At 72.9% G+C, this 109057-nt stretch carries 108 protein-coding genes and 2 pseudogenes (2 of these 110 only partly in view); 60 read left to right on the top strand and 50 right to left on the bottom strand.

Going from position 1 to position 109057, the window contains the following annotated elements:
* Window positions 1-282: the beginning of a TIGR03557 family F420-dependent LLM class oxidoreductase gene (locus ACZ4VK_RS10100; protein ID WP_468350422.1), read on the bottom strand. The gene continues 684 nt to the left of window position 1, outside the view; 282 of the gene's 966 nt are visible here — the first part of the coding sequence; its start codon is at window positions 280-282; its stop codon lies off the left edge, out of view.
* 307 nt (window positions 283-589) lie between these two features.
* Window positions 590-1057, bottom strand: a pseudogene (locus ACZ4VK_RS10095) (SRPBCC family protein); the annotation flags it as partial.
* Between the two features lie 187 nt (window positions 1058-1244).
* Between ACZ4VK_RS10095 and ACZ4VK_RS10090 the strand changes: the two are divergent.
* The gene (locus ACZ4VK_RS10090; RefSeq protein ID WP_468350420.1) at window positions 1245-1781 is read left to right on the top strand and encodes a cysteine hydrolase family protein; all 537 of its coding nucleotides are present in this window, start codon (window positions 1245-1247) and stop codon (window positions 1779-1781) included.
* Between the two features lie 40 nt (window positions 1782-1821).
* Here the strand turns inward: ACZ4VK_RS10090 and ACZ4VK_RS10085 are convergent, their stop codons facing one another.
* The 4 genes from ACZ4VK_RS10085 to ACZ4VK_RS10070 form a co-directional block, all read right to left on the bottom strand.
* A complete protein-coding gene (locus ACZ4VK_RS10085) occupies window positions 1822-2295 on the bottom strand; it encodes a hemerythrin domain-containing protein (protein ID WP_468350418.1) in 474 nt (157 codons plus the stop codon).
* Window positions 2296-2386: 91 nt separating this feature from the next.
* Window positions 2387-2806, bottom strand: coding sequence for a CBS domain-containing protein (locus ACZ4VK_RS10080; protein WP_468350416.1), 420 nt, complete (start codon window positions 2804-2806; stop codon window positions 2387-2389).
* A gap of 156 nt (window positions 2807-2962) precedes the next feature.
* Window positions 2963-3154, bottom strand: coding sequence for a CsbD family protein (locus tag ACZ4VK_RS10075; protein ID WP_389683177.1), 192 nt, complete (start codon window positions 3152-3154; stop codon window positions 2963-2965).
* 17 nt (window positions 3155-3171) lie between these two features.
* On the bottom strand, window positions 3172-3735 hold the full coding sequence (locus tag ACZ4VK_RS10070) for a type 1 glutamine amidotransferase domain-containing protein (protein ID WP_468350414.1): 564 nt from the start codon (window positions 3733-3735) through the stop codon (window positions 3172-3174).
* Window positions 3736-3971: 236 nt separating this feature from the next.
* Between ACZ4VK_RS10070 and ACZ4VK_RS10065 the strand changes: the two genes are divergently transcribed.
* Together ACZ4VK_RS10065 and ACZ4VK_RS10060 are read left to right on the top strand one after the other, a co-directional pair.
* Window positions 3972-4127 (top strand): hydrophobic protein, encoded by a 156-nt coding sequence (locus ACZ4VK_RS10065; protein WP_384119388.1) that lies wholly within the window; start codon window positions 3972-3974, stop codon window positions 4125-4127.
* A 242-nt stretch (window positions 4128-4369) separates the two neighbouring features.
* Complete coding sequence (locus ACZ4VK_RS10060; RefSeq protein ID WP_468350412.1) at window positions 4370-5278, top strand: SigB/SigF/SigG family RNA polymerase sigma factor; 909 nt, start codon at window positions 4370-4372, stop codon at window positions 5276-5278.
* On the opposite strand, the gene ACZ4VK_RS10055 is transcribed toward ACZ4VK_RS10060, so the two are convergent.
* The 3 genes from ACZ4VK_RS10055 to ACZ4VK_RS10045 form a co-directional block, all read right to left on the bottom strand.
* Entirely contained in the window at window positions 5226-5699 is a 474-nt protein-coding gene (locus ACZ4VK_RS10055) for an ATP-binding protein (RefSeq protein ID WP_468350410.1), read from the bottom strand. The two genes, ACZ4VK_RS10060 and ACZ4VK_RS10055, sit on opposite strands and share 53 nt — an antisense overlap.
* Complete coding sequence (locus tag ACZ4VK_RS10050) at window positions 5683-6102, bottom strand: STAS domain-containing protein (RefSeq protein ID WP_468350408.1); 420 nt, start codon at window positions 6100-6102, stop codon at window positions 5683-5685. Before ACZ4VK_RS10050 ends, ACZ4VK_RS10055 begins: the two co-directional genes overlap by 17 nt.
* Before the next feature lie 174 nt (window positions 6103-6276).
* The gene (locus tag ACZ4VK_RS10045) at window positions 6277-6480 is read right to left on the bottom strand and encodes a cold-shock protein (RefSeq protein WP_389683182.1); all 204 of its coding nucleotides are present in this window, start codon (window positions 6478-6480) and stop codon (window positions 6277-6279) included.
* Between the two features lie 328 nt (window positions 6481-6808).
* Between ACZ4VK_RS10045 and ACZ4VK_RS10040 the strand changes: the two genes are divergently transcribed.
* From ACZ4VK_RS10040 to ACZ4VK_RS10030, 3 genes are read left to right on the top strand one after another with little or no spacing between them, the layout of a single operon-like run.
* Window positions 6809-7087 (top strand): polyprenyl synthetase, encoded by a 279-nt coding sequence (locus ACZ4VK_RS10040; RefSeq protein WP_468350406.1) that lies wholly within the window; start codon window positions 6809-6811, stop codon window positions 7085-7087.
* Window positions 7080-8132, top strand: coding sequence for a polyprenyl synthetase family protein (locus tag ACZ4VK_RS10035; protein WP_468350404.1), 1053 nt, complete (start codon window positions 7080-7082; stop codon window positions 8130-8132). The genes ACZ4VK_RS10040 and ACZ4VK_RS10035 overlap by 8 nt, the downstream gene beginning before the upstream one ends.
* Before the next feature lie 28 nt (window positions 8133-8160).
* Entirely contained in the window at window positions 8161-9324 is a 1164-nt protein-coding gene (locus tag ACZ4VK_RS10030) for an oxygenase MpaB family protein (RefSeq protein ID WP_468350402.1), read from the top strand.
* Between the two features lie 66 nt (window positions 9325-9390).
* Here the strand turns inward: ACZ4VK_RS10030 and ACZ4VK_RS10025 are convergent, their stop codons facing one another.
* Together ACZ4VK_RS10025 and ACZ4VK_RS10020 are read right to left on the bottom strand one after the other, a co-directional pair.
* Window positions 9391-9765, bottom strand: a complete 375-nt coding sequence (locus ACZ4VK_RS10025; RefSeq protein ID WP_468350399.1) for a fic family toxin-antitoxin system, toxin component — start codon at window positions 9763-9765, stop codon at window positions 9391-9393.
* A gap of 13 nt (window positions 9766-9778) precedes the next feature.
* Window positions 9779-10006 carry a hypothetical protein gene (locus tag ACZ4VK_RS10020; protein WP_468350397.1) on the bottom strand — a complete coding sequence of 76 codons (228 nt, stop codon included), beginning with the start codon at window positions 10004-10006 and terminating at the stop codon, window positions 9779-9781.
* Between the two features lie 125 nt (window positions 10007-10131).
* Here ACZ4VK_RS10020 and ACZ4VK_RS10015 point away from each other — a divergent pair, with 125 nt between their 5' ends.
* Window positions 10132-10680 carry a flavoprotein gene (locus ACZ4VK_RS10015; protein ID WP_468350395.1) on the top strand — a complete coding sequence of 183 codons (549 nt, stop codon included), beginning with the start codon at window positions 10132-10134 and terminating at the stop codon, window positions 10678-10680.
* Between the two features lie 59 nt (window positions 10681-10739).
* Here ACZ4VK_RS10015 and ACZ4VK_RS10010 read toward each other — a convergent pair whose 3' ends face one another.
* Window positions 10740-11252 carry a DinB family protein gene (locus tag ACZ4VK_RS10010; protein ID WP_468350821.1) on the bottom strand — a complete coding sequence of 171 codons (513 nt, stop codon included), beginning with the start codon at window positions 11250-11252 and terminating at the stop codon, window positions 10740-10742.
* A gap of 350 nt (window positions 11253-11602) precedes the next feature.
* Between ACZ4VK_RS10010 and ACZ4VK_RS10005 the strand changes: the two genes are divergently transcribed.
* Both ACZ4VK_RS10005 and ACZ4VK_RS10000 read left to right on the top strand, forming a co-directional pair.
* On the top strand, window positions 11603-12802 hold the full coding sequence (locus ACZ4VK_RS10005; RefSeq protein ID WP_468350393.1) for a S8 family peptidase: 1200 nt from the start codon (window positions 11603-11605) through the stop codon (window positions 12800-12802).
* A gap of 104 nt (window positions 12803-12906) precedes the next feature.
* On the top strand, window positions 12907-13695 hold the full coding sequence (locus tag ACZ4VK_RS10000) for a YqjF family protein (RefSeq protein ID WP_468350391.1): 789 nt from the start codon (window positions 12907-12909) through the stop codon (window positions 13693-13695).
* On the opposite strand, the gene ACZ4VK_RS09995 is transcribed toward ACZ4VK_RS10000, so the two are convergent.
* The 8 genes from ACZ4VK_RS09995 to ACZ4VK_RS09960 all read right to left on the bottom strand — a co-directional run bounded on the left by ACZ4VK_RS09995 (window position 13686) and on the right by ACZ4VK_RS09960 (window position 24654).
* Window positions 13686-14558, bottom strand: a complete 873-nt coding sequence (locus ACZ4VK_RS09995; RefSeq protein ID WP_468350389.1) for an amidohydrolase family protein — start codon at window positions 14556-14558, stop codon at window positions 13686-13688. The genes ACZ4VK_RS10000 and ACZ4VK_RS09995 overlap by 10 nt on opposite strands.
* Window positions 14559-14661: 103 nt before the next feature.
* The gene (locus tag ACZ4VK_RS09990; protein ID WP_468350387.1) at window positions 14662-15669 is read right to left on the bottom strand and encodes an aldo/keto reductase; all 1008 of its coding nucleotides are present in this window, start codon (window positions 15667-15669) and stop codon (window positions 14662-14664) included.
* Window positions 15666-16427: an SDR family NAD(P)-dependent oxidoreductase gene (locus ACZ4VK_RS09985; protein WP_468350385.1), complete on the bottom strand. Its 762-nt coding sequence runs from the start codon at window positions 16425-16427 to the stop codon at window positions 15666-15668. The genes ACZ4VK_RS09990 and ACZ4VK_RS09985 overlap by 4 nt, the downstream gene beginning before the upstream one ends.
* Window positions 16424-17740, bottom strand: a complete 1317-nt coding sequence (locus tag ACZ4VK_RS09980; protein WP_468350819.1) for an L-fuconate dehydratase — start codon at window positions 17738-17740, stop codon at window positions 16424-16426. The genes ACZ4VK_RS09985 and ACZ4VK_RS09980 overlap by 4 nt, the downstream gene beginning before the upstream one ends.
* A gap of 197 nt (window positions 17741-17937) precedes the next feature.
* Window positions 17938-20631, bottom strand: coding sequence for a helix-turn-helix transcriptional regulator (locus ACZ4VK_RS09975; protein WP_468350383.1), 2694 nt, complete (start codon window positions 20629-20631; stop codon window positions 17938-17940).
* A gap of 121 nt (window positions 20632-20752) precedes the next feature.
* Complete coding sequence (gene bdeA / locus ACZ4VK_RS09970) at window positions 20753-21628, bottom strand: bis(hydroxyethyl) terephthalate hydrolase (protein WP_468350381.1); 876 nt, start codon at window positions 21626-21628, stop codon at window positions 20753-20755.
* Between the two features lie 191 nt (window positions 21629-21819).
* Window positions 21820-22491 (bottom strand): FadR/GntR family transcriptional regulator, encoded by a 672-nt coding sequence (locus ACZ4VK_RS09965; RefSeq protein ID WP_468350379.1) that lies wholly within the window; start codon window positions 22489-22491, stop codon window positions 21820-21822.
* Between the two features lie 117 nt (window positions 22492-22608).
* A complete protein-coding gene (locus tag ACZ4VK_RS09960) occupies window positions 22609-24654 on the bottom strand; it encodes a calcium-binding protein (RefSeq protein ID WP_468350376.1) in 2046 nt (681 codons plus the stop codon).
* 428 nt (window positions 24655-25082) lie between these two features.
* Here ACZ4VK_RS09960 and thpR point away from each other — a divergent pair, with 428 nt between their 5' ends.
* The 5 genes from thpR to ACZ4VK_RS09935 all read left to right on the top strand — a co-directional run bounded on the left by thpR (window position 25083) and on the right by ACZ4VK_RS09935 (window position 28626).
* Window positions 25083-25712 (top strand): RNA 2',3'-cyclic phosphodiesterase, encoded by a 630-nt coding sequence (thpR, locus tag ACZ4VK_RS09955; protein ID WP_468350373.1) that lies wholly within the window; start codon window positions 25083-25085, stop codon window positions 25710-25712.
* Window positions 25713-25895: 183 nt separating this feature from the next.
* Window positions 25896-26813 (top strand): class A beta-lactamase, encoded by a 918-nt coding sequence (bla, locus tag ACZ4VK_RS09950; protein ID WP_468350371.1) that lies wholly within the window; start codon window positions 25896-25898, stop codon window positions 26811-26813.
* Window positions 26814-27204: 391 nt separating this feature from the next.
* The gene (locus ACZ4VK_RS09945; protein WP_468350369.1) at window positions 27205-27648 is read left to right on the top strand and encodes a DUF3995 domain-containing protein; all 444 of its coding nucleotides are present in this window, start codon (window positions 27205-27207) and stop codon (window positions 27646-27648) included.
* Window positions 27635-28147, top strand: a complete 513-nt coding sequence (locus ACZ4VK_RS09940) for an RNA polymerase sigma factor (RefSeq protein ID WP_468350366.1) — start codon at window positions 27635-27637, stop codon at window positions 28145-28147. Before ACZ4VK_RS09945 ends, ACZ4VK_RS09940 begins: the two co-directional genes overlap by 14 nt.
* The gene (locus ACZ4VK_RS09935) at window positions 28144-28626 is read left to right on the top strand and encodes a hypothetical protein (RefSeq protein ID WP_468350364.1); all 483 of its coding nucleotides are present in this window, start codon (window positions 28144-28146) and stop codon (window positions 28624-28626) included. Before ACZ4VK_RS09940 ends, ACZ4VK_RS09935 begins: the two co-directional genes overlap by 4 nt.
* A gap of 47 nt (window positions 28627-28673) precedes the next feature.
* On the opposite strand, the gene ACZ4VK_RS09930 is transcribed toward ACZ4VK_RS09935, so the two are convergent.
* From ACZ4VK_RS09930 to ACZ4VK_RS09920, 3 genes are read right to left on the bottom strand one after another with little or no spacing between them, the layout of a single operon-like run.
* Window positions 28674-29504: an ABC transporter permease gene (locus ACZ4VK_RS09930; RefSeq protein WP_468350362.1), complete on the bottom strand. Its 831-nt coding sequence runs from the start codon at window positions 29502-29504 to the stop codon at window positions 28674-28676.
* Entirely contained in the window at window positions 29501-30634 is a 1134-nt protein-coding gene (locus ACZ4VK_RS09925) for an ABC transporter ATP-binding protein (protein WP_468350360.1), read from the bottom strand. The genes ACZ4VK_RS09930 and ACZ4VK_RS09925 overlap by 4 nt, the downstream gene beginning before the upstream one ends.
* The gene (locus ACZ4VK_RS09920; RefSeq protein ID WP_468350358.1) at window positions 30634-31437 is read right to left on the bottom strand and encodes an ABC transporter permease; all 804 of its coding nucleotides are present in this window, start codon (window positions 31435-31437) and stop codon (window positions 30634-30636) included. Before ACZ4VK_RS09920 ends, ACZ4VK_RS09925 begins: the two co-directional genes overlap by 1 nt.
* 163 nt (window positions 31438-31600) lie before the next feature.
* On the opposite strand from ACZ4VK_RS09920, the gene ACZ4VK_RS09915 reads away from it, so the two are divergent.
* The 8 genes from ACZ4VK_RS09915 to ACZ4VK_RS09880 all read left to right on the top strand — a co-directional run bounded on the left by ACZ4VK_RS09915 (window position 31601) and on the right by ACZ4VK_RS09880 (window position 42420).
* On the top strand, window positions 31601-32482 hold the full coding sequence (locus ACZ4VK_RS09915; RefSeq protein ID WP_468350355.1) for a winged helix-turn-helix transcriptional regulator: 882 nt from the start codon (window positions 31601-31603) through the stop codon (window positions 32480-32482).
* A 106-nt stretch (window positions 32483-32588) separates the two neighbouring features.
* On the top strand, window positions 32589-33899 hold the full coding sequence (locus ACZ4VK_RS09910) for a hypothetical protein (RefSeq protein ID WP_468350353.1): 1311 nt from the start codon (window positions 32589-32591) through the stop codon (window positions 33897-33899).
* A 169-nt stretch (window positions 33900-34068) separates the two neighbouring features.
* A complete protein-coding gene (locus ACZ4VK_RS09905; protein ID WP_468350351.1) occupies window positions 34069-35379 on the top strand; it encodes a phytase in 1311 nt (436 codons plus the stop codon).
* Window positions 35380-35623: 244 nt separating this feature from the next.
* The gene (locus ACZ4VK_RS09900) at window positions 35624-37996 is read left to right on the top strand and encodes an ATP-binding SpoIIE family protein phosphatase (protein ID WP_468350349.1); all 2373 of its coding nucleotides are present in this window, start codon (window positions 35624-35626) and stop codon (window positions 37994-37996) included.
* A gap of 173 nt (window positions 37997-38169) precedes the next feature.
* Window positions 38170-39705: a PQQ-binding-like beta-propeller repeat protein gene (locus ACZ4VK_RS09895; protein ID WP_468350347.1), complete on the top strand. Its 1536-nt coding sequence runs from the start codon at window positions 38170-38172 to the stop codon at window positions 39703-39705.
* A gap of 106 nt (window positions 39706-39811) precedes the next feature.
* On the top strand, window positions 39812-40537 hold the full coding sequence (locus ACZ4VK_RS09890) for an NUDIX domain-containing protein (RefSeq protein ID WP_468350345.1): 726 nt from the start codon (window positions 39812-39814) through the stop codon (window positions 40535-40537).
* A gap of 231 nt (window positions 40538-40768) precedes the next feature.
* On the top strand, window positions 40769-41602 hold the full coding sequence (locus tag ACZ4VK_RS09885; protein ID WP_468350343.1) for an NAD(P)H-binding protein: 834 nt from the start codon (window positions 40769-40771) through the stop codon (window positions 41600-41602).
* Between the two features lie 263 nt (window positions 41603-41865).
* On the top strand, window positions 41866-42420 hold the full coding sequence (locus ACZ4VK_RS09880; protein ID WP_468350341.1) for a hypothetical protein: 555 nt from the start codon (window positions 41866-41868) through the stop codon (window positions 42418-42420).
* A gap of 31 nt (window positions 42421-42451) precedes the next feature.
* Here ACZ4VK_RS09880 and ACZ4VK_RS09875 read toward each other — a convergent pair.
* Window positions 42452-42899 (bottom strand): annotated as a pseudogene (locus ACZ4VK_RS09875) (transposase).
* A gap of 246 nt (window positions 42900-43145) precedes the next feature.
* On the opposite strand from ACZ4VK_RS09875, the gene ACZ4VK_RS09870 reads away from it, so the two are divergent.
* Both ACZ4VK_RS09870 and ACZ4VK_RS09865 read left to right on the top strand, forming a co-directional pair.
* A complete protein-coding gene (locus tag ACZ4VK_RS09870) occupies window positions 43146-44339 on the top strand; it encodes an MFS transporter (RefSeq protein WP_468350339.1) in 1194 nt (397 codons plus the stop codon).
* A gap of 40 nt (window positions 44340-44379) precedes the next feature.
* On the top strand, window positions 44380-44802 hold the full coding sequence (locus tag ACZ4VK_RS09865; RefSeq protein ID WP_468350336.1) for a GlcG/HbpS family heme-binding protein: 423 nt from the start codon (window positions 44380-44382) through the stop codon (window positions 44800-44802).
* A gap of 42 nt (window positions 44803-44844) precedes the next feature.
* On the opposite strand, the gene ACZ4VK_RS09860 is transcribed toward ACZ4VK_RS09865, so the two are convergent.
* From ACZ4VK_RS09860 to ACZ4VK_RS09845, 4 genes are all read right to left on the bottom strand, one after another.
* Window positions 44845-45951, bottom strand: coding sequence for a hypothetical protein (locus tag ACZ4VK_RS09860; RefSeq protein ID WP_468350334.1), 1107 nt, complete (start codon window positions 45949-45951; stop codon window positions 44845-44847).
* 131 nt (window positions 45952-46082) lie between these two features.
* Window positions 46083-48155, bottom strand: coding sequence for a pectinesterase family protein (locus tag ACZ4VK_RS09855; protein ID WP_468350332.1), 2073 nt, complete (start codon window positions 48153-48155; stop codon window positions 46083-46085).
* 101 nt (window positions 48156-48256) lie between these two features.
* On the bottom strand, window positions 48257-49024 hold the full coding sequence (locus ACZ4VK_RS09850) for an NPP1 family protein (protein ID WP_468350330.1): 768 nt from the start codon (window positions 49022-49024) through the stop codon (window positions 48257-48259).
* A 158-nt stretch (window positions 49025-49182) separates the two neighbouring features.
* Window positions 49183-49740, bottom strand: a complete 558-nt coding sequence (locus ACZ4VK_RS09845) for a TetR/AcrR family transcriptional regulator (RefSeq protein ID WP_468350328.1) — start codon at window positions 49738-49740, stop codon at window positions 49183-49185.
* Window positions 49741-49889: 149 nt separating this feature from the next.
* Between ACZ4VK_RS09845 and ACZ4VK_RS09840 the strand changes: the two genes are divergently transcribed.
* Together ACZ4VK_RS09840 and mgt are read left to right on the top strand one after the other, a co-directional pair.
* Complete coding sequence (locus ACZ4VK_RS09840; protein WP_468350325.1) at window positions 49890-51092, top strand: FAD-dependent monooxygenase; 1203 nt, start codon at window positions 49890-49892, stop codon at window positions 51090-51092.
* An 88-nt stretch (window positions 51093-51180) separates the two neighbouring features.
* Window positions 51181-52383: a macrolide-inactivating glycosyltransferase gene (mgt, locus tag ACZ4VK_RS09835; RefSeq protein ID WP_468350323.1), complete on the top strand. Its 1203-nt coding sequence runs from the start codon at window positions 51181-51183 to the stop codon at window positions 52381-52383.
* 121 nt (window positions 52384-52504) lie between these two features.
* On the opposite strand, the gene secD is transcribed toward mgt, so the two are convergent.
* Both secD and ACZ4VK_RS09825 read right to left on the bottom strand, forming a co-directional pair.
* The gene (gene secD / locus ACZ4VK_RS09830; RefSeq protein ID WP_468350321.1) at window positions 52505-54850 is read right to left on the bottom strand and encodes a protein translocase subunit SecD; all 2346 of its coding nucleotides are present in this window, start codon (window positions 54848-54850) and stop codon (window positions 52505-52507) included.
* 148 nt (window positions 54851-54998) lie between these two features.
* On the bottom strand, window positions 54999-55445 hold the full coding sequence (locus tag ACZ4VK_RS09825; RefSeq protein WP_468350319.1) for a hypothetical protein: 447 nt from the start codon (window positions 55443-55445) through the stop codon (window positions 54999-55001).
* Between the two features lie 194 nt (window positions 55446-55639).
* Between ACZ4VK_RS09825 and ACZ4VK_RS09820 the strand changes: the two genes are divergently transcribed.
* From ACZ4VK_RS09820 to ACZ4VK_RS09785, 8 genes are all read left to right on the top strand, one after another.
* Window positions 55640-56302 (top strand): lysophospholipid acyltransferase family protein, encoded by a 663-nt coding sequence (locus ACZ4VK_RS09820; RefSeq protein WP_468350317.1) that lies wholly within the window; start codon window positions 55640-55642, stop codon window positions 56300-56302.
* 207 nt (window positions 56303-56509) lie between these two features.
* Window positions 56510-57247, top strand: coding sequence for a cupin domain-containing protein (locus ACZ4VK_RS09815; RefSeq protein ID WP_468350315.1), 738 nt, complete (start codon window positions 56510-56512; stop codon window positions 57245-57247).
* Entirely contained in the window at window positions 57244-58368 is a 1125-nt protein-coding gene (locus tag ACZ4VK_RS09810; protein ID WP_468350313.1) for a hypothetical protein, read from the top strand. Before ACZ4VK_RS09815 ends, ACZ4VK_RS09810 begins: the two co-directional genes overlap by 4 nt.
* 107 nt (window positions 58369-58475) lie before the next feature.
* A complete protein-coding gene (locus ACZ4VK_RS09805) occupies window positions 58476-59471 on the top strand; it encodes a hypothetical protein (RefSeq protein WP_468350311.1) in 996 nt (331 codons plus the stop codon).
* Entirely contained in the window at window positions 59468-60364 is an 897-nt protein-coding gene (locus tag ACZ4VK_RS09800) for a hypothetical protein (protein ID WP_468350309.1), read from the top strand. Before ACZ4VK_RS09805 ends, ACZ4VK_RS09800 begins: the two co-directional genes overlap by 4 nt.
* A 43-nt stretch (window positions 60365-60407) precedes the next feature.
* Window positions 60408-60956 carry a hypothetical protein gene (locus tag ACZ4VK_RS09795; RefSeq protein WP_468350307.1) on the top strand — a complete coding sequence of 183 codons (549 nt, stop codon included), beginning with the start codon at window positions 60408-60410 and terminating at the stop codon, window positions 60954-60956.
* A gap of 47 nt (window positions 60957-61003) precedes the next feature.
* On the top strand, window positions 61004-62779 hold the full coding sequence (locus ACZ4VK_RS09790; protein ID WP_468350305.1) for an asparagine synthetase B family protein: 1776 nt from the start codon (window positions 61004-61006) through the stop codon (window positions 62777-62779).
* Window positions 62780-62838: 59 nt separating this feature from the next.
* Window positions 62839-64218, top strand: a complete 1380-nt coding sequence (locus tag ACZ4VK_RS09785; protein ID WP_468350303.1) for an aldehyde dehydrogenase family protein — start codon at window positions 62839-62841, stop codon at window positions 64216-64218.
* A gap of 197 nt (window positions 64219-64415) precedes the next feature.
* On the opposite strand, the gene ACZ4VK_RS09780 is transcribed toward ACZ4VK_RS09785, so the two are convergent.
* From ACZ4VK_RS09780 to ACZ4VK_RS09755, 6 genes are all read right to left on the bottom strand, one after another.
* Window positions 64416-65342: a glutaminase gene (locus ACZ4VK_RS09780; RefSeq protein WP_468350301.1), complete on the bottom strand. Its 927-nt coding sequence runs from the start codon at window positions 65340-65342 to the stop codon at window positions 64416-64418.
* Window positions 65339-66457 (bottom strand): enoyl-CoA hydratase/isomerase family protein, encoded by a 1119-nt coding sequence (locus tag ACZ4VK_RS09775; RefSeq protein ID WP_468350299.1) that lies wholly within the window; start codon window positions 66455-66457, stop codon window positions 65339-65341. The genes ACZ4VK_RS09780 and ACZ4VK_RS09775 overlap by 4 nt, the downstream gene beginning before the upstream one ends.
* A gap of 281 nt (window positions 66458-66738) precedes the next feature.
* Window positions 66739-67422 carry a GNAT family N-acetyltransferase gene (locus ACZ4VK_RS09770; RefSeq protein WP_389683229.1) on the bottom strand — a complete coding sequence of 228 codons (684 nt, stop codon included), beginning with the start codon at window positions 67420-67422 and terminating at the stop codon, window positions 66739-66741.
* Window positions 67423-67707: 285 nt separating this feature from the next.
* Window positions 67708-68424, bottom strand: coding sequence for a ribonuclease H family protein (locus ACZ4VK_RS09765; protein ID WP_468350297.1), 717 nt, complete (start codon window positions 68422-68424; stop codon window positions 67708-67710).
* 75 nt (window positions 68425-68499) lie between these two features.
* On the bottom strand, window positions 68500-69417 hold the full coding sequence (locus tag ACZ4VK_RS09760) for a phosphatase domain-containing protein (protein ID WP_468350295.1): 918 nt from the start codon (window positions 69415-69417) through the stop codon (window positions 68500-68502).
* Between the two features lie 2 nt (window positions 69418-69419).
* On the bottom strand, window positions 69420-70631 hold the full coding sequence (locus ACZ4VK_RS09755; RefSeq protein WP_468350293.1) for a T4 RnlA family RNA ligase: 1212 nt from the start codon (window positions 70629-70631) through the stop codon (window positions 69420-69422).
* A gap of 192 nt (window positions 70632-70823) precedes the next feature.
* Here ACZ4VK_RS09755 and ACZ4VK_RS09750 point away from each other — a divergent pair, with 192 nt between their 5' ends.
* The 4 genes from ACZ4VK_RS09750 to ACZ4VK_RS09735 all read left to right on the top strand — a co-directional run bounded on the left by ACZ4VK_RS09750 (window position 70824) and on the right by ACZ4VK_RS09735 (window position 74872).
* Window positions 70824-71147, top strand: coding sequence for a hypothetical protein (locus tag ACZ4VK_RS09750; RefSeq protein WP_468350291.1), 324 nt, complete (start codon window positions 70824-70826; stop codon window positions 71145-71147).
* Window positions 71148-71328: 181 nt separating this feature from the next.
* Entirely contained in the window at window positions 71329-71910 is a 582-nt protein-coding gene (locus ACZ4VK_RS09745; protein ID WP_468350289.1) for a dienelactone hydrolase family protein, read from the top strand.
* Window positions 71911-72132: 222 nt separating this feature from the next.
* Window positions 72133-73296: a YncE family protein gene (locus ACZ4VK_RS09740; protein WP_468350287.1), complete on the top strand. Its 1164-nt coding sequence runs from the start codon at window positions 72133-72135 to the stop codon at window positions 73294-73296.
* Between the two features lie 193 nt (window positions 73297-73489).
* Window positions 73490-74872, top strand: a complete 1383-nt coding sequence (locus tag ACZ4VK_RS09735) for an NAD(P)/FAD-dependent oxidoreductase (RefSeq protein WP_468350285.1) — start codon at window positions 73490-73492, stop codon at window positions 74870-74872.
* A 25-nt stretch (window positions 74873-74897) separates the two neighbouring features.
* Here ACZ4VK_RS09735 and ACZ4VK_RS09730 read toward each other — a convergent pair whose 3' ends face one another.
* Window positions 74898-75707, bottom strand: coding sequence for a hypothetical protein (locus ACZ4VK_RS09730; protein WP_468350283.1), 810 nt, complete (start codon window positions 75705-75707; stop codon window positions 74898-74900).
* Between the two features lie 266 nt (window positions 75708-75973).
* Between ACZ4VK_RS09730 and ACZ4VK_RS09725 the strand changes: the two genes are divergently transcribed.
* The gene (locus tag ACZ4VK_RS09725; protein WP_468350281.1) at window positions 75974-77053 is read left to right on the top strand and encodes an NAD(P)H-dependent amine dehydrogenase family protein; all 1080 of its coding nucleotides are present in this window, start codon (window positions 75974-75976) and stop codon (window positions 77051-77053) included.
* Window positions 77050-77538, top strand: a complete 489-nt coding sequence (locus tag ACZ4VK_RS09720; protein WP_468350279.1) for a carboxymuconolactone decarboxylase family protein — start codon at window positions 77050-77052, stop codon at window positions 77536-77538. The genes ACZ4VK_RS09725 and ACZ4VK_RS09720 overlap by 4 nt, the downstream gene beginning before the upstream one ends.
* 52 nt (window positions 77539-77590) lie before the next feature.
* Here the strand turns inward: ACZ4VK_RS09720 and ACZ4VK_RS09715 are convergent, their stop codons facing one another.
* The 3 genes from ACZ4VK_RS09715 to ACZ4VK_RS09705 all read right to left on the bottom strand — a co-directional run bounded on the left by ACZ4VK_RS09715 (window position 77591) and on the right by ACZ4VK_RS09705 (window position 82181).
* A complete protein-coding gene (locus ACZ4VK_RS09715) occupies window positions 77591-79243 on the bottom strand; it encodes a GMC oxidoreductase (protein WP_468350277.1) in 1653 nt (550 codons plus the stop codon).
* Window positions 79244-79328: 85 nt separating this feature from the next.
* A complete protein-coding gene (locus ACZ4VK_RS09710; RefSeq protein ID WP_468350276.1) occupies window positions 79329-80756 on the bottom strand; it encodes an aspartate ammonia-lyase in 1428 nt (475 codons plus the stop codon).
* 309 nt (window positions 80757-81065) lie between these two features.
* The gene (locus ACZ4VK_RS09705; protein ID WP_468350274.1) at window positions 81066-82181 is read right to left on the bottom strand and encodes an asparaginase; all 1116 of its coding nucleotides are present in this window, start codon (window positions 82179-82181) and stop codon (window positions 81066-81068) included.
* A 118-nt stretch (window positions 82182-82299) separates the two neighbouring features.
* Between ACZ4VK_RS09705 and ACZ4VK_RS09700 the strand changes: the two genes are divergently transcribed.
* The 10 genes from ACZ4VK_RS09700 to ehuA all read left to right on the top strand — a co-directional run bounded on the left by ACZ4VK_RS09700 (window position 82300) and on the right by ehuA (window position 90476).
* Window positions 82300-82764 (top strand): Lrp/AsnC family transcriptional regulator, encoded by a 465-nt coding sequence (locus ACZ4VK_RS09700; RefSeq protein WP_468350272.1) that lies wholly within the window; start codon window positions 82300-82302, stop codon window positions 82762-82764.
* A 208-nt stretch (window positions 82765-82972) separates the two neighbouring features.
* On the top strand, window positions 82973-83776 hold the full coding sequence (locus ACZ4VK_RS09695; protein ID WP_468350270.1) for an endonuclease I family protein: 804 nt from the start codon (window positions 82973-82975) through the stop codon (window positions 83774-83776).
* A 354-nt stretch (window positions 83777-84130) separates the two neighbouring features.
* Window positions 84131-84667 carry a diaminobutyrate acetyltransferase gene (gene ectA, locus ACZ4VK_RS09690; protein ID WP_468350268.1) on the top strand — a complete coding sequence of 179 codons (537 nt, stop codon included), beginning with the start codon at window positions 84131-84133 and terminating at the stop codon, window positions 84665-84667.
* A 52-nt stretch (window positions 84668-84719) separates the two neighbouring features.
* Window positions 84720-85991, top strand: a complete 1272-nt coding sequence (gene ectB / locus ACZ4VK_RS09685) for a diaminobutyrate--2-oxoglutarate transaminase (RefSeq protein ID WP_468350266.1) — start codon at window positions 84720-84722, stop codon at window positions 85989-85991.
* A 33-nt stretch (window positions 85992-86024) separates the two neighbouring features.
* Window positions 86025-86444 carry an ectoine synthase gene (locus ACZ4VK_RS09680; RefSeq protein ID WP_389683247.1) on the top strand — a complete coding sequence of 140 codons (420 nt, stop codon included), beginning with the start codon at window positions 86025-86027 and terminating at the stop codon, window positions 86442-86444.
* Between the two features lie 52 nt (window positions 86445-86496).
* The gene (gene thpD, locus ACZ4VK_RS09675) at window positions 86497-87393 is read left to right on the top strand and encodes an ectoine hydroxylase (protein ID WP_468350264.1); all 897 of its coding nucleotides are present in this window, start codon (window positions 86497-86499) and stop codon (window positions 87391-87393) included.
* A 50-nt stretch (window positions 87394-87443) separates the two neighbouring features.
* On the top strand, window positions 87444-88307 hold the full coding sequence (ehuB, locus tag ACZ4VK_RS09670; RefSeq protein ID WP_468350817.1) for an ectoine/hydroxyectoine ABC transporter substrate-binding protein EhuB: 864 nt from the start codon (window positions 87444-87446) through the stop codon (window positions 88305-88307).
* 24 nt (window positions 88308-88331) lie between these two features.
* Window positions 88332-89045: an ectoine/hydroxyectoine ABC transporter permease subunit EhuC gene (gene ehuC, locus ACZ4VK_RS09665; RefSeq protein WP_468350816.1), complete on the top strand. Its 714-nt coding sequence runs from the start codon at window positions 88332-88334 to the stop codon at window positions 89043-89045.
* Complete coding sequence (gene ehuD, locus ACZ4VK_RS09660) at window positions 89045-89680, top strand: ectoine/hydroxyectoine ABC transporter permease subunit EhuD (RefSeq protein WP_468350262.1); 636 nt, start codon at window positions 89045-89047, stop codon at window positions 89678-89680. Before ehuC ends, ehuD begins: the two co-directional genes overlap by 1 nt.
* Window positions 89670-90476: an ectoine/hydroxyectoine ABC transporter ATP-binding protein EhuA gene (ehuA, locus tag ACZ4VK_RS09655; RefSeq protein WP_468350260.1), complete on the top strand. Its 807-nt coding sequence runs from the start codon at window positions 89670-89672 to the stop codon at window positions 90474-90476. Before ehuD ends, ehuA begins: the two co-directional genes overlap by 11 nt.
* A gap of 72 nt (window positions 90477-90548) precedes the next feature.
* Here the strand turns inward: ehuA and ACZ4VK_RS09650 are convergent, their stop codons facing one another.
* Entirely contained in the window at window positions 90549-91421 is an 873-nt protein-coding gene (locus tag ACZ4VK_RS09650; protein WP_468350258.1) for an RNA polymerase sigma factor SigF, read from the bottom strand.
* 182 nt (window positions 91422-91603) lie between these two features.
* Here ACZ4VK_RS09650 and ACZ4VK_RS09645 point away from each other — a divergent pair, with 182 nt between their 5' ends.
* On the top strand, window positions 91604-92029 hold the full coding sequence (locus ACZ4VK_RS09645; RefSeq protein ID WP_468350256.1) for an ATP-binding protein: 426 nt from the start codon (window positions 91604-91606) through the stop codon (window positions 92027-92029).
* Between the two features lie 120 nt (window positions 92030-92149).
* Here the strand turns inward: ACZ4VK_RS09645 and ACZ4VK_RS09640 are convergent, their stop codons facing one another.
* Window positions 92150-92374 (bottom strand): DUF6458 family protein, encoded by a 225-nt coding sequence (locus ACZ4VK_RS09640; RefSeq protein WP_389683255.1) that lies wholly within the window; start codon window positions 92372-92374, stop codon window positions 92150-92152.
* Window positions 92375-92554: 180 nt separating this feature from the next.
* Here ACZ4VK_RS09640 and ACZ4VK_RS09635 point away from each other — a divergent pair, with 180 nt between their 5' ends.
* The 3 genes from ACZ4VK_RS09635 to ACZ4VK_RS09625 all read left to right on the top strand — a co-directional run bounded on the left by ACZ4VK_RS09635 (window position 92555) and on the right by ACZ4VK_RS09625 (window position 95984).
* Entirely contained in the window at window positions 92555-93829 is a 1275-nt protein-coding gene (locus ACZ4VK_RS09635) for a VWA domain-containing protein (RefSeq protein WP_468350255.1), read from the top strand.
* Window positions 93829-94668 carry a hypothetical protein gene (locus ACZ4VK_RS09630; protein ID WP_468350253.1) on the top strand — a complete coding sequence of 280 codons (840 nt, stop codon included), beginning with the start codon at window positions 93829-93831 and terminating at the stop codon, window positions 94666-94668. The genes ACZ4VK_RS09635 and ACZ4VK_RS09630 overlap by 1 nt, the downstream gene beginning before the upstream one ends.
* A gap of 209 nt (window positions 94669-94877) precedes the next feature.
* Window positions 94878-95984 (top strand): NAD(P)/FAD-dependent oxidoreductase, encoded by a 1107-nt coding sequence (locus ACZ4VK_RS09625; RefSeq protein WP_468350251.1) that lies wholly within the window; start codon window positions 94878-94880, stop codon window positions 95982-95984.
* Window positions 95985-95996: 12 nt separating this feature from the next.
* Here ACZ4VK_RS09625 and ACZ4VK_RS09620 read toward each other — a convergent pair whose 3' ends face one another.
* The 4 genes from ACZ4VK_RS09620 to ACZ4VK_RS09605 all read right to left on the bottom strand — a co-directional run bounded on the left by ACZ4VK_RS09620 (window position 95997) and on the right by ACZ4VK_RS09605 (window position 99825).
* Window positions 95997-96452 (bottom strand): MarR family winged helix-turn-helix transcriptional regulator, encoded by a 456-nt coding sequence (locus ACZ4VK_RS09620; RefSeq protein WP_468350249.1) that lies wholly within the window; start codon window positions 96450-96452, stop codon window positions 95997-95999.
* Window positions 96453-96485: 33 nt separating this feature from the next.
* Window positions 96486-96965 (bottom strand): (2Fe-2S)-binding protein, encoded by a 480-nt coding sequence (locus ACZ4VK_RS09615; RefSeq protein ID WP_468350247.1) that lies wholly within the window; start codon window positions 96963-96965, stop codon window positions 96486-96488.
* A 15-nt stretch (window positions 96966-96980) separates the two neighbouring features.
* Entirely contained in the window at window positions 96981-99365 is a 2385-nt protein-coding gene (locus ACZ4VK_RS09610) for a molybdopterin cofactor-binding domain-containing protein (RefSeq protein ID WP_468350245.1), read from the bottom strand.
* 178 nt (window positions 99366-99543) lie between these two features.
* Complete coding sequence (locus tag ACZ4VK_RS09605; RefSeq protein WP_468350243.1) at window positions 99544-99825, bottom strand: hypothetical protein; 282 nt, start codon at window positions 99823-99825, stop codon at window positions 99544-99546.
* Between the two features lie 203 nt (window positions 99826-100028).
* Between ACZ4VK_RS09605 and ACZ4VK_RS09600 the strand changes: the two genes are divergently transcribed.
* Window positions 100029-100466 carry an OsmC family protein gene (locus ACZ4VK_RS09600; RefSeq protein WP_468350242.1) on the top strand — a complete coding sequence of 146 codons (438 nt, stop codon included), beginning with the start codon at window positions 100029-100031 and terminating at the stop codon, window positions 100464-100466.
* A gap of 7 nt (window positions 100467-100473) precedes the next feature.
* Here ACZ4VK_RS09600 and ACZ4VK_RS09595 read toward each other — a convergent pair whose 3' ends face one another.
* Window positions 100474-101166, bottom strand: a complete 693-nt coding sequence (locus ACZ4VK_RS09595) for an RraA family protein (protein ID WP_468350240.1) — start codon at window positions 101164-101166, stop codon at window positions 100474-100476.
* A gap of 161 nt (window positions 101167-101327) precedes the next feature.
* Between ACZ4VK_RS09595 and ACZ4VK_RS09590 the strand changes: the two genes are divergently transcribed.
* Window positions 101328-102824, top strand: a complete 1497-nt coding sequence (locus ACZ4VK_RS09590; RefSeq protein ID WP_468350239.1) for an APC family permease — start codon at window positions 101328-101330, stop codon at window positions 102822-102824.
* Between the two features lie 74 nt (window positions 102825-102898).
* On the opposite strand, the gene ACZ4VK_RS09585 is transcribed toward ACZ4VK_RS09590, so the two are convergent.
* Window positions 102899-104344: a carboxylesterase/lipase family protein gene (locus ACZ4VK_RS09585; RefSeq protein ID WP_468350237.1), complete on the bottom strand. Its 1446-nt coding sequence runs from the start codon at window positions 104342-104344 to the stop codon at window positions 102899-102901.
* Window positions 104345-104517: 173 nt separating this feature from the next.
* Between ACZ4VK_RS09585 and ACZ4VK_RS09580 the strand changes: the two genes are divergently transcribed.
* On the top strand, window positions 104518-104871 hold the full coding sequence (locus tag ACZ4VK_RS09580; RefSeq protein ID WP_468350235.1) for a hypothetical protein: 354 nt from the start codon (window positions 104518-104520) through the stop codon (window positions 104869-104871).
* Window positions 104872-105037: 166 nt separating this feature from the next.
* Here the strand turns inward: ACZ4VK_RS09580 and ACZ4VK_RS09575 are convergent, their stop codons facing one another.
* Window positions 105038-105409, bottom strand: coding sequence for a cupin domain-containing protein (locus tag ACZ4VK_RS09575; RefSeq protein ID WP_468350233.1), 372 nt, complete (start codon window positions 105407-105409; stop codon window positions 105038-105040).
* A 294-nt stretch (window positions 105410-105703) separates the two neighbouring features.
* Here ACZ4VK_RS09575 and ACZ4VK_RS09570 point away from each other — a divergent pair, with 294 nt between their 5' ends.
* From ACZ4VK_RS09570 to ACZ4VK_RS09560, 3 genes are all read left to right on the top strand, one after another.
* Window positions 105704-106141, top strand: a complete 438-nt coding sequence (locus tag ACZ4VK_RS09570; RefSeq protein ID WP_389683272.1) for an SPW repeat protein — start codon at window positions 105704-105706, stop codon at window positions 106139-106141.
* 190 nt (window positions 106142-106331) lie between these two features.
* Window positions 106332-106685: a DUF805 domain-containing protein gene (locus ACZ4VK_RS09565; protein ID WP_468350231.1), complete on the top strand. Its 354-nt coding sequence runs from the start codon at window positions 106332-106334 to the stop codon at window positions 106683-106685.
* 234 nt (window positions 106686-106919) lie between these two features.
* Complete coding sequence (locus ACZ4VK_RS09560) at window positions 106920-108209, top strand: ATP-binding protein (RefSeq protein WP_468350229.1); 1290 nt, start codon at window positions 106920-106922, stop codon at window positions 108207-108209.
* Here ACZ4VK_RS09560 and ACZ4VK_RS09555 read toward each other — a convergent pair.
* Window positions 108187-109057, bottom strand: the 3' portion of a protein-coding gene (locus ACZ4VK_RS09555; protein WP_468350227.1) for a carbohydrate kinase family protein. Its footprint extends 65 nt past the window's final position; 871 of the gene's 936 nt are visible here — the last part of the coding sequence; the start codon falls outside the window, past its right edge; the stop codon is at window positions 108187-108189. The two genes, ACZ4VK_RS09560 and ACZ4VK_RS09555, sit on opposite strands and share 23 nt — an antisense overlap.

Raw genomic sequence — 109057 nt, 5'->3', positions numbered from 1 at the left:
CAGCAGTTGCAGGGTCGCCGCCTTCTGCGCGACCACGACGGGGTGGTAGCGGAAGGTCGGACAGGTCACGAAGGTCATCAGGGGGATGCGGGAGGTCGCCTGCGCGGCCGCTCCGAGGACGCTCCACGCGTACGGTGCGTGCCCCTGCGACTCCAGCCAGGGGAAGGAGTGGTCGGAGACCACGGAGAAGTCGAATCCGACCCGTTCCGCCTCGACCACGTGCCCGACGAGCTCACGGGGGCCTGCCTGCTCGGTCATCATCGTGTATCCGATACGCATCATGCCCCGCGACTTGCCACGGCGGGCACGCCTGAAACGGGCCTGCGCCGAGACTCTTCGGGCCGCTCGGCCGGCCCGTTCACATGCCCTCCCGCGGCTTGGGGTCATGGGGGCCCGGCGGGACGGGCCAGGACCGCTCGGCCTCGGACGCGCCGACCGGTCCCGTCCCGGTCGCGGGCGCGGCGTCGCTGTCCGGCGCGGGCAGGTTCTTCGGCCCGGCCACCTCCACGACCGGCGGTCCGGCTCCCTCGTCCGCCGGGACGCCCGTGGAGCTCTGCCCGGCGGCAGTGCCCGTACCGGTTCCGGTCCCGGCGTCCGCGTCGGCCGGGCGCACCCGCCCGCGCCAGCCGCCCGTCTCACGCCCCTGCTCCTCGATGAAGCCCTTGAACCGCCTCAGGTCGCCCTTCACCCGCCGGTCGAGGACGCCCATCAGGTCGCCGGCCTTCTCGACCATGCCCTCCGGCTCCACGTCCATCGCGAGGCGCACCCGCGTGTGCTCCGCGTCCAGCGGCTGGAAACTCACCACGCCCTTCTGGCTGGTCTCCCCGGCCACCGTGCGCCACGAGATCCGCTCGTCGGGAAGCTGGTCCACGATCTCCGTGTCGAACTCCCGCCGCACCCCGGCCACCTTGGTCCGCCAGTGACAATGCCGGTCGTCGACCTGACGCACGTCCTCCACACCCTCCATGAACCGCGGGAACTCCTCGAACTGCGTCCACTGGTCGTACGCCGTCCGCAACGGCACATCCACATCGATGGTCTGCTCGACCCTGCTCATCGCCCGCCTCCAAGAAACTCGTCACGGCACTGCGCGGTCGATCCGCGCGTACCCGACGACACGCACCTCACGCACCGCCGCACGGCGCGTCGCGGGCAGGCCGGTAGCGTGGACACTCTGGGGACGAACCGGCCCATACCGACACATCCGGCGGGGCGGAGAACCCTCACGGAACCGGGAGACGACCTTGGCGAAGCAGGCGCTCGTCGTCATCGACATGCTCAACACCTACCGGCACGACGACGCGGAGCGGCTCGTCCCGTCGGTGACACGCGCCCTTCCCGGCATCGTCGATCTCCTGGAGCGTGCGCGGGCGACGGAGGTCCCGGTCATCTACGCGAACGACAACTTCGGCCGCTGGCGGTCCCATCACGGGCAGATCCTCGACATGGCCCTGGCCGGCCGTCACCCCGAGCTCGTCGAGCCGGTCCGGCCCGACGACGAGTCTCTGTTCGTGGTGAAGGCGCGCCACTCCATCTTCTACGAGACGCCTCTCGCCTATCTGCTGCGCACGTTGGACGTCGACGCGCTCGTCCTCACCGGCCAGGTCACCGAGCAGTGCGTGCTCTACTCCGCCCTGGACGCCCACATCCGGCACCTCGGCGTCACGGTCCCCCGGGACGCGGTGGCCCACATCCACGGCGACCTCGCGGACGCCGCCCTGCGCATGGTGGAACGGAACATGGGCGGACGGATCGTCGACGCCGCCGACATCCCCTGGTGAGGGCTTCTGGGCGAGCCCGGCATGATCCGAAAGACAGGCCCTAGGCGTCGGCGCTGGGCACGGCGAGGGGGCTTCCCGGGGCGTCCTGCCTGGCCGCCTCCATGCGCTCGCCCAGTTCGAGGAGCCGCTTGCGTCCCATGGCCTTGCGGACGTCGGGGAACCAGTCCTGCTCCTCCTCCTCGACGTGGTGGCGCACGTTCTCCATGAGGACGGTCATCTTGGCGTCGAACCGCTCGTCCGTCGGGTCGAGGCCGTCGAGCTCCGAGAGCATCCAGAGCACGGCGTGGTGTTCCTCGACGCTTTCGAGCACGTGGTCCTTGGTGTCGGGGGCGGCCTCGCGGGCCGCGGGGTAGAAGACCTGCTCCTCTATCCAGGTGTGGGTGGTGAGTTCCCGGATCACCCGGTCCGCGATCTCCCGCTTCCGGTCGTGCGCGTCGTCGCCCGCCCGCTCGAACTCCTTGAACAGCTTCTCCACGGTCTTGTGGTCGTCCCGGAGCATGACGATCCCGTCCATCACAGTCCCCTTCCACGTCGGTCACGGCCCGGCAGCCGAGCTGGGGCGGGCGGTCCGGCGACGGGCGTACCGCCGCCGGACCGCCCTCCCGTCACGAGTCCGTGGAGACCGTCTCGACGAGGTCGCCGACCTGCCGCTCGGGCAGGGCCCGGGCGACGTCGGCCTGGGCGATGATGCCGACGAGGACGTGCTGGTCGATGACGGGGACGCGGCGGATCTTGTGTTCGCTCATGACGCTCAGGACCTGTTCGACGCTGTCGTCCGCCTGAACGTAGATGATCTCGCCCTCCGCGCAGTCGCCCGCCGTGCACTGCCCGGGGTCCTTGCCCTGGGCGACGGCCTTCACGACGATGTCGCGGTCGGTGAGCATGCCCTTCAGCTTCTCGTCGGGGCCGCAGATGGGCAGCGCCCCCACGTCGAGCTCGACCATCTTGCGAGCGGCGTCGACGAGGGTCTCGGAGGAGCGCACACAGGTCGCGTCGGGGGTCATGATGTCGCGTGCGGTGGTCATGGCTATCGCCTGCACTCAGGTCGTGGGTGTGGGGTCTGAGGGGCGCCTGCCCGGTCGCGGTGCCCTCAATCCTGCTCGTCCTCACCGGGCGGCGGGCCGCGCCCCCGGCGGCCTGGGCCGTCGGGGGCGCGGGTACGTCCGGAGCGTCCACGGGTCCTAGGTGGTGCCCCGCTTCTTCAGGTCGTCGACGGCCTTCGTTCCGCCGCGGCGCCCCTTCTCGGTGGCCTCTCGGGCCTTGCCCTTCAGCTGTTCGGCCCTGCCTTCGGCTTCCATCCCCTTCTTGCCCGTCATCTTGCCGACGGTCTCCTTGACCTTGCCCTTGCCCTTCTCCATACCGCTCTTGGCCATGAGTGGTTCCTTTCTCGTCATCCTCGGTTCCCGCCGCCGAGGGCGTCGACGATCGCCGCCGAGAAGGCGTCGAGGTCGTCGGGCTTGCGGGAAGTGATCAGGGGGTGGCCTCCGGAGGTGTCGACGACGACCTCCTTGTCCCGCCACGCGCCTCCGGCGTTCTCCAGGTCGGGGCGGAGCGACGGGTACGAGGTGAGTTCACGGTCCCGGGCCAGTCCGCTGTCGACGAGGAGCCAGGGGCCGTGGCATACGGCGGCCACGGGCTTGCCGGCCTCCGCGAAGGCGGAGACGAGACGCCGGGCCTCGCCGTCGGTGCGGAGCCGGTCGGCGTTGAGGGTGCCGCCCGGAACGACGACCGCGTCGTACGCGTCCGCCGTGACGGCCCCGAGCGTCGTATCGGGCTTGAGGACGGCGCCGGGCCGACGGTCCGAGACGAGCGTCTGGACGGGCTCGTCCTTCTGCGCGGCCAGGGTGACGCCGGCGCCGGCCTCACGGAGGGCGGCCATCGGCTTCTCCAGCTCGTCCTGCTCCGTCCCGTAGTTCGTGGTGAGGACGAGGACGTTCTTTCCGTCGAGCGACACGACGTTTCCTCTCTGGGTCGGCCCCCCGTTCTGCGTTCTTCCCCCCGCCCTCACTGCGGCTCACCGCATGGGCGCGGCTCAAACCTCCTGGACGGGAGAGAGCGGAATGGAAGGGCCGTATCCCCATGACTCGGGGTGAAAGGCGCACATGACTCCGGAAGAAAAGGGAAAGCGCACGGCAACCGAGGGCTTCGCGCCGAGGACCGGCCGGCCCCCGAGGCATTGGAGGTGCCACCATGGTTCCCCTTCTTCTCGTCCTCCTCGTGATCCTGATCCTCTTCGGTGCCGGGTTCGCGGTCGAGGTGCTCTGGTACATCGCGATCGCCGTGCTCGTGTTGTGGCTGCTCGGCTTCCTGATGCGGAGCGGCAGTGGGCGCTGGTACCGGTGGTGAGGCAGGGGACCCTCGCCCGGAGATCCCGCGCCTCGACGATGCCGTGCCCCGGACGACGTCCGGGGCACGGGCGCGTGTTCGGCTCGTCACGGCGCGCCAGACCTGCGCAAATTAACCGATAATCGTGTCAAACCGGACGATAACGGGCAGGCTTTCTTCAGGACGCTCGACCGATGGACCGCCGCCGCTCGCTCCTCCGGGGCCGCGCGGCGCAGGTTCGTCGCCCCGTCGAAGGAGCCTTCATGTCCACCGTCAGAGACCGCTCGGCCACCTCCCAGGACGCCGCAGGGGCTCCGGGAGCCGTGACGCGTCAGGCTGCGCTCGACGGCCTCCCGGAGCCCATCCGGCCCACCGCCGTCTCCACGGACGACGCCCGGACCCTCTCCGTCGCCCTCTTCGAACGGCTTCGCGTACTGGAGGAGGGGACCCCGGAGTACGCGTACGTACGCAACACCCTCGTGGAGCTCAACCTCAGTCTGGTCAAGTTCGCCTCCCGCCGGTTCAGGAACCGCGCCGAGCCGGTGGAGGACATCATCCAGGTCGGCACGATCGGCCTGATCAAGGCGATCGACCGGTTCGACCCCGACCGCGCGGTCGACTTCTCCGCCTTCGCCCTGCCGACGATCGTCGGCGAGATGAAGCGCTTCTTCCGTGACACCAGCTGGGCGGTACGGGTACCCCGCCGCCTCCAGGAGATGCGGATCGACCTCGCCAAGGCGGCGGACACCCTGGAGCAGGGTCTGGGCCGCCGTCCGAGCCGCGCGGAGCTCGCCGCGCAGCTCCACCTCACGGAGGAGGACGTCACCGAGGGGCAGCTCGCGGCGCACGGCTATGCGGCGCGTTCCCTGGACGTCCCCGCGGGCGACGAGGACACGGCCCCCGGCGCGAGCCCGCGCCACCTGGCCACCTGCGAGCCCTCGTACGAGCTGATCGAGTCCCTGACCTCGCTGCGGCCCCTGCTCGAACGGCTTCCCGAACGCGACCGGACCATTCTCGAACTGCGCTTCGGCGAGGAACTCACCCAGGCGGAGATAGGCCGGCGCATCGGGCTCTCCCAGATGCACGTCTCGCGCCTGCTCACCCGGATCCTCGGCGAGCTCAGGACGGGTCTGCTCCAGGAGGACCCCACGGAGGACCAGCAGGACGGCTGACCTCCAGCCACACCACCTTGCCCGCCGCACCCGAGCCCTTGTCCTCGCTGCCCCAGTCACCGGCCAGCCTGTCCAGCACCATGAGGCCGTGACCGCCGGGCAGCGCGGGCGAGCGGGCACCCTGCGCGCGGGGATGCTCGGGGCTCGCGTCGGCCACCTCCACCCGCAGCGACCCGCGGCCGTGCCGCAGGACAAGTTCCTCCGGGCCGCCGGCGTGCAGACACGCGTTGGTCACGACCTCCGACACGAGGAGCAGCACGTCCTCGACCCGCTGCTCCGCCTCCTCGGTCTCCGGGGGGGTCCACCCCCAGTCCGAGAGGGCCTGGGCCGTGAAGTCGCGGCACCGCGCGACCACGCCGCGGGTCCCGTACAGCCTGAGTCTGCGCACCTGCTCCGGGGAGCCGTCAGCGGTCTCGGACATGTCGCCCGCCGCCTTCGTGGCCGCGCCCGGCGAGCGCCTCGTCCGTGCTCTCGTACACCTGGAAGACCTCCCGGGCGCCGGTGATGTCGAACATCCGGTCCACCGGCGGGCGCAGTCCGGAGAGCTCCAGGCTCCCGCCCGCCCGCAGCATCCGGAGACGGGACCTGAGGAGGACGTTGAGGCCCGAGGAGTCGCAGAACCCGAGACCGGAGCAGTCGACGATGATCCGTTCGCTGCCGTCGCCCTGCTCCAGGGCCTCCCGCAGCGGGTCGACGGCGTCGCGGTCGAGTTCCCCCGTCAGCACCAGGACGACGGTGTCCGTGTCCGGGACGGGACGGACCTCGACGCCGAACCGGTCGGGCAGGTCCCCCTCCCCTTGCTCCGCGCGCTCTTCGTCCGCCATGCGCTCACCCGCCTTCTCGTTACTTTTTGCCCTTTCTACACCTTTTACACATGTCCGCCGTGGCGGCCGGGCGCCCCGGGTGTCGACGGGGAACCGCGGCGCGCTCCGGGGCACGCAGACGGCGCCCGCACAAGGTGCGGACGCCGTCACAGCGGGATGCACGGGGCTCCCGGGTCAGCCGCGGACGATGTTCTCCGCCTGCGGGCCCTTCTGGCCCTGCGTGATGTCGAAGGTCACGGCCTCGCCCTCGTTGAGCTCGCGATATCCGTTGCCCGAGATGTTGGAGTAGTGAGCGAAGACGTCCGGTCCGCCTCCGTCCTGGGCGATGAAGCCGAAGCCCTTCTCGGAGTTGAACCACTTCACGGTGCCGCTGGCCATGCTCGTCCTTCTGGTCAATCCGGCAGCCGCCCCGAGGTCGGGCCGCTGCGGCGCCCTCTTGCGGGCGTCCACCCCAGTTCTCCCCCGCCACGCCCGTCCCTACACCCACCATTCCGATCTTCTTACAGGGGCTTTCCGCCGCGTCCTCCCGAGCGTGGGCAAGACCTGCTGCGACGGGCCTCACGGGGTGCGTCGATCCGTACGCCCACACGAGATGATCACTCGTTCGTGAGTTGCGCCCCCGCCCCGCCCGGCGCACCGCGAGCCTTGCGGGGGTGGCGCACGACCGGCGCCGCCCTGTCGCAGCGGCTGTGGGTGGAGGGATGTCATGACGCGGGAGGCGGGACGCCGTGGTGGCCCGGGCGAGCAGGCGGTGCTCCTGGCGGCCGGGCTCGCGGACGTCGCGGTGAGCACGCTGGGTTCGGCGCTCGGCGCCGTACGGGGACTCGCCCGGCGCTCGGACGCGGCGGAGCTGGTGGCGGAGGCCGAGCGGGACCTTTCGGCGCGGGGGCGCCTGATGCTCGACCGGTACGCGACCGTGCCCCCGGCCCATCTGGAGGTCCTCGCCCAGCACGTCCTGGCCCGGCGGGCGGCCGACGGTGACTGAGCGCTGGGAGCCGTCCGCGTTCAAGGCCCGTGTCGACGAGGTGCTGCACCGTTTCGTCGCCGGGGAAGCCGACCTGCTCGCGGCGGTCGACCCGGCTCTCGGGCCGGTGGCCGAGCAGCTTGAGGCGGCGGTCGCGGTCGGCAAGCGGCTGCGGTCGGCGTTCTGCTACTGGGGCTGGCGCGCCGCCCGGCAACCGGACAGCGAGGCGCTGCTGCGGGCGGCGGCGTCCATGGAGCTGGTGCACGCGGCCGCGGTCGTGCACGACGACCTGATCGACGACAGTCCGCTGCGGCACGGCCGGCCCACCGTCCACATGGCCCTCGGTGGTGCCGTGGGGCACCATCCACGGGCGGCGGACGCCGGTCGGTCCCTCGCGATGCTGGTGGGGGACCTGCTCATGTCGCTGGCCGGGCAGCTGTTCGCGACCAGCGGTCTGCCCGCCGCGTACCTCGGCCGGGCCCGGCCCCTGTGGGCGGCCCTCGCGCGGGACCTGATCGCGGGTGAGTGTCTGGAGATCCTCCACACCGGTACCGCTCCGGACACGGCGGCGTCACTGAAGGTGATCCGGTACAAGACCGCCAAGTACACCGTCGAGCAGCCCCTGTTGATCGGCGGCGCCCTCGCCGGTGCGGGTGGGGGGCTGCGGGAGGGGTACAGCGCGTACGGGCTGCCGCTGGGCGAGGCCTTCCAGCTGAGGGACGATCTGCTCGGCCTGTTCGGGGACCCGCGGCACACCGGGAAGGCCACCTGCGACGACGTACGCGGCCATCGGCCCACCGCTCTCCTCGCGGAGACGTGGCGCATCGCGGGTCCCGACGAGCGCGAGCGGCTGAGCGGGCTGCTCGGCCGGCCCGATCTGGACGAGGACGGTCTGGAGGCCGTACGCGGGGTGATGCGCCGGCTCGGGGCGCCCGACCGCGTCGAGAACATGATCACCGTCCGGGTCGGGGAGGCGCTCGGCGCCCTCGACGAGCTCGACGTGCCCGCGCCCGCCACCGCCGCCCTGACCGCCCTGGCGCACTCGGCCGCGGTCCGGCTTTCCTGACCTCGCGTCACAGAGTAGGAGCCTTCCCATGTCACCCACCGACGCATCGACGGACGCCCTCCGGCAGACCGGCGACGAGCTCGCCGACGCCACCGTCGCCGCTCTCTTCGCACGCGGCGAGATGGGCACGTTCAACACCCTGATGCGCTTCTTCTCCACCGCGGGCGCCCCGGTGCCCGACGGGCTGCCCGATGTCGCGAAGGAGTACCTGCGGGCCACGAGCGCCCCGCCGGCCTGGGTGGACTGGGAGGAGATGGAGCAGGCGCGGCTGTTCTTCATCGACAACGACGTGCACATCGCGACCGCCCTGTCCTTCGCCTCCATGCCCGCGTGCTACCTCGTCCCCCACGTGGCGAAGCTGCTCTCCACGACACACGCTCTGAACTACCCGTCCACGCGGATGGCGGCGACGGGCCAGTTCACCGTCTATCTGATGCGGCCCGACGCGTTCGAGGCCGGCAGCCGCTTCCTTCCCGCCGCGCAGAAGGTCCGTCTGCTGCACGCCTCCATCCGCCACCACCTCACGCGCGAGAACCGCTGGGACGCGGAGGCGTCGGGGGTGCCGATCTGTCAGGAGGACATGATCGGCGGGCAGATGTTCTTCTCGCTGCTCGTCCTGGACAGTCTCCACCGCCTCGGGATCCACATGTCCCAGGAGGGGGCGGAGGCCTACTACTACGCCTGGCGGGTGGTCGGCGCCATGCTCGGGGTCGACCAGGACGCGGCCCCCGCGACCCTCGACGACGCCCGCGTGTTCCTCGACCGGTACATGGTCCGGCACATGGGGCCGTCCCCGGAGGGCGCCCACCTGACCCGGCAGCTCATCGAGCTGTACGAGGACATCGTGCCCGGGACCTTCCTCGACCCGGTCGTCCCCGCTCTCGTCCGCCATCTCGTCGGAGACACGTGCGGCGACTGGCTGGAGGTGCCCAGAACGCCCTGGGACACGGTCGTTCGGACGGTGCCGCATCTCCTGGGCGTCCTCGAGACCATCGAGGACCGCTCCCCGCTCGGCGCGTGGGCCCTTGACCGGCTCGGCCACCTCACCGCCCTCTTCGAGCTGTCCTCGCTCACCCGCGGGCGGGTCATGCACTACGCCGTCCCCGAGGACCTCAAGAAGGACTTCGGTCTCCCCGACAGCCCGTCCCGCACCCGCCGCTGGACACCGCCCGCCGCGACGCTCACCCCGTGAACCAGGGAGTCCCGACGGCGGGGGCGCACAGCGATCCGGAAGGCAGTCGCCGGGTGGCGCCCGCCCTCATCGCCGGGTCCACTCCTTCAGGACCGCCGCGACCTGCCGGACGTCGATCAGGCCCTCCGCCACCTGCTCGACGAGGTGGATCGCCTCTTCCGCGGACACCTCGACCGGGAAGCCGGAGGCGTGGAGGTAGGCCGCCGCGACGACCACGCCGTACAGCTCGTTGGAGTGTTCGAGGGCCGGGACGCGTACGAACTGCTCGAGGAGCGCGGCGGCCCGGTGATGCGGCTGGTCGTAGACCGGCGTGTCCATCACCCGGAAGGCGTGGCGCGCACGGGCGGCCTCGAACGCTCCCCAGTCGGAGATCTCCGGGTCGCCGGGGATCTCCTGCTGGGCGACGTCGAGCAGCCAGGACAGATTTATCTGCAGCAGCATTCGGGCGCGCGGCTCAGGCGGCGCCGGTGCCGGTCTTCGTGGGGCGGCCGAACCGCTCCGCGAAGGCCTGCCCGTGCCGGCCGACGAAGAAGCGGGCGCCCTCGACGAACCGGGTGCGCATCAGGTCGGCGTCCAGAACCCGGCCCGCGTAGTCCTCCGCGGGCACGTGCTTCTCCGCCGCGACCCGCTCAAGCGCCGCGTACGCCTCGTCGCTCATCTCGATCCTGAGTTCCCGTGCCATGCGCCCACGGTAGCGGTCCGCCGCCGGTCACGGCAGGGGGCGGTCGAGCCGGGCGTACGGCGCCCCCGGCCCGCACCCCGGGGCTCCCCTCGGGACGCGGACGCCGCCTGTGATCGGATAGGGCCATGGATTCTCGGACCCTGTACCTGTTCAGCGGCGCTGCCTCGCCCGTCTTCGACGTCGCCCGGGTCATCGAGGAGGCGCAGGCCGACGGCTGGGACGTCTGCCTCGGTCTCACGCCGACGGCCGCCCGCTGGCTCGCGCACTCCCTCGACGGGCTCGCCGTGCTCACGGGCCATCCCGTGCGCTGGGACCACAGGCTGCCCGGCGAGCCCGACGTGTGGCCGCCGGCGGACGCGATCGTCGTGGCGCCCGCCACCTTCAACACGGTGAACCAGTGGGCGCTCGGGATCACCGACAAGTGGCTCGTCGGGGTGGTGGCGGAGGGGATCGGCAAGGGGATCCCGATGGCGGTGATGCCCTGTGTGAACTCCGCCCTCGCCGCGCACCCGCAGTTCGAGCGGTCGATCGAGACGCTGCGGGGCGCCGGCGTCAGGGTCCTGTACGGCGAGGGTGGATTCACGCCCCACGAGCCGGACCAGGGGGACACCGAGGTGTTTCCCTGGCGTGAGGCCCTGGACGCCGTGCTGGACGTCCCGCACGCCTCCGCCTGACGGGCGCCCACCCTCGACGTCACCCCTCGGGCTCCGCCACTGCCCTCGCCCCACGTCCGCTACTGCCCCACCCGGCCGTCGACGCACTCGCGCAGCAGGTCGGCGTGTCCGCAGTGGCGGGCGTACTCCTCGATCCGGTGGACCCACAGTTCCCGGACCGAGGTGTCGTCCTGGATCACCCGCGCGCCCAGGTCCGTGCAGGCGGCCAAAGCCTCGTCGGTGGCCGCCTGTTCGCGGGCGAGGTCGGCGAACGCGCCGTCGACGACCGACTGTTCCGCGACGGCGCCGTTGAAGTCGCCGTCGGCGTCCCCGTACAGCGTCGGTTCCGGATCCCCCGGCAGGATCCAGTTGCGCCAGTCCCGCTCCACCTCGGCCAGATGGCGTACGAGGCCGAGCAGGGACATGGTCGACGGCGGCACCGAACGGCGCGCCAGCTCCTCGGGGCCAAGGCCCTCGCACTTCATCCGCAGGGTCAGCCGGTAGCCGCCGAGGAAGTCCCGCAGCGTCGCCAACTCGCCGTCCGGGCTCGCCGCGTCACTGTGGCGCGGGTCCTTGTCGGGGTCCACCCACATGTCGGGGTGGACGCTCGCCTGGCTCCACCGTTCGGGCACATCGCTCGCTGTGTTCACGTGCCGAGCGTCCTGAGCGGCTGTCCGGGGCGCAAGCGAATTTCCCGCGGTGCCGTCGAGCGCCCGCAAGAACTGAGCCCGCCTTCGCGCGGCACGGCGAGAACGTGCCCATTCCCCGGAGGAGTTCGGCAGAGAGCGTGTGCGCCGTGGAGACGATGCGGAGAGATCATTCAGAAACCTTGTTGAAGAAGCCCGTACCCCGGGTTCGCTCTTGATTTGCTCCTGCCAATCCGCACAGGGTTCTCTCGAACGTTTGACGCCCCACACGTCAACACGAGGAGAGATCCCCTTTCATGGCAACTCACAAGCGATCCCACGGTCTTCGCAACGCGGCCATAGCCACTGGTGTGGCGGGCGCCGCAGCCGCGGCGCTGTTCGCGACCAACATCGCCGGAGCGGCCGCCCCGGCCGAAGGGACCGTGCACGGTCTCGGCGCCCCGGGCGCCGTCGCCGGCAGCTTCGTCGTCATCCTCGACGCATCCGCGAACAAGGCGGATCTCGCGAAGAAGTACGGCGGCACGCTGGTGCGCTCCTACGGCTCCGAGGTCAACGGCTTCTCCGCGTCCGGCCTCAGCGTCGAGGAGGCCAAGCGGCTCGCCGCCGACCCCGCCGTCGGGACGGTCGTCCAGAACAAGCGGTTCAGCATCAACGAGACGCAGGAGAAGCCCCCGTCCTGGGGCCTGGACCGGATCGACCAGGCCGACGCGGCGGGCGACCAGAAGTACACCTATCCGGACAACGGCGGCGAGGGCGTGACCGCGTACGTCATCGACACCGGCGTCCGGATCTCGCACCAGGACTTCGGCGGCCGGGCGACCCACGGCTTCGACGCCGTGGACAACGACAACACCGCCGACGACGGCAACGGCCACGGCACCCACGTCGCCGGCACCATCGCCGGCACCTCGCACGGCGTCGCCAAGAAGTCCAAGGTCGTCGCCGTCCGTGTCCTGGACGACAACGGCTCCGGCACCACCGAGCAGGTCGTGGCGGGCATCGACTGGGTCACCCAGAACCACTCCGGGCCCTCGGTCGCGAACATGAGCCTCGGCGGCGGCGCCGACGAGGCGCTCGACGCGGCGGTCAAGCGGGCCATCGACTCCGGCGTGACCTTCGCGGTGGCCGCCGGCAACGAGTCCGCCGACGCCGGGCAGGGCTCGCCGTCCCGGGTGCCTGAAGCGCTCACCGTGGCGTCCAGCACCAAGGACGACGAGCAGTCGGACTTCTCGAACTTCGGCGCCGTCATCGACCTGTACGCCCCCGGCTCGGACATCACGTCGGCCTGGAACGACAGCGACACCGGCACCAAGACGATCTCCGGCACGTCGATGGCCGCTCCTCACGTGGCGGGCGCCGCCGTCCTGTACCTGGCGGCCAACCCCTCCGCGACGCCCGCCGACACCGCGGCGGCGCTGACCGGGGCGGCCACCGCCGACGCCATCAAGAACCCCTCCTCCGGCACCGCGAACAAGCTGCTGAAGGTGGCGCCGTAACAGCACCGCACCCCAGGTCGGCCGACCACTGAGCCACGACGAGGTGGCCCTCCACACACCGGTGGAGGGCCGCTTTCGTGCGCCGGATGCCGGATACTGCTGCGATGCCGCAGACGCCCCCCGCCGTGGAGCCGGAACCCATATCGGCCGACCCGCCGCACCGCGCGGACCTCACCCTGCTCACGCAGTCCTGGCTCGACCTCGCGTTCCTGCACTGGGCCGTGGACCCCGCCGACGTGGCCCCGCTGCTGCCCGCCGGCACCGTGCCCGACACCCTCGACGGCGTCACCTATGTCGGCCTCGTCGCCTTCCGGATGCACCGGGTCGGCTGGTTCCGCCTTCCCGGGCTCCCGTATCTCGGCACCTTCCCCGAGACCAACGTGCGGCTGTACTCGGTGGACGGCCACGGGCGTCGCGGTGTCGTCTTCCGCTCGCTCGACGCGTCCCGGCTGATCCCGGTGACCGTCGGCCGGTGGGCGTTCCGGCTTCCCTACGTCTGGTCGAGGATGAGCGTCCGCAATGACGGCTCCACCGTGACGTACTCCAGCAGCAGGCGGTGGCCCGGGCCGCGCGGCGCCCGCAGCGCGATCAGCGTCGCCATCGGGGAGCGGGTCGAGGAGCCCACCGCGCTCGAACACTTCCTGACCGCGCGCTGGGGCATGCACAGTTCCTTCCTCGGGCGGCAGCTGTACCTTCCGAACACCCACCCCCGCTGGCCGCTGCACCGCGCCCGGCTCCTCGACTGCGACGAGACGCTGCTCGCCGCGGCCGGTCTCGGCCGGCCGCTCGGGGCGCCCGTGAGCGTGCTCTACTCGCCGGGCGTTCCGGTGCGCTTCAGCGGTCCACCGCGCCGGCCGCTCCTCGCCTCCGTCCCGCGCCCCCGTCAAGGCTGAACATCCCCTCTGCTCAGCCGGTACGTCCTCACCGCCGTGCCGCCGAGGACCGCCGCCCGTTCCGCGTGGCTCAGCGCGGCCGTGAGGTCCCGGGCCGTCGCGAGCGTGTCGCCGTACGAGGCCGCCAGGGTGCAGACCGGCCAGTCGGAGCCGAACATCAGACGGTCCGGGCCGAAGGCGCCGAGCAGGGTGTCGGCGTACGGGCGCAGATCCCCCACGGTCCAGGTGCCGCGCTCGGCCTCGGTGAGGAGGCCCGAGAGCTTGCCCGTGGTGTTCGGCAGCGCGGCGAAGGCGCGCAGGCGGGTCGCCCACGGTTCGAGCCGTCCGCTCGCGATCGGCGGTTTCGCGGCGTGGTCGAGCACGAACGTCAGCTCGGGGAGTTCCGCCGCCGCCGCGGTCGCGGCGGGCAGCTGGTGCGGGAGGATCACCAGGTCGTACGCGAGCCCGGCGCCGGCCACCGCCCCGAGGCCGCGCAGGACGTCGGGGCGCAGCAGCCACGCGGGGTCCGGTTCCGACTGGACCTGGTGGCGGACGCCCACCAGGTGCTCGCCGCCCGGCAGGTCGAGCAGGGCGGCCAGGGTGTCCGCCACGTCGGGTGCCGTGAGGTCCGTCCAGCCCACGACACCGGCGATGAGGTCGCTGTCGCGGGCGGTGGCCAGCATCTCGGGGGTCTCTTCGGCCACGGTCACCGTCTGGACGAGCACGGTGGCCGTCACCCCCGACGCCTCGGTCTCGGCCCTCAGGTCGCGCTCCGTGAAGGTCCGGCGCAGCGGGGCGAGCGCGGGTCCCGTGATCCAGTCCTGGTCGCGGACGGAGAGGTCCCAGAGGTGGTGGTGGGCGTCGACGACGAGAGTGCCGCTCACCCCTGCCACACCACGGGCGGTACGGCGTCCGCGCCGTCGCCGGAGCAGTCGTGCGCGTACGCGCCGACGCGGTCGGCGCGGGCCCGGGTGTGCCGGGCGATTCTCATCGGCCTGTCCTCCCGCTCGGGACGGGTGCGTCTTCGGGGAGGTGGCGTTCGCCTCGCAGATCGTCCCAGAGGGCGGCCGGGATGTCGCGGGCCAGCATGTCGGCGGCGTCCGCGGCCTCGTCCTCGCTGCGCAGGCCCAGGAGGACGCCCGCGACGGCGGGGTGGCCGAGCGGGAACCGGGCGGCCGCGGCCCGCAGGGGCACCCCGTGGCGCTCGCAGATCTCCCGCAGCCGGTGGGCCCGCCGGAGCGTCTCCGGTGGCGCCGGGGCGTAGTCGTACGTGGTGCCCGGCCGGGGATCGGCGAGCAGGCCCGAGTTGAAGACGCCTCCGGCGACGACGGAGACGCCTCTGCGCCGCGCGGCCGGCAGCAGGTCGGCCAGGCCGCTCTGGTCGAGCAGGGTGTAGCGGCCCGCGAGGAGGACGGCGTCGATGTCGGTCTCGGTGACGAAGCGGGTAGGGAGGGCGGTCTGGTTCATGCCGACGCCGACGGCCCGGACGACGCCCTCGGCGCGCAGCCGTTCCAGGGCCGGGTACGCCTCGCGCAGGGCCTGCTCGGCGTGGTCGTCGGGGTCGTGCAGGTACACGATGTCGACGCGGTCGAGCCCGAGCCGTTCCAGGCTCTCTTCGAGGGCGCGCCGGACGCCGTCCCCGCTGAAGTCCCACCGCCGGCGGTGAGTGGCGGGAACCGCGAAGCCGTGCGCGAGGTCGTCGCCGGTGGCGCCGGGGTCGGGGACGAGGAGCCGCCCGACCTTGGTGGAGACGGTGTACGTGTCGCGGGGCCGGTCGCGCAGAAATGCGCCGAGCCGCCGCTCGGACAGCCCGAGGCCGTAGTGCGGCGCGGTGTCGAAGGACCGGATGCCGCGGTCCCACGCGGTCGCGAGGGCCCGGGCGGCCTCCTCGTCGGTGACGGCCCGGTAGAGGTTGCCGATGGCGGCCGCGCCGAAGGCGAGACGGGTCGTCCAGGCGTCCGACGTGCCTAGGGGGACGCGGTCGAGGACGGTCATGTGGTCGCCGGTCGTGGTCGGAGTCCGGACATGCCGCCGTCGACGGCGAGCGCGGTGCCCGTCACGGAGCCGGCGGCCGGGGAGGCGAGGTAGACGACGGCCGCCGCGACCTCGTCCGCGCTGACGAGCCGCCCGGTGGGCTGGCGCGCGCTGAGCGCCGCGCGTTCGGCCTCCGGGTCGTCGGCGTCGTCGAGCAGCCGGGCGACCCAGGGGGTGTCCACGGTGCCGGGGTTGACGCAGTTGACGCGGATGCCCTCCCGTACGTGGTCGGCGGCCATGGCGAGCGTCAGGGAGAGCACGGCTCCCTTGCTCGCCGAGTAGAGGGCCCGCTGGGGCAGGCCGGCGGTGGCGGCGATGGAGCAGACGTTGACGACGGCGGCGTTCTCGGAGCGGCGCAGATGGGGCAGGGCGGCCCGGGTCGTACGGACGACGCCGAGGACGTTGACGTCGAGGACGTCGTGCCACTGGCCGTCGGGGTTGTCCTCGACGGTCCCGGCCGCGCCGATGCCCGCGTTGTTGACCAGGATGTCGATGCCGCCGAGGGCGGTGGCGGCGGCCGCGACCGCCGCGCGTACGGAGGCGTCGTCGCCGACGTCCGCGCGGAGGGCGGTGAGCGTCCCGGGGGCCGCATCCGGGTTCAGGTCGAGGACGGCGACGGCGACGCCCTGGGCGTCCAGCATCCGGGCGACGGCGCGTCCGATGCCGGAGGCCCCGCCGGTGACGACGGCGCGCAGGCCGGCGAGGGGAGGTGTGGTCATGCCGTCACCCCCGCCGGGGCGGTCGCCGCCAGGTCGGCCGCCCAGAACGTCCCGTCGGGGTAGGTGAAGGCGGCGAGGGAGGCCGGGTGCATGGCGGCGGAGAAGCCCGGGGCGGTGGGGGCGGTGTAGGAGCCCTCGTGGACGACGGCCGGGTGGGTGAAGTGCTCGTGGAGGTGGTCGACGAATTCGATGACGCGGTCCTCGGTGGTGCCGCTGAGTGCCACGTAGTCGAACATCGCCAGGTGCTGGACGAGTTCGCAGAGGCCCACGCCGCCGGCGTGCGGGCATACGGGCACGCCGTACTTGGCCGCGAGGAGCAGGATGGCGAGGTTCTCGTTGACCCCGCCGACCCGGGCCGCGTCCAGCTGGACGATGTCCACGGCGTTCGCCTGGAGCAGCTGCTTGAACACGACGCGGTTCTGTACGTGCTCCCCCGTGGCCACCTTGACCGGGGCGACGGCGGCACGGATCCGGGCGTGACCCAGGATGTCGTCGGGACTGGTGGGTTCCTCGATCCAGTACGGGTCGAACTCGGCGAGCGCCCGGGTCCACTCGATCGCCTCGGTCACGTTCCACCGCTGGTTGGCGTCGACGGCCAGGCGGACGTCCGGGCCGACGGCGGCGCGGGCTGTGCGGCAGCGGCGTATGTCGTCCGCGAGGTCGGCGCCCACCTTCAGCTTGATCTGGGTGAATCCCGCGGCCACCGCCTCCTCGGCCAGCCGGGTGAGCTTCTCGTCGGAGTAGCCCAGCCAGCCCGGCGAGGTCGTGTAGGCGGGGTAGCCCCGGGCGCGCAGGGTTCTCTCGCGTTCGGCCCGCCCGCCCTGGCCCCGCCGCAGCAGGTCAAGTGCCTCTTCGGGGGTGAGGGCGTCGGCGATGTAACGGAAGTCGACCTGGGAGACGAGCCATTCGGGGTCGGCGTCGGCAAGCAGCTTCCACAGGGGCTTGTTCCGTCGTTTGGCGGCGAGGTCCCAGACGGCGTTGACCACGGCCCCGACGGCCATGTGCATGACGCCCTTCTCCGGGCCGAGCCAGCGGAGCTGGCTGTCACCGGTCAGCGCGCGGCTGATCAGGCCGGGATCGGCGCACAGTTCGTCGACGGGCCGGCCGATGACATGGGGGCGCAGGGCCTCGATGGCGGCGACCTGGACATCGTTGCCACGCCCGATGGTGAAGGCGAAACCGTGTCCGGTGAGGCCGTCGGGCTCGTCGGTGCGCAGGACGAGGTAGGCCGCGGAGTAGTCGGGGTCCGGGTTCATCGCGTCGGAGCCGTCGAGTCGGCGGGAGGTGGGGAAGCGGATGTCGTGGGTGTCCATCGCGATGACCCGCGTGATGTCAGGGGACAACGGGGTTCCTTTCACGCCTGGGCTGCCTGCTCGGTGTTCGGCGGCAGTGCCGGACCCACCCGGAGCGGCCCCAACGACCAGCACAGATCGGGTGATTGGCCTGTCGAGCGTGAACGATACGGCGCTCGCGAGAGCCGGGGCAAGGAGACATCGGATGTTTCTCGGCCTCATGCTTCCGGGTGGGCGTCCCATCGCCCGACGACACCGGGGAGCTCGACACGGGAGCGGATGCCCAGCCTGGCGAAGACGCTCCGGAGGTGGTGGTCCACGGTCCGGGGACTGAGCGTGAGGCGGTCGGCGACCTCCCGGTTGGTGGCGCCCCCGGCCACGAGACGGGCGATCCGCTGCTGCTGGGGCGTCAGCCGGCCCAGCGCCGCCGGGTCCGTGACCCCGCCGGTGGAGCCGCCCGTGGCACGCAGTTCGGAGCGGGCGTGCTCGGCCCAGCCGCCCGCGGCGGCCCTTTCGAAGGTGACCAGGGCGTCGCTCAGCGGACCGCGCGCGTCGGCGGGCCGCCGGCGGCGCCGCAGCCAGGTGCCGTAGGCCAGGAGGGTCCGGGCGCGCTCGAAGTCGTTGCCGCAGCTGTCGTGGCGGCGGACGGCCTCACGGAACCAGTACGACGGCTCCTCGCCCTGCGCGAGCAGCGCCCGGCAGCGGGCCAGTTGGGGCGGCGCGGTGCGGTCGATGCCCTGCACGGCCCAGACAGCGTACTCCTCCGCCGCTTCCCGCGCCTCCGCGCGCCGCCCGGACACGACGGCCGCCTCCACGAAACAGGGCACCACCAGCATCCGCAGCGCGAAGTGCCCGCTCCGGGGCCCCGGCTGGACGAGCGGGAGCAGCCGCGCGGTCGCCTGGGCGGCGAGACCGCGCCCGAACTCGTCCCGCGCCAGCGCCCATTCGGCGAGGGTCGCGGCCTGGACCAGGCCGTGGGGGCGCGCCGTGTCGAGGGCCCGCCCCGCGTGTTCCGTCACAGTGTGCCCGTCTCCGGACACGGAGGCCACGAGCGCCAGGACGGCGTGCTGGTGGGCGGCGACGTTGCGCTGGCCGGTCTGCTCGGCCGCCCGCAGTCCCTCGCGCGCGGTGCGCTCGGCCCTGCTGTACCGGCCGGACCTGAGCTCGGCGTAGGCGAGGTGCTCCAGGGCCCTGGGCACCAGAGCCGTACGGTGCTCCGCCCGGGCGCGGGCGAGCGCCCGGGCGTGGATCCGGGACGCCGCCGCGGTGTCGCCGAGCACGAGCGCGGCCGAACCCGCCCGCAGGAGCAGCTGCGGGTCGTCCTCCGCGCCGTCCCGCGCGACCACCCGCGCGAGGGCGGAACGGGCCTGGTCAAGGCGGAGGTCGAGAGCGGCCCGCAGCCCCTCGACGAAGTCGCGTTCGGTGCCCCGGGCGGCCTTGCCGGGGTCGAGGGCGGCCAGGCACGCGGAGACGTCACCCCCCGCCCACGCCGCCTCCATGGCGAGGAACCGGGCGTCCGACGCCTCCGCCGGCGCCCGGTCCGCGAGCAGCTCCGCCGCCTGAAGCAGCGCCTCGTGCGCGTCCATGACCGGGCCGTCGGCGAGCGCCGCGAGACCGCGGACGAGCTGGGAGCGGCCACGGACCACGGGGGCGAGGGCGCGCACGGCGGCGGACGGGCCGAGCCGGTCGGCGCGGTGCCCCTCGCCGCGGACGAGCGTGGGGTCCACCGGTACGGCGGGGCGGGTCCCGACGGGGGCGGGTGCCGGGTGTCCCCCGTGCCAGGAGGCGGGCGCGGCGGCGAGCGCCGCGCCGCCGAGGAACGGGTCCTCGAAGCGGAGCAGGTCGCCACGGCGACAGAGCAGTCCGTCCGCGATCAGGCCGTCCAGCGGCTCGACGGAGGTCCGGGTCAGCCGCGCGGTGGCGAACACGGCACCGAGCTGGACCTCGTACGCCTGGGAGGGTGCGGGCGGGGACGCCTGGAAGGGTCCGGGCGCGTCCGTCTCGGCGGAGCCGAACGCGGCGAGCGGTCCAGGTGCGTTCGCCTCGGCGGCCGGGTCGTACGCGGCGAGCTGTCCGGAAGGCTCGCCCCTCCGGGCCGGGTCGTCGGCTTCGGTGCGGCCGGTCAGGGCCACGACCGCGAGCAGGCGGCGGGAGTCCGCCGGGAGGCCGTCCACGAGACCGCCGTACACCTCGGCGAGGACGGCGCCGTCGACCAGGGGTGAGGGCGCGGCCCCGGTGTCGGTGACGGACACCAGGCGCCGTACCGCGGAGGCCAGGACGCCGGGGTGTCCGGCCGCCTCGTCGAGCAGCCGTTCCGTCACCCCGGCGGGGAGCGGGGCGGCGCACAGGTCGTCCAGGAGGGCCCGCGCGCCCGCCCGGGTGAGCCTCCCGAGCCGTACCGTCTCCGCGTCCGGCACGTCGGGGAGCCGGTGGTGACGGGCTGTCGACACGAGCCACACCGTGCCGCCCGGCCGGCCGACGGTCTCCCGCCAGGCCGTGGTGAGCGCGGCGCGCGAGTGGGCGTCCCAGAGGTGCAGGTCGTCCAGGCAGATGAGGACCTGACGGCCGCCGGTCAGGCCGTCGACGACCGCGGCGAGGCCCTCCTCACCCCGCGCGAGCCGCAGCGCGCGGCGCCCGCCGGACGGGTGGGGGGCGAGGGCGGCGCACAGGGCCCGTACTCCGCTCCACGGGCCCCGGTGCGAGGGCGCGGCGACCCGGTGGGCGGTGCCGGGGAAGTCGTGGGCCGCCCGCGCGAGGAGCGCCGTACGGCCCTCGCCGGGGTCACCGGTGACGAACAGGACGCCGCCCGTTCCGCTGCCGGCCCGGGCCGAGAGCCGTGTCACCGCGGCGAGTTCGGCCGTACGGTCGTAGAGCCGCGGGCCGGGGGCGGCGGCGTGGGTCGCTCCGCTCACGACAGGCACGTTACCGACCCGTAGGGAACGGTGGAAGGCTCCCGGGCGTGGGCGTGGGCAGCGGCCCAGACCCGGGAGCCGTGTCATGTGACGGCGCACAGAGCCCGCGCGCCGTCCCTCGTCAGGAACCGTGCGGGCAGGTGCCCCGGTACTCCTCGATCGTCAGACTGGGCCGCGGCAGCGGGCAGAGGAACTGCTCGTAGCGGGTGTCGTCGTCGATGAAGCGCTTGAGCCAGGAGATGCTGTACTTCGCGATCGTCGTGTTCGAGGTGTTCGGGGTGAAGTGCGTGGCGCCGTTCAGCTCCAGGTACGCCTTGTCGAGGGAGCTGGGCATGCTCTCGTAGAAGGGTTCCGAGTGGCTGGCGACGGGGGCGACCGTGTCGCCGTCCGCGCCGATGACCAGGGTGGGCGTGCTGATCTCGGGCCAGGTCTTGTCCGTGTTCCACCCGGTCAGGGGGATCGCGGCCTTCAGCGAGGGCCGGCTCTTGGCGGCTTCGAGGGATCCCCCGCCGCCCATGGAGTGGCCCATCACGCCGAGGCGGGACGCGTCGACCCTGCCCCGTACGGAGCTGCGCTGGGTCAGGTGGTCGAGCGCGGCGAGGAGCTGGCGTCCGCGGCTGTCCGGCTGGTCGACCGTGGTGAGGGTGTCGATGGTGAACACCACGAAGCCCTGCGAGGCCAGGCGCGGCCCCAGCCAGGCGATCGAGGACTGGTAGGCGGTGAAGCCCGGCGAGATCACGACGGCGCCGAACGTCCCGTCGCTCGTGGTCGTCGGGTAGTAGATGGTGCCGCCGCCGAAGCCGCTGGCGGCGAGGGAGGAGACGCTGGTCTCGGAGACGGCGTAGGGGCCGCGCAGCGCCTCGATGCTCGACTGGGTGGGGGCGGGGCCCCGCTCGTAGGGGTTGGCGGCGGCGCCGGCGGCGCTGACGCCGGGGGTGGCGAGCAGGGTGAGGCAGGCGGCGGTGGCGGTGGCGGCCGCGGCGAGGTGTCGTTTCACGACGGAGTCGTCCTCTCGTGTCGTGTGACGGCCGCCCTCCGGCGAAACCGGCGGGCGGCGCGTCCTGGACTGGCCCGGTCACTGTCGGCGCGGCGCGGCGCGCGGGCATCGGCAGAACCACCGGTCTCCGTATCCGGACCGGCCGCGGGGCGAGGGGACGAACTCCCGGACCTGTCGCGGTCCTCGGGGTCTCAGAGCACGCCGTCGAGCCAGTGGACCACGTGGGAGATGTGGATCGTGGCCCAGGCCTCCGCGGTGCGGGCGTCGCGCGCGGCGAGCGCGTCCAGGATCGCCCGGTGCTCGGACAAGGTCCTGGCCACGGCCGACTCCTCGGTGATGCCCCGCCACAGCCGGGCCCGTACGGTGGCCCCGGAGATGCTGTCGAGGAGCGAGCAGAGCAGCGGGATCCCGGACGCCGCCGCGATCCTGCGGTGGAACTCCAGGTCGCTCGCGACGAGTTCGTCGAGACTCGGCTCGTCACCGAGCCGGTCCAGGAGTGCGCCGAGCTCCCGGAGCTCGTCCTCGTCGATCCGCTGCGCCGCGAGGGCCGTCGCGGCGGGCTCCAGGATGCCCCGGACCTTCAGGGCCTGGAGCGCCTGGTCGTCCTGGTGGAAGTCCAGGACGAACGACACGGCTTCGAGCAGCAGGGGCGGTTCGAGACTGGAGACGTACGTCCCGTCCCCCTGCCGTACGTCCAGGATGTTCAGCAGGGACAGCGCCTTGACCGCCTCCCGCAGGGAGTTGCGCGACAGGCCGAGGCCGGCGGCGAGGTCGGCCTCCTTGGGCAGCCGGTCACCCGGGCGCAGCGCACCGGAGACGATCATCTCCTTGATCTTCCCGATCGCCTCGTCGGTCACTGCCACGACGTCCTCCTGCGCACGGCGAAAATTCATCCGATGTCTGAGCGCCGCCACCCTACCCGCAGGGTGGCGGCGCTCAGCGGGCCAGGTGGTCGCCAGGCGGTGCGGGGTGCGTTGGGGTCAGGGGCAGCTGACGCGGATGTCGCCGGGGTCCGTGGTGCAGGTGTCCGTGCCGGGGCCGCCGTTGGCGGTGTCGTTGCCGGCGGTGCCGTCGGTGGTGGTGAGGCGGTCGTTGCCGTAGTACCCGGTCAGGGTGTCGCCGCCCGGGCCACCGTTCAGCGTGTCGTCGCCGAAGCCGCCGTCGATGTTGTCGTTGCCGAAGCCGCCGTGGACCGTGTCGTGGCCGTAGCTCGCGCGGATGGTGTCGTTGCCGCCGAGGCCGCAGATCACGTCGTTGCCGTAACCACCGTTCAGGGTGTCCGCGTCGGCGGTGCCGATGATCGTGCAGCCGCGGGCGTTGTTCACCGAGGTGGTGGCGACGGCCGTGTTGTCCGAGGTCACCGGGTCCTGGAGGGTGCCGCTGACACCGGCCGTGTTCCTCAGGGTGCCGGTGGCCCGGGGTTCCGCCGTCACCGTGACCGTCGCGCTCGCGCCCGGGGCCAGGGAACCGAGAGCGCAGGTGGCGCCCGTCGCCGTGGCCGTACAGCTGCCCTGGGAGGGGACGGCCGAGACGAGGGTCGCGCCTGCCCCGGAGAGCGAGTCCGACAGGGTGACGCCGGTGGCGGTGGCGGTGGACGTGGCGGCGTTGGCGACCGTCACCGTGTAGGTGGCGCGGTCGCCAATGCTCACGGTGGTCGTGCCGGTCTTCGTCACCCTGAGGTCCGCGCTCGCCGGGGGCGGGGGCGGGGTCGTGCCGTCACCGCCCTCGTACCGGGCGAGGGCGAAGGCGAAGCCCGCCCCGTACCCGGCCGCGACGATCTTGCCGTCGGGCTGGACGAGCACCCCGCGGGCCTCGTCGAAGTCGTTGAAGCCGGTCACCACGAAGCCGTCGCCGCCGAAGCCGGTGTCCACCGAGCCGTCGGGGTGGAGGCGGGTCAGGCCGAAGTCGTTGGCCTCGGAGCTGTTCGGGTCGTCCGCCCGGCCGGCGAGCACGATCTTGCCGTTCGGCTGGAGCGCCATGGCGTACGCGATGCCGCCGTCGCCCGGGGCGTTGACCGAGGTGCGCCCCGCCGTGCCGAAGCCGGCGTCGGGGCTGCCGTCCGCGTGGTAGCGGAGGGCGGCGAAGCCGGCGCCGCCGGAACCCGCGGCGACGATCTTGCCGTCGGGCTGCACGGCCACGGCGTTGCCGAACTCGGTGCCGCCGAAGTCGGCGGTGACCTGGCCGTCCCCGCTGAAGGTGGTGTCGAGGCTGCCGTCGGTGTTGTAGCGGGCCACGCCGATGTCGAAGGCGGTGTTGCCCACGTAGCCGACGGAGACGATCCTGCCGTCCGGCTGGAGAGCCATCCCGCGGGCGATGCCGCCGCCGTCCTGGGGCGAGGTGGGGGTGAATCCCGCGACCACCGCCCCGTCACCACCGAGGCTCGGGTCGAGGCTTCCGTCGGTGCCGAGTCGGACCAGCGCGAAACCGCTGCCGCCGCCCTTGCCCACCGCGACGATCCTGCCGTCGGGCTGCACCGCCACGTCCGCGCCGTCGGCGGATCCGCCGAACTCCTCGATACGCACCAGGCCGCCGTCGCCGAAGCCGGTGTCGAGGCTGCCGTCGGTGTTGTAGCGGGCCACGGAGAAGAAGCAACAGCCGCCGCCCTCCTCCCCGAAGACCTCGGTGGTGCCCGCCACGACGATCTTCCCGTCCGACGGCTGGATCGCGACCGCGTTGGCCGTGGCGGCGCCGCCGCCGAAGTCGCTGGTCACCGTGCCGTCCCCGCCGAAGCCGGGGTCGAGGCCGCCGTCGGTGTCGTAGCGGGCGAGCGCGAAGCCCGCCTCGCTGACCCCCACCACGACCAGCCTGCCGTCGGCCTGCCGCGCGATGTCGTGGCCTTCCGCGTAGTTGGTGATCGGGGTCGTCACCCGGCCGTCGAATGCGAAGGTCGGATCCAGATCACCCGGGGCGGCGAGCGCGGTGCCGGGAAGAGCGAGGACGAGCGCCATGCCGAGCGCGGCCGGCACGCCGGCCCTCCCGCCGGGCCTGCGGCGCCGTTCCGCCGGTCTCAGGTGTGCGTGGGTCATGGATGGACGAACCTCCGTCATCGTGGGTGTACGGGGAGCAGCGCACAGCTTCGTGCCGGTGCCGGGTCCCGCTCGCCCGGGCCGTGCCGGACTAGGCCCACCCGGACGCCGGGAACCACCCCCGCGGGGGAGCGCGCGTGCCGGTTCCTCCCTGTGGAGGGTGCGGTGGTTCGAGGACGCCGCCGCCGGCGCCCGTACCGCGCGGCGGAGTGCCGGGCGGAGTTCCGGTGGCCGAGCGGTCCCCGGCTCCGGAGACGGCTCGGGCACGGCGTACCCTCACCTCGGAACGGCCACCGGCGCCGGCCACCGGCGACGATCGGCCCGCAGAGGGTCGGGGCGGGGCCGGGAGGCGGCGTCGGGTCCGGGGGGACGCGGGTCGTGGAAGCGGATCGATGGACGCCGGACGTACGGCGAGCGGGGAACGGCAGATGAGTCAGACACGCGGCCAGGGAGCGAAGCCCGAAGGGGACGACGGGGACCGGGCCTCGACCGTGCGGCTCTTCATCGCCCTCGCCCCGCCCGACGAGGCGAAGGACGAGCTCGCGCGGGCACTGGCCACCGCGTACGACACGTACCCGCGGATGCGGTGGAACCGCATCGAGGACTGGCACATCACGCTGGCGTTCCTCGGCGAGCTGCCCGTGGGGACCGTTCCGCTGCTGCGTCCGCCGCTCGCGGACCTCGCGGCGGCACACCGGCCGGTCGAACTGGCGCTGCGCGGTGGCGGGCACTTCGACGAGCGGGTGCTGTGGAGCGGGATCGACGGGGACCTGGAGGGGCTTCACGCGCTCGCGGCCGACGTCCGAGCGGTGGTCGGGGAGTGCGGTGTCGCCCTGGAGGACCGGCCGCTGCGCCCCCATCTGACGCTGGCCCGCGCCCGCCGTGACGATCCGGCCGGCGTCCTCGACATCGCCGCCGGCCTCGCCGGCTTCACCGGACGTCGGTGGCCGGCCGAACGCCTCCACCTCGTCGGCAGCGATTTCGGCCGGGGCCCGGGCCCCATCCGGTACCAGGACATCGAGGCCTGGACGTTCGACGGACGCCGGACGGGCGGGTGAGCGGTGGGCGGATGGGAGGCGGGTGAGCAGGGAGCGGTGGGCGGATGGGAGGCGCGTGAGCGTGAGCGGGGTGCGGCGGGTGAGCGGTTTGGCCGGGTGAGAAGCGGGTGAGTGGTGTCGCAACCGCCCGTACTCCGGGGGCGTGTTTCCCTGAGCAGTGATCGCTCCGGAAAGGGAAACACGTTGTCCGTCTCTGGTCCCACCCCGTCCCGTCGCACCGCTCTCGCCCTCGGCGCGGGCGCCGCACTCGCGTCCGCGTTACCGCTCGGAGGGTCCGCGTACGCCTCCTCGTCCGGCGGCGAGAGCCTCGTCGCGCGGCTGAGGGAGCTTGAGCGGCGGCACTCCGCCCGGCTCGGCGTCTTCGCCCACGACGTGCGGTCCGGGGCCTCGGTGGCGTACCGCGCCGACGAGCGCTTCCCGATGTGCTCGCTCTTCAAGACCCTCGCCGTCGCGGCCGTCCTGCGCGACCTCGATCACGACGGCACCTTCCTGGCCCGTCGCCTCCACTACACCCAGGCGTACGTCGACCGGTCGGGCTTCTCCCCCAAGACCGGACTGCCCGAGAACGTCGCCCACGGGATGACCGTCTCCGAGCTCTGTGACGCCACCCTGCGCTACAGCGACAACACCGCCGCCAACCTGCTGCTCCACGAGCTGGGCGGCCCGACGGCGGTCACCCGGTTCGCCCGGTCGATCGGCGACGGCAGGACGCGGCTCGACCGCTGGGAGCCCGAACTGAACTCCGGGGAACCCTGGCGCAAGACCGACACCAGCACCCCCCGCGCCATCGGGCGGACCTACGGGCGGCTCGTCCTCGGTGACGCGCTGCCGCGCCAGGACCGGGAACGGCTCACCGCGTGGATGCTGGCCAACACCACCAGCGACGAGCGGTTCCGCAAGGGCCTGCCGGCCGACTGGATCCTCGCCGACAAGACGGGCGGCGGCCGGTACGGCGGCAACAACGACGCCGGCATCGCGTGGCCGCCGGGCGGCGGCCCGATCCTGCTGGCCGTGATGACGACGCGGTTCGAGGAGGGCGCGGCACCCGTGAACGCGCTGGTGGCCGAGGCGGCCGCCCTGGTGGCGGCGGAACTCGGCTGACGCCCCAGGAGAAACAGCCCGAATAAATGGGTTGAGCGCCGTCCACGGCTTTCCTAGGCTGTGGGCACACGCTGAAAGGAGGTGATCCGAGAAATGGTTTCTTTTCGGATTCGTGAGGTGACTGCGGGCTAACGGCCTGCCGTCGCACTCTGTGCACCTCGGCAGGCCACCTGCCGAAAACCACGCAGTCACCCGACCCGTGGGCCGCCGGTTATCCGGCCGGCTCCCGTCCGAACTCGAGCGGACGGGACCAAGGCCCACGGGTCGTCCGCGTTCCCGGCCACCCCGGGTCCACCGATGTGGGCCGGATCACAGGGAACGTTCGGGCGGGGCTGCTCCTCCTCGGAGTGTCGGCGCGTTGCCGCGCCGGCCTCGCAACGGAGGGAATCCCATGACGGTCATCGACATCGAGCGGCCTCGGACGATCGCGGGCGGGCGTGCCGTCGCCGCGCTGCTCGCCGTCCTCGCGCTGGTCCACCTCTCCTGGGCCACCGGCCTGACCTGGCCGGCCGCCGACGAGCGGGCCCTGTCGCTCGCCGTCCTCGGCAGCGTCGTCTCCTTCGGGCCGGCCGTGGTCCTGCCGCTGGCTGCCCTGGAGGGGTTCGCCGCCTTCGCCGTCGCCCTCCACGCGCGCGGTGGCGGTCGACGGCGCGGCATCCCGCGCCTCGTCACAGCCGCCGTCGCCGCCGGGATGCTGCTCCGCGGGGCCGTCGGCCTGGTGTGGATCGCCGTCGGCAAGGACGGTTCCGGTGCGGCGTTCCCCTGGCTGAACGCCCTGGTGTACACGCCCCTGAGCCTGGTCTTCGGATGGGCGGCGCTGCGTGCGGCCCGCTGACCCCGTCGACCGGGGCATCACGCTCGCCCGGGCCGCCCGGCGCGGCGACACCCTGGCCCTGCACGACCTGCTCGACCACCTCACCCCGTACATCGCCCGGATCTGCCGCCCCATCGCGCTGGACGACGGACCGGACGCCACGCAGGAGGCACTGGTCGCGGTGTTCACCTCGCTGCGTTCGCTACGGGAGCCGGAGGCGCTCTACGGGTGGGTGCGGGCGATCTCCGTACGGGAGGCGGTGCGGGTGGCGAAGCGGGCGGGCCGGGCGCGGCCGGCCGAGCTCGCCGACGTACCGGAGCGAGGTGATCCGCAGCTGGCCGCCGACATCGACGACGTCCTGGCGAGGCTGTCGCCCGCGCACCGGGCCGTCCTCGCGCTGCGGGACATCGAGGGGATGGACGAGGAGTCGGCGGCGGCGCTCCTGGGAGTACCGACCGGCACGGTCAAGTCCCGGCTGCACCGGGCCCGGCAGAGTTTCCGAAAGGCGTGGAGCGCGTGAAGCAGAGCGAAGACGGCAGCCAGGCCAACGAGGACACGAGCGACCTGCTGCTCGACGACGTGCGGCGGATGCGCGTCATGGTCGCCGGTGTCCGGGGCGCTCACCTCGTCGAGCGGGTGCTCCCCGTGCCCCTCCCCCGGGTCTGGCGGGTGATGGGTGATCTGGAGGGCGGCTTCGGGGACTTCCAGCCCGACATGCGGTCGGTTCGGGTCCTGCGGCGGGAAGGCGACCGGGTCGAGGCACTCGCCCGCAGCCGCTACGGGCTGCGGGCGCACTTCCACGGCGTGCTGCGGCCGGGCTGGTGCTGGCTGCAGAGCCGGTTCCTGGTGATCGGGATGGCGGCGGTGGACGAGGGCGGGCGGACCCGGGTCGCGCTGACCGGTGGCGTACGTGTCCCCGGGCGCGCGGCGCTGGTGCCGCTCGGCGCGCGGCGTGAACTGGAGGAGGCCATGACACGCCTGGCCGAGCGGGTCACGTGACCGTCCGCCGCCCGGTCGCTCCAGGCCACCCGGGCGTGGTGGTTCCATCACGCCAGGCTCAGCGCGCCCGTCTGCCGGGCCCGTGCCTCGCCCACCCGCAGGATCAGCGCGGCCGCCCCGAGGAGCAGGGCGCTCAGCGCTCCCAGGCCGAGGAGGGTCGGGGCGAGTTCGCTCGCCGTACGGTGCTCGATGAGCGCGCCGCGGACCGCGAGCAGACTGCCGGTGAGCGGGAAGACCGCGCCGACGACCTGGACGGCGGCCGGCAGGGCGAAGTGCGGGAGGCGGACGCCCGAGACGAACCAGAGCGGCTCGTCGAGGATCGTGTACAGGAACGCCGAGTCCCGCGAGAACACCAGCAGGCTGTTCAGGAACGCGCCCCACGCCACCGCCGGGACCAGCAGGGCCAGGAGCACGACGCCGTACATCCACCAGGCCGAGACGGACAGCGTGCCGAAGCCGGTCAGGGCGGCGACGGTGAAGCAGGTGAGCAGCCAGGCGTTCTGGAGGAGCGCGCCGGCGCCGTTGGCGATCATCAGGGTGAGGCGGCCCGCCGGGGAGAGGAAGAGCAGTTCCAGGGTGCCGGTGGCCCGCTCGAAGGAGAAGTGCCAGGCGCTCTGGACGAGGGAGAAGAAGAAGGCGTACGCGAGGGTGCCGGTGGCCAGGAAGGCGAGGAGGCGTTCCGGGTCGGCGGCGAGCGGCCAGTTCTCGGCGGCACGGGAGGCCGTGGCGACGGGCCGCAGGGTGTAGTAGGTCGTGGCCAGTTGGAGGACGGGCCAGACGAGCATCGAGAAGACGACGAGCGGCTGGCCGAACAGCCGCCGGTGCTGCTTGAGCGTCTCCGCGGCGAAGACCCGCAGGGCGTGGCGGAGGTGGTTCACCGGGCGCCGCCCTTGGAGCCGGTCGGCGTCGCGCGGGGCGGCTCCTCGGTCGCCGCGGCGCGGGGCCGCTTCGTGGGGGTCGCGCGGGAAGCCTCCGCGCCGTGCGCGTGGGAGCCCTCCGCCGTTTCCGTGCGAGCCGCCCCCTCCGTCTCCGTCAGGGCCGCCTCGCCCCTCTCCGCGAGGGTGAGGATCGCGTCCTCCAGGCTTGCCTCGGCGATCTCCAGGCCGCCGATGGATCCGCCCGCCCCGACCACCGCCGCCGCCAGTGGACCGGCCATGTCGCCGGGGTGGCGCAGCGTGATCAGTTCCGCGCCGTCGGGGAGGGGCTCGCGGGTGGCTCCGAAGGCGTCCGCTACGGCCCGGGTTCCGTCGGTGGGGTCGGTGACGGTGAGGCGGACCGTACGGTGGCTGCCGGTGGCGGCCTTCAGCCCGGCCGGGCTGCCCTGGGCGAGGTGGCGGCCGGCGGAGATCACGTACACGTGTCCGCAGAGTTCCTCGACCTCGGCGAGGTAGTGCGAGGTCAGCAGGACGCCGGTGCCGTCGTGGGCGGCCAGTTCCGCGACGACGCGGCGCAGGTCGCGGGCGATCGGGGCGTCGAGTCCGAGGGTCGGCTCGTCGAGGAGGAGGTAGTCGGGGCGGTTGACGAGGCCGCGGGCGATGGCGAGCCGCTGGGTCATGCCGCGCGAGTACCGCTCGACCATGGTGTCGGCGGCGTCGGTCAGACCGACGAGGTCGAGGAGCTCGCCGGTCCTGCGCCGCAGTTCGGCCTTGGGGACGTCGTAGAGCTGGCCGAAGTACCAGAGGTTCTCGCGGCCGGTCATACGGGTGTAGACCATCCGCTCGCCGCCGGCGATGAGGTTGATGCGGCGGCGTACGGCGCGGGCGTCGGCGACCGCGTCCAGGCCGTCGACACGGACGGTGCCGGCGCTGGGGCGCAGGAGGGTGGCGAGGATCTTGATCGTGGTGGTCTTGCCGGCTCCGTTGAGGCCGAGGAGGCCGGTGACGCGGCCGCGCGGGATGTCGAGGTCGAGGCCGTCGACGGCGCGCTTGCGGGTGCGGGGGCCGAAGAGGCCCTTGTCCCGGACGGCGAAGTCCTTGCGGAGGCCGCGGACTTCGATCGCCGTGGTCATCAGTAGGTCCTTTCGACGGCGCGGGCCTCGGCCCGCGGCAGGCAGGCGAGGCCCAGGAGGAGATAGGCGCAGGTGAGGGCGGCGCTGACGGCCAGCCTCGGGAGGAGTTCGGGGAGGGTGTGGCCTCCGGTGGAGCTGCCGTGCAGGACGTCCATCGCCGAGGTGGTGGGGAGGAGTTCGGCGAACCATCGCACCGGCTCGGGCAGGTAGTCGCGCGGGAAGGTGAAGCCGCCGACCAGGCCGAGCACGATGAAGACGGTGTTCTGCGAGATGTGGGCCTCCCCCGCCGCGATCATCAGTCCGCCGAGCCCGACCGAGAGGGCGAAGACGGCGCCGATCAGGGCGAGGGCGCCGAGCAGCATGCCCGGGACCGAGGAGACCGGGACGGTGATGCCGAGGGCTGCGACGACCAGGCCGAGGGTGAGGAACTCGAGGAGGCTGCTGACCACCGCGAAGGCGGTGAAGCCCATCAGGTACGGGAGGCGGCCGGCGGGGGCGATGAGCAGGGCGCCGAGGGTGCCCTGCCGCTGTTCGGTGATGAGGGCCTTGGCGGACCAGAGGATCAGCCGGACGGCGAAGTGGAAGGCGGTCGTGCCGACCACGATGTAGGCGAGGTAGGCGGTGGTGCCGCTGCCCGCGGCGAAGTCGGCGCCGACGGCGCCGCCGCCGATGGCGTGGAAGCCGAGGTGGGCGAGTGCGATGGTGAGCGCGGCGGGCAGGACGGTGCCGACGGCGTACGTCCATGGATAGGCGCGGCGGGTCATCTGCCAGGTGCGCCAGGCGGTCGCCCAGGCTATGGGCATGAAACGGGTCCCTCCCCCGAGGTACAGGAACGTGCGTACAGGAACCTCGTGGAGGAACCTGTACGAAGCGAGTGCGTTCCCTATGGGAACTCATAGAGAGTTTCTATCGGGAACTCACTCGATGGCGCAAGATGGACCGCGCACCCGAACGAGGAGGAACGTCATGGCACGAGCCGTGCCCGACCGCGACGCCGCCTGTGCCATCGCCCAGGCCGCGGCCGTCGTCGGCGACTGGTGGAGCCTGCTCCTCGTCCGTGAGACGGCGCGGGGGCGGCACCGCTTCGACGAGCTCCAGCGCGAGCTGGACATCTCCCGCAAGGTCCTCACGGAGCGGCTGAACCACCTCGTCGAGAGCGGAGTCCTCGACAAGGTGCCCTACCAGGAGGGGCCGGTGCGCCACGAGTACCGGCTCAGCGACGCCGGCCGCGCGCTGCTCCCCGTCCTGGTCTCGATGCAGGACTGGGCCGATCGCTGGCTGCTCGGCGACGGGTCCCTCACCGCCTCCGCCGACGAGCGGAGCGCCGAGGCGCACCGGGTCCACGACCTGCCCGGCACCCGGCTGCCCCGTCTCACGCTGCCCGCGCACACCGGCGCCACGCTCGACCCGGTCGACGCGGGGGCCGGGGCCACCGTCCTCTTCTGCTACCCGGCGACCGCCAGGCCCGGCCCCCTGCCGGACGACTGGTCGGAGATCCCCGGCACGGCGGGATGCACCCTGGAGAACCGCCTCTTCCGTGAGGCGTACGACCGGTTCACGGCGGCCGGCGTCTCGGTGCGCGGCGTCAGCACGCAACGCCCCGACGAGCAGCGGGCGTTCGCGGCGGCGGAGGAGATCCCCTTCCCGCTGCTCTCCGACATGGACAGCGGACTCTCGGCGGCGCTGCGGCTGCCGACGTTCCGCGCGGGCCAGGCCCTCCGCCTGAAGCGGGCGGTCCTCGTCCTGGACCGCGAACGGACCGTACGGCACGTGCAGTTGCCGGTCACCGACATCCCGGCGGCCGTGGAGACCGCGTGGCGCGAGGGGTCGGCGGTCGCCTCGGAGTGACGGCGCCTGCCGCGCCTCCCCTTCGTCTTGCGTTCACCTCCCCGGCGTGGTCGGATGACCTGTCTTTCTCATGATCATTACGTTGGGGGCAGAGTTGACCAGAGGTATGGACCGCCGTTCCGTCATCAGAGGCCTGGCCACCGCCGGAGCCGGTGCGACGGCGGGGGCCGTGGTGATGGGGAGCGGGCCGGCGTACGCGGCGGGTTCCGGGGACGACCCGTACAGCGTCGACGTCATCAGCAAGGGCGCCGACCCGACCGGCGCCACGGCCAGCGACGCCGCGTTCAGGGCGGCGGCCGCCGAGGTCCTCGCCTCGTTCCAGCCCGGCCCGATCTCCGGCGCGATCCCCAAGAAGGTCCTGGTCATCCCGCCCGGCACCTATCTCCTCACCCAGCCGGACTCGCTGCTGCCGAACGTCGACGGCGAGGGCAACGGCGGCATCGTCGACGGCGTGTCGATCACCGGCTACGGCAAGCGGCTGTCCCGGATCGTGTACGCGCCGACGGCGGACGACACGACGCTCTGGACCAACTACCAGCGCTACAAGAACATCCGTATCTCCGGGCTCACCTTCACCAGTGTCAACGCCACGTCGAGCTTCACCTACGCGTACTCCTCCGCCGAGTACGGCGTCCAGGACACCTGGTACACCGACGTCGAGTGGCGCGGCAGCTGGAAGCGGGGCATCGGCCTCGACGGCCCGGCCACCACCTCCAACCTGAACAGCGAGATGGGCTGGGACCACTGCCAGGTCGGCGGCTCCTACTCCGACGCGTTCCTCGTCATGGGGATGACCCCGGCGGCGACGCAGCAGGACCAGTTCCTCAACTACTGGTTCCGCGACTGCAAGGTGGAGTACCAGTCCGGGGTGTTCGTGAAGAACAACCGGGGCGGCTCGATGAACTTCGTCGGCGGCTCCTACATCCTCACCGACGCCGCGTCGACCGGCACGTTCTTCCAGCTCACCGCCGACGCGACCACCCGGGCCGACTCCGTCACGCGCCTGTACGCGCAGGGCATCCGCTTCGAACTGCGCGGCGTCGGCCACAAGGTGATCGACTCCCGCTGGTACAAGGGGAGCATCACCTTCGTGTCGTGCGACGACACCGCCCTGAGCTTCAAGTCCTGGGCTCCGAACGCGGTCACGCACGTGTACGACTTCCAGGCGAACGGCTCCCGGGGCCCGATGGTGCGGTACGAGGACTGCGGCCTGATGGGCTCGCACCAGGTGACGACCGGGGCCACCGCGACCACGGCCGGCAAGGTGCTGTACGACGGCTGCCGGTTCATCGACATGCCGGCCGCGACCGGACCGACCGGGTTCCTGCGCTGGACCGGGACCGTCGCCCCCCGCTACGAGATGCGCGACTGCCTCGGCGGCGCCACCTACCTGGCGGACGTGAAGAACCCCGCCTGACCGCCGACGGGCACACCGGGCGGTCCGCGACGCGCGTCGCGGACCGCGCGGTGGTTCATCACACGTACATCTGGACCCGGGGTCACCGGTCGTCCGGCGGCTGCCCTGCGGACACCCGGGGGAACAACGCTCACGCAGGATCAACCGCCCCCCTGCAGAGGAGAGTTGTGTGACTCGCTCCACCACCGCCCGGCCGCTCGTCCTTGCCGTGGCCACGGCGCTCGCGGCGGCGGCCCTCGCCGTTCCCGCCCAGGCCGACCACCGTGCCTCCTCCACCACGCTGCCGGCCGTGACGCCCCGCGCGGAGACGCCGGTGCTGCACGACGACGACGCGGGCGGCAACGCCGACGCGGACGACCCCGCCATCTGGCGCAACGCCGCCGCCCCCGGCCGCAGCCTCGTCATCGCGACCGCCAAGGAGGGCGGTCTGCGCGTCTACGACCTGGAGGCGCGTCCGGTGCAGTCGATAGCCGCGCCCCCCGCCGCGGGCGAGGACGACGCCCCGGGCCGCTTCAACAACGTGGACCTGGTCCACGGTCTGCGGCTCTCCTCCGGCCGGGCCGATCTGGCCGTCACCAGCGACCGCGGCCACGACCGGCTGCGGTTCTACCGCATCGACCGCGACCGCGCGGGCGGACCGCTCACCGACGTCACCGACGAGGCCGCGCCGCCCGTGTTCTCCCGGGACCAGGCCGAGATCAACGACCAGCGGACCGCCTACGGCCTCGCGACCTGGACGGACCGGGCCACGGGCAAGAGCTTCGCCCTGGTCAGCCGCCGTGAGCGGACCAGCATCGCGCTGCTCGAACTGCTCCCGGCCGCCGGCGGCAAGGTCACCTACCGCACCGTCCGCACCCTGGACCTGCCCTCCACGTTCCGCCTGCCCGACGGCACCTCGTGGTCGCCCTGCGGCGAGCCCGGCGAGCTGCCGCAGGTCGAGGGCATGGTCGTCGACCCCGCCGACGGCACCCTCTACGCCGGCCAGGAGGACATCGGCATCTGGCGTCTGCGCGCCGACCTCACCGGCACCCCGAAGCTGATCGACACGGTCCGTGAGTACGGCGTCCCCGGGGTCTACGACGAGGAGACCGAGGAGTGCACGCCGGGCGCCGACCCAGGCTACGGCGGTACGAAGCTCTCCGCCGACGTCGAGGGCCTGACGCTGGTCACCGAGGCCGACGGCGACGGGTACCTCCTCGCCTCCAGCCAGGGAGACAACACCTTCGCCGCCTACGACCGGGAGGTGTCCGACGACAACGAGTACGAGGGCGGCTTCCGGGTCGCGCCCGCGACCGGCGCCCTCGACGGCTCCGAGGAGTGCGACGGCGCCGCCGCGCTGAACGCCCCGCTGGGCTCCGCCTACCCGAACGGCCTCCTCGTCGTACAGGACGGCCACGACGCCCCGGGCGACGGCGACCGGCCCGCGACCAACTTCAAGTTCGTCGACCTCGGAACCGTCCTGGACGCCCTGGACGACTGATCCCCGTCCCGACCGCTGCCCGCGCCGGCCGCCGACGCCTCCCGGCGCGGCGGCCGGCGCCTTGCCACGTTCCGTCTCGACCGAGTGTTCTCCGGGCCTGCGTGACGGCGAGGCCGGCCCCCGGCCGAGCGGTGGGGGAACGGGTGGACCGAGCCCGCCGGCGGGCCCCTCCGGCGTGCCTCGTCGCGCGGACCGGCGCATGCTGGCAGAAGAGCGGGAATCCACCTGGCGACAAGGGGGCCGCGTGGGACCGAGCGACGACAGGGAGCGCCCCGACGCCCCTCCTCGGGGCCTGTCCGCCCTGGAGAGCGTCGCGACCGCGATGCTCGACGAGCACGGCCGCGTCACCTGGTGGTCGCGGACCGCGCAGCAGCTGCTCGGATGGACCGGCGAGGAGATGGCGGGACAACCGGCCTCGCGGCTTCTGGCCGAGCCCGGGGAGTCGGGGTACCGCAGGAGCAGGGCGGTCCCGCGCCGGGCGCGGCTGCTGCACCGTTCGGGGCGGCCGGTCGAGGCGGACCTGCTGGTCGCGGAGGCGGACGGCGCGGCGGAACGGCTGGTCCTGGTGCTGCCGCCCGGCGGTTCTGACAGGGGGCACCAGGACCGGGACGTCGCCCGGACGCTCCTGGCCCAGGACGGCATCGGCGTCGCCCAGTTCGACCTGGATCTGCGGCTCGTACGGACGAACCCGGCTCTGGAGGCGCTCCGCCCGGAAGGCGCCGGGGACGACTGGCTGTGCCGCCTCAGAGCCCGCGACGGCGGCGGTGACGCCCGGGTGGCCTTCGAGCGGGTCGCGGCCACCGGAACGTCCGTCGCCTCGCGCGTGTACGAGCTCGACCGGCCGGGCGGCGCGGCGGCGCTGGCCCTGTCGTGCTTCCGTATCGACGACGCCCTCGGTATGCCGATGGGCGTCGTGGTGGAGGCGGCCAAGGTCACGGAGGCGCGATCACCGCGGCACGCCGACGCGTACCGCCAGGCCTTCGAGGTCGGGGAGTCGCTCGACGTGGTCCAGGTGGCCGAGGACCTCACGTCGATCCTGGTGCCGGCCCTCGGCGACCACGCGACGGTCGACTATCCCGACGACCTCCTGCAGGGCCGTGATCCGTCGCTCGGACACCCCGGCCGGGAGGCCTCCGCCTCGCGCCGCGTGGCGGTGAGGTCCCTGGACGGCGACTGGCCTTCGCCGCTGATCCAGGTGGGCGAGTCCGTCCCGCTCGTCGCGGAGACTCCGGAGATCGCCGCCCGGCACGTCGGCGGGATGCTCGTCGCCGACGAGGAACTCTCCCGGCGGATCCTCGGCCACGACCCCGCGCTGATACGCGCGTTCCTGCCCGAGGGCACGCACGCCTCGCTCGGCTGCCCGCTCTACCGCGGCGGCCGGTTCTTCGGGTACGCCGCGGTCTACCGCACCCGTACCACCGCGCCCTTCGACGAGGCCGACATCAAGCTGATGCACGATCTGTGCGCCCGCACCGCGACGGCCATCGACAACGCCTTCCGCTTCGCCCGCGAGCACCAGACGGCCGTGGTCCTGCAGCGGAGCCTGCTTCCCCCCGCGGCGACGAGCAGCACGGCGGCGGAGACCGCGGGCGTGTACCTTCCCGCGGGCGGGACGATCAGTGTCGGGGGCGACTGGTTCGACGCGTTCGACCTGTCCTCGCTGCGGGTCGGGCTTGTCGTCGGTGATGTCGTGGGGCACGGTCTGGAGGCGGCCGCCACCATGGCGCGCCTGCGTACGGCCGTGCAGACGCTCGCCGATCTGGACCTGCCGCCCGACGAGCTGCTGACCCGGCTCGACGATCTGGTGCGGCGGATGCAGCGGGAGGCGAACGAGCCCGACAGCGTGGGCGGCTCCTGCCTGTTCGCCGTCTACGACCCCGTCAGCCGTACGTGCCACATGGCCTCCGCCGGCCACCCGCCGCCGGCTCTGGTGACGCCCGAGGGTGACGTCGGCTTTCTACCCGTCACTCCCGGCCCGCTCCTCGGGGTCGGCGACAACCCCTTCGAGGTCACGAGTGTGACGCTGCCGCCGGGGAGCACCCTCGTGCTCTACACGGACGGTCTGCTCGGGCGGGACGTCCTCCACGGGTCGGAGCAGCTGAAGGCGGTTCTGGCCGGTCTCTCACCGTCGGAAGGCACCCTGGAGTCCGTGGGCGCCGCGCTGCTGGCGAGGACGCCGCACGCGGAGCACCCGACCGACGACATCACGGTGCTGCTCGCCCGTACCCACGTCGTGACCGAGGAGTCCACGGCGAGGTGGGAGTACCCGGCGGATCCCGCCGCGGTCCATGACGCGCGCGCCCACGTCAACGCCCAGCTGGAGGCGTGGGGCCTCGACGAGCTGCTGTTCAGCACCGAGCTCATCGTGAGCGAGCTCATCACCAACTCCATCCGGTACGCCGGCGGCCCGGTCGTGCTGCGGCTGATCCGCGACCGGGTGCTGGTGTGCGAGGTGTCGGACCCGAGCAGCACGCAGCCCCGGCTGCGCCGCGCCCTCACCACGGACGAGGGCGGCAGGGGTCTCTTCCTCGTCGCGCAGCTGACCACCCGCTGGGGCAGCCGCTACACGGAGCGCGGGAAGACGATCTGGACGGAGCAGCAGCTCACGGGCCTCTGATCACTTTCCCTGGCGATTGACCGGCCGCCGGTACATCCCGCCCGGCTTCGCCTCGGACGTCTCCTGCGCCGTCGCGCGACCTTCGAAGGAAGTTCGCACGTCAGGTTCTTCTGTTCAGCTTCTGATGCGTCCGTCGCTTCACGCAGCTTCTCGCCGCTGAGAAGATCACTGTCATGACCGTCTCGTTCCGCATCGACCGAATCCTCGGAGACCGTCCCTTCGCCGAGGTCGGTGCTCCAGCTCTGGCCGTCGATGACGAGAGCCGCGGCCTGTTGGCAGTGGCAGGCACGCGCATGGCGGTCGCCGGCGTACCCGACTTCGGCGATATTGCGCCTGTCGGTGTCTACGGCACCGATGATCTGGCCTGCCGGGCCCTGCTCCGTGCGCGGTATGCCGTACATGCGATGGCGTTCCATCCCCGGCTCCCCCTGCTCGCCGTCGGTACAGGCGACTACGACGGCGGTTACTTCTTCGAAGGGGAACTACTCCTTCTGGACCTGGAGACGGGCAGGAGCACATCGCTCATCGAGCACGAGCTCGGCCGCCAGGTCTTGGGCCTGGAGTGGCTCAGCGAGCAGGAACTACGTGTGCTGATGGCACCGTATGACGACTGGCAGGACGAAGACGCGTGGAGCGAAGGGCACGTCGCGGTAGTGCGTCGGCCCGACTGGAGGGTCGTATCGCCACGGTCGATCACCGGATACGACCTGGCCGGACCACGAGTAGCGGCCCCACGAACCGACTGTCGAGAGGACGCACGTCAGAGGGTCTCCAGCCTGACCAGGGAGTGGGACCCGCGATGCAACGTCCGCGCAGTCGAGGAACTGTCCGACGGCAGGATCGTGGCGACCCTCGACGGAGTCCAGTTGGAGGCCTGGCTACCGTCGGGGGAGCGGCAGTGGGCTGTCCGGGACGACGGTGGCGGCCGCGACCTCGTCGTAGCCGCAGATGAGCGATCGGCGTGGGTCGGTCTGATGCGGCCCCCGTGGGAGGAGCGTGCTCAGGCCGTGGTCCGACTCTCGCTCCGGGACGGGGCGCAGCTGGACCACCTCACTCCCACCGGCATGGTGTCCGTGGTGCGATGTGCTGACGGCCTGCCCGCCCTTGCGCCCGCCGGCAAGCACGGCGCGCGGAGCAGGTTGCGGATCCGGCGTGGCAGCCGGATCTACTTTCTGGAAATGGTTGCCACGAAGGGCGGGCAGAAGCCCGGATCAGGCAAAGCCTGGCTGTCGGCAGCGGAACCGAGGGGCATACCGGTCGCCGAACGTCCGCGTGAGCCGAGGAAGGCGGAGGTCCGTCACGTGGCTCCCCACTCCTGGACGCCTGGCGAGACACACTTCGCCGGCCCCGGCGTGGAGACCGCCGACGGCGACCTGGTCTATGCCGGCACCGTCTACCACGGCCACGGGTTGCAGCCAGGCGGATCGTTCGTCGTACGGCGCGCGGTGGCCGGCGAAGAGCCGATGTGGGTCTTCCGGACAGACCGGAAGGCCACGGACCTCGACCACGACACGGAGTCCGTCTACGTCACATACGACGACGGCGAGCTCGTCATACTCGGTCTCCATGACGGCAAGGTTCGCCGGCGCCGGCACCTGGCTGTCGCCGGCGTGCCCGTCGTGGCGACGGCGCTGACCGTCGCCGAACCCGGCCGCCTGCTCATCGGTACCACTGACGGGCGTCTCCTGGACTGCTCGACTTTCCAGTAAGTGCAGGAAGCGACCCAACGTCTCCGGACCAGAGAATTCGGTGTGGGGGCGAGTACGCGCCACCTTCGATCGAGCCGAGCGCCCAGACGGGCGGGAAGGACCTCCCATGCGGCCCGGGCCTGTCGAGTTCCTCGACGCACAACGGATCACCTTCGTCGAGCATCCTCCACCGGCCCTGTCACCGCGGGAGCGGGTAGAAGTGGACCGCCTCTGGGCGGAGACGAAGGCCCTCAACCCCGCCACCTTCGACGGCCCCCTCGTCGCGAGCCTGGGCATCGACCGGCCAGGGACCGGCCCGGCGGTGTTGCGATGGGCCAGGATGACGTACCGGCACCGGGCCCTGCGGAGACTGCGGCCGGCCGAAGAGGTCCCCGGGTCTGTCTTCGTCACCGTTCTGCTGCCGACGGAGGCCGGACTCGCGGTCGGACGTGGATCCCCCACCACCGCGGCACCGGGCCGTTGGAGCCTCCCCGGCGGCTCGGCGGAACCACCTTCGGCCGGCTGCCTCCTGGACATGGAGTCACTCCGTCGGCATGCGGTCCGCGAACTGACCGAGGAGCTCGGTGTTCACTCCGCGGAGGAGGAGCTGCGACTGTGGGGCCTCACCCGTGGGACACGGTTCGGCAGCCTCGGGTTCCACTTCCTCGCCCCGCCCGTGCCCAGCGCGCTCGTGCGACGCCGGCATGCGGAGCTCACTGTGTCGGAGACAGAGCGGGGAGAGGCACCCGAGCTCGATGAGATCACCTTCGTACCCTCGGCCGAGCAGGCTGCCTGCCTCGGCTCGGGCGCGGACTACCTGAACCAGGTCCTGGGCCGGTACTTCTCCACCTGAACCGCAACTTGGGCTCCTTTCTCCGTCGCCGCATCCTTCCCCCTCGCTTCGGCACGACGAGCCGCTTCCAGGACTCCTCGTCACGCAATCAACCGTCTGAGGTCACTGGATCAGCGACAGGTCCGACAGAGATGGCCAACCCAGGCATGACCAGGCGCCTTCTTGACCTGAAGCATGATTGAGGTTCTAGCGTGTCTCCCACTTGATCATCTGACGACGGGAAACACGCCCATGATCCTCGTGACCGGAGCCACTGGAAACATAGGCAGCGCCCTGCTGAAGGAGCTGCACGCACGCGGGGTCGGGCCCCTGAGGGGGCTCACCCGCGATGCCTCGCGAGCCGTCTTCCCCGATGGGGTCGAGGCCGTGGAAGGCGACTTCACAGAACCCGTGTCGTTGGAGCGCGCACTGGAGGGGGCCCGCTCACTGTTTCTCGTGTCGCGTCTGGGCTCGGACGCCGACATCCTCGAAGCCGCCCGGCAGGCGGGCGTGGAGCACGTCGTACTGGTGTCGTCCATCACCGTCCAGACCCACCCGCACCTCGGCCCCGCCGGCGAGAACCTGGCGGTGGAGGAGCTCCTCAAGGCAAGCGGCATGGCCTGGACCATCCTGCGGCCGACGCAGTTCGCATCGAACGCCCTGATGTGGGCCGCTTCCATCCGTGACCACGAGACCGTCCACGCGCCGTACGCCGAGACCGCGCTGCCAACTATCCACCCTGCCGACATAGCATCGGTGGCACGCGTGGCACTGACCGAACCCGGCCACCACGGACGCACGTACCCCTTGACCGGCCCAGAGCCTGTGACCGCCCGACAGCAGGTCGAGGCCATCGCCGCAGCACTGGGTCGGGACGTTCCCTTCGTTGAGATCAGCCGCCGGCAGGCCCGCGCCCAGATGGCCGCGGTCTTCGGGCCCGAGGCCGCGGACGCGGTGCTCGACGTCACCGGCGGAGACGTGAACGACGAGCTGCTGAGGGTGCGCGACACGGTTTCACAGGTCACCGGAACGCCCGCCCGCCCGTTTCGGCAATGGGCTTCTGAGAACGCCAACGCCTTCCGTTGAATCGCCTCGACCTGAGGTACGCGGTTCCAGGGGGTACGCCGACGGATCCGGAACTCCCACATCCAGCTCCCGCCGGCGACCAGGACGCCCGGCACCCAACAGAAGCGGCCCCCCCCCCCTGAGGCCCGCGACACCACCACCCGACGCGCCTCCGGCCCAGGGCCTGTCCGGCGGATCTTGCCGGGGCGAACCGGTGAACGGAGGAAACGAGAAAGCTCCTGACCCTTTGTCCTGGTCTTCGAAGCAGGACGTAACCTGGCGGCATGTTGCTGATCCACGACGGGAAGACCACCGCCGACGCGCCCGTCCCGCGCACCGGCGGCGTCCCGCTCGTTCCGGAGGGCTTCGTATGGCCCTCATGCCGCGAGTGCGATGGGGCCATGCAGTTCCTCGCGCACCTGCCGCTGCCGTTCGGCGTGGCGGCGGTGTTCTTCTGCCAGAACGACCCGGGTATGTGTGACGACTGGAGCGCCACTGCCGGAGCCAATGCCGCCTTCCTTTTCGACGGCGAGCGGCTCTCCCCGGCCGCCGTTCCGGCCGAGGGTGAAACGGATCTCGGTGCGGTCACCGCTCTTCGCCTCCACCCCGAGCACACACCGGCCCTCGAACGAGTTCTGGGGCGACTGGGCGGCGAACCGGACTGGCTCCAGGGCGACGAGACCCCCGTCTGCCCTTCCTGCAGCGTCCGAATGACATTCGCCGCGGAACTGGAGGAGGGACACGACTTCGCCACCTCGGCGAACTTCGGAGGCGGCGGCCGTGGCTACGTCTTCACCTGCCGCCCCTGCTCCAAGGCCGCGTTTCTCTGGCAGCGCTGATAATCCCGTCACCAAGGCACCGTCCGGCTCGTCACGGGCGCAGCCATAACCGGACCGCTGCTGCGGTGACGGTGCCGTGGAAGACGTAGGCCCTCTTGTCGTAACGAGTCGCGACCGCACGAGAGTTCTTGAGCCGGTTGATGGTCCGCTCAACTTCGTTGCGTCGCCGGTAGCGGTCGCGGTCGAAACCGATGGGCCTGCCGCCCGAGCTGCCTCTGCGTCGGCGGCGTCGGCCTGGACCGCGTGCAGGATCCGGTCCGAGGTACCGTCCGTCGACCAGCGGCGATGCCGCTCATAGACGGTTTTCCACGAGCCGTAGCGTTCTGGCAGGTCACGCCACGGGACACCGGTGCGGATTCGGAACAGGATCCCGTTGACCACGGTCCGGTGGTCGGTACACCACCACCCCGACCACCCATTGGTGGCAGGTGCGGCTCCAGCAGCGACCACTCGCGATTCGTCAGATCCCCCCGGCCCACGACCCACTCAACGAGCCACCGGTCAGACGGTCACATGATCCGCCGGACAGTGCCCGGGCCGGGTCATCGGCGTGTCCCACTCCCTTTGCAGCGCCGCCACGAGGTCTCGCAGTGCGGGCACATCTCGGAGATCATCCACACCCATCCAGCCGAAGCGCGCAAACCGCGTTTGCGTTTATAGCGCGTCTGCAATTATTGTTTCAGCACGTAAGGAGCTCACTCAAGCAATCACGGAAGGGTGGAGCCATGCCGCTCGCACTCCTCGCCCTCGCAGTCGGGGCCTTCGGGGTAGGGACGACCGAATTCGTCGTCATGGGGCTACTCCCCGACATCGCCGCCGACTACGGCGTCTCCATCCCCACCGCCGGCCTGCTGGTCACCGGCTACGCGCTCGGCGTCGTCGTCGGTGCGCCGCTGTTGACCGTCCTCGGCAACAGGGTGAGCCGCAAGCACATGCTCATGCTGCTCATGGGCCTGTTCGTGGCCGGCAACGTGTTCTCCGCGCTCGCCCCGAGCTTCGGGATGATGCTGACCGGCCGTGTGATCGCCTCACTCGCCCACGGCTCGTTCTTCGGCATCGGCTCCGTCGTCGCCGCCGGCCTCGTCGCGCCGGACAAGAAGGCCGGCGCCATCGCCACCATGTTCACCGGGCTGACCGTCGCCAACATCGTGGGTGTGCCGCTCGGCACCTTCATCGGGCAGGCGGTCGGCTGGCGCACCACCTTCGCGGTCGTCGCCGCACTCGGTGTGGTCGGGCTTCTCGGCATCGCCAGGCTGGTGCCCGCCATGCCCCGTCCCGAGGGGACGCACCTGCGCCGGGAGCTGAAGGCGTTCCGCAATCCGCAGGTCCTGCTCGCCATGGCGATGACCGTGCTCGGCTTCGGCGGTGTCTTCGCCGCGATCACCTACATCGCACCGATGATGACCGAGGTCGCCGGCTACTCCGAGGGCGCCGTCACCTGGCTGCTCGTCCTCTTCGGCGTCGGCATGTTCCTCGGCAACCTGCTCGGCGGCCGGTACGCCGACCGTGCCCTGATGCCCCTCCTGTACGCGACCCTCGGCGGGCTCGCGATCGTCCTCGCGCTGTTCACCGTGGTCGCCCACCACAAGATCCTCGCCGCGATCGCCATCCTCCTCGTCGGGGCGCTCGGCTTCGCCACGGTGCCGCCGCTGCAGAAGCGCGTCCTCGACCAGGCCCACGGCGCGCCGACCCTGGCCTCCGCCGTCAACATCGGCGCCTTCAACCTCGGCAACGCGCTCGCCGCCTGGCTCGGCGGCATCGTCATCGCCGCCGGCTTCGGCTACACCGCCCCGAACTGGGTCGGCGCCGTCCTCGCCGCCGCCGCTCTCGGCCTCGCCTTCTGGTCCGCGGCGCTTGAGCGGCGTGCCCCCGCGGCCGCTGCCGCCGACGCCGAGGCCCGTACCCCCGTCCACGCCTGAGCCCCGTCCCCCACCGCACAGCACCCCGAGGAGAAGCACCATGAGCACCACCGCCGTCACCCCGCTGACGACCGCCGACGCCGAGGTCCTGATCGCCGCCGCACGCCGCGCCGCCGAACAGGACGGGGCGACCGTCAGCGTCACCGTGCTCGACGCCGGCGGGCACCTGCTCGCCTTCCGCCGCGACGACCGGGCGGTGCTGATCTCCGGCGAGACCAGCACCCGCAAGGCGTACACCGCCCTCCAGCTGAACGCCCCCACGGCCGACCTGGTCGAGCTCGTCAAGCCCGACGGCCCGTTCCACTCGCTGCCCACCGCCCTCGACCGGCCGCTGCTCTTCATCGCCGGCGGTCTGCCGGTCCACCGCTCCGGCCGGCTCATCGGCGCCATCGGCGTCGGCGGCGGAGCCCCGGAGCAGGACCACTCCTTCGCGGCCGGCGCGGTCGAGGAGCTGGCCCGGTGACCCGGGCCGTGAGCCCGTAGGCGTACGGGCGACCGGCAGCCTTCAGGAGCGTGTCGCGGTCCTGCACCCGCCGTCGGCGGTCCCCGTTCCCTCGGTGATCGCCGTACTGCGGTCGTACGGGTCGACGGTGGCGCCGTCGGTCGTGTCGTCGCCGGCCCGGTCGGTGCCGAACTCGGGGGCGAAGTAGCCGGTGTGGTTGTCGCAGCCGCCGTTGGTCATGTCGACCTTGTACGAGACGAGGGAGAAGGTGCCGGGCTCGGTGATGATCTTCGAGGGGTCGTCCCAGTTCAGGACCACCTCGCGCCGCACGATCGTGCGCACGATCTCGTCGCCGCCGCCCGCCGCCGCCCGTGCGACCGGGTACACGTAGGTGACGTCGGTGGCGACCTGGAGGGCGCCGCGCTCGCCTTCCCGGTAGGTGATCCGGCCGCGGGCCTTGACCACGTCGCCGACCAGGCGCGTGCGGGACGTGTCGAAGCGGCTGAAGAGCAGAAGCGGGTCGTTCTCCGCGCTCGGTGCGGAGAACGCGGCGGCCAGGTACTCCTTGACGTCCCGCTGGTGCGGGTTGATCAGGGCCATCGCCTCCGTGGGGCGCGCGCCGCCCAGCACGGCCGGGTCCAGGCTGGACGCGGCGAGGAAGTCCCGGGTCTGCCGGAGGGCCTTCTCCACCTGTGCGGTGTTCATCCAGCCGGTCGCCCGGGCGGCCGGGACGGTGATCCCGGCCGTTCCGTCCGCCCAGCGGGCGGCGGGCGAGCCCTTGAACGGCTCGTCGAGCGTGGGCTGCCGGGCCGGCTCCACGGGCGGCGCCTGGGTCGGGCGCTCCGCCTCCTGGGCGAGCGGCGGCCCTTGCCGCCCCTCACCGTCGGAGGAGCCGATCAGCTGCCACGGGTCGAGCGCCACGACGAGCAGGCCCACCGCGGCGAGGAGCCCGACGACGTACCAGCCCTTCCTGCGCCGGGGCCTGGCCGGCGTGTACGTACGCCATCCCTCGGCCCCGGCGGGGGCGTCGCGCAGCCGGTCCGCCACGACGCGGGCGCGCGCCGACGGCTCCTTGGGCGCGTCCGCCACGCCCTCGACGGAGTCGCGCAGGAACTGCTCCCACACGTCGTCCGGCACGGACGAACCGTCCCGTTCCCCACCCGCGTTCACTCCGCACTCCTCGCCTCACGCGTCGTTTCGGCCCCTCCCCCGGGGCCCCCGCATGATCGCACAGCGGTTCGTGAGCGGTCCCGCCCAGGTCAGGTCCTGTGCGCCACGGTGGGGCCCTGGGCCGGCGGCCGTCAGCCCGTGGTCGGGGTCCAGCCGTCGAGCCAGTGCGCGGTGTCCTGCGTGGTGGCCTGAGCGTCCGTCAGGTGCGGGCGGTCCGGACCGGACGGGCCGGATCCGGGGCCCGTGTTGCGGTACTCGGCGAAGCGGTCGTCCTTCCAGGAGAAGCCGCTCATGTCGGTCCAGGGTGTGGTCCTGACGGCGGCGCTGAGGACGCTGTCACGGACGGTGGTCTGCGGGTCGAGGGTCGCGTCGCCGCCGGCGTGCCAGGGCCTGCCGAGGTAGAAGGTTCCCGCGGCGACGTCGCCGTTCACGGTGGAGCGCGTGATGAGGAAGCCCTTGCGGCCGGCCGGGGTGCTCGGCGCCGTCACATAGCCGGCGGAGGTGCCGTTCCAGCGCTTCTTGAGGGTGAGGACGGACCTGTCGATCACGGCGGTGGCGCGGCCGAAGACGAAGTCGACGTTGCCGATCACATAGGAGCCGGTGACGTACACCCGGCCGATCCTGTCCTTGGCGGCGGTGTCGAGGAGGAGGGTGTCCTGGTCTCCGGTGACGATGACGCCGTCGAGGACGATCCGGTCGGCGGCGGTGCGGAGGGCGACGGCCTGGTGGCCGTTCAGGTTCTGGTTCGCGGCCTCGTCGAAGTCGTTGGAGATGGTGAGGTTGCGTGCCCGGAACTCGTCGGCCTCGACGGCGACGGTGGCGCTGCCGCCCGTTCCGTACGTCCCCGAGCCGTCCGGCTTGGTCATGCCGGAGGCGTGTCCTTCGACGATGACCGTGTCCTTGCGGCTGCCGCCGGTGCCCTCGATCGTGACGTGGGGCTTGTTCGAGGGGATCTTGACGGTCTCTCGGTAGACGCCCGGGGCGACCCGGATCACGACGCGGGAGGTGTTGCCCGCGGGGACGGCGTCGACGGCCTTCTGCACGCTGGTGAACCGGCCGCTGCCGTCCTTCGCCACGGTCAGGGTGGTGGCGGCCGCGGAAGGGGCCGCGGCAGGAGTGGTGCCGAGGGAGGAGCGGGGGCCCGCACCGGACTTGAGCAGCGCGGGCACGGCGGCCGTGGGGTCGAGGGTGTAGGGGTAGTAGGCCTTGGGGTCGAAGGCCGTTCCGCCGCTCTCGTTGCGGCCGGTGGTGCCGGAGAAGACGTTGCCTCGCTGGACGAGGGTGGCGGTGGAGTCCTTGATCACCGGGTTGTTCACGCCCTGGAAGACGCTGTTCTCCAGGACCATCCGTGTCCCGCCGCGCGCGTAGTTGCCGTAGGACGAGGTGATGGCCGTGCCCGCGTCGTCCTGGAGCAGGTTGTTGTAGAGGTGGGCGTGGGCGACGTTGTCGGTGGACGGGTTGCGCTGTGCGGTCTCGCGGAACCAGTTGTGGTGGATGGTGAGGTCGGCGGTGACGTTGTCGGTCCAGCCGATGCCGAAGGTCTTGTTGTTGTTGCCCAGCCTGTTCCAGGACACGGTGACGTACGTCGTGTCCTTGCGGCTGTCGATGAGGCCGTCGGCCATGTGCCGCAGGTCGTTGTGGTCGATCCACACGTGGTGCGCGCCGTCCATCTGCACGGCGTCGAAGTCGTGTTCCTTGTCGTTCCAGACGCCCTGGTACGCGTCACGGATCGTCAGGTTCCGGATGATCACGTTGTGGACGCCCTGGCCGAGGAAGAAGCCGCCGCCGACGATGTGGCCCGAGGTGCCGGATCCGATGATGGTCTTGTCGGACGCGACCTTGATCTCCTTGCCCGTGGGGTTCACGGTGATCGTCCCGGCCACCACGATGACGTACGGCTCGGGTGCGGTCGCGTACTTCTCCAGTTCGGCGAGGGTCCTGACGGTGACCGTCCTGCCGTCGCGCCCGCCGTACGTCCCCTTCTGTCCGAGCGCGTCGACCGAGGCGAAGCCGTCGGCGGCGGCACGGGCCCACGCGGGCGCGGGGGTGTCCGCGGCCTTCGCCTCGGGCCGGGCGTCGCTGCCGAACACGCCGAACGCCGTGCCGTACGCCAGGACCCCCGCCGCGGCGAGCGCGGCGGGGACACCGATCACCAGGGCCTTTCCACGCCTGCGGTGTCGCGCCCTGCCTCGGGTCTCGGTCATGTCGTGGGTCCTTCCGTCCGTGGGGGTGCCCGCCCCGGAAAGGGGCGGGCGGACGGTAGTCGCCGCGGCGGGCGCGAAAGGTTGCCGCCGTCCGTGAGGTGTCAGGCGTACGGGTCGAAGGCGATGCCCGCCGGTTTCGCCTTGGCCAGGTGGGCGGCGAAGTTGCCGTCCTTCAGGCCGAAGACGGCGCTGCCGAAGTCCGCCTGGCTGAGCCTGTCACGCAGGCCCGCCGGGTAGCCGTTCCAGCCGACCAGGCTCGGGAACTGCCAGGTGTGCTGGTGGTTCTCCGGCGGTTCGTCGTTGGTGTTCGCCGGGCGGAAGCAGTGCGTGCCGATGCCGTCCTTGTGGTAGACGATCTTGGGGTGGGTGCCGTCCCAGCGGATCCGGTCCCGGCTGTTGACGGCGAAGGAGCCGTGGGCGGACGTGGAGACGTACTGCGCCTGGTCGTTCCGCACCCACACGACGACGTGCTCCCAGTCGTGGCGGTGTCCCCCGAGGCCGCTGCCGGCGACCGCCTGGTCCTTCTCGAAGTACAGGGCGTAGAGGATCGCGCACCAGCCGTTGTTGCACTTCGAGCGGGAGTAGCCGTTGGTCTGGGTGAGGTCCCAGGAGTCACGGCACTGGCCGTTGAGGGCCCCGGAGGGGTTGAGGCCGCCGTTGATCGCCCCGTCGGGCCCGATCGCGGGCGTGGGGTAGCAGCCGTCGGTGTCGTAGTCGTAGGCCGGCTGGAACGTCTGCTCCAGGCCGTCGGCGTTGGCCGGCAGCGCGGGCGGAGGCGCGGCGAAGGCGCTGCCGGGCAGGGCGATGATCAACGTGAGGGCGCCGGCGAGGGCGAGCGCGCCCCGGCCGGCGTACGCCTGTGTCTTCACTGTGTCCCCTGGGTCGGGCGGCATGATGCGACAGCGCGATTTTGGCATGCACGGTTCATGAATGGAGGAACCGTGCGTGAACTCGGCGCATCGCCGCCGCCACCGGCCGACGTGCGTGCATCAGCACATCGCCGCCGCCAGCCGCCGACGTGCATGCATCAGCGCATCGCCGCCGCCACCAGCCGCCGGACCTCCTCGACCGAGACGGCTCCGCCGTTCACCAGGCGGTCGAAGACCAGTCCGTCCACGCAGGTCAGCAGGGTGACGGTGCGTTCGCCCGCGTCGGCGAGGCCGCACGACGCCAGGAACTCCCGCACGACTCCGATGGCCGCGTTCTCGCGCGGCACGAGGATCTCCCGCAACTCCGGGTGGTGCACGCTCTCCAGGGCGCACGCGTAGCGCGCGAGGGAGCGGCGGCGCCCGTCCCCGGTGAGCCGCCGCGCGGTGAAGGCGGCGAGCCCGGCGGCCAGTTCATCGGCGCTCGCGGGCACCGGCGTCCGCTCGCCCGCCTCCCGGAGCTCCCGCTGGTCGCGTTCCACCAGGCGCTGGACGAGCGCGGTGAGGAGCGCCTGGCGCGTGCGGTAGTACGCGGACGTCGTGCCGGGCGGCAGAGCGGCCGCCCGGTCGACGGCGCGGTGGGTGAGCCCGCGCATGCCGTGGTCGGCGAGGACGTCGATGGCGGTATCGGCGAGGAGGGTGCGTCGGGTGGCGGACATCCCCCCTTTCTACACCTGTAGACGGCGGGTGTAGATTCTCCTCCGGTTCTTCTACAGGTGTAGAAGCGCGCCGAATTCTCCAGATGCGGGAGAGGCGCCGGATGGGGCTGCGGCTGCGGCTGCGGGACGATCAACGGAGGGGAACGGGCATGGGTGGGAACGCCGTGGTGGTCGGGGGCGGGATCGGGGGACTGGCCGCCGCCATCGGACTGCGCGCGGTCGGATGGGAGGTGACGGTCCTCGAACGCGCCGCCGTCCTCGACGACGTCGGCGCCGGGATCTCCCTCCACGCCAACGGCATGCGCGCCCTTGACGCCCTCGGCGTCGGCGAGGCGGTACGCGGGGAGGCCCGGCCCCAGTACACCGGGGGCACACGCGTCCCGAGCGGCGGCCGGCTGGCCCGGATGGACGGCGCCGCCCTCGAACGGGCCCTCGGCACACCGATCGTCGGCATCCCCCGCTCCGCGCTGCACCGCGTCCTGCGGGCGGCCCTGCCCGCCGGGAGCCTCGCCGTGGGGGCCGAGGTCAGGTCCGTGGACGCGTCCGATCCGCACCGGGTACGGGTGTCCACCACGAGCGGCGGCGAGGAGCGCGTACGGGTAGCGGATCTGGTCGTGGCCGCCGACGGGGTGAACAGTCGCCTCCGTTCCCAGCTGTTCCCCGGTCACCCGGGTCCCGTCTACAGCGGCTCCACCGTGGTGCGCGCGATCACGGAGGTCCCGGTCCCCCTGGAGTCCGACTTCGAGCTGACCTGGGGCGGGGGTGCCGAGTTCGGCCACATCGTGTTCCCCGACGGACGCGCCGAGTGGCACGCCGTGTTCAACTCGCCCGTGGGCGTGCGCCATGCCGACACGCTCGCCGTGATGCGCCGCCGCTTCGGGGACTGGCACGACCCGATCCCCGCGCTGCTCGACGCGACGGATCCCCACGCCGTACTGCACCACGACATCCATGAACTGGCCACTCCCCTGCCGTCGTTCACGGTGGGCCGGGTCGCCCTGCTCGGCGACGCGGCCCATGCCATGACGCCGAACCTCGGCCAGGGCGCCTGTCAGGCGCTGGAGGACGCGGTGACGCTGGCCGCTGCACTTGCCGTCGATCCCGCTCCTTCCACCGCCGGGGCCCGTGCGGCGGACGGGATCGACGCGGCGCTCGCGCGGTACGACGTCGAGCGGCGGCCCCGCAGTCAGGCCGTCGCCCTTGCCGCCCGCCGGGCCGGCCGGATGGGCCAGCAGCTCTCCCATCCCCTCGCCGTCTCCGTACGCGACACCCTGCTCCGGGTGACCCCCTCCGGGGTCGCGCTACGCGCGATCCTTCGGCACGCCGACTGGACTCCCCCGCGCCTGGGCTGACCCGTACGGGCGGGCAGGACCCGGCGGGAGCGGTCCCGACCGGCGAAATCGATAGACGATACGTTTCGTCTCGCCTAGAGTGGCCGTCATGACCGTCACCGCGTCTCCCGCGCACATCGCCATGTTCTCCATCGCCGCCCACGGCCACGTGAACCCCAGCCTGGAGGTCATCCGCGAACTCGTCGCCCGTGGCCACCGCGTCAGCTACGCCGTCCCCGCGTCCTTCGCCGAGAAGGTCGCGGAGACCGGGGCCACGCCCGTCGTCTACACCTCGACCCTCCCGACCGACGACGATCCCGACGCCTGGGGCACGGAACTGATCGACAACATCGAACCGTTCCTCGACGACGCCGTGGAGGCCCTGCCCCAGCTCGCCGCGGCCTTCGCCAAGGACCGGCCGGACCTCGTGCTCCACGACATCACCGCGTACCCGGCCCCCGTCCTCGCCCACACCTGGGGCGTCCCCGCCCTCTCCCTGTGGCCGAACCTCGTGCCGTGGGAGGGGTACGAGGAGGAGGTCGCCGAGCCGATGTTCGCCGAGCTCAAGGCGTCACCGCGCGGCAAGGCGTACTACGCCAGGTTCGCGTCCTGGCTCGCCGAGCACGGCGTCGACACCCACCCCGACCGGCTCATCGCGCGCCCGCGCCGCGCGCTCGTGCTCATCCCGAAGGCACTCCAGCCGCATGCCGACCGGGTCGACGAGTCCGTCTACACCTTCGTCGGCGCCTGCCAGGGCGAGCGCGCCGAGCAGGGCACGTGGCAGCGGCCGGCGGACGCGGAGAAGGTGGTCCTGGTCTCCCTCGGCTCCGCCTTCACCAAACTGCCCGGCTTCTACCGGGACTGTGTCGAGGCCTTCGCCGGGCTGCCCGGCTGGCACGTCGTCCTGCAGATCGGGAAGTTCGTCGACGCGGCCGAGCTCGGCGTGCTGCCCGCGAACGTCGAAGTGCACTCCTGGGTCCCCCAGTTGGCGATCCTGCGACAGGCCGACGCGTTCGTGACGCACGCGGGCGCCGGCGGCAGCCAGGAGGGCCTGGCCACCGCCACCCCGATGGTGGCCGTCCCGCAGGCCGTGGACCAGTTCGGGAACGCCGACATGCTCCAGTCCCTGGGGGTGGCGCGGCACCTGCCGATGGAGGAGGTGACCCCCGAGCGGCTGCGGGAGGACATGCTGGCCCTGGTCGGCGACCCCGAGGTGGCCCGCCGCGCACGGGAGATCCAGGAGTCGATGGCCCACGAGGGCGGAACGCTCCGGGCCGCCGACCTGATCGAGGCCGAACTCGCGGGATCCTGACCGGGAGGGCGCGTAACCGGTCGGGTACGAGGCCGCCGTGGCGCGCGTAACCGGTCGGGTACGAGGCCGCCGTGGCCCGTCACCCGTCGTGCGCGAGGGGGCGACGGACCGCGGCGGCGGGTCAGACCACCGCGCCCGAACGGTCCCGGTCCACTCCCGCCCGCCGCCCCGGCCCGGAGCCTCCCCCGGCGGCCGGCGCGCGGGCCGGCCGCCGGGTCTCCAGGGTGACGGCCAGGGGCATCGCGGTGAACACGGTGGACGCCATGCCCAGGACCACGCCCGCGAGCAGCGCCACGGAGAAGTCGGTCAGCGAGTCACCGCCGAGGACCGCGAGCGCCACCAGGACGAAGAGCGCCCCCATCCCGGTGTTGACCGTACGGGGCAGGGTCTGGGCGACGGCCCGGTCCGCGAGGTCGGGAAGCGGGACGCCACCGCCTCGGCGCCGCAGTTCCCGCAGCCGGTCGAGGACGACGACGGAGTCGTTGACCGAGTAGCCGACGACGGTCAGGAGCGCGGCGAGGAAGACGCTGTCCACCGGCCTGCCGAGCCAGGCGAACAGACCGACCACGAGCAGTACGTCCTGGGCCATCGCCGCCACCGTCGCCGTCGCGTACGTCCAGCGGAAGCGGACCGTCAGATAGAGGAGCTGGGCCCCCACCGCGAGGCCGAGCGCGAGCAGCGCGTGGGTGCGCAGCTCGCCGCCCAGGCTGGGGCCGATCAGGTCGTCGCGCTCCACCTCCACCGGGCCCGCGACGCGGGTGAGCGCCTCCCGGATCTCGCTCTGCTCGGCGTCGCCGGTCTCCCGGACGCGTACCGACACGTCCCCGCCGTGGGACGCGCCGTCGGACGCGCCGTCGCCGGTCGTCCGTACGACGGCGTCGGGGAAGCCCGCGCCGGCGATCGCCGCACGCGCCTCGTCGGCGTCGACCGGTCGTTCCGCCGTGTACTGGACGACCCGGCCGCCGGTGAACTCGACGCCGAACTCCAGGCCCCGGACGCCGATGCCGGCGAGCGCGACAAGGAGGAGTCCGGCGCAGGACATCAGCCAGCGGCGCCGGTGGGCCATCAGCCGCGGGGCGCGCCGGGTCAGCCGGGTCCGCAGCCGGCCGAGGCCGGCGATGCCGGTGACGGCAGGCCTCCTGCGCACCGCGGGCAGCCGCAGGGTCAGATCGGCGAGCAGCCGGGTGATCACCATGGCGGTGAGGAGCGAGGTCACGACGCCGATGGCGAGGGTCACGCCGAAGCCCTTGACGGGGCCCGTGGCGAAGACGAACAGCAGGCCGGCGGCGAGCAGGGTGGTGATGTGGGAGTCCGCGACGGCGCTCCACACCTTGCCGAAGGCGGTCGCGAGCGGGCGTCGCGGATCACGCACGGCGGTCCGGCCGAGCGCCGCGTACTCCTCCCTGGCCCGTTCGAAGACGAGGACGTTGGCGTCGACGGCGATGCCGACGGCCAGGACGAATCCGGCCAGGCCGGGCAGGGTGAGCGTGGCCCCCAGGGCGACGACGGCTGCGTACGAGATCAGCCCGTAGAGGAGGAGGGCGGCCGTGGCGAGGACTCCGAGGAGGCGGTAGATCACCATGACGAGGACTCCGGTGCAGGCGAGTCCGATCATCGCGGCGAGGGCGCTCGCCCGGATCGCCTCGGCGCCGAGCGTCGGTCCCACGGTGCTCTGCTCGACCGTCGTCACCGGGACGGGCAGCGCGCCGCCCTCCACGAGCGCCGCGAGGTCGCGGGCCTCCTGCGCGGAGAACCCTCCGGTGATCTGCGCGGAGCCGCCGCCGATGCCGGCACCGCAGGGGACGCCGGACTGCATGCCGGGCGCGGAGACGACGCGGTCGTCGAGCACGATGGCGACCCTGCGCGCCGGGTCGCCCGGTGCCGCGCAGGCCGCGTCTCCGGTCAGCTTGGCCCAGGTGCCGGCGGCGCGGTCGCGGAAGGAGAGGTCGACCGTCCAGCCCCGGCCGTTGGTGGTGTCGAGGACGGCGTCGGCGCTCTTGACGCCGTCGCCGGTGAGCGCGGGCGCGGCGAGGGCGAGGAAGCGTCCCGGTGCGTCGGGGTCGGCGAGGACGCGCGTCCCGTTCGGGGTGGCCGCTCCCGCGGGTCCCCGCGCCTCGCCGGTGACGGCGTGGAAGGTGAGCTGCGCCGTACGGCCGATGACCTCGGCCGCCTGACGGGGGTCGCGGAGTCCGGGGAGTTCGACGACGATGCGCCGTTCGCCCGAGCGGGCGAGCGAGGGTTCGGCGACGCCGAGGCCGTCGACGCGCTTGCGGAGCACCTCGAGGGCGCGGTCGGTCGCGGCGGCGTCGGCGCGTGCGGTGGGTCCGTCCTCGGTCTCGAGGACGATGCGGGTTCCGCCGCGGAGGTCGAGTCCGAGACGGGGCGGGGTGGTCAGGGCGATCCAGAGGGAGAGCGCGACGACGGCGAGCGCGAGCAGCGCGCGCCAGAGCGCGGAACGAGAGGACACGGGTACTCCACAGGCAGCGCACGGCGACGGCGGGCGTCCACCCGGAGGGCGGGAACGCTCGCCGGCCGTGCCGGGCGTACGGTCGGATACGCGTCGTGGACCGGTCCGTGGGCATGCCGATGGCCCGGACGGCGACGCGGGGAGAACGTCAGCTGTGCCGGGTGGAGGGTGGGCCGCGGGGGGCTCGCGGGGCACGGGGCCCGGCGGGCGGTGCGCGCTCCCTGCGGGGATCGCCGGCGAGGACGCCGCGCGCGGGGAGGGAGAGGTCGGGGGGAACGGTGCCGGTGGTGACGGGCGTTCCCGGGATCCGTACGGGGTTCTCCACGGCCGCCGGGAGGCGCACGACGGCGGTGGGCGCGAAGTGCGGCTCGGGCGACGCGGCGCGCGGAGGGCTGTGAGGAGAACTGTGCGGAGAGCCGTGAGCGGGGCTGTACAGGGGAGCGTGGTGCGCGGCGCCGGGGGCGGGAGCGGTGACCGTGTGGGGCGTCGGGCCCGGGCCCTGCGCCGCCGCCGGGGCCGGGAGCACGAGGAGGGACCAGATCGCGCAGAGCACCGCGGGCAGGAGGGTCGCGAGTCGCCGCGCCGAACGTCCCACTGTCGCTCCCCCTCCCCTGGTCCGCCGATCCGCTCGTGGGCCCACCCTAGACCGGCGGGGCGGCGACTCGGCCACCGAGCCCCGTTTCCAGGCCGGTTGGGTACGGCAGCTGAGTACGCGTGCTCATGTGGGGTGCCGTGCGGTCTCGCACGATGTGGGGGTCAGCTTCGTCCTCGGACCCAGGGGGCCCGTCCGTGCTCAGCCGTCTCGCCGCCCATGTCGTCCCGTTCTTCGGGCGACTGACCGTCACCGCCGACCCGGAGGCCCGGATCGAACCCGGCAGCATCCTGGTCGTGAACCACACCTCGACGGCCGACCCGGCGCTCGTCCTCGCCGCGCTGCGCAAGCGGCTGGCCGTCGAGCCGGTCCTGCTCGCCACGTCCGGGCTCTGGCGGGTCCCGGTGCTCGGCCGGCTCCTGACCCGCGAGGGCCATGTGCCCGTCCACCGCAACTCTGCGCGTGCCGCCGCCGCCCTCGACCACGCCGCTGTCGCGCTCGCCTCGGGGCGGCACGTCATGCTGTACGCGGAGGGCCGCATCCCCCCGCGCCCCGACTCCGCGGAGAATCCGCCGGAGGCGTTCCGCACGGGGCTCGCCCGGCTCGCCGGGGCCACCGGGGCGCCGGTCGTGCCGATCGGTCAGGCCGGGGCGCGCCGGATCACCTCCGGCGGGCGGGTGAAGCAGATCGCGGGGGTGCTCACGGCGCCCGTCCGGAGACCGGGTCTGCACGTCCACATCGGGACGCCGCTGCGGCTGCCCGCCGACGTGGCCGCGGCGACGGCGCTCGCCCACGGGGCCGTCACCGAGGCATGGCGTACGGCGGCCGGGGCGCTCGGCGAGCCGGCGGCCCGCGACTGACGGACGACGGGCCCGGTCGCCGGATCACCGCGCCGCCACCGACTCCCCCGCCCCGCCCCTCCCACGCCCGCGTCGCCCCCGCCGCGACGGCCGTTCCCCTCCGGGCCGCACGGGAGTCGTGCCGGGTACTCCCGCTGTTCCCGAACGGCGTTCTACGATGCGGGGGTTCGGCGTGAGCACGTGGAACCGGCGTCAGGGGGAGGCGCGATGGCGGAACGACTCGTACGAGCGCAGGACCGCGTACCGGAGGACCTGCCGGGCGGGGTGCCCCGTGACCTGCCCGGCGGAGTGGAGCTGTACCACCTGAGGCCCGACGGCGGCATCCTGCTCGCCGACCGGGAGGGACGCCGGGAGCTCGGTCCCGAGCGGGAGTTCCTGCGGTTCATCGACGACGGGCAGTTCGCCCACTACCTGGTGGGGGACGCGGCCACCTCGCCCGAGCGGCCGTCCAACGCCACCGTCAAACTCGGGGTGGTGGGCCCGCGCAGCGCCTTCACCCCACACGCGCACGGCGGTGAGCACTTCGTCCTCAGCCTCGGTCATGCCGCCTGCGGGCTCTACGACGAGGACCGGGCGCGTGTCGTCGACGTCCCGCTCGTCCCGGGCATGCTGATCCGGATCCCGGAGATGATGCCGCACTCGTTCGCCAACCGCGCCGACGTACCGCTGACCATCCTCGCCGCGAACACCGGCTACGGCATCGACCACGAGGACTACGCGATCACCGCGGCCGAGGCCGAGCGGCGGGCGGAGACGTCCTCCGGCGGACCGGGCGGCCGCACCGCCCTGGCCGCCGGAGCGCTCACCGACCACAAGGCCCTGGCCGCCGCGCTCCGGGACATCGAGCGCGCCCAGCGGGTCCACGGCATCGCCGCCACGACGGTACGGGAACGCCTTGCGGCCCGGCTGCGCCGGATCGCGGCCGCGCTGGAGGTGGCCCGGTGATCTGCCCGCACTGCGAACGCGACCTGCTGCGCAGGGAACGCACCGGCAACCGCTGCAGCCACTGCGGGCGCCCGTACGCCCTGGATCCCAAGACCAACCCGCTCGGGCTCAACGACCTCCGGGTGCGCCGGATCACCGCCGTGCTCACCGACGAGGGGCGCATCCACATCGTCCCGGACCAGCTGTGGTACGCCCTCTCCCGCAAACGCCTCAGCGACACCGTGTACGCGCAGGGCTGCATGGCCGCGGCGGGCGTGGTGGGCGTCATCGCGACCGTCGCGGCCCTCGTCAGCGGGGTCCCCCAGGTGCTGCTCGTCACCGCCGCCATGTTCCTCGCCGGCCTGGGCATCGCCGTGGCGCGGGCCTCGGGCGCGGGCAGGGGCATCCCGCCCGTCCCCCGCGAGGCCTTTCCCGCACAGGTGCTGTCCGAGTGGCGGAAGGTGTACGGGGCTCTGCCGCCCGGCGTGCTCGACACCCAGGGGTCCGCAGGCGGTACGACGGCGGGGACGAACGGCGACACCGGCGGTACGGCGGCAGCGGCGAGGAATGGCGGCGCCGTGAACAGGGGCGTCGTGAACGGGGGCGCCGTGAACGGGGTCCTCGTCTGTCCCGATCCCGCCGTCGTCGCCTTCCTCGTCGCCGACGGCCTGCCCTCCCGGTACGGCCTCATCCTGGCCAGGGACCCGGAGGAGGCCCGCGCGATGCCGACCGGCGGTCCCGTGCTCGTGCTCCACGACGTCGACGCGTACGGCGAACTCCTCGTCCGCCGGCTCCGGGACGCCCTGCCGGGACGCGTCGTCGTCGACGCCGGACCGCCGCTGCGTACGGTCCTCGCCCTGCCGCAGGCCGTACCCCACCGGGCCCCGGGGCGGAAGCCAGGCCCTGAGCACATGCGGCTCCTCGCCGGACTCGGCACGTACACCCCCGAGGAACTGGCATGGCTCGGGAAGGGCTGGAGTTTCCCCCTCGTCGGGCTGCCTCCTGCCCGGTTGCTCGGTGTCGTCGAGCGGGTGGCGGGTCAGCTCACGCGCGGGCTCGACGCCGACCTGCGGCGGGCGGCGGACCTGGGTTTCCTGAGCTGGCCGGAGGCCGCGGGACCGGACCCGGTGGGTGGCCGGTGATCTGCCCGCACTGCGCCGCGGGCCTCACCGGCAAGGAGCGGACGGGGCAGGTCTGTTCGCGCTGCGGCCGTCCCTTCGCGTTGGACCCGAAGATCCACGGCCGGGGCATGAACGACCTCCGGATCCGGCGGATCGCCGCGCTCGCCGGCGACGACGGCCGTCTGAAGGTGACCGTCACCCAGCTCTGGTACCTCAGCCGCACGTACAGCGGAACCTGGAAGCCGTCGCCCGCGCGCGGGACCAGGCCCGCCGTCCGGTGGCTTGTGGCCCTGCCTCTCGCTCTCCCTCTCTTCTTCCTCTCGGCCCGCACCGACGGGATGACGGCGACGGTCAGCGGTGCCGCCGCCCTCGCCCTCCTCGGGGCGGCCGCGTTCTTGAAGCACACGCGCGCGCGGCCCGGCGGGTCGGTGATCACTCCCACCGAGACCCGCTTCCGTCAGCTGATGGACGGCTCCTGGCGGACCGCGTACAAGCGGCTGCCGCCGGGGGTGGTGGACGACGGACCGCGCGCCCCGGCGCCACGCGAGTCCCCCGTCGCGCATCATCCGGCGGCCGTCCTCCTGTGCACCGACCACGCGGTCGCCGTGTTCCTCCGGGCCAACGGCATTCCCGGCCGTCTGAAGGCGCGCCTCGTGGAGGCCGAACCGGCGGCCGCGCACGACGCCCTGGTGGACGTTCCCGGCCGGCTTCCGGTGGTGGTGCTGCACGACGCGAGCGCCCTGGGGGCGTTGCTCGCCCCGCTGCTCCGCCTCGCCCACCCGGACCGGGTCGTCGTGGACGCCGGCCTCCCGGCCGCCGCGGTGCGGAGCCGCCCGGGTGCCGTGCACCGGGTCTCGGCCCCGCCCGCCGTCGACGCCGAGGAACTCCGCTCGGTGGCGGGCCTGTCCGACGAGGACGCCGCCTGGCTGGCGCGGGGGTACTGGAGCCCGCTCGCGGCCGTCCCGCCGCCCCTGCTCGAGTCCGTCGTCGTCGCGGCCGTGGAGCGGGCGCTGACCGCACGGGCCGCCGGGCTCCGCGACTCCGACGGCTTCCTGACCTGGCCGGCCGAGGTGCCGACGCCGGCCGGTGAGACGTCCCGAGCGAAAGGCGCCCCGGCCGGATGAGCCAGCGACACCTCCCGCCCACCGGCCCCGCGGTCCGCCGTCAGGGCCCCGGACTCGCCGTCCGGCTGACCGAGCAGGCGATCACCATGGCCGCGGTGCGCGCCGCCGCACCCCGCGGACTGCGTTTCACGGAGCGCCAGCTGTACTACGAGACCTGCCGCGTCCTGAGCCCCGGCTCGGCCCTCCTCCGCCGGATCCCCGGCACCCCCGCGCCGGTCCTGCGCCTCTCCTCGTACACCCGCGCCCTGGACGCGCGCGGCCGGGAGACCGTACCGGGACTGCTTCCGGACGCGCCGCCCGCCCCGCGCCTCCCGGACACGGGCGGGCCGTCGGAACCGGACCTCCACGACTACGGGCTGCCCCGCCTGCTGCTCTGCCAGGACCGCGCGATCGCCGGAATGCTGCTCGCCAACCATGTCCATCTGGAGGCGGCGTGCCCGGTGTTCGCCGCCGACGACGTGCTGCCGCTCGACCCGAGGCTGCTCGCCGCCCTGGAGCGGGCCGGTGGCGCGACCGTGCACGTCCTGCACGACGCGAGCCCGTCCGGGGTGGCGCTCCCGGCGCGTGTCCGGGCCGGGCTCGGGCCGGTGCCCGGTGTCCGGGTGGTCTCCCTCGGCCTGGTGCCGCGGCACGCGGCCGCCCTGCGGCTGCCCTCGGGCCGCGGCCCGGCGCCAGGACCCGACGGCCTCGCGGCATGGCCCGCCGCCCTGCGGCCGCGGGAGGCCGACTGGCTGGCGGGCGGACGCTTCGCCCAGCTGGCGGCCGTGCCGCCGGCCCGGCTCGTGCGGACGGTCCTGCGCCTGACCCGGGGACCACGACCGGCCCGCGACTCCCTCCGGAGCGGCCTGCGCGGACTGCGCGGGACCGGCTTCATGACCTGGCCCGCCGCGTGACCCGTCCCGGCGCTCCCTCCCACAGACCCGAGGTACGCACACCATGATCCGTCCCGAAGAGATCGGCTACACGGACGAACTGCTCGCCGACGGCACCGTCCACCGCACCTACGAGGACGGCCTGGAGGAGTGGCGGCGCCGCTCCCCCGACCGGCCGCACCTCGTGTCATGGCACGACAACCGCGGTGCGTCGGGCACCGACGAGCTGCTCGGCGACCGCATCGTCAAGCGGACCCTCTCCGACGGCACGGCCACCTACGCCCGGGACATCGGCTACGGCCGCACCCTGTGGGCGCGGGGCGAGAAGGTCCTGGTCAACCGGACGTCCTTCGGCGGCCGGATGGGCGTCGTGCTCGCCGGTCTCGGGGTGGCGACGCTCGCGATCACCGCCGCCCAGCTGCCGCCGCTGAGCCTCTCCCCCGAGCAGGAGGAGGCGCTGCGGCAGCAGCAGGCACAGGCCGGCCAGTCCTCCGGCGGCGGAGGAGACAGCGGCGGGGGCGATGACGACGGCTCCGGCGAAGGTGACGGCAGCGACTGGGACGCGAGCTGGGACGGCGGCGAGGACGCCTGGAGCGACGACGACTTCGGCTGAGCCGCGCGTCCGTCCCGACCGAACGACATGAGGAGAAGGAGCCGTACGTGGCACGTCTGTGCGCCTGCCTGGCCGACACCACCGGGCAGGCCCGCGCCGAGCTCGACGCGATGGGCGCCCTCGGGCCCGGTCACGTCCCGGCCGGGGTGCCCGGCGGCGAGCTGTCGCTGCTTCCCGCCGAGACCGGCCGGGCCGAGGGCCCGTTCACCGCGTACGGCCGTACGGCGGTCGGGGAGGTCACCCTGCACAACCGGCCGGTGCTGCTCGCCGCCCTCGCGGAGCGGGCCGCTCCCCCGCCGCCCGGCTGTTCCGACGGTGAACTGCTGCTGCGCAGCTGGGCCCTGTTCGGCGAGGCGGGGGTGGCGCGGGCCGAGGGGATGTTCGTACTCGCCGTGCTCGACGGCCGGGACCTCGTCCTGATCCGCGACCACGTCGGGGCCCGCACCCTGTTCTACGCGCGGGCCGGCGGCGTCTGGGCCGCCTCCACCTCCTTGCGCGCGCTGCGCCGCTGGCCGGCGCTCGGCACCACGATGGACCTGTCCGCGGTCCGCTCCTTCCTCACGTTCGCCTATCTGCCCGGGGAGGAGACTCTGCTGACCGGCGTACGGGAGCTGCTGCCGGGGCGGGTGCTCCGGCTGCGCCGGGACGGGACGTCCACCGAGACCGTCCACTGGGAGCCCCGCGAGCGGATCGAGCAGCCTCCGCCGGAGGACCCGAGCGGTCATGTCCTGGCGCTTCGGGCCCTGTTGGAGCAGGCGACGGCGAGCCGGCTGCCCGTCGCCGAGCCGGCCGCCGTACTGCTCTCCGGCGGGATCGACAGTTCCCTGGTCACGGCCCTCGCGGCGAAGCTCCACGGCCATCCGGTGCACACGTACTCCATCAGCTTCGGGAACGACCTGCCGAACGAGCTGGGGTACTCGGGCCTGGTGGCCGCGCACTGCCACACCCGCCACCGGGTCCTGGACGTCTCGGGCGAGTCCGTGGCCGCTCGCCTCGCCGAGGCGGCCGCACTCCTCGACAGTCCCGTCGGCGACCCGCTGACCGTGCCGAACCTGATGCTCGCCGAGGCCGTGGCCGCCGACGGCGCCTCCGTCGTCCTCAACGGGGAGGGCGGGGACCCGGTCTTCGGCGGGCCGAAGAACCTCCCCATGCTGGTGCAGGAGATGCACAGGACCCCGGGCGCGCCCTGGGACGAGGACCGGGCGACCGCGTACCTGCGCTCGTACCGCAAGTGCTGGACCGACCTTCCTGACCTCCTCACGGCACCGGCCCTCGACGCGCTGCGGGACGCGCCGCCGCTTGAGCGGCACGTGGCGCCGTATCTGACGGCGGACGGCGGCGGCCCGTACCGGATGGGGCACCTCCTCAACCAGCTGCTCCACTGCAACCTGCGGACCAAGGGTGCCCACCACATCCTCACGAAGGTGGAGCGGCTGACGTCCTCGCAGGGGGTGGAGGGGCGCTCCCCGCTCTTCGACCGGTCGGTCGTCGACCACGCCTTCGCGACCCCGCCCTCCTTCAAGCTCCGGGGCACGGCGGAGAAGTGGATCCTCAAGGAGGCCGTCCGTGACCTGCTCCCGGACACGGTGGTCGACCGGCCCAAGAGCGGGATGCGGGTGCCGGTGCAGCAGTGGCTGACGGGCCCGCTCCGTGACCTCGGCCAGGACCTCCTCCTCGGCCCCACGTCCCGGCGGCGCGGGCTGTTCCGGCCGGAGACGATCCGCGCCTGGCTGCGCGGCGAGGGCGCGCTGCTGCCCCGGCAGGGCGGCAAGTTGTGGCTGGTGCTCACCCTGGAGCTCTGGCTGAGGTCGTACGACGTGTGAACCACACCCGGCAGACGGGTCCACCCCGGTGCACGCCCCCGAATCCGCGAAAGGCCGTCATGAGCAGCAGTTCCCCGACTCCTCCCATCGAGCTGACCGACCCCCGCACCGGGGCACCGCGCGGCACGGCCGTCCGGTCCCGGCTGCCCGAGGTCCGGGCCGCCGTCGCCGCGGCCCGCGCCGCGCTGCCCGACTGGAGCGCGCTCACCCCCAAGGAGCGTGGGCGCCGCCTCGACCGTCTCGCGGGTCTGGTCGAGGAGCACGCGGCGGAGTACGCGGACCGTGAGCGGGCCGGGACGGGGAAGCCGGAGTCGGAGACGGCGGGCGAGATCGAGCAGGTCGCGGACCTGTTCCGGTTCTTCGCGACGGCGGCGAGGACCCGTACCGCACCGGCCGCGGGGAGGTTCGTGGACGGCCACGAGAGCTGGGTGCGCTGGGAGCCGGTCGGCGTGGTGGGTGCGGTGGTGCCGTGGAACTATCCGCTGCTCATGGCGGCCTGGCGGTGCGCGCCGGCGCTCGCCGCGGGGAACACGGTGGTGGTGAAGCCCGCCGAGACGACTCCCGACAGTCTCCTGCTCCTGGCGGAGCACGCCGGGTCGGCGCTGGGGGCCGGTGTGCTGCGGTGCCTCACGGGCGACCGGGAGACCGGCCGGCTGCTCGTCGGGGCCGCGGTGGACATGGTGGCGTTCACCGGCAGCGGGCGGGCGGGCGCGGACGTGGCGGTACGCGCGGGAACCCGGCGGGTCAGCCTGGAGCTGGGCGGCAACGCTCCGGCGATCGTCCTGCCCGACGCGCCGGACGACACCTGGGCGTCCCTGGCGGACGCCGTCACGTACAACGCGGGGCAGAGCTGTGCCGCTCCGGCGCGGGTCATCACCCTGCCGGAGAACTACGAGGCCGCCGTCGAGGGGCTCGCGGCGGCCCTGGGCGCCCGGGTGGCGGGCCGTGACTTCGGGCCGCTGAACAACCCGGACCAGGCGAAGCGCTACGACCGTCTGGTCGCCTCCTCGGGAGCCAAGCGGAATCTCGTCGCGGGCATCGCCCCGGGGCCGGGCGAGGAGGCGGGGCACTGGAGGCCGGCCCGGTTGCTCGCGGACGTCCCGGACGACGATCCGGCCGTCACCGAGGAGGTGTTCGGCCCGCTCCTGACCGTGCAGCGGGCCGAAGACGTGGCAGCGGCCCTCGTCCTGGCGAACGGCGTCCCGCAGGCCCTCGCGGCGAGCGTGTGGACCACCGACCTGACGACCGGCCTGGAGCTGGCCGCCGCCCTGGACGCGGGCGAGACCTGGCTCAACTGCCATCTCGTCCAGACGGCGGAACTCCCGCACGGCGGCCGGGGCGCCTCCGGCCACGGCACCGATCTGAGCGCGCTGGCCCTCCAGGAGTACCAGCGGCCGAAGACGGTCACGGTCCGGCTGGGTTCCGGGCCGGGGCGCTAGGGCCTGTCTGACAATTCGCGTCGGATCAGGCCGGGTCGTTCGGTGCGTGCGATCGGCGTGCGGCCGGGGCGCCCTCGTAGCGGAGCTACTTGGGTGTTTCGGCCGTGCGGCGAGCGTGCGTGCCGGGCGGGCCGGACCCGACGGGAATTTTCAGACAGGCCCTAGGGGGTGTCCCACGGCCTGTCCGGCTGGCGGTATCAGAAGACGGACAGGCCCGTGATGGTCGTGAAGCGGTCGAGTGCCGTCACGCCCGCCACCGAGTTCCCCCGGCTGTCGAGGCCCGGGCTCCAGACGCACAGGGTGCAGCGTCCCGGCACGACGGCCACGACGGCCCCGCCGACGCCGCTCTTGCCGGGCAGGCCCACGCGGTAGGCGAAGTCGCCGGCCGCGTCGTAGGTACCGCAGGTGAGCATGACGGCGTTGACCTGCTTGGCCTGGCTGCGGGTCAGCAGGCGCGTGCCGTCGGCGCGCAGGCCGTGGCGGGCCAGGAAGCCGGTGGCGAGGGCCAGGTCGGCGCAGGAGGCTTCGAGGGAGCACTGGCGGAAGTACTCGCGCAGCAGGTCGGGGACGGGTCCCGTGATGTTCCCGTAGGAGGCCATGAAGTGGGCGAGGGCCGCGTTGCGGTCGCCGTGGGCGGCTTCCGACGCGGCCACGCCGGTGTCGAAGGCGAGGTCGGGGTTGCCGCTCTCGGCGCGCAGGAAGGCGAGCAGGCTGCCCGAGGCGTCGCCGGTGAGCCGGTGCAGGCGGTCGGTGACGACGAGGGCGCCGGCGTTGATGAACGGGTTGCGCGGGATGCCCTGTTCGTACTCCAGCTGGACGAGGGAGTTGAACGGGTCGCCCGAGGGTTCCCTGCCGACGTGGGCCCAGAGCGCGTCGCCCTCTCCGGCGAGGGCGAGCGCGAGGGTGAAGACCTTGGTCACCGACTGGGTGGAGAAGGGGCGGCGCCAGTCCCCCACCCCGTAGACGGTGCCGTCGAGTTCCGCGACGGCCATGCCGAAGTCGGTGGGGTCCCCGGCGGCGAGGGCCGGGATGTAGTCGGCGGGGGTGCCCCGGTCGGTGAGGGCGGCGATCTCCTCGGCGATGCGGTCGAGGACGGGTCCGAACGTGGCGGTGTCCGTGGTCACGCGCCGTCCCCGGCTCCCCGGCCCTCGGCGGCCCGGCCACCGGCTCCCCTGCCTCCGGCGGCCTCGCGGGCGGCAGCGAGTCCGAGGTCGCCGCCGGGCGGTGCGGTGAAGAAGCGGGCGACGTCCTCGTCCGTGACCTCGGGGAGGGTGGGCGGCGTCCAGCGGGGGGAGCGGTCCTTGTCGACGACCTGGGCGCGGATGCCCTCGACGAGGTCGGGGGTGGTGAGGGCGGCGCAGGAGACCCGGAACTCCAGGTCGAGGACCTCTTCGAGGGTCGTGAGGGCGCGGGAGCGGCGGAGCGTGGCCAGGGTGGCCTTGAGCGCGGTCGGTGACTTCGTGAGGAGGGTGGTGGCCGCCTCCTTGGCGGCGGGCACGCCGGTGTCGAAGAGGCGCTCGACGATGCTCTCGACGGTCTCGGCCGGGTAGCAGGCGTCGATCCACTCCCGCTGCTCGGCGAGGACGCCGGGCGGAGCGGTGGCGGTGTGGCGGGCGACGGCCTCCCCGGCCGGCAGGCGGGTCAGGTCGTGGAGCAGCGCGGGGAGTTCGGCGGAGGGGACGAAGTGGTCGGCGAGGCCGGTGAGGATCGCGTCGGCGGCGCCGACGTGGCCGCCGGTGAGGGCGAGGTGGGTGCCGAGCTCGCCGGGGGCGCGGCCGAGCAGGTGGGTGCCGCCGACGTCGGGGACGAAGCCGATGCCGGTCTCCGGCATGGCGACCCGGGAGCGTTCGGTGACGACGCGGACGGAACCGTGGGCGGACACGCCGACGCCGCCGCCCATGACGATGCCGTCCATGAGGGCGACGTAGGGCTTGGGGTAGCGGGCGATACGGGCGTTGAGCCGGTACTCGTCGCGCCAGAAGGCCGCCGACGCGGTGCCGCCGGCGCGGGCGTCGTCGTGGATGGCGCGGATGTCGCCGCCGGCGCAGAGGCCGCGTTCCCCCGCGCCCTCGACGACGACGGTGGCGATCTCCGGGTCGTGTTCCCACGCGGCCAGGGCCGCGTCGACGGCGAGGACCATGGGGTGGGTGAGCGCGTTGAGGGCGCGGGGGCGGTTCAGGGTGATGAATCCGGCCCGGCCCTCCGTCCGGAGGAGTACGTCGGCGGTTCCGGTCGGCACGATCACTCGGTCCCTTCGGGTGGCGCGGCTCGCTGTCCCGGTCACCGTACCGGGCGGGTACGGAGGGCCGGGCGGCGGCCGGTCGCCGGACGAGGCGGGCGCCGGGGGCCGGGGCACGGGGGCGGGAAGGACCCATCCGCTTCTCGCGGATCCGGATTGCGCGGTGCGCGGTCGGTGACGGCCGCTACCCCGCGCCTCACTGCGGGACCCTTCCCGTCCCTTCCATGGAACCACCCCTCCGACGGGGGCGCGAGCGCCGGCCGGAGGGGTGGGAGAGGGGTTCAGGCCGGGAGCAGATCCTGCGGGACGCGCACCTGGCGGGGGGTGGACATGCGGAGTTCGACGATGTCGCGGACGGCCGGCCACTCCTCGTCGAGGATCGAGTAGAAGGCCGTGTCGCGGACGGCTCCGTCGAGACCTCGGGAGTGGGCGCGGCGGACGCCCTCGCAGCTGGCTCCTAGGCGCTCGATCGCGATTCTGGAGCGGGTGTTGCGGGCGTCGGCGCGCATCGTGACGCGGCGGACGCCCCAGGTCTCGAAGGCGTGCCGGAGCATGAGGTACTTGGCCTCGGTGTTGATGCCCGTGCCCCGGGCGTCGCGCGCGATCCAGGTGTTGCCGATCTCGGCGGCGTCCGGCACGGCGGTCAGCGGATCGCCGTGGGGCATGCCGGGGACGGGCGGCCAGATCAGCGGCCCCCGCCAGTAGTCGAGTTCGAGGAACCGGGTCGAGCCGATGACTCGCTCGTCGGCGGTACTGACCAGGGCGAACGGCAGGGAACGTCCTGCCGCCCGGTCGGTCAGGGCGCGGGCGATGTAGTCGAGGGCCGATTCGAGGCCGTCGGGTACGGGGGTGAAGGCGTAGGCCGATCGGTCCGCCCCGCCGGCCCGGGCGAGGGCTTCGGCGTGCCGCATCGCCAGCGGCTCCAGGCGCACGGTGCGCCCGGTCAGGAGAACAGGTACTGGCACGGATCCTCGGGTCTTTCACGGGCAGGGAAAGCGTCCGCCGAGGGGTGACCGCGACGGCAGCAAGGGGGAGGTTCTCGCCGGGTGCCGATCGCGTCGTGAAAGCGACAAATGAGCAGGTAAAACGGTTCGTCACCGGTGCGAGGAGGACAGTATGCAGCTCCAGGCGCTCGGAGAACAGAACCCTGGGAGAACCCGGGTACACGCCTGGGTGAAGGCCGGCGCGCGCCCGGGTCGACCGGTCTCAAGCAACGGACGGAGCCGCCCGCCAGTCGGACGGCGGGCGGGTCAGACGCAGGCGGGATGGCCCCAGCCGTCGGGGTTCTTGGCGATGGTCTCGCCCTTGTCGTAGGCCTTGCCGCAGCGGCAGCGGCCGGAGAACCTCGCCTTGAGCGTGCCGCCGGACGGGCGTGTCCTGCGTGCGGACGGGCCGTCGGCGGAGCCGGCCGGGGAGCGGCCCGCGGAGCCGGATGGCGCGGAGGAGCGCGAGCGGGGCGCGGAGGCGCGTGTCGGGGCTTCCGGCGGGGGCAGCGGGGCACCGGCGGCGGAGCTCGTGGGCTCCTGTGTCCGGGCGGCGTGGCTGGCCGCGCGGTCGGCGGCGTCGTTGAGGGGGTCGCCGTCGACCTGGTGCGCGGGCACGTAGACGAAGTCGACGTCCCGGCCGGTGAGGAGCGCGTCGATGCGGACGACCAGTTCCTTGTTGGCGACGGGGCTGCCGGAGGAGGTCTTCCAGCCCTTGCGGCGCCAGCCGGGGAGCCAGGTCGTGACGGCCTTCATCGCGTACTGCGAGTCCATCCGGACCTCCGCTGGCACGGCGGGGTCGAGTGTTTCGAGCAGGCGCTCAAGGGCCGTGAGTTCGGCCACGTTGTTGGTCGCCCGGCCGAGCGGGCCCGCCTCCCAGCGGTCGATCGCTCCGTCGGCCCGGCCGATGACCCATGCCCAGGCCGCGGGGCCGGGGTTTCCCTTGGACGCGCCGTCGCACGCCGCGATGATCTTTTCCACCATCCCACGATCCTGACACGGCCGCGGGGGTGGGCCGTCCACCCCCGCGACCCGGTCACGGCACCGGCGGCCGTGCGGTCAGAAGGCGCCGTAGTTGACCTGCCAGGTGGGCAGGCCCATGCGGCGCCAGAGAGCGACGACGCGGTCACGGTCGTCGAGGGAGACCCGGACGGCGTAGCGGTGGCGTACGTGCGCGTCGAAGAGCTCGGCCTTCACGACGTCGTCGCCGCGGCCGTCGCCGGACGCGCGCATCCACAGTTCGTCGTAGGGCACCTCGTGGCGGGCGAGCCAGCTCTCGGTGAGGGCGCGGTGGTCCTCGCTGCGGCCGGACAGGAGGACGATCCGGTCCCGCTCGGTGTGCCGGAAGGCGCGCAGGGCGTCCCGCACGGAGACGTTGAGCAGGTCGCGGTCGCAGCGGGTGAAGTCGTACGGGCCGCGGTCGACGCGCAGGGCCAGGGTGCCGTCGATGTCGCACATGACGGCGGTGGGGAGGCCCGGGCCCGCGACGTAGGGCTCGACGGGCACGCGGTCGTTGAGCCAGTCCTCGGTGAGCCGCCAGCCGCCCCGGGTGGCCTTGGCGTGCTTGTCGGCGAGGATGCGGATGATCTCCTCGCCGACGGGCCGCTCGCGGGCGGCGTCGCGGCGGACGCATTCGTCGACGGGCACGGAGGTGAAGTCGTGGACGGCGAAGGTGGCGAGGCCCCCGACGGCGGCCTTCAGCCGCTTCGGGATGTGCGGGGTGAGATGGGTGTTGTCGACGACGACGTCGAAGCCGTCGTCGACGGCCGCGCGGACGGCGGCGTCCTGGATGCCGAGGACGGTCTGCTCGTGGCTGCGGGAGTGGCCCCGCTCGGCGGCCGTGGGCAGGTCGAGCATGGCGCGGAGGTCGTCGAGGTTGACGCGGCGTACGCGTCCCTCGGCGGCGGCCTGGAGGGCGCGGGCGGCCGTCGTCTTCCCGGAGGCCGGGAGGCCGGTCATGACGTGAACGACAGGCACGGTCAGTTCTCCTGGTCGGTGGCGAAGGGGTCGGTGGGCTCGGGGCGAAGCTGTCGCCACACGAGGAGGTCGGTGGGACGGCCGTCGAGGCGCAGGAAGAGGGCGGCGCGCAGGCCCCGGTCGGACACGCCCGCGGCGGCGCGGGCGAAGGCGCCGCGGTCGCCGGCGAGGTGGGCCACGCGGGCGTACGCCTCGTCGACGGCCCGCTCGCGGTCGGCGGCGGCCGTTTCGAGGCGGGTGATCACCTGGCGTACCCAGGCGTCGAACTCGTCCGGCACCTGTTCCAGGAGGGCGTCGAGCGGCTTCCCGCCGGAGGCCTCGACCTCGGCGACGGCGCAGCCGAGGCCCTTGGCCAGCTCGGCGGCGGGCAGGGCGGCGAAGCGCTGGATGCCGTGGCCGCGCCAGATGTCGCGTTCGGTGACGCCGGTGAGCACCTTGTGGAGGCGTACGTACTCGGCGAGCTTGGCCTTGGCGCGCAGGCCGGAGGCGAAGCGCAGGACGAAGCCCTCGGCGTCGGTGCCGGTGGCCCGCCGGCCTCCGGGGAGGGTGTTGGACTCGGTCAGCGCGAGGAGCTCGGCGACGCTCGCGACCGCCCAGGTGCGGACGACCGAGCCGACGGGGTGCCAGCCCGCGGCGGCCTCGGCGAGCGGGATCTCGGTGCCGTCCCGGCCGAAGGCGGCGAGCAGGACGAGGTCGCGGCGGTCGCCGTAGTTCACGACGATCCGGTTGCCCGGATAGACGATCTCGGCGAGGTACGTCACACCGGGCGTCAGGCCCGTGGTGTCGGCGGCGTCCAGGCGGCGCTGTGCCCAGGTGGCCTGCGCGCTGGTGAAGGAGCCCTTGGAGGCGACGTGCCAGCGGCCGTCGTAGTGGAAGACGACGGCGAGGCTGCCGTCGACCTTGTCGTACACCTCGAAGGGCTCGTCCTCGGGCAGCGGGGGCGCGTAGGGGCGGCCGGAGGCGTGTTCGGAGACGTTGAAGAACTTGGGGAGGGGAAGTCCGACGATCCGCCCGGTGGTGTCGTCGGCGACGAGTCCGCGGCAGCGTGTGGTCGCCCGGTTCCAGTGCTGGGCGTACTGGCACGCGCGCGTGTACGTGTAGATCGACAGCGGCAGCTCGGGGTGCCGTTTGCGCGTGACGTGCCCGTCCGCGAGCGCGGCGGCCAGTTCCTCGGACGGCATCAGGTCGTGCAGAGTCAGGGTCGCCTGGCTCATGGGGTCCCTCCCGGGTGTTCGATGATCCATTCTCGGCCGGTGGGGCCCGTAACGACAGCGAATATCCGGGACCCGGGGGCGCGCGGGGGGCTCTGCGGCGGGCTCCCCATCCGGGGGGTGTCGGTGGTGCCCCGTAGACTCGCCGTCTCCCCGTCGGTGAAGTGACCGGCGCAGACGAAGGAAGCGAGCCCCATGAACCACGCGGACGGCACGGCACCGATCTACGCCGAGCTCATACGGGAGCGGGGGGATGTTCCGGGTGACGTCCGCCAGGTCGCCGAGGAGGTTATGCGGGACCTGAGCCGGGTCATCCAGGTGCCGCCGCAGGGTGTCGCAGGACCGCAGGGCGCGGTCGCGCATCCCGGTGCCGGCGGTCCTTCGGGGATCGGCGGGCAGATGGGCGGTCCGTCGGGTGCCGGCGGACAGATGGGCGTCGGTGGGCAGATGGGCGTCGGCGGTCCGATGGGCGTCGTGGGTCAGGCGGGCGCCGTCATGCCGCACCGGCCGCTGCGGTAGTCGCTGCTTCGGTCGACGGCACAGCCTCCGCGACAGTCGCCGCTCGGGTCGTCCCGGCGGTCGTGCGCCCGGCCCCGGTCCGCCGGGTTCCGGGCGCTGTCAGTGCCGTGGGCCATGCTGCGTTCCGGACGGCCCGCGCCACGGTGGAGCGGGCCGCGCACGGTGATCAGGGGATGACGACATGGCCGAGGTTCTGCTGTTCCACCACTCGCTCGGGCTGACCGAGGGCGTCGGCGCCTTCGCCGACGCGCTGCGGCGGGCCGGGCACACGGTGCACGTGCCCGACCTGTACGACGGGCGGACGTTCACCGACCTGGAGTCCGGCATGGGGTACGCCCAGGAGATCGGTTTCGAGACGCTGGTGGCGCGCGGCGAGCGGGCCGCCGAGGGGCTGCCGAAGGAGATTGTCCTCGCCGGGTTCTCGCTGGGCGTGGTGCCCGCGCAGAAGCTGGCGCAGACCAGGGCGGGGGCGCTCGGCGCGCTGTTGTTCAGCGCCTGCCTGCCGGTGACCGAGTTCGGCGGCGCTTGGCCGGAGGGCCTGCCCGTGCAGGTGCACGGGATGGACGCCGATCCGTACTTCGTCGACGAGGGTGATCTGGCGGCGGCCCGGGCGCTCGTGGCGGACGCGGCGGACCGGAAGCTGTTCCTGTACCCGGGGAGCGCGCATCTGTTCGCCGAGTTCGGCGGGCCGTCCCATGTGCCGGAGGCGGCGGCGCTGTGCGTCGAGCGGGTGCGGTGCTTCCTGGACGGCATACGGCGCTGATCCTCCCCGGGAGGCCGGGCTGCGCGCGCTGCGGATCCGACGTCCGCGCCACGGGCCCGGCTCGGGTCGACCGTTCGGCTGACCCCGGTGTCGTCCGTCCCGACGGGAAGGGGGGGGCCAGCCGTCGGACCGTGCGGGCGCGGGCGCGGGCGGAGGATCGGGGCAGGGTCGGGGCCGTCTCCGGTCGGCGCCGGCCGTGTTCGCCGTACCGAGGAGTCCGACATGACGAAGTTCCGCCGTGCGTCCCGTTCCACCCGGGTGCTCGTGCCCGCCGTGGTGGCCGTCGCCGTGCTCGCCGGGTGCACGCAGGGGTCCTCCGGAGGAGGTCCGGCGTCGGCGGCCACGCCGCCCGCCGGGGCGTCCCCCACGGCCGGTTCCTCCGCCACCGTCACGCCCGCACCGACCGGAAAGCCCGTACCGGGCACGCTCCTCGTCGGCGACTTCGGCTCCGACACGGTCACCTTCGTCGACCCCGCGCGCGGTGCCACCGCCTCCGTGAAGGTCGGCACCGCGCCGTACGGTCTGGTCCTCGGTGCCGACGGGCGGGCCTGGGTGGCGACCGCCGAGGGCGTGGCGGTCGTGGACACGACGACCCGGCAGCGGCTCGCGCTCGTGCCGTACGAGACGGACAGCGGGCCCGTGACCACCGGTGAGTACCGGGGCGGCGGCATGGGCATCGCGCTGGCGCCGGACGGACGGCGGGTGTACGTGGGGGTCAACGTGCCCGGCGGGAACGGCACCCTGGAGGTGATCGACACGGCGACGCTGCGGGTCACGGACACGGTGCCGGTGGGCCGGCGCCCGTTCGACGTGGACGTGTCGCGGGACGGCTCGGAGGTGTACGCGACGAACCACGACTCCTTCGACGTCACGGTCGTCCCGACGGGGACCCTGGAGCCGCGCCGGGTGGAGGTCGCCCCGTACGGCACGGAGGGCGGGCTGGGGTCCTGGCTCAAGCCGCACTACGCGGCCGTGCGGCCCTCGGACGGAAAGCTGCTGCTGCCGTTCGAGGGCGAGCGGCTCGCGGTCGTCGACCCCCGGACGGGCCGGACCACCATCGAGCCGATGACCGCGAACACCCATCAGCACGGGGCCACGGTGACCCCCGACGGGACGCTTCTGACCGTGGGCACGGGTCCGATCGACCCGGACGTGGACCGCGGCCCCTCGCTGACGGTCCGGTCGCCCGGCGGCGCCGAGCGGGTCCATCCCCTGGAGGGGCCGCACGAGAGCGTGGCCGTGTCCGAGGACGGCCGCACCGCCTATGTGACCGGCGGATTCACCCGGGACGGCTACTGGGACGGGCTGAGCGTCGTCGACCTCGACTCGGGGGACACCCGCAGGCTGGCCGCGGGCTCGCGTCCCCTGGGGATCGTCGTCCTCTGAAGCGTTCCCGCCCCCGGGCGCGGCGGTGAGAACGCCGCGAGGGGGTAGCCGAGGGCGTACGGCCGTCGGCGAGGCGGGGGCAATCCCGCCGAAGAGCGATACGGCCGCAACAAGGATAAAAAGGGATGAACCACGGATAGTCAGCGACGAAGTGCTCCGGGGGTTTGCACCCTCCGACGGAAGGGCGGACAGCGTGACGCGACCGAGGATTCTCGTGGTGGGCGCCGGATTCGCCGGAGTGGCCTGCGTACGGAGGCTCGAACGACGCCTCGCGGAGCGGGAGGCGCAGCTCGCGCTGCTTTCGCCGTTCTCGTACCAGCTGTACCTGCCGCTGCTCCCCCAGGTGGCGGCCGGGGTGCTGACCCCGCAGTCGGTGGCGCTGTCGTTGCGGCGCAGCGAGCGGCACCGCACCCGGATCGTGCCGGGCGGTGTGGTCGGGGTGGACACGGCGGCGAAGGTCTGTGTGGTGCGGACGATCGCCGGTGAGTACGTGACCGAGCCGTACGACCATCTCGTGCTCGCGCCGGGCAGTGTGACCCGCAGCTTCGACATCCCGGGGCTGGCGGAGTACGCGCGCGGGATGAAGACGCTCGCGGAGGCCGTGTACATCCGCGACCACGTCATCGCGCAGCTGGATCTGGCGGACGCGAGCAACGACGAGGCCGAGCGGGCGGCCCGACTGCAGTTCGTCGTGGTCGGCGGCGGTTACGCGGGCACGGAGACGGCGGCCTGTCTCCAGCTGCTCACCCAGAACGCGGTCAAGCGGTATCCGCGGATCGATCCGAAGCTGATCAAGTGGCACCTGGTGGACATCGCGCCGAAGTTGATGCCGGAGCTGGGCGAGAAGCTGGGCACCGCGGCGATGGACATCCTGACCGGGCGCGGCATCGAGGTGTCGCTCGGCGTGTCGGTGGCCTCGGTGGACGAGAAGACGGTGACGCTCACGGACGGGCGGGTGCTGCCGAGCCGGACGCTGATCTGGACGGCCGGCGTCGCGGCGAGCCCGCTGATCGGCACGCTCGGCACGGAGACCGTCCGGGGCCGGGCCGTCGTCTCGGCCGAGATGGCGGTGCCGGGGCTCGACGGTGTCTGGGCGCTGGGTGACGCGGCGGCGGTGCCCGATCTCGCCAAGGGCGAGAAGGGCGCGATCTGTCCGCCGACCGCGCAGCACGCGATGCGGCAGGGGAAGGCGGTCGCCGACAACATCGTCGCGACGCTGCGCGGGGAGCGGACGTATCCGTACGCGCACAAGGACCTGGGGCTCGTGGTGGACCTCGGCGGGATGGACGGGGTGTCGAAGCCGCTCGGTGTGGAGCTGCACGGGATGCCCGCGCAGGCCGTGGCCCGCGCCTACCACTGGGCGGCGCTGCGGACCAATGTGGCGAAGACCCGGGTGATGACGAACTGGCTGCTGAACGCCGTGGCCGGCGACGACTTCGTACGGACCGGGTTCCTGGCGTCGAAGTCGGGCACGCTGCGGGACTTCGAGTACACGGACGCGTATCTGACGCCCGAGCAGGTGCGCAGCCACACGGCCTCGTTCCGCGGGGCGGTCGGGACCGGCGGGGGGAGCTGAGCACCCGCCCCGCGGGTCCGGTCGCTCAGCGGGCGACTGCGGGTGCCGGGCCCATGACCACGACGGGTTCCCTGGCCGGGTCGAGGGCGCGAAGCAGGGTGCGCAGTGCCTCGCGGTCCAGGGCGACGCAGGCCTGGGTGGGTCCGCCGTGGTCGACGTGGATCCATACGCCGCCGCCCTTCCCGGCCCCGAGCGGGCGTTCCTTGTCGAGCGGGGTCCTTCCGGGGACGCGGTTGTAGTCGATGGCGATCACATGGTCGAAGGAGCCTTCGAGGGGTTCGCCGGAGAAGCCGGTGCCGCTGATGGCGAACTCCCTGTCCTGGTCGTACGGGAGGCGGGTGCCGGGGTCGGGCAGCCGGCCGCCGGTGTCGCCGAGCCGGAAGACCCCGATGGGGGTGCGCAGGTCACCGGCGCGGTGGTCGACGGTCCAGCCCTGGAGCGCGTTGTGGGCGGGCCACGGTCCCGCCGCCTCGGTCCAGCGGCCGCCGGGGTCCCGTTCGTACAGGGTCGCGGTGGACGTGTTGTCGTCGGCGGTGCTGCCGGTGACGACGAGCGCCTGGGTGGTGCCGTCGGGGACGAGCGCGTGGGTGACGGGGCCGACGCCGGGGATCCGGGGCAGGGGGGCGGGGACAGGAGCGGAGGAGAGGCTGCTCGCCGGCCCGCCCGCCGCACCGGGTGGCGCGCCCTCGGGGCGGGAGTCGCCGGCGGGCGGGGCCGTGGTGGCCCGACCTGCGGGTGCGGGGCCGGGCGCGGTGATCGCGCAGCCGGTGAGCAGCAGGGCCGCGCACAGTGTGCCGGCGCTCAGCAGTGCGGGGGCGCCCTTGTGGACGGACATGGACGGATCCTCCTGGCCGGGGGCAGTGCTGCGATCCGTACCCGTTCGGCGGGCGGCCCCGCGGTGACACGGCCGGCCTCACCCGTACGGCGGCGTGCCGTGGGGGTGCGGTGCCACGTGCGGCGGCGGTGGACGGACGCCCTGCCGGGCGACAACGTGCCGTTCGTGACGCTGCGTCTGCCCTGACCTCGCCCGGATCTGACGGTCAGTCAGATAATCGCGTCACAGGTCTGGGAACCTTCGGGACCCGGCGCTACCCTCCGCGCATGATTCGGACGGTGGTGTGGGGTACCGGGAACGTCGGGCGTGCGGCGATCCGGGCCGTGGACGCCCATCCCGGCCTGGAGCTCGCGGCCGTGCTCGTCTCCGATCCGGCGAAGGTCGGGCGGGACGCGGGGCGGCTCGCGGGGCTCGGCCGCGACCTCGGGGTGGTGGCCGGCGACGACGTGGGCGCGGTGCTCGACGGGCGGCCCGGGGCGGTGGTGTACGCGGCTTCCGGCGACACCCGGCCCGACGGGGCGCTCGACGACGTGGCGCGGGCGGTACGGGCGGGCGCGGTGGTGGTCACGCCCGCGCTCTACCCGCTGTACGACCAGCGCAACGCGCCGCCCGAGTTCCGGGACCCGGTGCTCGCGGCCGTCGCCGAGGGCGGCGGTTCGCTGTTCGTGTCGGGGGTCGACCCGGGCTGGGGCAACGACGTCCTGCCGCTGCTCGTGAGCGGGCTCGGCAGCACGGTGGACGTGATCCGCTGTCAGGAGATCTTCGACTACTCGACGTACGAGCAGGAGGAGTCAGTCCGGGACCTGATCGGCATGGGCCGGCCCCTGGAGTACGAGCCGCCGATGCTGCTGCCGTCGGTGCCGACGATGGTGTGGGGCGGGCAGGTGCGGCTGATGGCCCGCGCGCTCGGCGCCGAACTCGACGAGATCCGCGAGACGGTGGACCGGCGGCCGCTCGAGTCCACCGTGAGGACCCGGACGATGGGCGTCTTCGAGGCGGGCACGCAGGGCGCGATCCGCTTCGAGGTGCAGGGGATCGTGGGGGGTGAGCCCCGGATCGTGATCGAGCACGTGACCCGCATCCACCCGTCCTGCGCGCCGGACTGGCCGGTGCCGCCGGACGGCGCGGGGGCGCACCGGGTGATCGTCGAGGGCAGCCCCCGGATCGAGGTGACGGTGGCCGCGACCGCCGAGGGCGAGAACCGGTCGGCGGGCGGGAACGCCACGGCGGTGGGCCGGCTCGTGGGGGCGATCGACTGGCTGGTGGCGGCGGAGCCGGGACTGTACGACGCGCTGGACGTGCCGTTGCGGCCGGCGGTCGGGAAGCTGGGAAGGAGACCACGGTGATCATCGACATCCCCGAGGGCCAGGAGCCGATCGGATACGTGTGGGGCGACATGGTCCCGGAGATCGGGACGGCCGCGGCGAGCTTCTCGCTCTCGGTGTACGCCCATACGACGCTCGGGCTACGCGAGTTCGAGGCGGCGCGGCTGCGGATCGCGCAGATCAACGGCTGCGGCTTCTGTCTCGACTGGCGTACGGACCGGGACGGCGAGCGGGTCGAGGAGGGCTTCGACGAGGTCGTCGCGGCCTGGCGGGAGACGGAGGTCTCGGAGTCCTTCGACGAGCGGACGCGGCTCGCGGCCGAGTACGCGGAGCGGTACGCCCTCGACCATCACGGTCTGGACGAGGAGTTCTGGGGCCGGATGACGGCCCGGTACAGCCAGGCGGAGATCGTGGAGCTGACGATGAGCCTGGGCTCGTGGCTGGCGTTCGGGAGGCTCAACCGGGTGTTGGGGCTCGACACGGTGTGCGTGCTGCCGACCCCCTAGCGGTGTGCGGAAGGGGCGGCCGGGGAATCCGGCCGACCCCTGGACGGCGCCGTCAGAAGTCCTCGGCGACGATCCGTTCGATGTTGCGTTCGGCGAGGGCCGTGATGGTGACGAACGGGTTGACGCTGGCGTTGCCGGGGATCAGCGCGCCGTCGATGACGTACAGGCCGGTGTAGCCGTGGAGCCGGCCGTGGTTGTCGGTCGCTCGGCCGAGGACCGCGCCGCCGAGCGGGTGGTACGTGAGGTGGTCGCCCCAGATCTTGTACGCGCCGAAGAGGTCGGTGCGGTAGATCGTGCCCTCCTTGGCGTTGATCGTGTCGAAGATGGTCTTCGCGGCGTCGATGGAGGTCTGCTTCCAGGCCCGGTCCCAGCTCAGGTCGACCCTGCCGGCGGCCGCGTTCCAGGTGAACTCGGCCCGGTGCGGGGTCTTGGTGATGGAGAGGTAGAAGGAGGCGTAGGTCTCGATGCCGGTGGGCAGCGGGGCGACCTCGGCGAAGGCGCCGCCCGCGTCCCAGTTGTCGATGCCGGCGGTGGGCATGGCCGACTGGAGCTTCCCGGTGGGGTCCCACATGTGGTTGGCGCGGCCGCACATGACGTTGCCGTTGTCGCCCCAGCCCTTGCCGATCTGGTCGTTGAGGGCGGGCAGGGCGCCGGTGGCCTTCAGTCGGGTGAGGAGCTTGCTCGTCCCGACGCTTCCGGCGGCGAAGAAGACGGTGTCGGCGGTGACGGTCTTGCTCGCGAGGGTGGCGCCGGTGGTGTCGATCTGGTCGATGGCGACCGTGTAGCCGCCGCCTGCCGCCGGGGTGACGGAGGTGACCTTGTGGAGCGCGGAGACCGTGACCCGGCCGGTGGCCGCCGCCTGGGCGAGGTAGGTCTTCGGGAGGGTCTTCTTGCCGTGGTTGTTGCCGTAGATCACCTCGCCGTCGAGGGCCGACCTCGGGACGGCTCCGGCGGCCTCCTGCTTCATGTACTCCCAGTCGTAGACGTTGGGGACGAAGACGAAGGGGAAGCCGGAGCGCTGGGCGTGCTTGCGGCCCACGCGGGCGTACTGGTAGCAGGAGGCGCTCTCCCACCAGGCCTCGTCGACGGCGGTGACGCCGAGTCCGGCGTTGGCGCGCGGATAGTACGTGGAGTACATCTCCGCCGCGTCGACGGTGGGGAGGATGGCGGCGAAGTTCTCGCGGCGCGGGGTGACGGCCATGCCGCCGTTGACGAGGGAGCCGCCGCCGACACCGCGGCCCTGGTAGACGGTGATGCCGGCGAAGTCCTCGGCGTCGAGGATGCCGGTGTGACGGGGGACGTCCTTGTCGAGGGGGAAGCCGAGGAAGTTGCTGAGGGGCTGCTTGGTGCGGGTCCGCAGCCAGAAGGAGCGGTAGTCGGGCCGGGTGGTGTTGGCGAAGACCTTGCCGTCGGGTCCGGGGGTGTCCCAGGCCATGCCCATCTCGACCATGTGGACGTCGACGCCCGCGCGGGCGAGGCGGAGGGCGGCGACGGAGCCGCCGTACCCGGTGCCGACGACGAGGGCGCGGAGGCGGGCGCCGGTCGGGACGGGCGTGTCGGGGAGGGTGGTGAGGCCGGTGCCGGCGTGGGCGGGGGCGGCGTGACCGACGACGGCCGCGGCGCCGAGAAGAGAACCTGTTCCCGCGAGGAACCGGCGACGGCTGACGCCGCCGGTTCTCTTGGCGGGCAAGGAGTGTTCACTCATGTGATGTTCCTCACTCGTGAGCGAATGGGAACATGTTCTACTGTCGCCCGTCGGGGAAGTCACGAGAAACCGACGGGTAACTTCCTCAGACCGCTGCGGGCCCCGGAGCGCCGGTGAGGCGCTCGGGGGTGAGGAGCTCCGCGAGCCGGTGGGCGGGCAGCAGGCCCTTCTCCAGGGTGAGTTCGACGACCCCGCGCCCGGTGGCGAGCGCCTCCTGCGCGATGGCCGTGGCGGCGGTGTAGCCGAGGTGCGGGTTGAGCGCGGTGGCGAGGCCGATCGAGTTCTCGACGGCCGCGCGGAGCGCCTCGGTGTTGGCGGTGATGCCGCTGACGCAGCGCTCGGCGAGGGTGAGGCAGGCGGCGCGCAGGGAGAGGAGGCTCTTCGACAGGGCGTGGAAGATGACCGGTTCGAAGGCGTTGAGCTGGAGCTGCCCCGCCTCGGCCGCCATGGTGATGGTGATGTCGTTGCCGATCACCTCGAAGGCGACCTGGTTGACGACCTCGGGGATCACCGGGTTGACCTTGCCGGGCATGATGCTGGAACCGGCCTGGACCGGCGGCAGGTTGATCTCGTTGAGCCCCGCGCGCGGCCCTGACGACAGCAGCCGCAGGTCGTTGCAGGTCTTGGAGAGCTTCACCGCGATGCGCTTGAGGACGCCGGAGAGCTGGACGAAGGCGCCGCAGTCCTGGGTGGCCTCGATCAGGTTCACGGAGGTCACGAGCGGCAGACCGGTGAGGTCGGCGAGGTTGCGGCGTGCGGTCTCGGCATAGCCGGGCGCGGCGTTGAGGCCGGTGCCGATGGCGGTGGCCCCGAGGTTGATCTCGTGGATGAGCTCGATGGCCTCGGCGAGCCGGCTGCGGTCCTCCTCCAGCATCACGGCGTACGTGGAGAACTCCTGGCCCAGCGTCATGGGCACCGCGTCCTGGAGCTGGGTGCGGCCCATCTTCACGACCTCGCGGAACTCCAGGGCCTTCGCGGCGAAGGCGTCCTGGAGCACGGCCATCGCCTTGAGGAGTTCGCGCGCCGCGCCGATCGCCGCGATGCGGATCGCGGTCGGGTAGACGTCGTTCGTCGACTGGCCGAGGTTGACGTCCTCGTTGGGGTGGAGGCGGTCGTACGCGCCTTTGGCGTGGCCGAGGAGTTCGAGGGCGCGGTTGGCGACGACCTCGTTGGCGTTCATGTTGGTGGAGGTCCCGGCCCCGCCCTGGACGACGTCGACGACGAACTGGTCGTGGAGGTGTCCCGTACGGATCTCCCGGCAGGCGCCCGCGATGGCGTCGGCCTTGTCGGCGGGGAGCAGCCCGAGCTCCTCGTTGGCGCGGGCCGCGGCCTCCTTGACGGCGGCGAGCGCGTCGATGAGGAGCGGGTACACGGAGATCGGGGTGCCGGTGACGGTGAAGTTCTCGGTGGCGCGCAGGGTGTGCACGCCCCAGTAGGCGTCGGCCGGGACGTCCCGGTCACCGAGCAGATCGTGCTCGCGGCGGACGGGAGCGGGGTGCGGGGCGGGAAGCATGGATGCGGTCCTTGGGGAGGGAGGGTGCGGGTCGTACGAGGGAGGTCCGTGCCGCCGCGGACACGGCGAGGCGGCCGCGCGGCAGGGCCGTACGGCGTCGAGGTGCCCGTGGAAGGGGCGGGGTCCGGCCGTGAAGTGCCCGTGGAAGAAGCGGGGTCCGGCCGTGAAGGGTGCTGAGGGCGGGGCCCGGCAGGCGACCGTCGGAGAGGGTTGGCTCCGGCTCGCGGGCGGGCGGGGGGGTGCTCCGCCCGCGAGCCGGGGTTCTGGGGTGCGCCGTGTCAGGGCCTGTCCGGCCCCGGTCCGTCCGTCCTACGCGCGGGCGGCGACCGCCGAGGCCGAGCGGGAACCGCCGGTGGCGAGGGCCGGCTCCACGCGGACCGGTCCTTCGAGGAGACGGCGCAGGAGGGCCGTGCTGCGCACGGGGTCGCCGGAGCCGGTCCCGCCGTCGGCGAGGAGCGTGGCGAGGACGGCTATCCGGGCCTGCGCGGCGCGGAGCGTGCCGGTGAGCAGCGCTCCCGCGGCGACGAGGTCGACGGCGCCGCCGCCGGTGTAGATCTCGGCGAGCGGGCCCGCGGGGACCCGGGTGGTCACGGCGACGAGGACGCCCTGGGCGACCGCGTCGGCCACGGCGGCGGCGATCTCGGGGGTGGCGTTGCCCGCGCCGGTCGCTTCGAGGACGATGCCCCGGGCGCCGGCGGCGACGGCCGCGTTCAGGAGGAAGGGATCGCCGTCGGAGTGGTGCGCGACGATGGCGACTCGGGGCAGCTGGACGGCGTCGGGGACGTCGGGGTTCGCCTTGTACGCGGCGGACGGCAGCGGCAGCGGCGCCGGGCGCTCCGGCTGCCGCTCGATGTCGACGCGGGAGAAGCCGACGCGGCCGAGGCGCTCGGCCGACGGGTCGGAGAAGGCGTCGGCGGCGAGCGTCTGGCTCTTGACGGTGCCGCGGGCGGCGTGGACGCGGCCGTCGAAGACGACCAGGACGCCGAGGTCGCTGACGGTGGAAGCGACCTGGAGCGCGTCGTAGAGGTTGCCGGGGCCGTCCCCGTCGCCGGTGCCGAAGGGGCGCTGGGCGCCGGTGAGGACGACCGGGCGGACGTCGGTGTGGTGGAGGTCCAGGAAGAAGGCGGTCTCCTCCAGGGTGTCGGTACCGTGGGTGATCACGACGCCGTCGACACCGGGGTCCGCGAGGGTCTCGTGGACGGTGCGCAGGAGGGCCAGCTGGTGGGCCGCGGTCATGCGCGAGCTGTTGACGTTGAACAGGTCGACGACCTCGACGGTGACGCCCTCGGGGAGGGGGGCGGTGGCGAGGACGTCGTCTCCGGAGGCGTCGGCGGCGTAGCCGGTGCCCTGCCAGCGGCTCGCGATCGTGCCGCCGGTGCTGATGACGACGATCCGCCGCGCTCCCCCGTCGTTCGTCCGCTTCATGCCTGCCGTCCTCACTCCGTACCGAAATCGCCGTGCGCCGCAACGATAGGGCAGGAGGCGCGCAAGACGATTGCGAAACCAGCCGCAGAAATGTTTCCTCGTGGTAGATAATTGCGCCATGGACCGTATCGATCTCCATATCTTGCGCGAGCTTCAGAACGACGGCCGGCTGAGCAACCAGGAGCTGGCCCAGCGGGTGGGCCTCAGTCCGTCCCCCTGTCTGCGCCGGGTGCGCCAGCTGGAGCAGGACGGGGTGATCCAGGGCTATCGGGCGATCATCGACCCGGACGCGGTGGGGCGGGGCTTCGAGGTCCTCGTCTCGGTGGAGGTGCGGCGGGACCGGGAGACGGTGGAGGCCTTCGAGGCGGCGCTCCAGGACGTGCCGGACGTCATCGAGGCGTACCGGCTCTTCGGCAGCCCCGGGTGCCTGCTCCGGATCGCGGTGGCCGACCTCGCGGCGTACGAGCGGCTGTGGATCGAGCGCCTGACGACGCTTGCCGGGGTCACCGAGGTCAACTCGCAGATCATCATGAAGCGCATCAAGGAGCCGAAGGGGATGCCGGTGGACGTCCGGGGCGTATGACCCGCCCGAAGGGGCCCGGCGACCGCCCGTGGCACGGGCGGCGCGCCCGTATGCGAGAACGTCACAGAAAATCCTCCTCCCGGTTACACAGCCGGTCCCCCGGCCGTGTCACGCTCCCGGCTGACAAGAAGTCAACACGCGTAGAACGCGGAGCCCTTGAGCCGGCCCGCGTTCCCTCGCGTGACGTCCCCGGGAAAGGGCACCCCCCATGTCCGTTGCACAGTCAGGCCGATGGAAGGCGTGGGTGGCATCCATAGCCGCCGTCCTCGTCACCCTCACCCTTCCGACGGTCACCGCGACTCCCGCGAGCGCCACGACCACCGCGTACGACAGCACGTACTACAAGAACGCGATCGGCAAGACCGGTCCGAGCCTGAAGTCCTCACTGCACACGATCATCAGCAGCCAGACCAAGATCTCGTACGACGCCGTCTGGACCGCGCTGAAGGTCACCGACCAGGACCCGAACAACACCAACAACGTGACCCTGCTGTACAGCGGCGTCTCGCGCAGCAAGTCCCTCAACGGCGGTGACGTGGGCGACTGGAACCGCGAGCACGTGTGGGCGCAGTCCCACGGAAGCTTCGGCACCTCGGCAGGCCCCGGCACCGACCTGCACCACCTGCGCGCCTGTGACGTCCAGGTCAACAGCATCCGCGGCAACAAGGACTGGGACATGGGCGGCAGCCCGGTCAGCGGCGCCACCGGCAGCTACACGGACAGCAACTCGTTCGAGCCGCGCAACGCGGACAAGGGCGACGTGGCCCGGATGATCCTCTACATGGCCGTGCGGTACGAGGGCGACGACGCCTGGGCCGACCTGGAGGCCAACGACTCGACCACCAACGGCAGCGTCCCGTTCCACGGCCGTCTCTCGGTCCTGAAGCAGTGGAACGCGCAGGACCCGCCGAGCGCCTTCGAGGAGCGCCGCAACGACATCATCTTCGGCACCTACCAGGGCAACCGGAACCCGTTCATCGACCACCCGGAGTGGGTCGAGGCGATCTGGTAGCCCGACCGCTACCGCGGTGAACGGAGCCGGGCCGGGCTCGCCACACCCCCGGCCCGGCTCCCGCGTTTCCGGAACCGCGCCGCCGATGTCGACCCGTACGCCTGACCGCTCCCGGCGCCCTCAAACACGAAAACCCGGATGTTCTCACGTTTTTGAAGAACCGCATCTCAGGCCGCCGAGGCGTTACTCAGCCGTTATAAACGGTGGATTCGCCCGCTTCTGTCCCGCTTTTCCGTGCGGTGGACGCTCAATTTCCCCCACAGCCGCCCTCGGCGCACCTATCACGCCCTCCCCGCGTCGAACAAGACCTTCGCCCCAGGAAGTTCCGGGATCACCTCGGTAACTTCGGCGCCCATGACCACTGCCCCTTTGACCCCCATGACCTCCCCGGTCGACGGCGTCTCCGTCGGCCCTGCCCTGGTCGCCGACGGCGCCGAGCTCTGGCGGATCGCGCGCGGCTCGGGGGAACTGGACCTCAACTCGCCCTACAGCTATCTGCTGTGGTGCCGTGACTTCGCCGACACGACCGCCGTCGCCCGTGACCGCTCCGGGCGCCCGGTCGGTTTCGTCACCGGCTATCTGCGGCCCGACGCGCCGGAGACGCTCTTCGTCTGGCAGGTCGCCGTCGAGGGTTCGCACCGCGGAAGCGGGGTAGCCGGGACCCTGCTCGACGCCCTGTCCGCACGCGTGGCCGCAGAGCACGGAGTCAGCCGCGTCGAGGCCACCGTCACCCCGGGGAACCTCGCGTCCGACCGGCTGTTCCGGTCCTACGCGCGCCGGCACGGCGCGGACCTGACGCAGGAGGTGCTGTTCCCTTCGGCCGCCTTCCCCGCGGCGGGACACGAGTCCGAGGTGCTGTACCGCATCGGCCCCCTCGGCCTCCCTTCCTGAGCCCCCGCCCGCACGCACCACGTTCCCGAACCACCTCTGGAAAAGAGACTCCGTGACCCTGATCGACATCGCCGCCCCCTCCGTCTTCGAGACCCTCGAATCCGAGGTCCGCAGCTACTGCCGCGCCTGGCCCGTCGTCTTCGAACGCGCCAGCGGCAGCCGGCTGTACGACGAGCACGGGCGTCCGTACCTCGACTTCTTCGCCGGCGCGGGCTCGCTCAACTACGGCCACAACAACCCCGCTCTCAAGCGGGCGCTGCTCGACTACCTCGGCAGCGACGGGATCACCCACGGCCTCGACATGTCGACGACCGCCAAACGCGACTTCCTGGAGACCTTCCACGAGACGGTCCTGGAGCCCCGCGCGCTGCCCTACAAGGTGATGTTCCCCGGCCCCACCGGCACCAACGCCGTGGAGGCAGCCCTGAAGCTCGCCCGCAAGGTCACCGGGCGCCAGACGGTCGTCTCCTTCACCAACGCCTTCCACGGGATGTCGCTCGGCTCGCTCGCCGTCACCGGCAACGCCGCCAAGCGCGCCGGAGCGGGCGTGCCGCTGAACCACGCCATCCGGATGCCCTTCGACGACTACCTCGACGGGCAGCTCACCGACTTCCTCTGGTTCGAACGGCTCCTCGGCGACGCCGGCTCCGGCCTCGACCACCCGGCCGCCGTGATCGTCGAGACCGTCCAGGGCGAGGGCGGCATCAACGTGGCACGGGCCGAGTGGCTGCGCGGGCTCGCGGAGCTCTGCCGCCGCCACGACATGCTCCTCATCGTCGACGACATCCAGATGGGCTGCGGGCGCACCGGCGACTTCTTCTCCTTCGAGGAGGCGGGCATCACGCCCGACATCGTCACCCTGTCCAAGTCCATCAGCGGATACGGCCTGCCCATGGCCCTCTGCCTGTTCCGGCCCGAGCTCGACGTGTGGCAGCCCGGCGAGCACAACGGGACCTTCCGCGGCAACAACCCGGCCTTCGTCACCGCCACGGCCGCCCTCGACGCGTACTGGCGCGACGGCGCCCTGCGCGAACGCACCCTGAGCCGGGCCGGCCGGGTGGAGAGCGCCCTCCTCGACCTGTGCGCGGGAGACGGCCGCACGGGCCTCTCGGTCCGGGGCCGCGGCCTCGTGTGGGGCCTGGAGTTCGCCGACGGGGAGCGCGCCGACGCCGTGTGCCGGCGGGCCTTCGAGACGGGGCTGCTCCTGGAGACCTCGGGTCCCTCCGGCGAGGTGGTCAAACTCCTGCCGCCGCTGACCGCGACCGACGACGAACTCGACGAGGGCCTCGGCATCCTGGCCCGTTCCGTCCGCCACACCGCCTGACCCCGCCGCACCCGGATCCGAGAGGCACCACGCATGATCGTCCGTTCCTTCGACGAGCTCGAGAACACCGAGCGGCACGTGAGGGCCGCGTCGGGCACCTGGGAGAGCAAGCGCATCGTCCTGGCCCGCGAGCGGGTCGGCTTCTCCCTCCACGAGACGGTGCTGTACGCCGGCACCGAGACCTCCATGTGGTACGCGCACCACGTCGAGGCGGTCGTCTGCACGGCGGGTGAGGCCGAGCTGACCGACCACGAGACGGGCCGCACGTACACGATCGTGCCCGGAACGATGTACCTGCTCGACGGGCACGAGCGCCACACCCTCAGGGTCAAGCGGGACTTCCGCTGCCTGTGCGTCTTCAACCCGCCCGTCACGGGGCGCGAGGACCACGACGAGAACGGCGTCTACCCGCTGCTCACCGAACCCGAGGACACCGTCCGGGACGACGCCTGAGCGACGGACCGCGACCGGACCACCCGTACGAGAAAGGAAGGCACGTTCCCTCATGACCTCCGCACCCACCCGCCCCGTCGACCTCTACCCCACCCGTGGCCCCCGGGAGGAGCTGATCGGCCGCAAGGACCCGGTCGTGTGGTCCGAGCCCGGCACCGCGGGCCCGTTCTGGGCCCGTGAACTGGAGGAGTACGACCGCGACGGGTTCGTCACGGTCGACGAGATCGTCACCCCGCACGAGGTCGACGAGCTCCGGGCGGAGCTGGACCGGCTCGTCTCCGACCCCGCCGTGCGGGCGGACGAACGGGCGGTCGTCGAGCCCCGCTCCCAGGAGATACGTTCCGTCTTCGAGGTCCACCGGATCAGCGAGGTCTTCGGCCGGCTGGCCGAGGATCCGCGGATCGTGGGGCGCGCCCGCCAGATCCTCGGCTCCGACGTCTACGTCCACCAGTCGCGGGTCAACGTCAAGCCCGGCTTCGGCGCCAGCGGCTTCTACTGGCACTCCGACTTCGAGACGTGGCACGCCGAGGACGGACTGCCGCAGATGCGGACCGTGTCGGTGTCGATCGCGCTCACCCCGAACCACACCACCAACGGCAGCCTGATGATCATGCCGGGTTCGCACCGCACCTTCCTGGGCTGCGCCGGTGCCACGCCCCAGGACAACTACAAGAAGTCGCTCCAGATGCAGGACGCCGGCACCCCGTCCGACGAGGCGCTCACCACCTTCGCCGAGGCCTGCGGCATCCGCCACTTCACCGGACCCGCGGGTTCGGCGACCTGGTTCGACTGCAACGCCCTGCACGGGTCGGGCGACAACATCACCCCGTTCCCCCGGAGCAATGTGTTCCTCGTCTTCAACAGCGTGGAGAACCAGCCCGAGGCGCCGTTCGCCGCCCCGGTCCGGCGGCCCTCCTTCATCGCCGCGCGCCCGTGGGACCGCGCGTGACCGGTCCCGCGTCCCCGTCCCGGCGCCGCTTCCTCGGCAGAGCGGCGCTCCTGGGCGGACTCGCCCTCACGGCGGGCCCGATGGCCGGCTGCACCCGCACCCAGGTCGGGTCGGGGGCGCCCGTGACCGACGGCGGGCTGCTGGCGAGACTGCGCGAGCAGGGGTACGTACGGGTCGGCTTCGCGGGTGAGGCGCCGTACGGCTTCCAGGACGGCGCCGAGCTCGCCGGCGAGGCCCCGACGCTGCACCGCGAGATCTTCACGGCGCTCGGCGTGCGGGAACTGCGCCCGACGCTCACCGAGTTCGGCGCGCTGATCCCCGGCCTCCTCGCCGACCGGTTCGACGTCGTGAGCGCGGGCATGTCGATCACCCCCGAGCGCTGCGCCAAGGTCCTCTTCTCGGAGCCGGAGTTCGTCTCCCCCACCGCGCTGATGGTCCGGGCGGGCAATCCGAAGGGGCTGAGCGACATGGAGTCCTGTGCGGCGAAGGGCGCCACCGTCGGTGTGCTGACCGCCGCGGTGGAGGCGTCCTACGCCGAGGCGGCGGGCGTGCCGGAAGGGTCGGTGAAGGCGCTGGCGAAGCAGCAGGACGGTTTCGACGCCCTCCTGGCAGGGCGGATCGACGCCTTCGCCCTGACGGCCATCTCGCTGCGCTGGCTGGCGCGGACCAACCGGGGTGCCCGGGTGGAGGTCACTGATCCGTTCGTGCCGGTGGTCGACGGGGTACGGCAGCTCGGCGCGGGCGGAGCGGTGTTCCGGCCGGGGGCGACCGCGCTGCGGGACGCCTTCAACGGGGAGCTCCGGAAGATCACCGGCTCGCCGGACCGGTTCGTGGAGCTCGTCGGGCGCTACGGCTTCACCGCGAGCGAGGTGCCGCCCCGCTCGCTGCGGACCGCCGACCTGTGCGGTGGCTGAGGGGTGGCCGGCGTGGCTGACGTGATGTCCGTCGCGGCCGTCGGCTCTGACTCCTTGCCCCTCACGGCCGGCTTTCTGACCGAGCTGCGGCGGGCGCTGCCCCGGCTCGCCGAGGGGCTCCTGGTCACGGTGGAGGCGACGGTGCTCGGCGCCGCGCTCGCCCTGGTCCTCGCGTACGTGCTGGGGCTCTCGTCCCGGTCGGCGCGGCTGCCGGTGCGGGGGGCGGCGCGGCTCGTCGTGGAGTTCTTCCGGGGGACCTCGCTGTACGTGCAGCTCTTCTGGCTGTTCTTCGCGCTGCCGATGATCGGCTTCCGGCTTGAGCCGCTCGCCTGCGCCGTCCTCGCGCTCGGTCTCAACTTCGGGGCGTACGGCGCCGAGGTGGTGCGGGGCGCGGTGGCCTCGGTGCCCCGCGCGCAGACCGAGGCGGCGATCGCCCTGTCCATGGGTCCCGCGCTGCGGCTGCGGCGGGTGGTGCTGCCGCAGGCGCACGCCGTGATGGTCGCGCCGTTCAAGAACCTGCTGATCCAGCTGCTCAAGGCGACACCGCTGCTCTCCCTGGTGACCGTCCCCGACCTGACGTTCCAGATCGACCAGCTGCGCTCGGCGACGGGCTCGACGGCTGCCTCGTACCTGCTGCTCCTGGGGCTCTACTTCGGCATGGCCGTCGTCCTGAGCGTCCTCATGAACGCCCTGGAGCGGGCCGCGAAGGCCCGCCTCGGGCAGGAAGGAACCGCGTGATGTGGGACGGGGAGGCGGCACGGGCCGCTCTGCCGGTCGTCCTCGAAGGGTTCGGCGTGACCCTGGTCGCGACCGTGCTCGCCTTCGCCGTCGCTGCGGTCCTGGGGCTCGCGCTCGCTCTCGTCCAGCGCGCGGGGCCGCCGTGGCTGGCGCTTCCGGTGCGCGGGGCGGCCGGGTTCGTCCGGTCGACGCCGCTCCTGGTGCAGCTGTTCGCGGCCTGGGTGCTCATCCCTGGGCTCGACGCGCCGACGCTGGGCGTGCTCGTCCTCGGCGTGCACTACGCCACGTACCTCTCCGAGGTGTACCGGACGGGCATCGACGCCGTGCCGCAGGGGCAGTGGGAGGCGTGCACGGCGCTGTCGCTGCCCCGCCGGCGGGTGTGGCGGGCGGTGGTCCTTCCGCAGGCCGTCCGCAAGGTGCTGCCGCCGCTCGGCAACTACGCGGTCTCGATGTTCAAGGAGACGCCCCTGCTCTCGGTGATCACGGTGCACGAGATGGTCCACGAGGCGAACACCTTCGGCAGCACCCACTTCGCCTATCTGGAGAGCTTCACCCTGGCCGCCGCGGTGTTCCTGCTCGCGAGCTGGCCGACGTCCGTGCTCGTACGACGACTGGAGGCACGCCTTGCCCACTGAGGACCTGGTGGTCCGCCCGCCCGCCGAGAGCCCGGCGGTCCGCTTCGACCGGGTCACGAAGCGGTACGGGGACCACACCGTGCTCGACGGCCTCGACCTGGAGGTCGCGCGCGGGGAGCGCGTGACGCTGATCGGCCCGAGCGGCTCCGGGAAGACGACGATCCTGCGGCTGCTCATGACCCTGGAGCGGGTGACCGGAGGGATCATCCATGTGGACGGGCAGCCCTTCTCCCACATGCCGGGCAGGAGGCCCGGGAAGCTGGTGCCGGCGAGCGAACGTCATCTGGCCGCCCGGCGGAGCCGGATCGGCATGGTCTTCCAGCAGTTCAACCTCTTCCCCCACATGAGCGTCCTGGAGAACGTCGTCGAGGCGCCGGTCCATGTGCTCGGCGAGAGCCGGGAGAAGGCCGTCCACGGAGCCCGGGAGCTGCTCGACCTGGTCGGTCTCTCCGACAAGGTCGACGCCCGGCCGACCCGGCTCTCCGGCGGTCAGCAGCAGCGGGTGGCCATCGCCCGCGCGCTCGCGATGCGTCCCGAGATCCTGCTCCTGGACGAGGTGACGTCCGCGCTCGATCCGGAGCTGGTGGCGGAGGTGCTCGACGTGCTGCGGGACGTGGCCCGGAGGACCGACATCACCCTGCTCTGCGTGACCCACGAGATGGGCTTCGCGCGGGACGTCTCGGACCGGATCCTGATGTTCGACCGGGGCCGGATCGTCGAGTCCGGTCCGGCCGGGGAGCTCCTTGACGCGCCGGGCCATGAACGCACGCGCGCGTTCCTCGGTTCGGTCCGCTGAGGCACCGGTCAGCCGAAGAGGTGTGCGCTGCCCGGCTGTCCGCCCGGCCGCGCACACCTCTCCGCCGTCCGCTCAGGTGTCCGTACCCGGCTCGACCATCCCCTCACGCAGCCGGTTGAGGCTCCGGGCCAGGAGGCGTGAGATGTGCATCTGGGAGACGCCGAGCCGCTCGCCGATCTGTGTCTGGGTGAGCTCCTCGACGAAGCGGAGGTGCAGGATCAGCCGGTCCCGCTCGTCGAGGGCCTCGACCAGCGGGGCGAGGGTGTGGAAGTCCTCGAAGAGTTCGAGCGCCGGGTCCTCCGCGCCGATGAGGTCGGCCAGGGCGGCGTCGTCGTCCTCGCTGTCGCCGTTGCCCACCGTGGCGTCCAGGGACGTGGTGTTGTAGCCGTTGGCCGCCACCTGGGCCTCGACGACCTCCTCCTCGGACAGGTCCATGACCGGTGCCAGCTCGGCGACCTTGGGGGTCCTGCCGAGCCGCGAGCTCAGCTCGTCGGTCGCCTTCGCCAGCTCGACGCGGGCCTCCTGGAGCCGGCGCGGCACGTGGACCGCCCAGGTGGCGTCGCGGAAGAACCGCTTGATCTCGCCCACGATGTACGGCACGGCGAAGGTGGTGAACTCCACCTCGCGCGACAGGTCGAAGCGGTCGATCGCCTTGATCAGGCCGACCATGCCGACCTGGACGATGTCCTCCATCTCGTCGCCCCGCGCGCGGAACCGCCCCGCCGCGTACCGCACGAGCGACATGTTCATCTCGATGAGGGTGTTCCTGACGTACTGATGCCCCGGCGTGCCCTCCTCCCGCGCCGCCAGCTCGCGGAAGAACACCTTCGACAGGGTGCGCGCGTCGTGAGGCGGCACCTCGTGTGGGGCCTCGAGAACAGGCAGGTCCTCACGCGTACCGCTCGTCACGTACGTCGTCGTCGCCTCGGCCGTCTCTGTCCGCACGGGAACAACCTCCTCTTGTTCGCGGTCCGTTCAGTGGCTCCCGGTTCTCGTACCCCCGCTTCCCGGGGGCATTCCTCATCCGTGAACTCCCCCTTCCGCACCGGGGGGAAGGCATCAGCGGGGCCCGAACGGGCAGTCGGAAAGCGACACCTGTCGATGAATCAGGAAGAAAGGGACTCGTGATGAAGACCCGGAGCGACACCCGGTCCCGGGCGCCCGGGGCGGACCCGCGCGGCGCCGGATCCGACGGACCGTCCCCGGTCCGTACACCGGCCCAGGCACGGCACGTCGTCCGCCACGCGCTCGCGGCTCTCGACCCCCTGCGGCCCTCCCAGGCCGACGACCTGCTGCTCGTCACCTCGGAGCTGGTCACGAACGCGCTCCGCCACGGAGGCGGTGTCACCGGCTTCGGGCTCAGGGTCGGGCCCGACCGCGTGACGGTGTCCGTGGCCGACGCCAGCGCGGACTCCCCGCGGTACGAGCTCCGCGACGAGCCGCGCCCCGGCGGCTACGGCTGGCCGATCGTGCTGCGGCTGTGCCGCGAGGTGACCGTGGACGCCCACCCGCACGGCAAGACCATCCACGCGACCGTGGCGTTCGACCGATGACCCGCGGGGCGGGACGCGGACGACGTCCACGCGGGAGGGGTGGCCACGCGGTTCGCGGGCCCACCCCTCCCGCGTCACGGGCCGTTCCTGGGCGCGGTACCGGCAGGAACGGGCGCCGCCTCAGAGCAGGTCCCGTCGGTCGTCCTCGGCCACCGTGGTGGTGGTCGGCGGAACGACGAGCCGGCGCCGCCTCAGGATGCTGGTGTAGACCGCCGTTCCGATGATGCCGACGGCCATGAGGATCAGACCGACCAGATCCAGGTTGACCCCTTCCAGCTGCCAGTCGGACGCGAACGTGAGGATGGCCCCGACCGCGATCAGGATGATGCACACTCCCAGACCCATGGTTCCTCCCTTGTCGGTAGATGGGCATCGGCTACCCCGGTCCGCCCGGCTCATCCCCCGCTCTCCGCCGGGGAGATGACGGACCGTACGGGTCAGGGGGCGCACGCGGGCGAGTGCGGAGTCGGGCTCGGGCGCCGCCTCCGTTTTGGTTTGTCGGTGGATCATCAATACGATCCGGCGATGATCACGAGAAAACGGCTGGCGACCGGGGCCTGCGCGCTGCTCGCCGCCCTGAGCGCCGTGCTCCTGCCGACGAGCGCGGCCGCCGACGAGCCGGTGGCGAAGGAATCCCCCAAGGTCGAGCTGGTCCTCGACGTGAGCGGCTCCATGCGGGCCAAGGACATCGACGGCAAGTCCCGGATGGCCGCGGCCAAGCAGGCCTTCAACGAGGTGCTCGACGCGGTGCCGGAGGAGGTCCGGCTCGGCATCCGCACGCTGGGCGCCGACTATCCGGGGCCGGACCGCAAGCGGGGCTGCAAGGACACCCGGCAGCTGTACCCGGTCGGCCCGCTCGACCGGACGGAGGCGAAGACCGCCGTGGCGACCCTGGCCCCGACGGGCTGGACGCCGATCGGCCCGGCGCTGCTCGGCGCGGCCGAGGACCTGGAGGGCGGTGACGCCACCCGCAGGATCGTGCTCATCACGGACGGCGAGGACACCTGCGCCCCGCTCGACCCGTGCCAGGTGGCCCGGGAGATCGCGGCGAAGGGCATCCACCTCGTCATCGACACCCTGGGCCTGGTGCCGGACGCGAAGACCCGGCAGCAGCTCACGTGCATCGCGGAGGCGACCGGAGGCACGTACACCTCGGTCCACCGCACGGAGGACCTGTCCCGGCGGGTCCGCCAGCTGGTCGACCGCGCCGCCGACCCGGTCGTCACGCCCGTGGCCACCGAGGGCGCCGTGCGGTGCGCCGACGCGCCGCTGCTCAAGCCGGGCCTGTTCACGGACCGCGAGGCCTTCGGCCAGCACCGCTGGTACCGGGTGGAGCTGCTGCCCGGTCAGGAACTGCGCGCCTCCGTCAGCGTGTCGGCCGACCGGGCCGTCCACAACGACTACGGGGTGCTGCTGCGTGCCGTCACCCGGCACGGCCGGGAGATCGTGCGCGGCTCCGAGGCCGGCGACGGGCGAACCGATGTGATCTCGACCGGTCTGCGCTACCCGAAGCCGGATCTCGACGACGAGCCGGGCGACGCGAAGCCGGCCGCCGAGACCGTCTGTCTCCAGGTCAGCAACTCGTTCTCCGCTCCCCCGTCGGTCAAGACGACGCCGGGCATGCCCATCGAGCTGACCGTGGACGTCGTCGACGGCCCGTCGGCCGCCTCCGACGTGGCCTCGTTCGGTCTCGGCCGCGGCTGGTGGCTGCTCGGCGCGCTGGTGCTCGTCGGCTTCGTGGCCGGTCTGCTCTGGGGCTGGCTGTCCCGCTGGCGCGTCGCTGTCTGGAGGACCCACTGATGCGTACCGTACGCATGATCGCCGCGGCCGCGCTCGCGGGTGCCGCTCTTCTCGGTCTCGCCGCTCCGGCCGCCCTGGCCGACTCCCCGACCGCCACGGCGGACCCGGGCGCGGACACCCCGTCCACGGCCGGGCCGACGGAGGCGGGCACCACCTTCCGTACCGCCGCCCGGTTCCTGCCGGGGCAGCAGGCGACGGCGCGGGCCGCCACGGGTGACTACCTGTACTGGGTGTTCCCGGCGGACACCGGGCAGCGGCCGACGGTGAAGGCCACGGTGACGCTGCCCGACACGGCGCTGCGGCACGGGGCGACGACCTGGCGGGTCGACGTGTACGACGGGCTGAGGCGCCGTCAGCCGTGCATGTACGGGACGCAGTCCCGCGCGGCTGCCAAGGAGGCCGCGACCGTGGAGCTCGCCTGTGTGCTGCGGCCGGTCCGTGCCGCGGCCGACGCCTGGGCGAACGACCCGCTGCCGGGCAGCTACTACGTGCGGCTGACCGTCACGGGGCTGCCGGACGAGGACCTCGGCCAGCCGTTCTCCGCCCAGGTCGGGGTGAGCACCGTCGACGAGGGCGGCGCCTACGCCTCGGACGGCGCGCTCGCCGCGCCGCTCGTGCCCGGGGCGACGACCGCCGACCAGGCGGAGGCCGACGCCGACGCCGGCCGTCCCTCGGCCGTCGAGGCGGCGGCCCCGGAGGACGGCTGGTCCTCCGGCTGGTGGTCCGACCGCTGGCTCTGGACCGCCGCGGGCGGCATACTCGCGGCCCTCGCGGGCGTCGGCGGCTATGTGCTGACGCGCGGCGCGGGACGCCCGTCCCGGGTCCCGCCTGCCGCCTGACCCTCGCCACGGACAGAAGAAGGCCCCCGCCGGGACGGCGGGGGCCTTCCTCGTTGCGCGCGTCGGCGGTCTGGAGCCGGCCGGGACGGCGAGGAGAAGTTGGCGGCGCCTTCGGTGTGATCCTCAGGAAGACCTTTACAGTTCGCACCACGAACTACTATGGTTCGTAGCGCGAACAAACAAGCATGTCTTTCCGAGGGGGAAACACCATGAACGCAGTCGTCGCGGTGATCGGTGGCGGGTACGGCGGAGCCGCCGTGGCCAAGGCGCTCGACGCGGAGGCCGATGTCGTCCTCGTCGAGCCCAAGGACGCCTTCGTGCACGCCGCAGGCTCGCTGCGGGCGCTCGTGCGCCCCGACTGGGCCGAGAACATCTTCTTCCCGTACGACCGTCTGCTCACCCGCGGCCGGGTGGTCCGCGAGCGCGCCGCCTCCGTCGACGCCCACGGCGTGACGCTCGCATCGGGCGGCCGGATCGACGCGGACTACGTCGTCCTCGCGACGGGTTCGGCCTACCCGTACCCCGCGAAGTTCGACACGGACTCCGCCGCCGAGGCGCTCGGCCTGCTCAGGAACACCCACGCCGAGCTGGCCCGCGCCGAGCGGGTCCTGATCAGCGGCGCCGGGCCCGTCGGGCTCGAACTCGCCGGCGAGATCAAGGCCGTGTGGCCGGAGAAGCGGGTCACGATCGTCGACCCCGCGACGGAGCTGGTGCCCGGCTTCGCCACCGAGCTGCGGGAGGACCTGCGCCGCCAGCTCGACGCCCTGGGCGTGGAGCTGCTGCTCGGCACCCGCACGGTGGCGGAGCCGCCCACCGGTCCCGGCCGGGCCGGGGCCTTCACCGTGGCGACGACGGACGGCGGCGAGATCGGCGCCGACATCTGGTTCCGCTGCCACGGCGTCCGCGTCCACGGCGGCTTCCTCGGTACGGAGCTGGCGGCCACGCTCACTCCGGCCGGACAGGTGCGGGTGGACGGACTGCTGCGCGTCGAGGGACAGGAGCGGGTCTACGCCGTGGGGGACGTCACCGACGTCGCCGAGGCCAAGATGGCCGGTTACGCGATGCAGCACGCGGAGGTCGTGGCCCGGAACATCCTCGCCCAGGTCCGCGGCGAGCGGCCGGAGGCGACCTACCTGCCCTCCCCCGTCCCGTCGGTGCTGCTGCCGCTCGGACCGCTGGGCGGCGTCGGACAGTTCCCGTCGCCGGACGGGCCGCTCGTCCTGCCGGCCGAGACGGTCTCCGAGTACAAGGGGAACGACCTCTTCACGGGCCGGTTCGTCGAGCTCTTCGGGACGGGCGTGGCCGCCCCGGCGTAGGGGACGTGTCGATCAGGCCGGGTCGACGAAGACGGCAGGGACCTCGTTGTCCTGGACGACCCGGCCGAGCAGCCCGGCCAGCTGCTCGCGCTCGGCGGCGTCGAGCCCCGACGGCAGGTCCTCGATCCGGCGGCAGGCCTCGGTGTAGAAGTCCTCGGCGAGGCGCGCGCCGTCCTCCGTCAGCGCCACCCGCACGGCCCGCCGGTCCTCCGGATCGGCCTCGCGGCGGACGAAGCCGAGGCGGGAGGTACGGTCCACGAGACCCGTCAGGCTGGACTTGGCGAGCCCCAGCTTGCCGCCGAGCTCGCCCATCCCGGTGGGGCCGGGCATCAGGACGCAGAGCAACTGCCCCTGCTGCGGCGTCAGCCCGTACACCCGGCCGGCGTCCGCGTAGACCGCGTTCACGAGAAAGGCGCCGCGCACCAACGCGGTGACCACACTGAACGTCCCGCCGTCTTCCTTCGCCATACGAACAGAATACCTTCGCGGTACGAACCATGCTCATTCCATGCGGCGGGCGCCTTCCATGACCGCCTGGCGGATGCGGTCGTAGGTGCCGCAGCGGCAGATGTTGCGGATGGTGTCGAGGTCGGACTCGGTGATCTCCCGGCCGGCCTCCCTGGCCCGGCGGACCTCCGCCACCGCGGTCATGATCTGGCCCGGCTGGCAGTAGCCGCACTGGGCGACGTCGAGGTCGAGCCAGGCCTCCTGCATCGGGTGGAGTTCGCTTCCCACGGTGTCCGGGAGGCCCTCGATGGTGGTGACCTCGTCCTCAGGGCCGAGGTCCTCGACGGGCACGGCGCAGGGAGTGAACGCCTTGCCGTTGAGGTGGCTCGTACAGGCCCGGCAGACGCCGACCCCGCAGCCGTACTTGGGGCCGGTGACGCCGAGGACGTCGCGGAGGACCCAGAGGAGCCGGACGTCGCCCTCGACGTCGGCGGTGACGGCCTTGCCGTTCAGGATGAAGGTGTGCTGCGGCACGGGGACTCCAGGTCTCTACAGGGCGCGGTCGCGGCCGTCGGTGGGCGAGGCGGGGACGGGCGGGACGGTCGGCAGCGGGGTGAAGACGAGCGGCTCGGCGTGGTTGACGGGGAAGACCGTCGGCATCGTGCCGGTGGCCCGGCCGTACGCGCAGGCGACGGCGGCCATGGCTCCGGCGACCGCGAGTTCGCCCGCGCCGCCCGGCTTGTCGCCGGTCGGGGGCATCACGATGATCTCGAGCTCGGGCGGGGTGTTCCACTGCCGGGTGTAGAAGTACTGGTCCCAGCTGCCTTCGAGGAAGTGCCCGTCGCGCAGGTGGAGTCCTGAGGTCAGGGTGATCGCGATGCCGTCGGAGATGCCGCCCATCATCTGGGCCTCGAGACCGCGCGGGTTGACGGCGAGGCCCACGTCGACGGCGCACACCACCTTGGTCACACGGGGGCCGGTGTACGCGCCGGGGATCTTCCGTCCCGTGGTCTCGGGACGGCAGTCGATCTCGGCGAGGATCGCGACGGCGGAGTGGTACTCGGTGTGGACGGCGATGCCCTGGGCGGTGCCGGCGGCCATGGTCCGGCCCCACTCCCCGACCTCCGCGACCTTGTCGAGCACGGCGCGGGCCCGGGGGTCCTTCACGAGGCGGCGGCGCAGCGCGTAACCGTCCTGCCCCATGCGCCTGGCCAGCTCGTCCATGACGAGCTCCTGGGCGCAGCGGACGTTGGGCGAGTAGATGTTGCGCATGGACCCGGTGTTGTAGCCCTTGTCGGTCTCGGCGAGCAGCTGGGTGGTGACGCCGAGGTGGTACGGGCTGATCTGGGTGAGCTGGAACATCGTCTGGGAGAAGGCGGCGTCGGCGACCGGGAGCCGGGCCGCCTCCGCCGTGAGGACCTCGCCGACGCCGTGCCCGAAGTCGGTGGCCACGGAGGTGTGGCGCTGCTCGTACGTGAGGACCTCGCCGAGCGCGTAGGTGGCGCGGACCCGTGAGGTGGACATGGGGTGCGTACGGCCCTGGCGGAAGTCGTCGGTGCGGTGCCACATCAGTTTGACGGGCTTGCCGAGGTCCCGGGAGATCTCGACGGCCTCGTGGGCGGCGTCGGAGAACAGCTTGCGCCCGAAGGAGCCGCCGCCCTCGGTGACATGGACGCGGACGGCGGCGGGCGGCAGGCCGAGCTTGAGGGCGATCTGCTCCTGGGCGACGATCGGAGCCTTGAGCGAGGCCCAGATCTCCGCGGAGTCCTCCCGGACGTCAGCGATCGCGCAGTTGGTCTCCAGGGCGGCGTTGCTCGCGAAGTGGAAGGTGAAGCGGGCGTCGACCGCCTTGGTGAGGAGCGGCAGCGGCGGTACCACGAGCGGCAGTTCGGCCCGGCGGAGCTTCTCCAGGACGGTCGCGTCGGAGGCGCCCTCGGCGGTGCCGGGGCCCCAGTCGACCCGAAGGGCGCGGACCGCGTCGACGCACTGGCCGAAGGTACGGCCGCGGACGGCGACGCCGGTGGATACGGTGACGACGTCGGTGATGCCGGGCATGGCCCGGACCTCGGCGGCGTTGGCGACGGAGCGGACCGTGCCGTTGATGGTGGGCGGCCGGCAGACCATGGTGGGCAGGGCGTCCGGGACCTGGAGGTCCATCGCGAACTTCTTGCGGCCGGTGACCGCCTCCAGGGCGTCGACGCGGCGCTGCCCGGTGCCGATGACCCGGAAGCGGGCGGGGTCCTTGAGGGTGACCGCGACGGCGGTGTCGGTGAGGACGGCCGCCTTCGCGGCGAGTTCGCCGTAGCCGAGCAGCGCCCCCGTCGGGGAGACGACCGCACCCGCCCTGGTGGTGAGGGTGTCGACGGCCTCGCCGAGGACGAGGGAGGCGGCGCGCAGCAGGCGGCCCCGGGCGACGGCCGCGGCGACCCGGATCGGGGTGTAGGTGGAGTAGGTGGTGTTGGAACCGCCGGTCAGCTGGTTGAAGAGCAGCTCGGGCCGGGCGTCGGCGAGGGTCACCCGCACCTTGTCCAGGGGCAGGTCGAGTTCCTCGGCGACGATCATGGCGCTGGAGGTGGTGACGCCCTGGCCGACCTCGGCTCGGGGCAGGGCGAAGTGGGCCGTGCCGTCGGCGTCGAGGCGGAGGGTGATGAGGTGGCTGGTGGGCAGGGCGGCGAGGGTGAGCAGCTCGTTGAGGTCGAGGAGTTCGGCGGGTCCCGGCAGCGAGGGGACGAGCGCGGGCGCCGCGGCGGCCTCCGTGGGCGCGAGCGCCTCGGCGCCGATCCGGGCGGCGACGGTGAGTGTCGGCGCGGCGAGGACGTACCCGAGGAAGCGCCGGCGGGGGATGCCGGCTTCCTTCCCGCCGTCCGGGCGCTCGGTACCGTCTCCGGTGCGGCTCGTGGGGTGGTCGTCCCGCGCGGGGTGACGCCTCGCCATGCGATCTGCCCTTTCGACGTGGTCCCGGCCCTGTCCCGCCGGATCTCCTCAGATGCGATGATCATCGCTCATGTGGGTGACGTCCGGGAGCCGTTCGGCGGAGGCGGTTCGGTCGGGGCTCTCCGGCGGGGCGGTTCGGTCGGGGCTGTCGTCGTAGGGGCGTCGCGGCACGAGGTCGTCACCCTCTCCGCGTCCGCCGCCGGTCGCCGGGGCGGATCGCGGCGCAGGACGCCAGGCGCGCGCCGGGGCGGAGCCGGGCGCCCGAGCGGAGCTGGGCGCGGGAGATCCGGGCCCGCTGACCGCCGCCCGCGATCAGGGCGTTGACGGAGACCATCGGGTCGCCGCCCACCGACCGGGCGAGCAGGGCGCCGATCACCAGCGGGCCGAGGGCGACCGCGAGGGCCGTACCGGTGGCGGTGACGTGCTGGAGGGGGCGGGGGCGCCGGGCGTCGAAGCTCATGGTCACAGTCCATCAGTGGCCGGTGGCCGGCGTATCGGTCGACGTACTCAGACCCGCGTACCGGGCTACTCAGCCGTACCCGCGAGGACCCGCGAGGGACCCGTGCCCGGTGCGTCCGCCCGGCGTGGCGTGGGCGGGTGAGTCGCTCGGGCGGGTGACCGTACCGTACGGGGACGCGTACGACGACGAAGGAGACCGCCGCCATGGCCGATTACCGCATCGAGACCGTCCGGACCGGGTACCGGAACTGGACCGCCCGCAACGACCGGGGCGCGGAGGTCCGGATGGCCGCCGCGGACGACGCCGACGCGCAGCCCTCGTTCACCCCGGTCGAGTTGCTCCTCGCGGCGATGGGCGGCTGCGGCGGTCTCGTCGTGGACCGGACCGCGCGGGCCGTGGACCACGACGACCTGCGGATCGTGGTGGAGTCGGTCTCCGGTCCCGAGGACGACGGCCGGGTGGGCCGGATCAGGGTCAGCTACGAGTTCGACCTGCCGGACAGCAACCCGCGGGCGGCCGAGGTGTTCGCCCGCGGAGTGCGTCTGACGCACGAGAAGTTCTGCACGGTGAGCCGGACGGTGGAGCACGGCGCGCGCGTGGAGGCGATCCTGCCGGACGGCACGGTCGGCTTCGAGGGCTGAGACCAGGTCACTCCTCGATCGCGCCCCCGATCCGGCGCAGATGCCGCCGGAAGGTGTACGAGGGGTCCTCGGCCCGGCCCGCGAGATAGGCGTCGAACCGGGTCTGCGCGCGGAGCGTCTCCCCCGCCCTGATCCGGCGGGCCTGCTCGCGTTCCGTACGGAAGAGGGCCCGGGCGGCCTCCAGGACGGCGTCCGCGCGGGCGGCCGCCACGAAGAGCACCCCGTCGTCGTCGCCGAAGACCACGTCGCCGGCGGTCACCTCGTGGTCGCCGAACCGGGCGGTGAGGAGCGCGTCAGGGTCCCGTGGGTCGAGGCGTACGGGCCCGGGCGCGTAACGGCCGTACGAGAAGACGGGCAGGCCGATCTCGACGAGGTCGGGGGTGTCCCGGTGGAGCCCCCAGACCACGACCCCGGCGACGCCCGCCGCCTCGGCCTCCAGGACGGCGAGGTCGCCGACGCAGGCCTCGTCGCGCCGGCCGGCGTTGTCGATGACGAGGACGTCGCCGGGCTCGGCGTGGGCGAAGGCCTCCAGGAAGACGTCGACGCTTCCGTAGTGCCGCACGGGCAGCGCCCGTCCGGCGAGACGTCCGCCGGGGACGACGGGCAGGATCCCGGCGGGGGCGGCACGCAGCGGTTCCCCGAGACGTACGCAGGCGTCGGCGACGAGGGGGGTGGAGAGCTCGGCGAAGTCCTTCGGCATCGGGCGTTCCGTTCTGTGACGAGGGGGACGGGAGGACGAAGAGGTGGGGCCGCCGTCCGGAGTGCGGGCGCCGCCGGGCGTTCCTACCATGAGGGCAGACCTCCCAGTCCGTCCGGGGCACCCCTCGGAGCGCCGTCCGAACGGAACCGGAGCGAGAGACCATGGCCGCAGAGGACGCCGCGTCGCCGGAGCGGGACCCGGGTCTGAAGGCGGACGCGATCGGGTTCGTCGACGCCCTGGTGATCGGGCTCAACTCCACCTCCCCCGCGTACTCCCTCGCGGCCGTCATCGGCCCGATCGTCGCCCTCGCCGGGCTCCACGCGCCCGGCGTGATGTGCGCGTCCTTCGTGCCCATGCTGCTCATCGCGTCGGCGTTCTACTACCTCAACAAGGTGGACCAGGACTGCGGGACGACGTTCTCCTGGGTGACGCGGGCGATGGGGCCCTGGGCCGGCTGGCTCGGCGGCTGGGCCATCGCGATGACCGGCGTCCTGGTCGTCGGCTCCCTCGCCGACGTGGCCGTGAGCTTCGCGCTGCTCTCCTTCGGCCTCGACGGCCTGGTGGGCGACGTCTTCGTGCGCCAGTCGCTCACCGTGCTCCTGATCCTGGCGATGACGGCCGTCTGTGTCATCGGCACGGAGCTGTCGGCGAAGGTGCAGAACGTCCTCATCCTGGCGCAGGTCTCCTTCCTGCTCGTCTTCGTCTGCGTGGCGCTCTACCGGGTGTACGCCGGCACGAGCACGTACGACTCCGTGGAACCCGCCCTCGGCTGGCTGAACCCCTTCGGCGCGGGAGGCGCGGCACTGACCGGGGGTCTGCTCCTCGGTGTGTTCATCTACTGGGGCTGGGAGTCAGCCGTCAACCTCACCGAGGAGGTCGAGGACTCGGCGAGCGCCCCGGGCAGGGCGGGCCTCTGGTCGACCGTCATCCTGCTCGTCACCTACGTCTCCGTGGGCTTCGCGATCGTCGCGTACGCCGGTCCCGCGTTCCTCGCGGAGCACGCGGACGACGAGGAGTTCCTCTTCGCCCGGCTCGCCACCGACGTGCTGGGCGGCTGGGACTGGGTGCTGCTCCTCGCCGTGGCGACGTCCGCGATCGCCTCCACCCAGACGACGATCATCCCGGCCTCGCGCACCGCTCTCTCCATGGCCCGCCGCCGCGCGCTGCCGGCGCACTACGGTCACATCAGTCCGCGTTTCCGGACCCCCGACGTGAGCACGTGGTGGGTGGCCGGCATCGCCATCGCCTGGTACCTCGTGGTGAACCGGATCAGCACGGGTGCCCTCCTGGACTCCCTCACCGCGCTCTCGCTGCTCATCGCCTTCTACTACGCGCTCACGGGTGTCGCCTGCGCGGTCTACTACCGGCGCCATCTCCTCGACAGCGTCCACAACCTCCTGCTGATCGGCGTCGGCCCGCTCGTCGGCGCCGGGCTGCTGACCTGGCTCCTGGTGAGGTCGGTCACCGACATGGCGGATCCGGCGAACTCGTACAGCGGCACAGCCTGGTTCGGTCTGGGGCCGCCGCTGGTCATCGGGATCGCCATCGCGCTCACCGGGGTGTCCCTGATGGTCGTGTGGCGGCTGCGGTCGCCCGTGTTCTGGGAGGAACGCCCGGGCGTGGCCGACCCCGAGCTCGTCCGCGGCAGGAAGCGCTGAGGTTCCGGTCGTCCTCGGATACGACGAGTGCCGGTGCTCCCCGCCCTTCCGGAGGGGGTGCGGGCGGCCGTTCCTCAGTCGAGCCAGAGCCTGCGGACCCCGCCCAGGGGGTCGGTCTCGATCCGGGGCTCGGTGTCCCAGATCATCGTGGCGCGGCTGCCGGAGCTGTAGGGCGGCCAGTCGGCGCCCGGGTCCTGGTGGGTCACGAAGGCGACCCAGGCCCGGTGCAGGGCGTCGGCGAGCGCACGCGGCGGTGCCTCCCCCGCGACGGCCGGGACGCCTTCGGCGTCGAGGAGGTCGAAGGCGAACGGCAGGTCCAGGCAGTGGAGGGCGAGCCCCAGGACCGGGGAGCGCCAGGCGAACTCGTACAGCCAGGTGAGGCGTCCCCGTGCGGCGCGGGCGTCCGCGACAGCGAGGTTCGGGACGCGGAAGGTCGCGTCGGTGAGCGCCTGGCCGAAGAGCCGCTCGGCGCCGACCTCCGCGTACGCCTCGGTGAAGACCCCGGTCCTCGCGGGGTCGAGGCCGAGGCCGCCGAGCAGCGCGGGCAGGGGCGGGCCCTCCGGGCCGGGCGGCGGGAGCATCGTGAACTCGTGCGCGGTGAAGCCGAGCATCAGGGGCACGTCGGCGCCCGCCCCGCCCGTCGTCAGCGCGTCGAGGGCGGGTACGGGGATCAGCTCGCCGTCGGCGAAGGGGGCGAGCGCCAGCATCGGCGGCAGGCCCTCGCGGTCCGGTCCCGGCTCGGCCAGGCGGTCCTGGAGAGCGAGGAGTTCGTCGTCGCCGAGGTCCTGGAGGGCCGCGGCGGTGGCCGGCACGCCGGTGCGCGAGGTGAGGAGCCGGGAGGCGGCGCGGGCGGCCCCGGGGCCGTCGGGGTGCGGGAGCGCGCCCGAGACGGACAGCGCGCCGCGGAACAGGCCGCGCGCGGCGGGGACGGCGAGCAGGGTCTGTACGGCGCCGCCGCCCGCCGACTGTCCGGCGATCGTGACCTTGGCGGGGTCGCCGCCGAAGGCCGCGATGTTGTCCCGCACCCACTCCAGGGCGGCGATCCAGTCGCGTACGCCCCGGTTGTCGGGGGCGCCCTCCAGGTGGAGGAAGCCCTCGATGCCGAGCCGGTAGCCGACCGAGACGAGCACCACGCCGTCCCGGTTGAACGCGGCCCCGTCGTACCAGGGGCTGGCCGCCGAGCCGGCGACGTAGCCGCCGCCGTGGATCCATACCAGGACGGGGAGTGCGGCGGCGGTGTCGGGGGTGAAGACGTTGAGGTTGAGGACCCCGGCGCCCGGGACGGAGGGTTCGGGGATGGTGGTGACCTCGGCGAAGGGCCGCCGCTGGGCCGTCGGCCCGTACGCGCGCGCGTCCAGCGGCTCCGACCAGGGCTCCGGCGGCACGGGCGCGGCGAACCGCAGGGCGCCGACGGGCGGCTGGGCGTAAGGGATGCCGAGGAAGCGGAGGCTGCCGTCGCCGCGCCGCTCCCCCCGCACGGGCCCTCGGCCGGTGGTGACGGTGGTGCCGGAGGTGCTCATGGGGTGCTGCTCCTTCCGCAGGGGGCACGCGGGCCCGGGAAGGAGCCTGCCACCGTCCGATGACACGTGTCAATGACGCGTCGCGGCCGTGTGGGGAACCGGGGGCGCCGCCCGGAACTCTAGACTCGGAGGGCTCTTTGGGAGCCTCGGGACCAGGGGGAAGGCGGCCGGTGATGAATACCGTGGTGGGGGTGCTCTTCGTGCTGCTCGCGGCGGGGTTCGTGACCGCCGGTGTGGTCTGGAAGGGGCGGGCGGTGCGGCCGTTCGCCCCCTCGCGGGCGCGGTCCATGGCCCAGCGGGAGTACGCCCGCCACCTCCAGCGGGCGGCGGACCTGGTGATCGCGGCGGCCCGCCGGTCCGCCGGCGAGGGCGAACCGGCGATCGTCACGGTCGAGGCCGTGGCCCGGATGACGCGGGAGCGCTACGGGTACGCCGACGTCGACCGGCGGCATGCTGCGGCGGCGCTGCGCCGCCGGTTCGAGCACGGCCGGTGCGCGGTCGACTGCGTCACGGACGCCTACGGCTGAACATCCCCCTGGGGTACGGGCACTGCGCCCCGGCTCCGGCGGCGCGACCGCCCTGTCCCGAGGACCGACCCTGCATCCTGCCGGCCTGCCGGGACCGCGAGCCGGCATGATCCGAAAGACAGGCCCTACGCGACCGGCCCCTCGGTGGACGGGATCCGGCGGGGCGTCAGCCGCCGGTCCTCTTCGCGTAGTCGCCGAAGCCCGACCAGTCGAGGACGACACAGGCGTCGTCGCCCAGGACCCAGGCGTCATGGCCGGGGGTGACCTCCATGAAGTCGCCGGGCCCGAACTCGGTCGATTCGCCGTCGTCCATGACGACCTTCATCCGGCCGCTGACCACGTAACCGACGTGTGAGGCCTGGCAGCTGTCGGTGCCGGCGATCGGCTTGACGTGCTCGGACCACTGCCAGCCCGGCTCGAACACGGCGCGGCCGACCGGGCCGCCTCCGCTGGTGAGCAGGTCGAGCCTGCCCTTGCCGTCCTCGAAGGGACGGGTCTCGTCCGCTGAGTCGAAGCTCTTTCGTACGATGCCGGCCATCATCCGCTCCCGGCGGTGGAGAAGTCGTCCCCGAGTCCTCTTCCAGGCTACGCCGGGATGCCGTCGGCCACCGCGCGCGGCGGAAGCGCGAGGCCCGGCCCCGGCACTGCGGGGAATTCTCCGTGAACAATGATCATCATTGGCGGTTCCGCTCATATCCCGGCCGCCAAATTTGTGCGCATCCCTTAAGGGGTAGATCTACACATAAAGGCCAGATAAGCGCACAATGAAGCAGCGGCCCCATTCGCCGCAAGTACGGTCAGACGTGCATGACGCCAGAAGGAGGCGAGTCGTATGGCCGACGTTTCCCACCGTCCTGGTGATATCGCGGGGCACCCCGATGCGCCGGAAATGCGGGACCGATATGCCCGTATGCTCCAAACCCGAGGTGTCGCGGCTGTCGAGGAGCTTGTGATCCTCGCCGGTATCTACGCCGCGATCTCCGCGTGGACGGTCCACTTCTCCGCAACCCAGCCCGCACTCGCCATCACGAACCTGGTCGTCGGCATCGCTCTCGCGGTCCTCGGCCTGTGTATGTCGATGGTTCCCGAGCGGTCGCAGGACCTGAACCTCGTCGTCCTGCTGATGGGCGCGTGGCTGATCATCGCCCCCTGGGTGGTCGGACAGAGTCCCGACACCGGCACCATCCTCAGCAACGTGATCACCGGCGCGTGCGTCTGCCTGTTCTCCCTCACGGCCGGCGGACTGCTCATGAGCAAGCGAAGGACGTGACGCTCTGATCCTCTCCCGGAACGGCGGCCCCTCCACCCCCGGAGGCGCCGCCGTTCACTGCGTCCCGCTGCGGAACGGCCACTGCTCGGTAACGAATTGACCCACGTGGTTTCAGCCACATAAGTTCTGCGTAAAGCTTGCCCCACAGGGACAGGCTCCCGCTCACATACGCAGTCCTTGGGGGGACAAAGTGAACTGGTACATCGACGTTCTCAAGAAGTACGCGGTCTTCAACGGCCGGGCGCGCCGCCAGGAATTCTGGATGTTCGAGCTGTTCAACATCATCATCGCGATCGTGCTGGCCATCATCGGTGTGGCGCTCGACTTCTCGCTGCTGAGCACGCTGTACTCGCTGGCCGTCTTCCTGCCGTCCCTCGGCGTGACCGTCCGCCGTCTGCACGACACCGGCCGCTCGGGCTGGTGGATCCTCATCGGCCTGGTGCCGCTCGTCGGCTTCATCGTCCTCATCGTCTTCGCGGCCACCGAGGGCGAGCAGCACGACAACGCGCACGGCCCCAACCCGAAGCTGGCCCCGGCCTACTGACGGTCCCGGCCTGCTGAAGGCCCCGCACGCGCACGCACGCGGCCCCCGGAAGGAACACCTTCCGGGGGCTTTTCGCGTGCCCGACGGCACCGCGCGGCGAGCTCCCTCCGACCTGCCGCATAGAGCCGGTACGGCGCGTTCGCCCGTGCCGCCTTGTGCAGGATGGCGCACGACCGGGGTCCCGCACCGCGCCTAGCCTCGCCGCAACAGCACCAACGAGGGGCGGCACCACCGGTGAACTGGCACATCCACGACTACCGCGAGAGCGATCTCGCCGCCGTCGTCCATCTGATCGACACGACCGCGGAGCTCGGCCAGGAGTCCGTCTTCTCCCTGGCCGAGTGCATCGGAGCCCTGACCAACCGCCAGCCGGCCGTCGTCGCCGTCCACCAGGGCGCACCGATCGGGGCGGCGCTCGCCTGCGTGTCCGGCGAGCGGGCGTGGGTCATGCGGATCGCGATCTCCTCGGCGTGGCGCGGCCGCGGGCTCGCCAGCGCCCTCCTCGTGGAACTGGAACGGCGGCTCGTCGCCGCCCGGGTCGGGCGGATCGCGTACGTCCTGCCGGAGGAGGACCTCCTCGGCGAGGGCCTCCTCAACGCCGGGTACACGCGCCAGCCGGCCGTCGCGTACTTCGAGAAGGTGGAGCCGCTGCACGGCCCGGCCGCCGGGCTCCTCGACGACCTGGGCGGCCGGCTGCTCCCCGGCGACCTGTGGGCCAAGGTCGCCGGGATGGAGCGGGAGAAGGATCTGATCGAGCGCCGGGTGGTGCTGCCGCTGGCCGAGCCGGAGCGGGCCGGCCGGCACGGGGTGCGACCGCCGCGCGCGGTCTGTCTGTTCGGCCCTCCGGGCACCGGGAAGACCACGTTCGCGCGGGGCATCGCCTCACGTCTCGGCTGGCCGTTCGTGGAGATCCTGCCGTCCCGCCTCGCCGACGAGGGGAACCTCGCCGCCGCGCTGCGGTCGGCGTTCGCGCGGATCGCGGAGCTGGAGCGGGTCCTCGTCTTCATCGACGAGGTCGAGGAGATCGCCCCGGTGCGCTCGGAGCCCGCGCAGCCCGGGGGCATGCACGGGGTGACGAACGAACTCCTCAAGCTCATACCGGGCTTCCGGGAGCGCGACGAGCGGCTGCTCGTCTGCGCGACCAACTCGATCCGCTCCCTCGACCCGGCCTTCCTGCGCCCGGGACGCTTCGACTACCTCATCCCGATCGGTACGCCGGACAAGGCGGCGCGGGCCGCGATCTGGGCCCGGTACACCGACGGTCGCGCGGACGTCGACATCGACGAACTGGTGCTCGCGAGCGAGCTGTTCACACCCGCCGACATCGAGCACGCGGCCCGGATCGCCGCCCAGGCCTCCTTCGAGCGTGACCTGCTCGCGGTCGGCGGCCGGGGCGGCGAAGGGCCGGCGCCGGGTGCGAGCACCGCGGACTATCTGGAGGCCATCGGGGAGTGCCGTCCGACGGTCACGCCGGCGATGGTCGAACAGTTCGCCTCCGACATCACGACGCACGCCCGGACCTGAGGGCGAACTCCTCGCGTGCCGCCTCCAGTTCGGCCCGGTCGGGCGGATGGGCACCGGCCCGGGAGACCGTCACGGCCGCCGCCGCGCCCGCCGTCCGCAGCAGCCGCGCGAGGTACTCGGCGCCGAGCCCGCCGAGGGCCTCCCGCCCCCGTCCGGCGAGGGTGTCGAGGACGGCGGACATGAAGGAGTCGCCCGCGCCGACCGTGTCCACGACGGCGACCTGGGGCGCGTCCGCGGTGACCGTCTCCCGCCGGGTGACGGCGAGCGAGCCTTCGGCGCCCCGGGTGACCAGGACGACGGCGGGTCCGAGGGCGAGCCACCCGGCGGCGACCGTGTGCGGATCCTCGCCGGGGTACAGCCAGTCCAGGTCCTCGTCGCTGGCCTTGACGAGGTCGCTGAGGGCGACGCAGCGCTCGACGCGCGCGACCGCCTCGGCGTGGTCGCCCATCAGTTCCGGCCGCACGTTGGGGTCGTAGCTGACGGTGGCCCGGTCACGGAGTCCTTCGGTCACGGCGAGGACGGCCGCCGCGCCGGGCTCGGTGACGGCCGCGATCGAGCCGATGTGCACGTGGGCGGGGGCGAGTCGGGCGGGGTCCGCCTCCAGGGTCCAGGCGATGTCGAAGGTGTACGTGGCCTGGCCGCGCGCGTCGAGGCCCACGACCGCCGACGGGGTGCGTGCGGGAACGCCGCCGATCTCCACCCGTACGCCCGCGCTCCCGAGGTGGTCCGCGATGAGCCGCCCGGTGGGGTCGTCGGCGAGCTGCGTGAGCAGGGTGACGTCCCGGCCGAGGCGGCCGAGGCCGTAGGCGACGTTGGCGGGGCTGCCGCCGGGGTGGACCCGGTCGGCG

The sequence above is a fragment of the Streptomyces sp. NPDC028711 genome, assembly GCF_055565415.1.
Note: the sequence above shows the minus strand (reverse complement) of the source record. Positions and strands in the feature narration are given on the sequence as shown.

What these genes read in the sequence shown, in the direction of transcription:
- ACZ4VK_RS10080 (WP_468350416.1), bottom strand. Translation starts at nt 2,806, where the DNA reads ATGACCACCGCACGCGACATCATGACCCCCGACGCGACCTGTGTGCGC.
- ACZ4VK_RS09815 (WP_468350315.1), top strand. Translation starts at nt 56,510, where the DNA reads ATGGCGGAACGACTCGTACGAGCGCAGGACCGCGTACCGGAGGACCTG.
- thpD (WP_468350264.1), top strand. Translation starts at nt 86,497, where the DNA reads ATGACCTCCGCACCCACCCGCCCCGTCGACCTCTACCCCACCCGTGGC.
- ACZ4VK_RS09695 (WP_468350270.1), top strand. Translation starts at nt 82,973, where the DNA reads ATGTCCGTTGCACAGTCAGGCCGATGGAAGGCGTGGGTGGCATCCATA.
- ACZ4VK_RS09855 (WP_468350332.1), bottom strand. Translation starts at nt 48,155, where the DNA reads ATGACCGAGACCCGAGGCAGGGCGCGACACCGCAGGCGTGGAAAGGCC.
- ACZ4VK_RS09945 (WP_468350369.1), top strand. Translation starts at nt 27,205, where the DNA reads ATGACGGTCATCGACATCGAGCGGCCTCGGACGATCGCGGGCGGGCGT.
- ACZ4VK_RS09840 (WP_468350325.1), top strand. Translation starts at nt 49,890, where the DNA reads ATGGGTGGGAACGCCGTGGTGGTCGGGGGCGGGATCGGGGGACTGGCC.
- ACZ4VK_RS09765 (WP_468350297.1), bottom strand. Translation starts at nt 68,424, where the DNA reads ATGGTGGAAAAGATCATCGCGGCGTGCGACGGCGCGTCCAAGGGAAAC.
- ACZ4VK_RS09610 (WP_468350245.1), bottom strand. Translation starts at nt 99,365, where the DNA reads ATGGCGAGGCGTCACCCCGCGCGGGACGACCACCCCACGAGCCGCACC.
- ACZ4VK_RS09575 (WP_468350233.1), bottom strand. Translation starts at nt 105,409, where the DNA reads ATGGCCGGCATCGTACGAAAGAGCTTCGACTCAGCGGACGAGACCCGT.
- ACZ4VK_RS10075 (WP_389683177.1), bottom strand. Translation starts at nt 3,154, where the DNA reads ATGGCCAAGAGCGGTATGGAGAAGGGCAAGGGCAAGGTCAAGGAGACC.
- ACZ4VK_RS10030 (WP_468350402.1), top strand. Translation starts at nt 8,161, where the DNA reads ATGTCACCCACCGACGCATCGACGGACGCCCTCCGGCAGACCGGCGAC.
- ACZ4VK_RS09710 (WP_468350276.1), bottom strand. Translation starts at nt 80,756, where the DNA reads ATGCTTCCCGCCCCGCACCCCGCTCCCGTCCGCCGCGAGCACGATCTG.
- ACZ4VK_RS10055 (WP_468350410.1), bottom strand. Translation starts at nt 5,699, where the DNA reads ATGTCCGAGACCGCTGACGGCTCCCCGGAGCAGGTGCGCAGACTCAGG.
- ACZ4VK_RS09605 (WP_468350243.1), bottom strand. Translation starts at nt 99,825, where the DNA reads ATGAGCTTCGACGCCCGGCGCCCCCGCCCCCTCCAGCACGTCACCGCC.
- ACZ4VK_RS09750 (WP_468350291.1), top strand. Translation starts at nt 70,824, where the DNA reads ATGAACCACGCGGACGGCACGGCACCGATCTACGCCGAGCTCATACGG.
- ACZ4VK_RS09700 (WP_468350272.1), top strand. Translation starts at nt 82,300, where the DNA reads ATGGACCGTATCGATCTCCATATCTTGCGCGAGCTTCAGAACGACGGC.
- mgt (WP_468350323.1), top strand. Translation starts at nt 51,181, where the DNA reads ATGACCGTCACCGCGTCTCCCGCGCACATCGCCATGTTCTCCATCGCC.
- ACZ4VK_RS09920 (WP_468350358.1), bottom strand. Translation starts at nt 31,437, where the DNA reads ATGCCCATAGCCTGGGCGACCGCCTGGCGCACCTGGCAGATGACCCGC.
- ACZ4VK_RS09910 (WP_468350353.1), top strand. Translation starts at nt 32,589, where the DNA reads ATGGACCGCCGTTCCGTCATCAGAGGCCTGGCCACCGCCGGAGCCGGT.
- ectA (WP_468350268.1), top strand. Translation starts at nt 84,131, where the DNA reads ATGACCACTGCCCCTTTGACCCCCATGACCTCCCCGGTCGACGGCGTC.
- ACZ4VK_RS09745 (WP_468350289.1), top strand. Translation starts at nt 71,329, where the DNA reads ATGGCCGAGGTTCTGCTGTTCCACCACTCGCTCGGGCTGACCGAGGGC.
- ACZ4VK_RS09980 (WP_468350819.1), bottom strand. Translation starts at nt 17,740, where the DNA reads ATGGACACCCACGACATCCGCTTCCCCACCTCCCGCCGACTCGACGGC.
- ehuC (WP_468350816.1), top strand. Translation starts at nt 88,332, where the DNA reads ATGTCCGTCGCGGCCGTCGGCTCTGACTCCTTGCCCCTCACGGCCGGC.
- ACZ4VK_RS09585 (WP_468350237.1), bottom strand. Translation starts at nt 104,344, where the DNA reads ATGAGCACCTCCGGCACCACCGTCACCACCGGCCGAGGGCCCGTGCGG.
- ACZ4VK_RS10085 (WP_468350418.1), bottom strand. Translation starts at nt 2,295, where the DNA reads ATGGACGGGATCGTCATGCTCCGGGACGACCACAAGACCGTGGAGAAG.
- ACZ4VK_RS09635 (WP_468350255.1), top strand. Translation starts at nt 92,555, where the DNA reads ATGATCACGAGAAAACGGCTGGCGACCGGGGCCTGCGCGCTGCTCGCC.
- ACZ4VK_RS10025 (WP_468350399.1), bottom strand. Translation starts at nt 9,765, where the DNA reads ATGCTGCTGCAGATAAATCTGTCCTGGCTGCTCGACGTCGCCCAGCAG.
- ACZ4VK_RS09795 (WP_468350307.1), top strand. Translation starts at nt 60,408, where the DNA reads ATGATCCGTCCCGAAGAGATCGGCTACACGGACGAACTGCTCGCCGAC.
- ACZ4VK_RS09845 (WP_468350328.1), bottom strand. Translation starts at nt 49,740, where the DNA reads ATGTCCGCCACCCGACGCACCCTCCTCGCCGATACCGCCATCGACGTC.
- ACZ4VK_RS10065 (WP_384119388.1), top strand. Translation starts at nt 3,972, where the DNA reads ATGGTTCCCCTTCTTCTCGTCCTCCTCGTGATCCTGATCCTCTTCGGT.
- ACZ4VK_RS09755 (WP_468350293.1), bottom strand. Translation starts at nt 70,631, where the DNA reads ATGAGCCAGGCGACCCTGACTCTGCACGACCTGATGCCGTCCGAGGAA.
- ACZ4VK_RS09580 (WP_468350235.1), top strand. Translation starts at nt 104,518, where the DNA reads ATGAATACCGTGGTGGGGGTGCTCTTCGTGCTGCTCGCGGCGGGGTTC.
- ACZ4VK_RS10050 (WP_468350408.1), bottom strand. Translation starts at nt 6,102, where the DNA reads ATGGCGGACGAAGAGCGCGCGGAGCAAGGGGAGGGGGACCTGCCCGAC.
- ACZ4VK_RS09805 (WP_468350311.1), top strand. Translation starts at nt 58,476, where the DNA reads ATGAACGACCTCCGGATCCGGCGGATCGCCGCGCTCGCCGGCGACGAC.
- ACZ4VK_RS09630 (WP_468350253.1), top strand. Translation starts at nt 93,829, where the DNA reads ATGCGTACCGTACGCATGATCGCCGCGGCCGCGCTCGCGGGTGCCGCT.
- ACZ4VK_RS09725 (WP_468350281.1), top strand. Translation starts at nt 75,974, where the DNA reads ATGATTCGGACGGTGGTGTGGGGTACCGGGAACGTCGGGCGTGCGGCG.
- ACZ4VK_RS09990 (WP_468350387.1), bottom strand. Translation starts at nt 15,669, where the DNA reads ATGACCGTCCTCGACCGCGTCCCCCTAGGCACGTCGGACGCCTGGACG.
- ACZ4VK_RS09960 (WP_468350376.1), bottom strand. Translation starts at nt 24,654, where the DNA reads ATGACCCACGCACACCTGAGACCGGCGGAACGGCGCCGCAGGCCCGGC.
- ACZ4VK_RS09890 (WP_468350345.1), top strand. Translation starts at nt 39,812, where the DNA reads ATGCGGCCCGGGCCTGTCGAGTTCCTCGACGCACAACGGATCACCTTC.
- ACZ4VK_RS09620 (WP_468350249.1), bottom strand. Translation starts at nt 96,452, where the DNA reads ATGGCGAAGGAAGACGGCGGGACGTTCAGTGTGGTCACCGCGTTGGTG.
- ACZ4VK_RS10000 (WP_468350391.1), top strand. Translation starts at nt 12,907, where the DNA reads ATGCCGCAGACGCCCCCCGCCGTGGAGCCGGAACCCATATCGGCCGAC.
- ACZ4VK_RS10005 (WP_468350393.1), top strand. Translation starts at nt 11,603, where the DNA reads ATGGCAACTCACAAGCGATCCCACGGTCTTCGCAACGCGGCCATAGCC.
- ACZ4VK_RS09625 (WP_468350251.1), top strand. Translation starts at nt 94,878, where the DNA reads ATGAACGCAGTCGTCGCGGTGATCGGTGGCGGGTACGGCGGAGCCGCC.
- ACZ4VK_RS10040 (WP_468350406.1), top strand. Translation starts at nt 6,809, where the DNA reads ATGACGCGGGAGGCGGGACGCCGTGGTGGCCCGGGCGAGCAGGCGGTG.
- ACZ4VK_RS09985 (WP_468350385.1), bottom strand. Translation starts at nt 16,427, where the DNA reads ATGACCACACCTCCCCTCGCCGGCCTGCGCGCCGTCGTCACCGGCGGG.
- thpR (WP_468350373.1), top strand. Translation starts at nt 25,083, where the DNA reads ATGAGTCAGACACGCGGCCAGGGAGCGAAGCCCGAAGGGGACGACGGG.
- ehuD (WP_468350262.1), top strand. Translation starts at nt 89,045, where the DNA reads ATGTGGGACGGGGAGGCGGCACGGGCCGCTCTGCCGGTCGTCCTCGAA.
- ACZ4VK_RS09645 (WP_468350256.1), top strand. Translation starts at nt 91,604, where the DNA reads ATGAAGACCCGGAGCGACACCCGGTCCCGGGCGCCCGGGGCGGACCCG.
- ACZ4VK_RS10045 (WP_389683182.1), bottom strand. Translation starts at nt 6,480, where the DNA reads ATGGCCAGCGGCACCGTGAAGTGGTTCAACTCCGAGAAGGGCTTCGGC.
- ACZ4VK_RS10010 (WP_468350821.1), bottom strand. Translation starts at nt 11,252, where the DNA reads ATGTGGGTGGACCCCGACAAGGACCCGCGCCACAGTGACGCGGCGAGC.
- ACZ4VK_RS09595 (WP_468350240.1), bottom strand. Translation starts at nt 101,166, where the DNA reads ATGCCGAAGGACTTCGCCGAGCTCTCCACCCCCCTCGTCGCCGACGCC.
- ACZ4VK_RS09715 (WP_468350277.1), bottom strand. Translation starts at nt 79,243, where the DNA reads ATGAGTGAACACTCCTTGCCCGCCAAGAGAACCGGCGGCGTCAGCCGT.
- ACZ4VK_RS09570 (WP_389683272.1), top strand. Translation starts at nt 105,704, where the DNA reads ATGGCCGACGTTTCCCACCGTCCTGGTGATATCGCGGGGCACCCCGAT.
- ACZ4VK_RS09880 (WP_468350341.1), top strand. Translation starts at nt 41,866, where the DNA reads ATGTTGCTGATCCACGACGGGAAGACCACCGCCGACGCGCCCGTCCCG.
- ACZ4VK_RS09705 (WP_468350274.1), bottom strand. Translation starts at nt 82,181, where the DNA reads ATGAAGCGGACGAACGACGGGGGAGCGCGGCGGATCGTCGTCATCAGC.
- ACZ4VK_RS09680 (WP_389683247.1), top strand. Translation starts at nt 86,025, where the DNA reads ATGATCGTCCGTTCCTTCGACGAGCTCGAGAACACCGAGCGGCACGTG.
- ACZ4VK_RS09730 (WP_468350283.1), bottom strand. Translation starts at nt 75,707, where the DNA reads ATGTCCGTCCACAAGGGCGCCCCCGCACTGCTGAGCGCCGGCACACTG.
- ACZ4VK_RS10020 (WP_468350397.1), bottom strand. Translation starts at nt 10,006, where the DNA reads ATGGCACGGGAACTCAGGATCGAGATGAGCGACGAGGCGTACGCGGCG.
- ACZ4VK_RS09915 (WP_468350355.1), top strand. Translation starts at nt 31,601, where the DNA reads ATGGCACGAGCCGTGCCCGACCGCGACGCCGCCTGTGCCATCGCCCAG.
- ACZ4VK_RS09865 (WP_468350336.1), top strand. Translation starts at nt 44,380, where the DNA reads ATGAGCACCACCGCCGTCACCCCGCTGACGACCGCCGACGCCGAGGTC.
- ACZ4VK_RS09895 (WP_468350347.1), top strand. Translation starts at nt 38,170, where the DNA reads ATGACCGTCTCGTTCCGCATCGACCGAATCCTCGGAGACCGTCCCTTC.
- ACZ4VK_RS09785 (WP_468350303.1), top strand. Translation starts at nt 62,839, where the DNA reads ATGAGCAGCAGTTCCCCGACTCCTCCCATCGAGCTGACCGACCCCCGC.
- ACZ4VK_RS09885 (WP_468350343.1), top strand. Translation starts at nt 40,769, where the DNA reads ATGATCCTCGTGACCGGAGCCACTGGAAACATAGGCAGCGCCCTGCTG.
- ACZ4VK_RS10060 (WP_468350412.1), top strand. Translation starts at nt 4,370, where the DNA reads ATGTCCACCGTCAGAGACCGCTCGGCCACCTCCCAGGACGCCGCAGGG.
- ACZ4VK_RS09590 (WP_468350239.1), top strand. Translation starts at nt 101,328, where the DNA reads ATGGCCGCAGAGGACGCCGCGTCGCCGGAGCGGGACCCGGGTCTGAAG.
- ACZ4VK_RS09740 (WP_468350287.1), top strand. Translation starts at nt 72,133, where the DNA reads ATGACGAAGTTCCGCCGTGCGTCCCGTTCCACCCGGGTGCTCGTGCCC.
- ACZ4VK_RS09600 (WP_468350242.1), top strand. Translation starts at nt 100,029, where the DNA reads ATGGCCGATTACCGCATCGAGACCGTCCGGACCGGGTACCGGAACTGG.
- ACZ4VK_RS10015 (WP_468350395.1), top strand. Translation starts at nt 10,132, where the DNA reads ATGGATTCTCGGACCCTGTACCTGTTCAGCGGCGCTGCCTCGCCCGTC.
- ACZ4VK_RS09870 (WP_468350339.1), top strand. Translation starts at nt 43,146, where the DNA reads ATGCCGCTCGCACTCCTCGCCCTCGCAGTCGGGGCCTTCGGGGTAGGG.
- ACZ4VK_RS09925 (WP_468350360.1), bottom strand. Translation starts at nt 30,634, where the DNA reads ATGACCACGGCGATCGAAGTCCGCGGCCTCCGCAAGGACTTCGCCGTC.
- ACZ4VK_RS09640 (WP_389683255.1), bottom strand. Translation starts at nt 92,374, where the DNA reads ATGGGTCTGGGAGTGTGCATCATCCTGATCGCGGTCGGGGCCATCCTC.
- ACZ4VK_RS09800 (WP_468350309.1), top strand. Translation starts at nt 59,468, where the DNA reads ATGAGCCAGCGACACCTCCCGCCCACCGGCCCCGCGGTCCGCCGTCAG.